Origin of the sequence: Streptomyces sp. SDT5-1, assembly GCF_052245995.1 — a bacterium.
GTDB lineage: Bacteria > Actinomycetota > Actinomycetes > Streptomycetales > Streptomycetaceae > Streptomyces.
In genome coordinates, this window is sequence record NZ_CM125963.1 from 8,493,012 (window position 1) to 8,608,354 (window position 115,343).

Consider the following 115,343-nt stretch of genomic DNA (forward strand, 5'->3'; position numbering starts at 1 on the left):
CCGCCGTCTCCGCCGTGGAGGACTCCGCGTCGAGGTACGCGGTGAGGGTGCGCACCAGATCGCCGGGCTCGCCCGCCAGCGGCTCCAGGAGGGAGCGGGCCGCCGGCTGGAAGGTGTCGGTGCGCGTCCACGCGAGCAACAGCTGGGCCAGGCCGAGCCGGTCGACGTGGAAGAACCGGCCGCTCGCCTCACGGCCCTGCGCGAGCCGCGCCGCGTCCGCCGCCTCGCCCAGGCTGCGGGCGATCCCGGCGGGACCCGGATGGGCGCGGCCCACGCCCACGTACGCGTGCAGCACCTCCGGAAGGCGGCGCTGCACGCGGCGGACGGCGGCGGCGTGCCGCTCGATGTCGGCGGTCGACGGCTCCTGGTCGGTGCTGGTCCAGGCAGACCAGCCGTCGCCCTGCTCGACGACCTGCGCGGCCAACCGTTCGGCCACGAACGCGGCCGTCACCTCGGCGCGCAGGCCCGCCACGTCCACGTCGGGCCCGGTGCCGATCCGGATGCCGGTGTGCCAGCCGTCGAGCCGCCACCCGAACTCGACGGCGTGCCTGCGCACCGCGTCCGGGATCTCGCCGCCCGCCGGGCGCAGCAACTCGCCGAGCAGGGACGTGCGGTGGCGGGCGCTGCGCTCCAGGTCCAGTCGGCGCAGCGCGAGCCGCTCCCGCACGGCCCCCGACGCCACTTCCAGGGCGGCCGTCACCGCCTCGGCCTCCGGCGCGAGCCGCGCGGGCAGCCGGACGGCGAGCCGGGGCGGGACGCGTTCGGTGCCGACGGGGTGCGTGAGGAGGTGGGCACCGCCGGGCAGGTCCAGCGGGCGGGGGAGCGGCGGACCCGCCAACTGCCGGGCCACGGTGTCCTGTTCCCCCGGTGCCACGGTCGCCGGATCGCCCGCCAGATGCCGGGCGTCGGCCGTGACCAGGGCCACGGGACGGTCGAGGAGCGCGCCCAGCTCGCCGAGCAACGCGTCCACGCCGTCGCCCGCACGGGCGCACACCCGCGTGGTGCGCAGGGCCGACTCGGCGCGCAGCAGCCCCGGTTCGGCGGTCATCCGCTCCAGGGCGAGATGCGCGGCCAGCGGATCGGGCGCGCCGAGCACGGGCAGCCGCAACCGCTCGGCGAGCAGCGCCGACGACATCCGCAGCGTCGCCGTCCCCGGCACGAGGAGCGCGGCGACCCCGGCGCCATGCGCGCGCCGCAGCAGTGCGTCGAGCCGCCAGTCGCCGCGGTCCGCGCCGTCGAGCAGCACGAGCAGCCGCCCTTCGAGCGCGTCGGGCAGCGGCCGCGCCACGTCCCGCGCGGCGACGGGCCGATGAACGGGACGCGCGTCCTCGGGCCCCGCGAGCGCGACCACGTCACGCCAGCTGGGATGCGCCAGCATGGCGGAGAGCGGTACGCCGTCGGTCAAGACCTCCGTCATCGCGCACCCGCCTCGAACCCCACGACGTCCGCATCCAGGCCGAACGCCCGCGGTGACACGTGCGGTTCCGTGTCCGGGCGGCGCCAGAACCCGGGGCCCGGAAGCGTCGCCGCCAGGGCCTCCTGGCCGGGGCGTACCCGGTCGATGGCGAGGGGGAGTGACGTGCGGCGGTCCAGGAGGCAGATGACGTCGGGGACCGTCGCCGTGACCTCGCCGTCGCGCAGGGCGAGCAGGATCTCGTTCTCCGTCTCCAGGCGGACGACCGTGCCGGACGCGGTGTCCGTGAGCGTCACGCTGCCGCGTCCGAAGCCGGGGCCCTCGCTGCGGGCCACCTCCCGGATCCGGCCCGCCGCGAGCACCCGGCCGCCGAGCGCGGCCTCGACGTCCACCGTCGCGGGGCGGTGCGGCAGCGCGGCGTGGGCGCGGCCGAGGGCGAGGGCCCGGGTGAGCGAACCGTGCACGCAGGCGTCGCGGACCGCGCTCAGCCGCACCGGGGCGAGCGCAAGCGCCGCCCAGCCGCCCGCCGCCGCGAGGAACCCGCGCACCGTGCGTTCAAGGCCCCGCGCGTCCGTGCGGTCCACCACGAGGATCTGGCCACCCGGCTCGGCCAGCGCGCACGGGGTGACCGGAAGACCCCGCACCGCCCAGCTCAGCTGGTCGAGGCGGGGCAGGGCGCGCCCCATCAGGTCGACGTCGACGACCGGGAGGCCGAGGTCGAGCGCGGCGAGCAGCACCGTGAGGGCGTTGGGGCCGCCCGCCTCCGCGGCCATCAGAGCGTCGGGGGCGGGCCCGCCGGCCCAGCGGGTCACCGCCGCGACGGCCTCGCGGAACTCCCGGCCGTTCGGCAGCTTCTCGCTCAGCACGTTGACCGCGCCGACGACGCCGACCGGGACGACGACGGGGTCGTCGGGGCCGGGATCGTGCCAGGTGACGGTGCCGGCCGCACCGAGGGCGCGACGCAGCATCGACGCGAAGGCCGCCGCGTCGCCGCCCCCGCCGCAGCCCAGCACGTTCACGCCCGTGACCAGGGCGGGAACGTCGGCGGCGGTGATCGTCTGAGGCACGTGGCCGATTCTCGCAGCGCGGACCGGTACCTGCGCCCCGGGGCCGGGCTCACGCGGGAAGCAGCTCCTCCACGGGACGGAACGCGTACGGAAGCCCGAAGCAGCCCGGACCGAAGACCTCCAGGGCCTCCGGCGTCCGCATGATGTCGGGCGCCGCGATACCGATCACCGTGACCCGCTGCCCGTACCGCAGCGCCTCCGTCGTGATGGGCTCGCCCGTGTCCGCCTCGAGGACGCACACCAGGTCGGGCACCACACAGATCGGTTCCCCGTCGCGGAGCGCCGCCAAGTGCTCGTTCTGGAAGCGCAGCTCGAGCGACGAGTCGCCCTCGAACGCCGCGAACGTCGCACGGCCGCGCGCGAACCCGCCCTCCGTGCGCCGCTCCACATCGGTCACCTTGCCGGTGAACAGCACCCGCAGATGCCCGTAGATCGTGCCGGTCACCGCCTCGCCCAGCGCCTCGACCGGGTCACGGTGCGCCTCGCGCGCCTCGCGGACCGCCCGGCCGAGGGACAGCGCGAGGGACAGCGTGCGCGGCACCGCCGTGCGCTTCAGCTGCTCGCCCGTCATCGAGTACTCGGCGATCGCGGCGCCGCCGCCGAGCCCCACCGTGACCCGGCGCGCCAGGTCCTCGAGCCGCTTCGTCTCCTTGCCGGTGTCGAACACGCAGGTCTCGCCGTGCTCCCCGGCCATCGCGAGCGGCGACGCCGGGATCCCGTACACATGGAACGTCTCCATCTGCAGCTCGGGGAACGCCCGCCCCATGCCGTCCGCGTCGACGACCGGCAGCCCCGTGCGGGCCGCGACGATCAACGGGATCAGCGAATTGCTGCCGCCGCACTCGATGGGCATCGTCGCGTCCGCCGTGCGGCCCGTGAAGGTCTCCAGGGCGCGCAGCGCGGCCACCGGCTCGTCGGCGCCCGGCAGTTTCTCGACCATCACGGTCGGCGCGCCCATGTTCGCGACCGGAATGACGAACGCGTCGTCCGCCACCTCGTCCGGGTCGAGGACGGTCACCGGGCCGTGCTCGCGCATCGCCTCGCGCACCAGCAGACGGCCGATGGTGGGATCGCCGCCGCCTCCGGTGCCGAGGATCGCGGCGCCGCGCGCCAGGTCGTCCAGCTGCTCGGGGCCCAGGGTCCAGCTCATGTGCTCGTGTACTCCTTACGGGGGTGGGGGCGGGGCTCAGTCGACCAGTTGCAGGTCGCCCACGGCCTTGCAGCGGATCCGGGTGGCGTTGCCCGGCAGATACGGGACGGGGACCTCGTCGAACTCGACGATGCGGACCCCCGACGGCGCGGCGCCCGCGGCGACGGCCCGGTCGACCGCCTCCTGCCGCGCCTCGTCGAGGACGGCCTCGCGGCGCCCCGCGTCGATCGCGTAGACCCGGTCGACCTCGCCGCCGACCTGCGCGATGGCAGCGCCGATGGCGTTCGCGACCGCGAAGTGGTCGGGCCGGTGGACCGCCCCCGAGTCCGGCAGCGTGTCGGGCAGCAGGACCGAACCGCCGCCCACCGCGACCACCGGCAGCGGTTCGGGCGACGTGCGCATCGACTCGACCGCCCGCGCCACGTCGGCGGCGATGGTGTCGAGGGCCTCCTTCACCAGGCGGGCGTCGAGGTGCGCGACGGCCGAGCGGTCACCGATGTCGGTGAGCCCCGCCGCCACCGCGACGTCCGTGGCGGTGAGCGTCGAGCCGCCGAACACCAGGGCCTCGTCAGTGAGCCGGTAGCCGACCGAGCGCGGGCCGACCGCGACCCGGCCGCCGTCCTCGACGACCAGCGAGCCGCCGCCGATGCCGATACTGTGCACGTCGGGCATCCGGAAGTTGGTGCGCACGCCCGCCACGTCGACGGCGGTGCCCGCCTCGCGGGGGAAGCCCTGCGCCAGCACGCCGACGTCGCTGGTCGTGCCGCCGACGTCGACGACCGCGCAGGTCTCCAGGCCGGACAGGACGGCCGCGCCACGCATCGAGTTCGTCGGACCCGAGGCGAACGTGGCGACCGGGTACCGGCGCGCGTACTCCAGGTCCATCAGCGTGCCGTCGTTCTGGCTCAGGTACAGCGGCGCCGTGATGCCGAACCCGGCGACCGCCCCGGCCAGACCGTCCACGATCCCGGCGGCCAGCTCGCGCAGCGCCGCGTTCACGGCCGTCGCGTTCTCCCGCTCCAGAAGGCCGATCCGACCGATCTCGTGGGACAGCGAGAACGCCACGTCGGGACCGAGTTCGGCGCGCAGGATCTCCGCGGCGCGCACCTCGAACTCGTCGCTGACCGGCGAGAACACCGAGGAGATCGCCACCGACCTGACACCGTGCGCGGCCATGTCGGCGGCGTGCCGCCGCAGCTCGTCCGCGTCGAGCTCCGCGATCTTCCGGCCGTCGAACTCGTGCCCGCCGTGCGCCAGGTACGGCCGCCCGGCCACCGCCCGCGTCAGCCGCTCGGGCCAGTCCACGAACGGCGGCAGCGCGGACGTCGCGGGCAGGCCGAGGCGCAGCGCCGCCGTCGGGGCGAGGCCGCGGGCCTCGACGAGCGCGTTCAGGAAGTGGGTGGTGCCGATCATGACGGCGCCGACCGCCGCCGGGTCGAAGGCGTGCTGCGCGCGCAGCGCCTCCAGGGCGGACACGATGCCGGACGTGACGTCCTGGCTGGTCGCGGACTTGGTGGTGGCGAGCACCCGCGGTCCTTCGAGCAGGACGGCGTCGGTGTTGGTGCCGCCGACATCGATTCCGATACGCACGAGAAGGGGCTCCTTATCGGGAGGCGCCGGTGGCGGCGCGAGAGGCGGGGGAGTCGGGGGATGCGGGCGAGGGGCCGTTCCCGGTGGCACCATCCGACACCGGCGCGGCGGCACCCAGGTCCCGGGACACACCGACGCCGCGCACCAGGCCGAGCCGGCCCAGGACGACGTACGCGAGGAAGGCGAAGACGACCGAGTTGATGCTGGGCAGACCCCAGTCGACGAACTCGCCGACGCAGAACGCCAGCACCCACACGACGAGCGTCGCCGGGACCCAGGTCGGCGCCGTCGCGGGCAGTCCGCCCTCGGCACGGGAGGTGGCGAGCTCGCCGCGCCACCGCTTCACCACGAAGTACTCGGCGATCATCACGCCCGCGATGGGCGGGAAGGCGACACCGAGCAGCGTCAGGAAGTCCGCGAACCGGTCGAGGATGCCGGCCGCCGCGAGCAGGCTCCCGGCGACGCCGAGGACGACGGTGACGGTGGCGCGGTTGACCTTGCGGCCGAAGACGGACTCGATGAAGTTCACGACCCCGAGCCCCGAGCTGTAGAGGTTCCAGTCGTTGATCTTCAGCGCGCCCATGATGACGACGAGCGTGCCGACCCAGCCGACCGAGGACACGGCGATGGCGGTCACGTCGGCGGACCGGGTGGCGTGCGCGAGCAGCACGCCCGCGAGCCCCACCACGTACTCACCGAGCGAGATGCCCACGACGGTCTGCTTGACGACGTCGGCGGTGGAACGGTTGAAGCGCGTCATGTCGGGCGTGATGATGGCGCCCGCGATGGCGCCGCCCGCCACCAGCGTCGTGCCCTGCACCAGCGAGAGCTGCGGCCCCGGCGGGGCGGAGGCGACCAGGCCCCCGATGTCGTGGCGCAGCAGCTCGTGCACGGTGGACCAGCCGACGAGCAGCAGGAACGCGGGCACGGTGATGTACGCGGCCCAGTTCATGGAGCCGAAGCCCCACAGCACCACGGCCGTCACGCCGAGCCCGAACAGGACCGACCAGACGGGCGCGGGGAACACCCCGACAAGCCCGGCGAGCGCGTCGGCGGAGATCGCGGACTGGATGCCGAACCAGCCGATGAGGCTGAGCGCGATCGCGAGCCCGATCAGCGAGGAGCCGATCCGACCGAAACCGGTCCAGCGGGCGAGCACGGACGTCGGAAGCCCTTCCCGTACGCCGATGATCCCCACGAAGATCGACAGGACCTCGACGATCACCGAGCCGAGGGTGAGCGCCCAGAACGCCGTCCAGAAGTCCATGCCGAAGCCCAGCGTCGCGCCGAGCACGAACTGGCTGAGCCCGGAGATCTGCCCGAAACGCTGCAGGGCAACGGACCACCAGCTGTAGCGGGCGGCGGTGGGCACTCTGGTCAGGGCGTGGTCGTCCACCCCGACGGCGCGTGCGGCGGCCATCGAACCTCCAAGCGACTGCGGTTGTCCGCACGCTACGGCGGCCGCCGAAGGGGTGGGGTGGGCCGAGTGCCCGGTGGGGTGGAGGTGGCTGTGCAGAGTGCACGGTCAGGGGGCCGTGGCGTTACGGCGTGCGCCCGGTGCGGCCCACGATGCGGTCGATCAGCGGCGCGTCGGCGGGTGTCTCGACCGGCGCGCCCCACGCAGGCGGCGCCGCCTCGGTCAGGAACGACGAGACGTGGTCGTGGCAGGCGCGCAGCGTCTCCTCCGGCAGGTCGAAGGCCTGTCCGGTCGCCCGGGCGAGGTCCCAGCCGTGCACCACCATCTCGGTGAGCGCGACCTTGCCCCATTCCTCGTTCGTCAGCGTGATCCCCGGTCCTTCCGACTCGCCGTGCCAGGCGGCGGGGTCGTCCCACGCGTCACCGAGCGCCCGCACGCTCTTCAGCGCGCTCTCCCGCCGGTCGCCCGGCTCCGCGGGCACGGGCGCCTCCTTGCGGGCGAAGCCGGTGAAGGCCCGTGCCGCGTCGTCGACGTGGGCGATCAGCTCGCGCACGGAGTAGTCGGGGCAAGGGGTGGGCCCGGACAACTGCGCGTCGCTCACGCCGGTCAGTACGTCGATCATCCGGCCGCAGGCCGGCTTCAGGTCGATCACGGAAGGTCCTCCTCCGATGTCGTGCGGTGCCGTTACCGGTGCAGACCGCACCCACGAGGCGAACTCATCGGTGAATCCACCCTGTTGTGTGTGAAGCTGTGGCCATGGATCACACGCATGGTGACCTCAGCGACAGACTGCAGACCGACCGACCGCACTCCGCCCGGGTGTGGAACTACCTTCTGGGCGGCAAGGACAACTACCCCGTCGACAGCGAGGTCGGCGATGTCATCCTCGCGACGTTCCCCGAGTTCGCCGCCGTGGCACGCCAGCAGCGGCAGTTCCTCACGCGCGCCGTGCGCCATCTGGCGGGAGAGGCGGGCGTCCGCCAGTTCCTCGACATCGGCACCGGGCTTCCCACCGCCGACAACACGCACGAGGTGGCGCAGCGCATCGCCCCGGAGAGCCGGATCGTCTACGTCGACAACGACCCGCTGGTCCTGACCCACGCGCGGGCCCTGCTCACCAGCAGCCCCGAGGGTGCCTGCGCCTACCTCGACGCCGATGTACGGGACCCGGAGCGGATCCTGGCGCAGGCGGCCGACACCCTCGACTTCGACCGGCCGATCGCGCTGACCCTGCTCGGCATCATGGGCCAGCTCTCCGACGACGAGCACCCCGAGGAGATCGTCGCGACGCTCCTCGACGCGCTCCCGTCCGGCAGCTACCTGGCCCTCAGCGACGGCACGAACACCAACGAGGCGCTCAACACGGCGGTCGCCGGCTACAACCAGCAGTCCGCGCACACCTACCACCTGCGCTCGCCCGAGCGGATCGCCGGCTACTTCGAGGGCCTCGACGTGGTCGATCCGGGCGTCGTCGTCACATCGGCCTGGCGCCCCGACCCGGACGCGGAGCCGCCCGCGGACGCGGCGGTCGAGGCGGCGGTGTGCGGAGTGGGCCGCAAGCCCTGAACACGCGAGGTGGAGCGCGCGGCTACTTGCGCTCCACCTCCACGAAGGCGAGCGGCGCCGAGCCCGCGTTGACGACCTCGTGCTCGCTGCCCGCGGAGCGCGCGTAGGACCGGCCCGCGAACAGCTCGTTGCGGGTGACCGCACCGTCCGGGGTGATGACATCGGTCTGCCCATCCGTCACCGGCACCACCACGTAGTCGTACTCGTGCACGTGCCGACCGGTGCTCTGGCCCGGCTCGAAGTCCCAGCGGGTGACCCGGGTGCGCTCGTCCTCGTGCTGCACGGTGGCGCGGGCGGTGGTCGTCATGGTCGGCGCTCTCTCCTCGGTGGCATGTGGCTCGCAGGCTAACGCGATCACACCGCGAAGAGCCGCCCCGGGGCGGCGAACGCCTTGAACTCCAGCGCGTTGCCCGCCGGGTCGAGGAAGAACATCGTCCACTGCTCACCCGGCTCCCCCTGGAAGCGCACATGGGGCTCGATCACGAACTCCGTGCCCGCCGCCGTGAGCCGCTCGGCGAGCCGCTGGAACTCCGGGACCGGCAGGACGAGCCCGAAGTGCGGCACCGGCACCTCGTGCCCGTCGACCGGATTGCTGCCCGCGCGCGGCCTCGCTCCGTCGACCTGATGCGTCACCACTTGATGCCCGCCGAAGTTCCAGTCGATCCACCGGGTGTCCGAGCGGCCCTCGGCGAACCCGAGCAGCTTCCCGTAGAAGTCACGGGCGGCGGCGAGATCGTCGACGGGGATGGCGAGGTGGAACGGCGCGAGACTCATCGTCGACTCCTTGCGTGCGTGCACGGATGGTGAGTTGGGCCCTGTGATGCCTGTCCCGGCGGGGGCGCCGGTATGCGTGCGGTGGTGCTGCGCGGGGTGTTGACCATGGTGTGCGGCGAGCCTACTCTCCCGTCCGGAGTTCCGTTCACTGTCCGAAATCGCGAACAAAGAGCCGCGAGGAGAACGACGTGAGCCGCACCGAAAGACCCTCCGCGAGCAGTGCCACCCGCGCGCCCCGCACCGGCCCCGACAGGCGGCGGTTCCTCGCCGCCGCCGCGACCGGAGCCGCGGCCGCCGCGCTCCCCATGGGCGTAGCGACGACTGCGCACGCGAGTCCGAACGCGGCAGCACCGGCCGACGACGAGGCAGGCACCGTGCGACCCTTCCCGCTCGACGCCGTCGCCCTGCTGCCCGGCGCCTTCCGCGACAACCAGGCCCGCAACACCGCCTATCTGCACTTCGTCGACATCGACCGGCTGCTGCACACCTTCAGGAAGAACGTCGGCCTGCCCTCCGACGCCGAACCCTGCGGCGGCTGGGAGGCACCCGACGTCGAACTGCGCGGTCACAGCACGGGACACCTGCTGTCCGGGCTCGCGCTCACCTACGCCAACACAGGTGACACCGCCGTACGCGACAAGGGGCGCAAGCTCGTCGCCGCGCTCGCCGCATGCCAGGAGGCGTCGCCGAAGGCCGGCTTCGGCAAGGGGTATCTGTCCGCCTTCCCCGAGAGCTTCTTCGACCGCCTCGAAGCAGGGACCGGGGTCTGGGCGCCGTACTACACCATTCACAAGATCATGGCCGGGCTGGTCGACCAGTACCGCCTCACCGGGAACGAGCAGGCCCGCGACGTCGTCCTGCGGCAGGCCGCCTGGGTGGACGCGCGGACCGGCGCGCTGAGCCACGACCAGATGCAGCGGGTGCTGCGCACCGAGTTCGGCGGCATGAACGACGTGCTCGCCGACATCCACGCCCTCACCGGCGACACCAAGTGGCTCGACGTCGCCGAACGCTTCACCCACGAAGTCGTCTTCGACCCGCTCGCCAAGAACGAGGACAAGCTCGCCGGGCTGCACGCCAACACCCAGATTCCCAAGATGGTCGGCGCGCTGCGGCTCTGGGAGGAGGGCCTCGGCGACCGCTACCGCACCATCGCCGAGAACTTCTGGCAGATCGTCACCGACCACCACACGTACGTCATCGGCGGCAACAGCAACGGCGAGGCGTTCCACGAACCCGACGCCATCGCCGCGCAGCTCTCCAACGGCTGCTGCGAGAACTGCAACAGCTACAACATGCTGAAGCTGACCCGCCTCATGCACTTCCACGCGCCGCACCGCGTCGACCTGCTCGACTACTACGAGCGCACCCTCTTCAACCAGATGCTCGGCGAGCAGGACCCGGACTCCGCGCACGGCTTCAACATCTACTACACCGGCCTCGCGCCCGGCTCGTACAAGCAGCAGCCCTCCTTCATGGGCGAGGACCCGAAGGCGTACTCCACCGACTACGACAACTTCTCCTGCGACCACGGCTCCGGCATGGAGACGCAGGCCAAGTTCGCGGAGACCGTCTTCTCGCACGACGACGACCGCCTCCTGGTGAACCTGTACGTGCCCGCGGAGGTGAAGTGGCGCGCCAAGGGCGTCAGTTGGCGGCAGACCACCGGATTCCCCGACAAGGCGTCCACCACCCTCACCGTCACGTCCGGCGCCGCCGAGCACGAACTGCGTGTCCGCATCCCCTCCTGGACGAACGGCGCACGCGTCACCCTCAACGGCCGCGCCCTCGGCGAACGGCCCGAGCCCGGCTCCTGGTTCGCGCTGCGCCGCCGCTGGCGGACCGGCGACCGCGTCGAGGTGAGCCTGCCGATGCGCCTCACCCTGGAGCCGACACCGGACGACCCGGACGTGCAGGCCGTGCTGTACGGACCGGTGGTGCTGGCCGGGCAGTACGGCGACCGGGGCGCGATGCGGATGCCCCGGCTCGACCCGAAGTCGCTGAAGCAGACGGCGGCGGCACCCCTGCGCTTCACGGCGCGCGCCGACGACGAGAACGTCACCCTCCTCCCGATCGCCCGCACTCACCACGTCTACTACACGGCGTACTGGCTGACGGGCGAACCGCCGCCCCCGCCACCGGAGTTCGCGGCGTGGCACCGCTTCGACGAGACATCGGGCACGACCGCGGCGGACGCGACGGGCCACGGCAAGACGGCCCAACTGGTCGGCGGCGCCACCTGGACGACGGCCGGAAAGCGGGCCGGAGCCGTCCAGCTCGACGGCACGGACGGCCACGTCCACCTGGCCGACGACGTCCTGGCCGGCGCCACCACCTACTCGGTGGCGACCTGGGTCCGCCTCGACGGCGCCCCCGACGCCTGGACCCGCGTCTTCGACATCGGCACCGGCCCCACCGCCAACCTCTTCCTGACCCCGCGCAGCGACACCGACACCCTCCGCTTCGCCGTCACCGCGGGCGGCGCGGGCGCGGAGGACCGCATCGACGCCGACCCCCTCCCCACCGACACCTGGGTCCACATCGCGGTGACCTACGGCGACGGCACGGCGATCCTCTACGTCAACGGCGCGGAGAAGGGCCGCAACGACCACGTCACCGCCCGACCCGACATGTTCGGCAACCACATCCGCGCCGGCTACATCGGCAGATCCCAGTACGCGGACCCGTACCTCAAGGCGGCGATCGACGACTTCCGGGTGTACGGGAAGGCGCTGACGGCGGGGGAGGTGGCGGAGCTGGCAGGCGCCTGAGACACCCTTCTTCTCCGACGACATTGCAGCCGTGTGAACGGTTCGTTGAACGCGCCCCGGTGACCCCCGGGGCGTGTCAAGACTGTGCGGCGGCGCCGGGTGATCATCATGGCCGGTGCCGTCGGACACACCCACGTCGGACGTACGGAGAAGAGGCGGACGTGACGGACACCAGCGACCCACCCCTGCGGGAGGGCGGCACCAACGACGACCCCGGACTGCGCAGCGCGCTCAAGCAGCGGCACATGACACTGATCGCGATCGGTGGTGTCATCGGCGCGGGGCTCTTCGTCGGCAGCCGTGTCGTCATCCAGGACACCGGGCCCGCCGCCGTGATCTCGTTCGCGCTGGCCGGCGGACTCGTCATCCTCGTGATGCGGATGCTCGGCGAGATGGCCGTGGCCCGGCCCGCCGTCGGCTCCTTCCATGCCTACGCCCGCCTGGCCCTCGGCCCGATGGGCAGCTTCACCATCGGCTGGCTGTACTGGTACTTCTGGGTCAACGTGGTGGCCCTGGAAGCGGTCGCGGGCGCCGAACTCGTCCGCGCCTGGCTGCCCGGACTGCCGCTGTGGACGATCAGCCTCGCCCTCATGCTGATCCTCACCGCCGTGAACATGCTGTCGGTGAAGACCTTCGGTGAGTTCGAGTACTGGTTCTCGTCCATCAAGGTCGCCGCGATCACGGTGTTCCTGGCGGTGGGGCTCGTCTTCGTCATCGGTCTGTGGCCGGGGGCGCACGACGCGGGCGGCGTCGACAACCTGACCGCGCACGGCGGCTTCGCCCCGATGGGGCTCGGGCCCGTCCTCACCTCCGTGATTCCGGCCGTCGGCTTCTTCACCGGCGCCGAGATCGCCGCGCTCGCCGCCGCCGAGTCCGCCGAACCCGGCCGCAACGTCGCCCGCGCGACCCGCTCCGTCGTCCTGCGCGTCCTGCTCTTCTACGTGGGCTCGATCTTCCTCGTCGTCGCGATCGTCCCGTGGAGCTCGGACCAGCTGAACGGCGGCCCGTACATCGCGGCCCTCCAGGAGATCGGCATCCCCGGAGCCGACACCCTGATGCGGATCCTGATCCTCATCGCGGTGCTCTCCTCGCTCAACGCGGGTCTGTACTCGGCGTCCCGCATCGTGTTCGCCCTGACCCGCGAGGGCGAGGCACCGCGCGGACTCACCAAGCTCAGCCGCAGCGGAGTGCCGCGCCGCGCGATCCTCCTCGCGACGGTCCTCGGCTACGTCGCCGTGGTCTTCGCCTACGTGTCGCCGGACACGGTCTTCTCGTTCATCGTCCACTCCTACGGGGCGGTCGCCCTCTTCGTGTATCTGCTCGTCGCCCTCTCCCAACTGCGCCTGCGGGCCCGCCTGGAGCGCGAGGACCCGGCGTCCCTGACCCTGAAGATGTGGGGCTACCCGTACCTGAGCTGGTTCACGATCGCCGCGATGGTCGTCGTCATCCTCGCGATGGCGGTGCTGCCCGCGACCCGCGCCGACTTCGCCGCGAGCCTCCTCACGGTCCTGGTCGTCCTGGTCTCCTACGCCGTCCTGCGCAGGCGCCGCCGCGCCGAACCGGGCACAGGGGTTGACCTCAAGTCGAGTTGAGCTTCTACGTTCGGTGACACACAAGCCGAAGCGGACGAAGGGACCCCGATGAAGACGCTCGTACTGGGAAGGACGCCCGCCAGGGTCACGGAGGTGCTCGCCACGCTGCACGAGGACGGCTTCGAGGCCGAGGGCGTGAGCACGGACGACGAGGCGCGCAAGCTCATCGAGAGCGGGGAGTTCGGGGTCCTCGTCATCGGGGGCGGCGTCGGGCCCGAGTCCCGCGCCGAGTTGAAGGACCTCGCCGCGCGGCACGGCGTGCGGCGGGTCATCGACGGGGCGCTCACGGCCCCCTTCGACGCCTACGTGCGCCGCGAGTTCGAGCCGCTGATCCGGGAGGCCGGGTGACGGTCAGCCGCGTCCTGCGCGCAGCACACACCATCGAGCCCGCGTCCACCACGGAGCAGTACCTCGACCACGCCCTCGTCCTCCCCGAGGGCGTCGGCACACTCCGCGTGGAGCTGGACTTCGACAAGGTCACCGACCGCTTCCAGCTCTACGCCGCCGCCCTCGACCCCGACGGATTCCTCCGCGGCCACGTCCAGTGCCCCGGCGACCCCGGCCCCCGCCGGCTGGCCTTCGAGGTGGGCGAGGGCCGGGCGAGTCCCGGCTGCCACGCGGGCCCGCTGCCGCCGGGGGAGTGGACCATCCGCATCGACCTCGACCGCTTCACGCAGGGCGGCCGGTACGAGCTGCGGGTGTTCGTCGACGAGGCTGCCGCGGCGCCGCCACCGGTCGGAGCCACCCGCACGGCGCCGCACCACACCACCAAGCCGTCCGACGGACCGCCCACCTGGCTGCGCGGCGAACTCCACGCGCACTCCCTGCACAGCGACGGCTCCGCCGACCTCCCCACCCTGCTCGACGCCGCCCGCGCCGCGGGCCTCGACTTCCTCGCCGTCAGCGACCACTACACGTCGAGCCACTGGGCGGAACTGGACCGCCTGGAGGACACGGGCGCCGCCGAAGGCCTCGTCCTCCTCCGTTCCATCGAGCTGACCTCCCACTTCGGCCACGCCAATCTGCACGGCCTGTCCCGCTGGCCGGGCACCTACGTCGACGCCGACGGCTGGGACTTCGCCGACGCCGCGCGCGATGTGCACGCCCAGAACGGGCTCGTCGGCGTCAACCACCCCTTCAGCGGCCGCCAGGCGTGGCGCAGGGACGACCACAGCTGGCACGACATCGACCTCCTGGAGATCGACAACTTCGGCCAGGGCGCCAACAACGACGCGGCCCTCGGCCTGTGGGACCGACTGCTCACCGCGGGACACCGCATCACGGGCGTCGCCGGCACCGACTGCCACCACCCCGAGAAACCGGAACACCGGCTCGGCCAGGTCACCACCGTCGTCCGCGCCACGCGCACCCGCGACGGCATCCTCGGCGCCCTGCGGTCGGGCGTGGCCTACGTGTCCCGGGGCGCGGCGCTCCGGCTCTCCGCGCACACCGGAGCGGGGGAGTGCGGCATGGGCGGCGCCGTGCCCCTGGACGACGCGCCCCTCCACCTCGACGTACGACTCGACACACCATGCCCCGCCGTGCTGTTCGTGCTGCGGGACGGACTGCTGTGGCACATGGAACCCGTGGACACCGAAGGGCCCGCCCGGCTCCGCGTGACGGACCGTCGGCCGCGCCCCGGCACGTACTACCGCGCCGAACTGCACACCGCGAGCGACGACCCGTACTTCTGGGCCTCCTGCAACCGCTCGCACGCCTCGGCGCTCGCCGTGTCCAACCCCGTGTGGACCGGGACCGTCAGCTCGGCTCGGGCGCAGGACGCAGCTGGCGGAGCCACTTCTCCGTCCGGCTGAGGTGCGCGCCCGCCGCTGCCGCGGCGGCGGTGGGGTCGTGGGCGGCCAGGGCGTCGATGAGCGCCTCGTGGCCCTGGTCGCTCGCGGCACGCACGGCGGCGCCCTGCGCGGACCCGTACACGTTGTAGTGACGGCCGCGCGAGCGCAGCACACCGGCGAGCGCGGCCAGGGTCTCGTTTCCGGACGCCGCGCAGACCGTGCTGTGGAACTCGTGGTCCAGGTCGTGCAGCTCCTGCTCGTCCTCGGTGGCGCTGAGCCGCGCCTGGATGTCCCGCAGCCGCGCGACGACCTTGGCGTCGGCGCGGGCCGCGGCGAGCGCGGCGGCGTGGCACTCCACGGCGCGCCGCGTGTCGAACAGCTCCAGGAGCCCGTCGAGGGGCAGCACGTCGACCATCGCGGCGAACCCCGCCAGCATGTGCGGCGGATGCAGCGCGGAGACGAACGTGCCCGCGCCGTGCCGGGGTTCGAGCATCCCGAGCGCCGCGAGCGAGCGCACCGCCTCGCGCAGCGAACCCCGTGACACACCGAGCCGCGCGCACAGCTCCGGCTCGGGCGGCAGCCGGCTGCCGGGCACCAGCTCCCCGCTCGCGATCATCGCCCGCAGCCCCGCCGCGGCCGTGTCGGTGGCCGTCATCGGCTCGCTCCTTTCCCCTTCGTCCCGTGGTGCAAGTCATCTGATGAATCCTGACGGACGTGCGAGGACGGGACTCTGCATCTCTCCCTTGCCCCCTGTTCAACACGGAATTTACCGCCTACGGTCCTGCGAGTGCGAACCAGTCAGCAAAAGTCATCGGACAACTCGCGGAGCGGCATGTCTTCTCACTCCCTCGATGCCCACCCCCTCGACGCCTGGGCCCTCGACCCTCACGTGCGCCACCTCAACCACGGTTCCTTCGGTGCGGTGCCCCGTGTCACCCTCGACGCCTTGCGGGAACTGCGCACGGAGATGGACGCCAACCCCTGCCGGTGGTTCCGCGGCCTGCCGGAGCGCGTGGCGCTGGCCCGCGTCGAGATCGCCCGCTATCTGCGCGTCAGCCCCGAAGCGCTGGCCCTCGTGCCCAACGCAAGCGCGGGCGTCAGCACGGTCCTCGGCTCGCTCGACCTCCCCGCGGGCAGCGAGGTGCTGCTCACGGATCACTCGTACGGCGCCGTCACCATGGGCGTGCGCCGGGCGGCCGAGCGTACGGGCGCCCACGTACGCACCCTGCACGTGCCGCTCGACGCGACGCCCGAGGAGATCGCCGCGCTCTTCGCCGATGCCTTGGGCGACACCGCGCGCCCGACGTCCCTGGTGGTCGTGGACCAGGTCACCTCGGCGACGGCCCGGCTGTTCCCGGTGGCCGACATCGCCGCGCACGCCCACGCGGCGGGTGCCCTCGTGCTCGTCGACGGGGCGCACGCGCCCGGCATGCTCGCCGACCCGCTCGGCGACGCGGGCGACGCCGACTTCTGGGTGGGCAACCTGCACAAGTGGCCCTGCGCGCCGCGCGGCACGGCCGCGCTCGTGGCGCGCGGCGACCTGGCGCAGCGGCTGCACCCGGTGATCGACTCCTGGGGCGCGCCGTACCCGTTCCCCGAGCGCTTCGACCAGCAGGGCACGGTCGACCTCGCGCCCTGGCTCGCCGCGCCGCGCTCCCTCGACTTCGTCGAGGAACGCTTCGGCTGGGACGCCGCACGCCACCACATGAGCGAACTCGCCGGCGAGGCGCAGCGGTTGCTCGCGGACACCCTGGACGCGGACACCTCCACGGTCGGCGGCAGCCCGGCCCCCGCCATGCGCCTCGTCCCGCTCCCCGCGGGCGTGGCGGCGGACCAGGATGCGGCGCACGCCCTGCAACGCCACCTCGCGGACACCACCGCCTGCGAAACCGCCATCACGACCTGGAACGGCCACGGCTTCCTCCGCGTGTCCGCCCACCTCTACAACGACCGCAAGGACTACGCCCACTTGGCGGACGCCCTGCCGGCGGCGCTCGCCGCGTCCGCCGCGTCCTCCGCCTCCCGCTCCTGAAGGGCCGGTCAGCGTGCGCACCAAATCCATCGAGGCGACCCTGCGGGACGCCGAACGCCCCTCCACCCGCCTCGCCCGCACCCTCGGACCGCTCCAGCTCACGATGATGGGCATCGGTGTCACGATCGGCGCGGGCATCTTCGTCCTCACCGGCACCGCGGCCGCCAACTACGCGGGCCCCGCCATCGCCCTGTCCTACCTGCTCGGCGCGCTCGCCTCCGCCCTGGTGGCGCTCTGCTACATGGAGTTCGCGTCGACCGTGCCGGTCGCGGGCAGCGCGTACACCTTCGCGTACGTCTCGCTCGGCGAACTGGTGGCATGGCTCATCGGCTGGGACCTGATCCTCGACATGACCATGGGCGCGGGGGCGGTGGCCAGCGGCTGGGCGCAGTACGTCGCCGACTTCCTCGCCAGCTTCGGCGTGCACCTGCCCGCGTCGATCGTCGGCCCCGACGCCTTGGTCAACGTGCCGGCGGTGCTGATCATCCTGGTCCTCACCGCGATCCTCGCCTCGGGCGTCCGCACGACCGCGCGCGTGAACGCCGCCATGACGCTGGTCAAGCTCGCGGCGATCGTGGTGTTCCTGTGCGTCGGCGTGTTCCACATCGACGTCGCCAACTGGTCGCCCTTCATCCCCGACTCCCGCCCGCCCGGCGGCGACGGAGCCTTCTGGGAGCAGCCGCTGCTCGGCTGGGCCGGCATCAGCACCAACGCCACGTTCGGCTTCGCGGGCATCCTCACCGGCGGAGCCATCGTGTTCGGCGCGTACTCCGGATTCGACATCATGGCCAGCAACGCCGAGGAGGCCGAGCGACCGCAACGCACACTGCCGATCGCCCTCATGGCGACCGTGGCGGTGTGCGCCACCCTGTACGTCGCCGTGTCCCTGGTCATCACCGGCATGCGGGAGTACCCGCGGCTCAACACCGGGGCACCCGTGACCGCGGCGCTCGCCTCCGTCGGCGCGGACTGGGCCGTGCGGATCGTCGGCATCGGCGCGATCTGCGGGCTCACCACCGTCGTCATGATCATGCTGCTCGGGCAGAGCCGGGTCTTCCTCGCGATGAGCAGGGACCGCCTGCTGCCCGAGTGGTTCTCGCACGTCCACCCGGCGACGCGCAGCCCGCGCCGCATCACCTGGACACTCGGCCTGATGGTCGCCTTCATGACGGCCGTGCTGCCCATCCAGGACCTCGCCGAACTCGGCAACATCGGCATGCTGACCTCGTTCGTGGTCGTCTGCATCGGCGTGATGTACCTGCGCCGCACCCGCCCCGACCTGCCCCGCGGCTTCCGCACCCCATGGGTCCCCGTGCTCCCCGTCGTGGCCCTGCTGCTGTGCCTGCTGCTCGTCGGCAGCCTGCCGCTCATCACATGGGTGCGGTTCCTGGCCTGGATGGCGGTGGGCCTCGTCCTCTACGCGGTGTGGGGACGCCGCAACAGCCGCGTCGCCGCAGGTGAGTTGGCCGAAGGGGCCGTGCCGCGGCCTCGTGAGGAGGTGCCCGCCGAGGATTCGACGCGACGCGACCATTGACGGCCCCCGCACGGGCGCGCCATGCTCCCGGCATCGCGTGTTATCGATAACACGATCGTGAGCCCGCCTGAGGGAGCCGCCCCATGACAGGCCGTCACCCGTCCATCGGTCCCGCTCTTCCCGCCGCCCGCCCCGGCAGACGCGCTCTGCTGCGGGCGGTCGCGGCGGGCGCCGCCGCCACGGCGTCCGCGCCGCTCCTCACGGCGTGCGGCACCGCCGCGGGACAGCCTCCCGGGAAGGTGGCACTGCACGGGGACAACCCGACCTGGGCGCCGCCCCTCAAGGCGGCAGGGCAGGCGATGCGCGCTGTCGACGGCATCGGTCTCGTGCCCGAGGTCATCCCGTCCCTCGAGTCCTTCGAGCAGGTCGTCAAGTCCTCGCTGCGCACCAACAAGACGCCGGACATGCTCAAGTACTGGTCCGGCTACCGGCTGCGCGACCTCGCCCGCACCGGCGGCATCGAGGACCTGACGGACCACTGGGAGGGCGCCGTCCGCAGGGGCTGGGCCGACCCCGCGCTGCGACCGGCGCTCACCCACCGCGGCCGCGTCTACGGACTGCCGATGAACCTCGCGTACTACGTGTTCTTCTACAACCCGCGGGTCTTCCGGGACAACGGCCTGGAGAAGCCCGAGACCTGGGACGACTTCCTGCACGCGGCCGACCGCCTCAAGCGCGCGGGCATCACACCGCTGCACGCGACGACGGCGGGACGCTGGCCCGCGTTCATCTGGTTCCAGGAGATCCTCACCCGCCAGGACCCGCGGTTCTACGAGGACCTGCTCAACGGCCGCGCCCGCTACACCGACGAGCCCGCGCGACAGGCCCTGCGCACCATCGGCTCCTTCGCCGACAAGCACTGGTTCACGTCCCTCGACATGGACCACACCGCGGCCGCCGCCGGTGTGCTGCACGGCAAGGTCGGCATGGTGGCCTGCGGCTCCTGGCTCGGCGCCACCTTCGCGGGCGCGGGCGGCAGACCCGGAGAGAACGTCGACGCGTTCGTGCTGCCCATGCAGAACACCCGCGTACGGCCCGCCGTCGTCTTCGAGACCAGCGCCCTGGTGTGCACCGTCCGGGGCCCCGACCGGGCCGAGGCACTGCGCGCCGCCGGGGCCTGGACCCACCCCAAGGTCATGAAGGCCTTCTCGCACGCCCTCCAGGACGGCTGTCCCAACCCCGTCGTGCCACCCGCCAACGTCACCATCGACGGCGTCGCACGAACCGTGAAGAGGACCAAGGCCCGCAAACTCAACCGCTTCTGGGAACTCGGACCACCCGAACTCGTCGAGTCCACCGTCGACGACCTCGCGGCCGCCCTGCTCGACCCGTCCTCGTACCGCTCCGTCCTGCGCACCATGCAGGGCCGCGCCGACGAGGCATGGCCGGTGTGGCGGGAGGCGGAGAAGGCATGACCGAGACCGTGCGCACCACCGCGCCCGCCCAGGTGACACCACCCCGCCGCCGCATCCCCACCCGCACACCGCACCAGGCCGTCGGCCGCACGGGCCGATCCGGACGGCTCGGAGGGCCGCTCGCCGGCATCCCGTGGGCCCTGCCCGCCCTGCTGTTCGTCGGCGTGCTCCTCGTCTATCCGTTCCTGCGCAGCATCTACGGCAGCTTCTTCGAGGACAACGGTTTCACCAGCCACTACACCGGCCTCGACAACTTCACCCGGCTCGCCCAGGACCCCATCTTCGGCCGGTCCGTGCTCAACACCGTGCTGTGGGTCGCGGGCACCCTCCTGCTGCCCGTCCTCGCCGGGCTCGCCATCGCCGTCGCCACCCACCGGATGCGCTTCGGACTCGTCGCGCAGACCGTCGTCGTGCTGCCGTACGCCGTGTCGGGCGCCGCGACCGCCGTGCTGTGGAAGTTCATCCTCACCTCGGAGGGCTCCCTCAACCAGTTCCTCGACGCCGTCGGCCTCGGCTCGCTCGCCCACCCGTGGCTCCTGGAGTGGCCCCAGAACACCATCTCCATGATCGTGGCCAGCACCTGGCAGGCCACCGGCCTCAACGTCGTCCTCTTCGCCATCGGCCTGCGCGCCATCCCGCGCGAGACCGTCGAGGCCGCCGAACTCGACGGGGCCACCGGCTGGCGCATGTTCCGGCACATCACCCTGCCCCAACTGCGGTCCGTGACCGTCGTCGTGGTCGGCATGGCCATCGTCAACAGCCTCAAGGCCTTCGACATGATCTGGGTCCTCACCCAGGGCGGCCCGGCCCGCTCCTCCGAGACCCTCGCGCTGACCATGTACCGCGAGGCGTTCCGCCTCTTCCACATCGGCTACGGCTCCGCCGTCGCCCTCGTCCTGTCCGTCATCGTCGTCGCCTCCTCGTGGCTCTATCTGCGCCGGCAGATGCCCGAGACCTCCCCCCGCTGACCCGAGCCGTCCGACAAGGAGCGACACCCGTGGGAAAGACCTTCCGCAACCTCTTCGTCGCCGGCTGCGTGCTGCTCTGGCTGGTGCCCATGTACCTCCTGGTCGTCAACGCGCTCACCCCCGTCGGCGCGTACAGCGGCAAGCCGGACTGGACGCCGAACGGCTTCGCGCTGTGGGACAACCTCGCGACCGCGTGGAGCGACGCGGGCATCGGCGACAGCTTCCTCAGCTCCCTGATGTACGCGGTGGTGTGCGGCGCCGCCGCCGTCCTCGTCGCCGCCATGGCCGCGTTCGCCGTGGTGGTGCTGCCCATCCCGAAGCCCACCTTCTGGTTCTGGCTCATCTACTCCGGGACCCTCTTCCCGCTCCAGATGTTCCTCGCCCCACTGTTCGGCATGTACGCCGACGGCAACCTCTACGACACCCGCCTCGGCCTCATGCTCGTCTACGTGGCGTGGTCGATCCCCTTCGCGTTCTTCCTCGTCCGCAACCAGATGACCACCATGCCGCCCGAGGTCACCGAGGCAGCGATGATCGACGGCGCCTCGTTCCGGCGGATCTTCTGGCGCATCCACGTGCCGCTGATGGGCTCCAGCCTGGCCGCCGCGTTCATCTTCCAGTTCACCGCCGTCTGGAACGACCTGCTGTTCGGCATCACCCTCAGCCGCAGCCCCGACATCCAGCCGGTGATGGCCGCCCTCACCAGCCTCAACAACGCCTACGCCTCGTCGGGGCCGCCCGTCATCCTGGCCGGCGCGCTCATCGTGTCCGTGCCCACCCTCGTCGTCTTCCTGACGTTCCGCGGCCTGTTCCTGCGCGGTGTCACCGCCGCCACCCGCTGAACACCCGCACCCGCACCCAGACTTGGAGAAGTCCGCATGACCACACGGGCCCTCGTCCGCACCACCGACTGGGACAACGACCGCATCAGGGACAGCCTGCGCGGCTCCGTCGTGAGCGCCGAAGGCAGCCTCTCCGGCGGCCCGCTGCGCCTCACCGTCGAGCCGCTGATGCGCCGCGCCGAGGACGGCGGACTGCTGCAGTCCCTCCGGGTGGAAGCCGTGAACGGCGGCGCGATCCCGGACACCCTCACCGTGCGCACCGGGGCCGGCGCGGCACTGCCCGCCGAGCGCATCGCGGGCCCGAACGGCTCCGTGCGCCTGCTCCTGCCCGCCGTCGACACCGCCCAGCGCGTCACCGTCACCTCCACCGACGGGGACGGCATCGACGTCACCCTCACCCCGCAGCGCCAGTGGACCATCCACCTCGTCCACCACTCGCACCTCGACATCGGCTACACCGACCCCCAGGGCCGCGTCCTCGCCGAACACCTCTCGTTCCTCGACTCCTGCCTCGAACTCACGCGGGCCACCGACGACTGGGAGCCCGAGTCCCGGTTCCGCTGGTGCGTCGAATCGCTGCTCTCCTTCCAGCAGTGGGCCGACGCCCGCCCCGCCGAACAGGTCGAGGAGTTCGTGCGCAGGGTCAGGGAGGGCCGCATCGAACTCACCGCGATGCCCTTCAACCTGCACTCCGAGACCTGCTCCACCGACGAGCTGCACGAACTCCTGCGCCTCGCCCACCAGGTCCGCGACGAACACGGCGTCGAGTTCACCTCGGCCATGCAGACCGATGTGCCCGGCCATGTCGTCGGCCTGGTCGACGCGCTGAGCGCCGCGGGCGTCAAGTATCTGTCCGTGGCGCACAACTGGGCAGGCCGCTCCGTGCCTCACCTGGTCGGCGGGGAGAAGTTGCCGCGTCTGTTCCGCTGGCGGGCGCCCAGCGGCAACAGCGTGCTCGTCTGGATGACCGACACCCCGCACGGCCTCGCCTACATGGAGGGCCCGCTGCTCGGCTTCGACACCGACTACGCCTCCGTCGACGACCTGCTGCCCGCCTACCTCACCTCGCTCGCCACCCACCCGTACCCCTACCGCGGCGGTGTCTTCGGCTGGGCCATGGACGACCGGGAGATCAAGCGCGAGCCCTACCCGTGGGACGTCCTGCACCTGCGCGTCCAGGGCAAGTTCGGCGACAACGCCCCGCCGCGCCGCATCATCGCCGACACCGTCCGCCGCTGGAACGAGACCTGGGCCTACCCGCAATTGCGCCTGTCCCGCAACGAGGACTTCTTCACCGACGCGGAGGCCAGGATCGGCGAAGCCATCCAGACCTTCGAGGGCGACTGGACCGACTGGTGGGTCGACGGCGTCGGCTCCGGCGCCCACCCCCTGTCCATGGCCCGCACCGCCCAGTCCGCCGTCGCCGACGCCCAGACCATCGGCAGCTTCGCCGGCCTCCTCGGCGCCACCGGGGCGGCCGACGACACACGTGACTCCGCCGGTGTGTACGAGGCGGTGTCCCTCTTCGACGAACACACCTGGGGCGCGGGCGACCCCTGGACCCACGGACACGACCACGGCCACTCCGGCGAACAGCAGTGGCACTGGAAGTACGGCCAGGCCCTGCGCGCCCGCGACGAGGGGCAGTCCCTCCTGAACCGGGCGGGCGCCCGCCTCGGCCAGCGCCTCGCGCGCCCCGCCGGCACCGCTGCCGCGTACCACGTGGTGAACACCTGCTCCTGGCCGCGCACCGAGGTCGCCGAGCTCTTCCTGCCCGAGTCCAGCGTCCCGCTCGACCGCGCGGTCACCGTCCACGACGCCCGCACCGGCGCCGAACTGCCGCACGATGAGCACCCGCAGGCCAACGAGGACCACCGCGACGCGGGCCGCTTCCTCCACGTCCGCGTCGACGACGTGCCACCCGCCGGATCCGTCCGCGTCGACGTCCGAGCCGCCACCACCACGGGCGACGCGGCCGAGGGCACCACCGTCGTCAAGGCCGCCACCGGCTGGAACCCCACGGGCGGCAGCGAGCGGGAGGACCCGGCCGAGACCGCGTCCGCGGCGTACGCGCACCCCGACCCGCTGCTCCTGGAGAACGAGCACCTTGCCGTCCGCGTCGACCTGGCCCGCGCCCGCATCGCCTCCGTCGTCGACCGGGCGACCGGCCGTGAACTCGTCCGCTCCGACGCCATCACCGGCTTCAACGCCTACATCCACGACAGCTACACCACGTCCGGAGGCTTCAACCACAACTCCAGCCGCACCACGGCGTCCGACCGCCTCGAACACCTCGGCAACCGCTCCGTCGCCCCGCCCGCGGCCCTCATCGCGCGTCGCACCACGGCCACCGCCGAGACCCTCACCTACGAGACACGTCCGCCGGGCGCCAACCGGGTGCGCACCACGCTCACCCTGCGGCACGGCATCGGCCGCCTCGACATCGAGAACCAGGTCGACAAGGACGCCACCCTCGGCAAGGAGAGCGCCTACTTCGCGTTCCCCTTCGCCTTCGAGACACCCACCGTGCGCATGGAGGCATCGGGCGGAGCCACCGGCACCGGCCTGCCCGTCGTTCCCGGCTCCGCCCTGCACATGCGGGCCGTGCGCCGCTGGGTGACGCTCCAGGAGGGCGATCTCGCCGTCGGCTGGGCCACACAGGACGCGCCGCTCGTCCAGTTCGGCAACATCGCCCTGCCGTACGCCCCGTTCCCCAAGACGATGAACCACGACGAGCCGGCCACCGTCTACTCCTGGATCCACAACAACCTGTGGGACACCAACTTCCCCAGCGAGCAGGCCTTCGAGTTCACCTTCCGCTACTCCCTCTCGTGCGCCACGGGTGCCGATGTCGCGGGACTCGGTCCGCGCGTCGCCGCCGGCACCGCCCGGCCGCTGCACGCCGTGCGGGCGCGAGGTCCCGAATCGCCCGACGCGCCCGACGGGTTGGCGTTCGCGACCGTCGGAGACCCGCGGGTGCGGCTCGTCGGTGTCACCACTCCCGACACGGAGGGGGCCGTGCTCCTGCGCCTCCAGTCCTTCGCCGAGGAACCCGTGGCATGTCCCGTGCGCGCCCTGTTCCCGGTCACGTCGGCCCGCGTCGCCGACTATCACGGCCGGGCCGGGGAGGCACTGACGCCCCGGGACGGCGAGGTCACCGTCGACATACCGGCGCTCGGCACCACCGCCGTGCTGTTCCGGCGCTGACCCCGCACCCCCTGCGCACGCCTCTGCGTAAAGGAGACTCTGTGTACCGGCACGACCCGCGTTACGCCCCCGCTCCCGGAGCCACCCTGGCCGTCGGCTGGGAGCGGGTGGCGGCACAACTCCCGTCAGCCCCGGCCGTGGTGGCGGTCGACGGTCCGCCGAGCGTCGACTGGGGCGCGCTCGCCGACTGGCTGCGCTCGACACTCCCGGCGACCCTGCTCGACGTACGGAAGCACTACGCGCCACCCGCCACCGTCCGCGCCCGCGTCGGTCACCCCGAAGGCGCCGACGACCCCTACTTCCGCAAACTCGCCGAGAACCCGCTCGACGACCTCTTCGACACCCTCCCGATCGTCGAGACACCCACCGAAGGACTCCTCGTCGTGTACGGGCCCGGCGCGGCGCTCGTCGCGCACGACGTGCTCTGGTACGCGGACGTCCCCAAACGGTACGCCGAAGCCGCCACCGCGGCGGGCACCCCGGGCACCAACCTCGGCCTCCCGGACGAGAAACCGGACCCGCGGCGCCTCTTCTACACCGACTGGCCCATGCTCGACCGGCACCGCGACACCCTCGCCGCGCGCCTCGACGGCTGGCTCGACCTCCAGGATCCCGCCCGACCCGCCTGGATCGACGGACCCGGCCTACGAGCCACGTACGCCGCGCTCGCCCGCGAACCCGTGCGCACCCGGCCGTACTTCAACTCCACCCCCTGGGGCGGACATTGGGCCCAGCGCGAACTCGGTTTCGACCCCGAGGCCCGCAACACGGCCCTCGGCTACGAACTCATCGCCCCCGAAGCGGGCATCCTCGTCGGTACGGGACCCGAGGCGCAGGCCGAGGTGCCGTTCCAGCTGCTGTGCGTCCTGGAACCGGAGAACGTTCTGGGCGCGCGGGTGCACGCGCGCTTCGGCACCTCGTTCCCGATCCGCTTCGACTACCTCGACACCGTCGGCGGCGGCAACCTCTCCCTGCACTGCCACCCCCGCGACACGTACATGCGCGAGAAGCTCGGCTGGCCCTACACGCAGCACGAGACGTACTACATGACCCTCGGCAGCCCCGACACCAAGGTGTTCCTCGGCCTCCGCGAGGACGCCGACGTCGACGCCTTCCGCAAACAGGTCGAGGCCTCCGTCACCCAGGGCATGCCCATGGACGTCGAGGACCACGTCCACGCCTTCCCCGCCGAACGGGGCCGACTGTTCCTCATCCCGGCCGGCACCCCGCACGCCAGCGGCGCCGGGAACCTCGTCCTGGAGATCAGCGCCACCCCGTACCTGTACAGCCTGCGCTTCTACGACTGGCTCAGGCCCGACGCCGACGGCAATCCGCGGCCTCTCCCGTACGAACACGGCTTCGCCAACCTCGACACGGGACGGCGCGGCGAAGCCGTCGCCCGCGACCTCGTCCAGCACCCGCAGACCGTGCGAAGTGGCGACGGCTGGCGCGAGGAGGTCATCGGCGCGCTCGACGAGATGTTCTACGAGGTCAGGAGGTACACGCTCGACGCGGGCGCCGAGGCCCACGACGACACCGCGGGACGCTTCCACGTCCTGAACGTGGTCGAGGGCGACGGCGTGACCCTGCGCACGGAGTCGGGGGCCACCCACCACCTGTCGTACGCGGAGACCCTCACGGTGCCCGCGGCCGTAGGCCGGTACCGGCTGCGCGCGGCCGACGGTGGTCCCGTGCGGGTCGTGAAGGCGCTCGTCCGGTGATCCCGGTCATCGAGGTCGGCGGCACCCATGTCACCGCCGGCCTCGTCGACCTCGCCGCGGGCCGTGTCGGGCGGCGCACCCACCGGGCGCTCGACCCGCACGGCGCCGCGGGCGACATCCTCGGCGCGGTCTGTGCCTGCGCCGACGCCCTCGGCGCACCGGCGGGAGCCACCTGGGGCATGGCCGTGCCAGGACCCTTCGACCACGAGCGGGGCGTCGGACTGTTCGCGGGCGTCGGCAAGTTCGAGGCGCTGTACGGGGTCGACGTGCGGGCCGCGCTGCACGCCGGAACGGCCCGGCCGCCCGGAGACGTGGTCTTCCTCAACGACGCGCACGCCTTCGCCCTGGGCGAGTGCACGGCGGGCGCCGCCCGCGGGCACAGCCGCGTCGTCGGCATCACCCTCGGCACCGGCGTCGGCTCGGCGTTCGTCGCCGACGGCCGGGTCCTCGACCGCGGGCCCGGCGTGCCGCCCGAGGGCCGCATCGACCTGACGACCGTCGACGGGGCACCGCTGGAGGACTCCGTGTCACGGCGCGCCCTCGTGACCCGGTACGGCGAACCGGGCATCGACGTACGGGACATCGCGGCGCGCGCCAGGGCGGGGGAGCGGCGGGCGCGGAACGTCCTGGACACGGCGTTCGGGACGCTGGGCGCCGTGCTCGGCCCGCGCCTCACCGCGTTCGACGCCACCGTCCTCGTCGTGGGCGGGTCGATGGCCCGCTCCTGGGACCTGATCGCGCCCGCCCTGCACACAGGACTCGCCAAGGGCGGGGTGAACGGGCCGCCGTCCGCGCGGCATACTCGTGCGGTGCGCCCCGCCGCCCTCGCCGGTGACGCGGCGCTGCTGGGCGCGGCGCGCACCGTCGCCGCCCGGCACGCGAGCCGAACAGGGCCGGGGTGACAGCGGCCACCGGGACCGACAAGGGGGAGACGTTGGGCAAGTCCGGGGCCGGCGCCGCCAAGGACCCGCATCCCACGGTGCGGGACGTCGCGCGGCGGGCGCGCGTGAGCGCCATGACGGTGTCGCGGGTGCTGCGCGACGACCCGAAGGTGCTGCCGACCACCGCGGAACGGGTGCGCGCGGCGGCCGCCGAACTCGGCTATCGGCGCAACGAGATGGCCCGCAGCCTGCGCCTCGGCAGCGGCACGGGACTCGTCGGGCTCGTCGTCACCAACCTCGCCAACCCCTTCTACTCCCGGCTCGCCCTCGGCGTCGACGCCGTCGTCGGCGGGCACGGCCTGAAGACCGTCATCGGGAACACCGGCCACGACGTGGCCGCCGAACGCGACCTCGTCGAGGACCTGGTGGCCCGCCGCGTCGACGGCATCATCGTCGTGCCCGCCGCCGACGACCAGAGCCATCTCGCCGCCGCCGCGGCCGGTGGCGTGCCCGTCGTCGTCGCGAGCCGGCCCCCGAACGGATTCGACGCCGACTGCGTCCTCGTCGACGACCACGGCGGGGCCCACACCGTCACCCGCGAACTCCTCGCCGCCGGACACCGCCGCATCGGCTTCCTCGGCTCCCCGGCGACCGTCTACACCGGCGCCGAACGCCTGCGCGGCTTCACCGACGCGCTCGCCGAGGCCGGCGTCGAGCGCGCACCCCAGTACGTACGCCTCGGGCAGCAGCAGACGGCCGAGGCGACCGGCGCGGCCGCCGACCTCCTGGCCCTGCCCGAACCGCCGACCGCTCTGTTCTGCGCCAACAACCGCAACACCGTCGGAGCCTTCCGCGCCATCCGCGCCGCGGGCTCGGGCACCGCCCTCGCGGGCTTCGACGACTTCGAACTCGCCGACGTCCTCGGCCTGCCGCTCACCATCGCCGCCTACGACAGCGACGAACTCGGCAAGGAAGCGGGACGTCTCCTCGTCTCCCGGCTCGGCGAGCGCGCCACTTCCGCCGACCGGCGCGCCGCACCGCGCCGCGCCCTCGTCCCCACCACCCTCGTCCGCTACGGACAGGTGTCCTCCGGCTAGGCTCGAAACCCCCGCCCCACCCCGAAGGACCCGCCCCACATGACCGACACCGCACCCGCCGCCCCCGTCATCCACGGCGACATCCCCGGATCCTTCGCGCGCGGTGTGCTCGCCGAGCGGCACCCCGCGCTCATCGAGAAGGTGCGCGCCGCGTTCCCGTACGGGCCCGCGCAGCACCGCGCGCTCGACGCGCTGCTGCGGAACACGGCCGACGGGGTCATCGAGCCGCTGGGCGACGCGGCGCACGACCGGGAGCGGTGGGAGGCGTGGGGGAGCGAGTGGTACGGGCGGCCGTGGTTCGACGCGCCGTTCCTGTGGGCGGAGAGCTACTTCTACCGGCAACTCCTCGACGCCGTCGGCTACTTCGGCGGCGGTGCGTGGCAGGGCGTCGATCCGTTCCAGCCGTTCAAGAGGGCCGAGCTGGACACTCCGGAGACCGACGCCGAACTCGCCGCCGTCGACCGGCTGGCGGAGGTGGGCGCAGAGGAGCGGGACCGCGGGGTGTTGCTCGGGGCGTTGTGGGGCAATCGAGCCGACCTGGGGTTTCGGATCACGGAAGGGGACGGGGAGGTCGGCGCGGACACGCGGCTCGTCGTCGACGACTCCGACGCGTTCTGGGCCGCCCTGCCCGAGGACGGCGGCGCCACCATGAGCCTCGTCGCCGACAACGCCGGGCGTGAACTCCTCGCCGACCTGCTGCTCGTCGACCACCTGCTCGTGCACGGCCGGGTCGGGCGGGTCGTCCTTCAGGTCAAGCCGTACCCGTACTACGTGTCCGATGCCATGACCGCCGACGTCGTCGACTGTCTGCGGCGGCTCACCCGGGCAGGCGGCGCGGCGGCCGAGGCCGGCGGGCGGCTCTGGGCGGCCATGGGCGACGGGCGGATCGAGGTCCGCGCCCACCCCTTCTCGTGCGCCCCGCTGCCGTACGCCGACATGCCCGACGACCTGCGCGCCGAGTTCGCCGCGACGGACATCGCCGTGCTCAAGGGAGACCTCAACTACCGGCGCCTGGTGGGCGACCGGATGCACGAGCCCACCACGCCGTTCGCGGACCGCACCGCGTACTGGCCGACGCCGGTCGTCGCGCTGCGCACGCTGAAGTCCGACGTGATCACCGGCCTTGAGCCGTCCGTCCGCGACACGCTGGACGCCGCCGAACCGCACCAGAAGTGGCGGGTCAGCGGCGCCCACGCGCTCGTACAGGTCAGGGGCTGAGACCCCCTCAGGCCGTGGCCCGCTCCAGAGTCTCCAGCGAGCGGCCCGCCGTCTCCCGTACGAACGCCGCCGTGAACGCGAACGCGAGCACGCAGATCGCGGCGAACAGCGCGAACGCGGCGCCCGCGCCCGCCGTCAGGAGGACGGGGAAGACCAGCGACACCGCGAAGTTCGCCGCCCAGTTCGTGCCCGAGCCGACGCTCACGCCGACACTGCGGACGCGCAGCGGGAACAGCTCCGGCAGCATCACCCACAGCAGCGGCGCCCAGCTCAGCGAGTACGCCACCTTGAACACGGCGAGGCTCGCGACGGCCGCGACCTGGCCGAGCGTCTGGTGCAGGAGGCCGAGCGAGAACACTGCGCACAGCGTGCTCATGCTGAGGATCATCAGGACGAGCCCGGTGAGGAGCAGCGGTTTGCGGCCCACCCGGTCGACGAGCCGTCCCGTCACGAACGTCGTGACGATGGAGAGGACGCCGAGCCCGACGCTGTTCAGGAGGGCAGCCGAGTCGCCGAAACCGGCCGCCTTCAGGATCGTCGGCGCGTAGAACACGATCGTGTTGGAGCCGATGACCTGCTGGATGACCGCCATCGCGACCGCGATGCCGAAGGCGCGCCGCACACGGCGGTCAGCGAACAACTCCCGGAGTCGCCCTCCGCGTTCATGTGCCGTACGCGCGGCGGCGCGGATGTCGGCGAGTTCGGCGTCGGCCTCCTCCTCGGTGTGCAGGCGGAGCAGGACGGTGCGGGCCTCGTCCTCGCGGCCGTGCGCGACGAGCCAGCGCGGCGTCTCCGGCTGGGTCCACATCCCGGCGAACAGCACGGCGGCGGGCACGAGCGCGAGGCCGAGCATCCACCGCCAGGCGCCCGCGTCGGACAGCAGATACGAGATCAGGTACGACACGAAGATGCCGACCGCGATCATCATCTGGTTGAGCGTCGAGACCCGGCCGCGGATCGCGGTGGGCGCCAACTCGGAGAGATAGCTGGGGATCACCGACGAGGAGAGGCCGACGGCCACGCCCGTGAGCACCCGGAACGTGATCAGGACCCAGGGGCCCGTCGCCAGCGCCATGCCCAGTGCCCCGGCTCCGAACACCACCGCCGTGCCCAGCATCACCGGGCGGCGTCCCCAGCGGTCCGTCGTGGGCCCCGCCGCGAAACAGCCCGCGATGGCGCCGATCATCAGCGAGCTGACGAACGCGCCCTGCATCCAGGCGCTCAGCCCCAGATCCCGGGTGAGGAACAACTGGGCGCCCGCCACGATCCCCATGTCGTACCCGGACAGCAGGCCGCCGAAGGCACCGCAGAGATAGAGCAGGAGGGTGCGGCGCGAACGGACGTCCGCGCCCGGTGCGGCGGACACCGATGACCGGGTGACGGCTGGCATGACGAGCTCCCTTGCTGGTCGGCTCCGCCTCATTAGCGTCAACACTTCGACGAAAATCAAGGGGGTCGGACCAGCGGTTTTGATTTCTGTCGCGACTCTTGACGTAAATGCGGGGCGCGGGGGAGTATCCGACCCATGGCAGTGGTCAAGAACCCCACCGTGCTGCGCCGACTGCGGTACGGGAACGTGGAGCGGGTCCTCCAGGTGCTGCGCAGGCAGGGCCCGAGCAGCAGGGCCGACGTGGCCACCGCCACGGGCCTGTCGCGCACCACGCTCTCCGCGATCGTCGGCCAGCTCCTCGCCGACGGAGTCGTCACCGAGGAACCGGCGGGTCCGCCCTCCGGCCGCGGCCGCCCGGTGCACCGGCTCACGCTCAACCCGCGCTCCGCGCAGGCCGTCGGCATCGAGGTGGGCCGCGAGCGCATCACCGTCGCGATCGCCAACGCGGCGCACGAGGTCACCGCGTTCGCCGGCACCCACCACGCGCAGCACTCCGACCCCCACGAGGAGGCGGGCGCGGCGCTCGACCTGCTGCGGGACCTCGCCTCCCGCGAGGGCATCGACCTCGCCGGACTCGGCGGCGTCGGCATCGGCACACCGGGTCCCGGAGACACCTCCGACCGCCGGCAGACCGTCGCCGACACCGTCTCCGAAGCCCTCGACGTGCCGGTGCTCGCCGACAACAACACCCGGCTCGCCGCGCTCGGCGAGGCCATCTGGGGCGCGGCCCGCGGCTCGGGCGACGCCCTGCACCTCACGCTCTCCTACGGCATCGGCGGCGGACTCGTCGCCGGGGGACTGCTGTTCCGGGGCGCGCAGGGAGCCGCGGGCGAGCTCGGACACATCAGCGTCGACGCCGACGGGCCCCGCTGCTGGTGCGGCGGACACGGCTGCCTGGAACAGGTCGCCGCCGTGCCCGCGCTGCTGCGGGCGGCGGGGCGGCGCAGCTGGGAGCGGTTCACGGACGCGTACGCCGTCGGCGCCGACACCGAGCGCGCCGTCGTCGACCGCGCGGCCCTCGCCGTCGGCCGCGCCCTCGCCGCCGCGTCCAGCACCGCCAACCCGCGCCGCATCGTGCTCGGCGGCGAGGTCGCCGACCTCGGCCCCGGCTTCCTGCGCCCCGTCGAGGACGCCTTCCGCCGCTACACCGCCACCCGCGTCCACCGCGACGTGGAGCTCGTGCAGGCCGCGCTCGGCGAGCGCTCCGGAGCGCTCGGCGCCCTCGCCCTCGTCTTCCACGAGTCACCGCTGCTCGCGGGGTACGCGACGGCGGACGCGGCGGCACCCGAGGAGGCCGCCGCCGACCACGCCTCGTAGCACCCACCCCCGGCCCGAACCACCCCTCGTACGATCCGAAAGGCACCGCCGTGCGCCACAACATGCTCTTCCTCATGACCGACCAGCACCGGGTCGACACCCTCGGTGCCTACGGCAACCCGCACGTGCGCACCCCGAACCTCGACCGGATCGCCGCAGAGGGCACCCGCTTCGACAGCTGCTACACGCCGACCGCCATCTGCACCCCGGCCCGCGCGAGCCTGCTGACCGGAGCCGCCCCGTTCCGGCACAAGCTGCTCGCCAACTACGAGCGGAACGTGGGGTACTTGGAGGACCTCTCCGACGGCCAGTTCACCTTCGCCGAGCAGCTCAAGAGCGACGGCTACAACCTGGGTCTGATGGGCAAGTGGCACGGCGGCGTGCGGCGCACCGCCGCCGACTACGGCTTCGAGGGGCCGAACCTGGAGGGCTGGCACAACCCCGTCGACCACCCCGACTACCTCGCGTACCTCAAGGAGCGCGGGCTGCCCGAGTACGCCATCAGCGACCGGATGCGCGGCACCACGCCCAACGGCAGCCCCGGCAACCTCCTCGCCGCCCGCCTCCACCAGCCCGTCGAGGCCACCTTCGAGTACTACCTGGCCACCCGCACCATCGAGATGCTGCGCCGGTTCGCCGACGACGAGCGCGGCGGCGACGGCAACCCGTTCTTCCTCGCCACCCACTTCTTCGGCCCCCACCTGCCGTACATCCTGCCGGACGCGTACTTCGACATGTACGACCCCGAGCTCGTCGAACTGCCCGCCTCGATGGCCGAGACGTTCGCCAACAAGCCGCCCGTGCAGAGCAATTACAGCCAGCTGTGGGCCTTCGACACCATGCCGCTCGAAGACAGCCGCAAGCTCATCGCCGCCTACTGGGGGTATGTCACCCTCATCGACGAGCAGATCGGCCGCATCATGCAGGCCGTCCGCGACCTCGGCCTCGACGAGCGCACCGCCGTCTGCTTCACCGCCGACCACGGCGAGTTCACCGGCGCCCACCGCCTGCACGACAAGGGCCCCGCCATGTACGAGGACATCTACCGCATCCCCGGACTCCTCCGCATCCCCGGCGGCGCGGCGGGGCAGGTCCGCGACGAGTTCGTGTCACTCACCGACTACACGGCCACGATCCTGGAGCTGGCGGGCGCCGACCCCGCGCCCGCCGTCGACAGCCGCAGCCTGCTGCCCCTCGCCCGCGGCCGGCACCCCGAGTGGGACGACCACCACCTCGCCGAGTACCACGGCCACCACTTCCCGTACCCTCAGCGCATGCTGCGCACCCGCCGCTACAAGCTCGTCGTGAACCCCGAGTCGCACAACGAGCTGTACGACCTCGAGGCCGATCCGGACGAGCTCCAGAACCGGTACGAGCACCCCGAACTGCGCGAGGTCCGCACGGAGTTGATGCACCGCCTGTACCACCTGCTGCGCGACCGCGGCGACAACTTCTACCACTGGATGACACCCATGTACGACGTGCCGACCGACTACGACACGACGCTGTCCGCGTTCGAGTCGGAGGGCGTGGCGTGAAGAGCTGTTGCTCGCCGTCGAGGGAAGGCGGCCCCCAGGGCGTGTCGGGAGAACCCGTCGCCCTGAGCGTCGCGCCACCCGAGGTACCCACCTACGACACCCGTGTCACCCTGCCAGGCGGCACCTTCCGCATGGGCAGCGAGGATTCCGACGCCAACCCGGGGGACGCGGAGGGGCCGGTGCGCGAGGCGCGGGTGGAGGCGTTCGCCATCGACGCCTACGCCGTCACCACCGCCCGCTTCGCGGAATTCGTCGAGGACACCGGGCACCGCACGGACGCCGAACGCTTCGGCTGGAGCTACGTGTTCGCCAAGTTCCTGCCGGGACACCTGCGGAAGATCTCGCCGCGCCCCGACGCCACCCCCTGGTGGTGCGGCGTCGAAGGTGCCACCTGGCGCACCCCGGAGGGCCCCGGCAGCGACCTCGAAGGCCGCTGGGACCACCCGGTCACCCACGTCGGCTGGGCCGACGCCGTCGCCTTCGCCGCGTGGGCGGGCGGCCGGCTGCCCACCGAGGCCGAGTGGGAGTACGCGGCGCGCGGCGGCCTCGACCAGGCCCGCTACGCCTGGGGCGACGAACTCACCCCCGACGGCGAGCACATGTGCAACATCTGGCAGGGCACCTTCCCCACCAAGAACACCGCCGAGGACGGCTACGCGGGCACGGCCCCCGTGCACGCCTTCCACCCCAACGGTCACGGCCTCTACAACGTCGCCGGGAACGTGTGGGAGTGGAATGCCGACCCGTGGGAGGCCGGGGGAGACCCCGACACCCGTGTCATGCGCGGCGGCTCGTACCTCTGCCACCACTCGTACTGCAACCGCTACCGGGTCGCCGCCCGCACCTCCAACACCGCGGACAGCACCTCCGGCAACACCGGCTTCCGGGTGGCCTACTCGGCCTGACCCACGTAGTCGACGGTGACCTGCTCCGCGTGCGGCGCGAGCAGGTCGCGCAGCTCCTCGGCGGCCGCCTTCAGCAGGTGCCCGTCGCGGTCCGCGCGCACGGTCTCCATCAGGAACGCGACCCGCGTCGAGTCCTCGGTGACACAGGTGCGGTGGGCGTCGCGGTGGTTCCAGTGCCGGGTCAGCACGCCGGTCGCGTCCGCGTAGATCACCTCGCCGGGCTTGGGGTGCTCGACGGTGTCGGGCTCGCCGAGCGGCGTGAACTCCTCGGTGCCGTCCGCGTACCGGATCTCCACCACGTCACCGGCCACGTGGTCGAGGTCGAAGGCGCCCGCGGGCAGCCCGTGCCGCACCGAGACCACGTTGTACGAGTCGACGGCCGGGTTGATGCGCGGCAGCGCGCCCTTCTTCGCCAGGCGGCGCCCGAGCGCGTCCACGCTCGGCCGGATACGCCGCGGGTTCGTGCCGAAGGAGCGGTACGCGGTGTGCCACGCCTCGATGCGCGGATCGGTCTCGTCGGCGGGCTGCCAGGAACCGTCGGCGAGCTCCCGCTCGAGTTCCGCGAGCGCGGCGACGGTCTCCGGCCACTCCTCACGGCCGCGCAGACCGGTGGCCGTGACCACGGCGATCAGGGTGTCGGGGAAGGCGTCGGCGACGGCTGGGGTGAGGTGGAAGGCGGGCATCGGGCGACTCCGTGTCTGAGGTGCGGGTGGGTGGAGGATTCAGGTCAGGGCGAGGAGGCTCACGGCGACGGCGGCCGTGCCCAGGCCGACCAGCTGCCCCCGGTGGATGCGCTCCGCGAGCACACCGCGCGCGAGCAGCACCGTACCGGCCGGGTACAGGGCCGTGACGACGGCGACGACGGCGAGGTCGCCGCTGCGGGCGGCCAGCAGGAACAGCAGGTTCGCGAGCGAGTCGAGCACACCCGCGGCGGCCGAGATCCCGTACGCCGGCTTCTCCTCGCCGAGCCTGCGGTACAGCACACCGGCGGCGCCGAGCGTGACGGCGGAGGAGACCGCCCTGCCCACGATCAGCGGCGCGACACCGCTGTCCGACGGGGCCTGGTGCAGGCACACCAGTTGCAGCGCGATGGCCGCGCCCGCCCCGAAGGCCAGCAGCAGCGCGTTGCGCGAGGGCCGGGAACCACCGGCCCCGCTCCCGGCGCTGACCAGCACCACGGCGACGAGCGCGAGCGGCAGCCCGACGAGCCCCGCAGCGGCGAGGTGCTCGCCCTGCGTCAGGCCCACGGCGACCGGCAGCGCGGCCGACACCAGCGCCGTCACCGGGGACAGCACGTTCATCGGCCCGATGGCGAGCGTCTTGTAGAGCAGCGCGAACGCGGCGGCCGACGCGACCCCGGAGGCCGCGCCCCAGCCGACGGCGGCGGAGCTGAAGGAGGCGCCGAGGAACGGCCACAGCAGCAGCTCCACCGCGAGGCTGGCCGGGGCCGCCACCATCACGGTGCGCAGCACATGCGCTTTGCGGGCGCCGAGGCCGCCGAGGAAATCGGCGCAGCCGTAGGCGAGAGAGCTGCCCAGGGCCAGCAGCAGAGCGATCACGAGACGTTTCCTTGCCATCCTTGTGCGTCAATGGAACGACCAAACCGTACAATGAACCGACCGTGATGTGTCAACCGAACGACCGCGCGGTACATTCCACTGGCCAGTCGGTGGTGAGGCGGAAGGTGGTCAGGTGACCGAGACAGAGGCAGCCCTGCGCACGCTCGCGCACAACGTCAGGACGGCCCGCTCCCGCGCGGGCCTCTCCCTGGACGAACTCGGCCGCCGCGCCAAGGTCAGCAAGGGCGCCCTCGTCGGCCTGGAGAAGGCGCAGGGCAATCCGAACTTCGCCACGCTCGTCCGGCTCGCCGACACCCTCGGTGTCTCGGTGTCCGCGCTCCTGGAGGGCCCGACCGAGGGGCGCGTGCGGGTGGTGTCGTCGGACGAGGTGATGCCGCTGTGGGCGGGGGAGCGGGGCAGCGAGGCGCGGCTCATGCTGACGACCACCGGCGCGTCGCCCGTCGAGGTGTGGCGCTGGCGCCTCGAACCGGGCGAGGAGTACCCCAGCCACCCCCACCAGGCCGGCGTCATCGAGACGGTGAGCGTCACCAGCGGCGCCATGACCCTCGTCGTCGACGGCGCCGAACACACCGTGGCGGCCGGGCAGACCGCCACCTTCGACGGGGACGCCGCGCACACCTACCGGGGCGCGGGCGAGGGAACCTGCCACCTGATCATGACCGTGCAGCTGCCGCCGGGGTCATAGGCGCCACCTATCCGGGGCATCGATTTTTGGTCGTGGACCTCCGCGCCCGCAAGCCGCTTCACTGACGCGGTAGTTGGGGCGGCGCCGGACGGGCCCGGCGCCGCGGGCCCCAGCCGTGCCCGGATGGAGGTTGCAATGACGCATGCCCCGGACGCCGCCGCAGGCGCCACCACCATGGTGAAGGCCAGGCCGTGGTACCGGCAGCTCTATGTGCAGGTGCTGGCGGCGATCGTCGTCGGCATCGTGCTCGGCTGGCGGTGGCCCGACCTCGGCACGGCGATGGAACCGGTGGGCACCACCTTCGTCGCCGCGATGAAGATGCTCATCGGGCCGATCGTCTTCCTGACCATCATCGGCGGCATCGCGGGCGTCGCCGACCTCAGGAAGGTGGGCCGCACGGGCGTCAAGGCGCTCGTCTACTTCCAGGCCGGCACCATCGTGGCGCTCGGCTTCGGGCTCCTCGCCATCAACCTGTTCCCGCTCGGCCAGGGTGTGCACGCCGACGTCGGCTCCCTGCACACCTCCGGCGACGCGAGTCAGTACGTCGAGCAGGGCGAGGCGCAGCACTGGTGGGAGTTCCTCACCCACCTGGTGCCCGACAGCTTCTTCGGCGCGTTCGTCGAGGGCGACATCCTCCAGGTCATCTTCCTCGCCGTGATCTTCGGGATCGCCCTGAAGACGGTCGGCCCGGTCGGCGAACCGATCATCGCGTCCGTCAACCGCCTCACCGAGGTCGTCTTCAAGGTCCTGTCGTTCGTGATGAAGGCGGCCCCGCTGGGCGCCTTCGGCGCGATGGCCTTCGCGATCGGCAAGTTCGGCCTGTCCACGCTCACCAGCCTCGGCTCGCTGATCCTCCTGTTCTACGTCACGTCCCTCGTGTTCGTCGTCGTGGTCCTCGGCGCCGTGCTCTCGCTGTACGTGAAGCTGAACCTGTTCCAACTGCTGCGCCACTTCAAGGAGGAACTGCTGCTCGTCCTCGGCACGTCCACGGCCGAGCCCGCCCTGCCGGGCCTGATGCGCAAGCTCCAGTTCATGGGCGTCGACCGGCCGACCGTCGGCCTCGTGGTGCCGACCGGCTACAGCTTCAACCTCGACGGAGCCGCGGTCTATCTCTCCCTCGCCACGCTCTACATCGCCCAGGCCACCGACACCACGCTCTCCCTCGGCCAACAGCTCGGCCTGCTCGCGGTCATGCTGCTGACCTCCAAGGGTGCGGCCGGAGTGGCGGGCGGCGGGTTCATCGCGCTGACCGCGACGCTCTCCACCGTCGGACATGTGCCCGCCGCGGGCATCATGCTGATCTTCGGCATCGACAAGTTCATGTCCGAATGCCGCGCCCTCGTCAACTTCTGCGGCAACGCCGTCGCCACCCTCGTCGTCGCCCGCTGGGAGAACGCGGTCGACCTGGACCGGGCGCGCCGCGTCCTGGCGGGGGAGAAGGTCGAGCCGCTGCCGGATGAGCAGGCGCCCGCGCCGGCCGTGCCCGCGCAGCAGCCCGCCGCGGTGCCGGCTCCCACCCCCGCACCGCCCGCCTGACCCAGGGCGCCGCCCCTGCCGCCTCCGCCCACCGATAGGTTGCCCTTATGGCAGCAGGCGGAGGAGGCAGGATGGACGCGCGGCAGCTTCAGTACTTTCTCGCCATCGTGGAGCACGGCGGCTTCAGCAGGGCCGCCGCCGCGCTGCACGTGGCGCAGCCGTCGTTGTCGCAGGCCATGGCGAACCTGGAGGCGGACCTCGGGGTCTCGCTCTTCCACCGGATGGGCCGCGGCGTCGTCCTCAGCGAGGCCGGCGCCGAACTCCTCGAACCGAGCCGCCGCGTCCTCCGCGACCTCGCCGCCGTACGCGAACGGGCCGCCGCCCTCACCGGCCTCGGCAGCGGCACCGTGGAAGTCGCCACCATGCCCTCGCCCGGCATCGAGCCCATGACGACGCTGATCCACCGCTTCGCCCAGCTGCACCCCGACGTCACCGTCACCACCCGCGCCGCCTTCACCCCCGAGGAGACCGTCGAACTGGTCCGCAGCGGCGCCTGCGAGCTGGGGCTGCTCGGCGCCGACAAGCCGGTGAGCGCGCCCGGCATCGACATCCTGGCCATCGAGGAGCAGCCGTTCGTGGTCGTCGGCGCGGCCGACGGGCCCTTCGCCGACGGCGCCGCCCTGCACCCCCAGGACCTGGCAGGACACAAGCTGATCGCGTCCCGGCCCGGCAGCCTCATGCGCAGCATCGTCGACGACATCACCGCCCGCGGCGGCGACACCGAGATCGTCGCCGTCGTCGACCACCGCACCTCGATCCTCCCGCTGGTGCTCACGGGCGTCGGCGTCGCCGTGCTGCCCGCCGCCTGGACCCGGCTCGCCCGCCGCTGCGGCCTCGCGGTCGCCTCGCTCGTGCCGACGACCCATCTGCACGTCGCCATGATCAGCCTGCCCGCACACCTCACCCCCGGCGCGCGGGCCTTCCTGGAACTGACGCGATCCCTCGCCGAACGCAGGGCACGGACCCCGTCGGCGTAGACCCGCGCCGCCGGCACGGCACCCATCGGACGCGCCTATGAGTCGCATCGGAAGCATGTCTTGGACGCTCCGCGCGGCGACCTGTTGACTCGGGATCACATCAACCACCGCCCGGCCAGGCTCCCTTGAGCACGGGCGTGTCCCGTCTCCCCTGGAGGTCCCCGTGTCCGAGCTGCGCACCTTCCGTATCGCCGCCATCCCCGCCGACGGGGTCGGCACCGAGGTCGTGGCGGCGGGCCGCGCCGTCCTCGACGCCCTCGCCGCGGGCTCCGACGGCGCGTTCGCCTTCGACTGGGAGGAGTTCGACTGGGGCTGCGACTACTACGCCCGTACGGGGAAGATGATGGCCGACGACGGCCTGGAGCGGCTCAAGGACTTCGACGCCATCTACTTCGGCGCCGTCGGCTGGCCCTCCGTCCCCGACGACGTCAGCCTGTGGGGCCTGCGCCTCAAGATCTGCCAGAACTTCGACCAGTGGGCCAACGTCCGCCCGGTGCACTTCCTGCCCGGCGTGGTCAGCCCGCTGCGCAAGGCCGACGACACCGAACTCGACTGGGTCGTCGTCCGCGAGAACAGCGAGGGCGAGTACGCCGGTCTCGGCGGCCGCAACCTGTCCGGGCGCGGCGAGGGCGGCGAAGTGGCCGTGCAGTCCTCGCTGTTCACCGAGGTGGGCTGCGAGCGCATCATCCGCTTCGCCTTCGACCTGGCCCGCACCCGCACGCGCCGCAAGGTGTCCTCGGTGACCAAGTCCAACGCGCAGCAGTACGGAATGGTGCTGTGGGACGACGTGTTCAAGCGCGTCGCCGCCGAGTACCCCGACGTGGAGACCGAGAGCGTGCTGGTCGACGCGATGTCGGCGAAGTTCGTGCTCAAGCCCGAGGACCTGTCGGTGGTCGTGGCCTCGAACCTCAACGCCGACATCCTGTCCGACCTGGGCAGCGCCCTGGCCGGCAGCCTCGGCCTCGCCGCCAGCGCCAACCTCAACCCCGAGCGGCGCTTCCCGAGCATGTTCGAGCCGGTGCACGGCTCGGCGCCCGACATCGCCGGGCAGGGCCTGGCCAACCCGATCGGCGCGGTCGGCAGCGCCGCGCTGATGATGGAGCACTTCGGCCTGCCCGACCAGGCCGCCCGCCTCGACAAGGCCATCGAGACCGTCACCGGCTCCGGCATCCTCACCCGCGACGTCGGCGGCACGGCCACCACCGACGACGTCACCAAGGCGCTGATCGACGCGCTGGCCAACTGACCGCCTGGCCACAGCTGTTCCCGGCCGGTCATCGGGTCGCGCCGACCGACCGGGACGGCCGCTCCGCAGCGGCCACCCGTGGGCCGGCCCCCTTTCGCCGAGAGGGGACCGGCCCACGCCGACTCCTACCAACTCACCCCCGCCGCCACCGGCCGATGGTCGCTGCCGGTCGCGGGCAGCACCCACGAACGGTCCGCGGTGACACCCCGCACGAGGATCTGGTCGATCCGCACCACCGGGAAGTCCGCCGGATAACTGAAGCCGAAGCCGTCGCCCGCCTCGTCCTGGACCGAGCGCAACCGCGACGTGAGCCCGGCCAGCGCCCGGTCGTCCGTGCTGCCGTTCAGATCGCCGAGCAGCACGACCCGCTTGCTGTCCTCCGCCGCGATCGTCGCCGCCAGTGCCCGCGCGTTGCGGTCCCTGCTGTCCGTCCAGAAGCCACCGCGCGGCATCACGCGCACCGACCCCAGGTGCGCGACGTACACCGCGACCGGCCCTTCGTCCGTGGTGACGGTGGCCCGCAGCGCCCGGTTGGAGGGCAGCTTCTCGGCGGCCGACTTGGCGGCCCCGAGCGGTCCGGCGTCCATCGCCGTGTCCACCGGCTCGACGTCCGACAGCGGCAGTCTGCTCCACAGCCCGACCGTCCCCAGCACCGCGTGGTGCGGATACGTGTCGGCGAGCGCCTTCTCGTACGCGCCCCGGGCCTGCGCCGTGATCTCCTCGAGCGCGAGCACATCGGCTCCGGAGGCCGCCAGGGCGCGGGCCGTGCCCGCCGGATCGCGGTTGGCGGCGCCGACGTTGTGGGTGACGACGGTGAGGTCGCTGTCGGCCGCCTGCGCCTTGTCGCCGAGGACACCGCCGAACAGGCCGGTCCACGCCACGGCCGGCAGCAGCACCGCCACCACCGCGGAGGCCGACCGCCGCCACAGCGCACCGATGAGCAGCACCGGCACCAAGAGGCCGAACCACGGCAGAAACGTGTCCAGCAGGCTCCCGAGACCCCCGCGGTCCGGGACCCGTGCGTGCAGCAGAAGCAGCAGTCCGAGCAGCAGGGCGAGGGCCGCGAGCAGCCGGCCGCGCCGCCAGGGGCCGGGCCGGGAGAGGGCACGGAGCGACCGGCTCATGCGTGCGTGCTTGGTGTCGGTCATGTCCGCGTCCTCGGGTCCTCGGTGGGGTCGGCGTAGGGGGCCGGGCAGCCGTGGTCGGCGGCCTGGGGCCGGAGTTCGTAGTGCCAGGGCTCATTGACGTAGATCCGGCAGAGCCCGTACGCGGCGCCGTGCTCGGACAGCCACGACGTCGCGTCGGAGCGGCCGATGTCGACCGCGTCGCCCGACACGTGCGGGGACGTGTCGGCGGTGGCCACCCATCGGGCGGCCTCGGCCTCGGAGCCGTACCGGGAGACCGCCTCGGCGAGCAGCCGGTTCTGGTACTCGGGGGAGCGCCAGCCGCTGTTGACGTGGAACGTGACACCGTCGTCCGAGGCGTCCGTCGCCGCCCGGCGCAGGGCCGTGAGCAGGTCCGGGTCGAGCCTGCCGACGGCCGGGGTCCTGTCGTCGAAGACCGTCACGTCGTCGGGGACCACGCCGTCGGCCTCGCCGAGACGGTCCCGGTGGCGCGAGCCCATGGCATCGGGCACGGAGGCGACAGAAGGCGAAGGGGGCGCCTTCGTCGGCGGCGAGGCCGATGAGGACCTCGGCGACTGGAGGCCGACGACCGTGGCGATCACGGCCGCGGCGACGAGGAGGCCGACGGCGAGGAGCGCCGGACGCCTCCGGCGAGCCCTGGACGCGGGCGTCATTCCGCTGGTCACGGGTGTACGAGTCATGCCGCCAGTCAAGGCGGCGGGATGTTGCCACGGCGTCTGCGCTTTTCGATATGCCGCCGATACGTCGCGGCTCGTAGCGTGAGCGGCATGCGTGTGCTGATTGTGGAGGACGAGCGGTATCTGGCGGAGGCCGTGCGCGACGGGCTGCGCCTGGAGGCGATCGCCGCCGACGTCGCGGGGGACGGAGACACCGCCTGGGAGCTGTTGAACGTCAACACGTACGACATCGCCGTCCTCGACCGGGACGTCCCCGGGCCGAACGGGGACGAGATCGCCCGGCGCATCGTCGCGTCCGGCAGCGGCATGCCGATCCTCATGCTGACCGCCGCCGACCGCATCGACGACAAGGCCACCGGCTTCGAACTCGGCGCCGACGACTACCTGACCAAGCCGTTCGAGCTCCAGGAACTCGTGCTGAGGCTCCGCGCCCTCGACCGCAGGCGCGGCCACAGCAGACCGCCCGTGCGGGAGATCGCGGGCCTGCGCCTCGACCCGTTCCGCAGGGAGGTCTACCGGGACGGCCGGTTCGTGGCCCTGACCAGGAAGCAGTTCGCCGTGCTCGAAGTCCTCGTGGCGGCCGAGGGCGGCGTCGTCAGCGCAGAGGAACTCCTGGAGCGGGCCTGGGACGCGCACGCCGACCCCTTCACCAACGCCGTCCGCATCACCATGTCCGCCCTGCGCAAACGGCTCGGCGAACCCTGGATCATCGCCACCGTGCCGGGCGTCGGCTACCGCATCGACGCGCGCCCGCCGGGCGAGGGCAGGGACCGTGCCTAGGAAGCGCGGACTGAGCGTCCGCCTCAAGCTCACCCTGAGCTACGCCGGATTCCTCATGCTCGCCGGCGGTCTGCTGCTCGCCGCCGTGGGGTTCTTCTTCGTCCGCGAGGGGTGGCTGCAGACCAACGAGTACGGCGCCTGGCGCGTGAGTCCCGGCACCACCTTCGTCCGCGGATTCGCCCCGCTGGCGGCCGGGGTGATGGTGTTCCTGCTGGTCTTCGGCCTGCTGGGAGGGTGGCTCCTCGCCGGCCGCATGCTCGCCCCCTTGGACCGCATCACCGAAGCCACCCGCACGGCCGCGAACGGGTCGCTGTCCCACCGCATCCGGCTGCCCGGACGCCAGGACGAGTTCCGCGAGCTCGCCGACGCCTTCGACACCATGCTCACGCGCCTCGAAGCCCACGTCGCCGAACAGCGGCGCTTCGCCGCCAACGCCTCCCACGAGCTGCGCACCCCGCTCGCCGTGTCGAAGTCGCTCCTCGACGTGGCCCGCGCCGATCCGGACCGGAACACCGAGGAACTCGTCGACCGGCTCAGCGCCGTCAACACCCGCGCGATCGACCTCACCGAGTCCCTGCTCCTGCTCAGCCGCGCCGAACAGCGCGCCTTCACCCGCGAGGACGTCGACCTCTCCCTCCTGGCGGAGGAAGCCGTCGAGACGCTCCTCCCGCTCGCGGAGAAGAGCGGCGTCACCCTGGAGACCCGCGGCGACATAGCTCGCGCGTCCGGTTCGCAGCCCCTCCTGCTGCAACTGGCCTCCAACCTCGTGCACAACGCGATCGTCCACAACCTGCCCGAGCGGGGAACCGTTGTGATCACCACCGGCGTCCGCCCCGGCACGGCGGTGCTGACGGTCGAGAACACGGGCGAGACGTTGTCCCCCGACCTGGTCGCCACGCTCACCGAACCCTTCCAGCGCGGCACCGAACGCGTCCGCGCCGACCACCACGGTGTCGGCCTCGGACTCGCCATCGTCCAGTCCCTCACCCGCGCCCACGACGGCACCCTCACCCTCACCCCGCGCCCGTCCGGCGGCCTGCGCGTCACCGTCGAACTCCCGGCCGCCGCCGTGTGACCTCGGCCACCAGAATCCGCTCCCGCTCAAGGAACCCCAGGTCACCGTGTCATCATGCGATGACATCGCTTGATGACATGAACGGGAAATTCGTGCAGCCCTCCATACCAGCGTCCGCCCCCACCTCCGCTCCTCGGCTCCGTCACCCCCGCGCCCTCGTCCCGGTCCTGGTCGGCCTCGGCATGCTCGTCGCCGTCGTCAGCAGCCTCGGCGCGCCGCTCATCCCGACCATCGCCGCGGAGGACCACGTCGCCGTCTCCACCGCGCAGTGGGCGCTCACCGTCACGATGCTGGTCGGCGCCATCGCGACCCCCGTCATGGGACGGCTCGGCGACGGGCCGCACCGCAAGCGCGTCATCCTCTCGGGGCTCGGCGCCGTCTTCCTCGGCAGCTTGCTCGCCGCCCTGCCCCTCGGGTTCGCCTGCCTCCTCGTGGGCCGGGCGTTGCAGGGCGTCGGCATGGGACTCGTACCGCTGGCCATCGCCACCGCCCGCGACGCGCTGCCCCCGCACAAGGCACGCGGCGCGGTGACCACGCTGTCCCTCACCACCGCGGCGGGCATCGGCCTCGGCTACCCGATCACCGGCCTGTTCGCCGAATACCTGGGCATGTCCGCCGGGTTCTGGTTCGCCCTGGTCACCGCCGCCGTCGCGTTCCTCGCCACCCTGATCGTCGTGCCCAAGCCTCCGCACCGGCCCAGCACACCCATGGACTATCCGGGAGCACTGCTGCTCGCCGGCGGCATGGCCGCGCTGCTCCTCGCACTCGCGGAAGGGGAGCGGTGGGGCTGGGGCTCCGCGCCGCTCCTCGCCCTCGCGGTCGGCGCCGTGGTGCTGCTCGGCGGCTGGATCGCCCACTCGCTGCGCTCCACGCACCCCCTCGTCCGCGTCCGCCTCGTCAAGGACCGCGGCGTCCTCGTCGCCAACCTCACCACCATGGTCGGCGGCGTCGGCACCTACCTGCTGATCTCCCTCGTCACCCGGTACGTCCAGACCCCGGAGTCCGGCGGCTACGGCTTCGGCGCGTCCATCGTCGTCACCGGCCTGCTCCTCGTCCCGTTCTCCGCCGCCAGCCTCGTCACCGGACGCCTCGTACGCGCCATGGGGCGGGCCGCGACGCCCGCGCGGATGCTGCCGCTCGGCTGCCTGCTCTCGCTCGGCTCCCTCGTCTGCTTCCTGCTCGCCCGCTCCAGCCTCTGGGGCATCGGCGCGATGATGGCGCTCGCGGGACTCGGCGTCGGCGTCACCTTCGCCGTCACGCCCGGACTCATCGTCGGCGGCGTGCCCGCCGCGGAGACCGGCAGCGCCATGAGCTTCAATCAGGTCGTGAAGTACATCGGCTACTCGACAGGCAGCGCGCTCAGCGCCGTCGTCCTCCAGGCATCCACCGCCCCGGGCGCCGACCTGCCCACGAACGACGGCTACCGCAACGCGGGCCTCGTCGGCTGCGCCGCCTTCCTCGCCACGGGCGTCATCGCCGTGGCGCTCACCCGCCGCCACACCCGCCGCCCCTCCGTCGTCGCGGCCACCGCCCCCGCAGAGGCCCGTACCGAACCGAGCCGCACATGACCGGCGCGGCCGCCCCCGACCGCCGCCGCGACAGCGCCCGCAGCCGCGAGGCGCTGCTGCGGGCGGCGACGGAACTCTTCTCCGAGCGCGGCTACGACCGCACCACCATCCGCGAGATCGGCGAGCGCGCCGGCGTCGACGCCGCCCTCATCTCCCGCTACTTCGGCAGCAAGGCCCTCCTCTACGTCGCCGTGCTGCACGCCGAACACGGCGACACCGCACCCGACGACCTGCTCACCGAACCCCGGCTGCGGGAGGTCGCCGAACGCGCGGAGCGGCGCGGCCCCGTGCCGCTGCTGCGCGTCGCCGTGCAGTCCTCCACCGACCAGGCCGCCCAGGACGCGGCCCGCGCCGCCCTCCAGGCCCGGCTCGTCGAACCCCTCCGCGAGCGCTTCGCCCGCGAGGGCCGCGACCGGGCGGGGCTGCGCGCCGACGTCCTCGTCGCCTCCGTCGCGGGCGTGCTGCTCGCCCGGCACTCCGGCGCCTTCGACGACCTGGCCGACGCGGACCTCGACGAGGTCGTCGACGTACTCCTGGAGGCGTGGGGCGACGCCTGATCCGCGCGTCCCGCACCCCGGATCTCACCCGAACGGCGGTATCCAAACCGCCTCGCTCTGCGCGGACGGTCCGGCTACGTGAGCCTCACAAGTACCTGACCGTACGTTCGAGGTGGTGTGGAGATGCAGGAGATGCAGACCCGAGCTGTCATTTCGGAGTTTCTCGGCACGTTGCTGCTGGTGTTCTTCGCCGTCGGATCCGCCGTCCTCGGCGCGCAGTTCATCGGCGTCCTCGGCATCGCCCTCGCCTTCGGCTTCACGCTGCTCGCGCTCGCGTACGCCCTCGGCCCCATCTCCGGCTGCCACATCAACCCGGCCGTCACCCTCGGCATGCTGTGCGCCCGCCGCATCGACGTCGCCACCGCCATCCGCTACTGGATCGCCCAGTTCGTCGGCGGCATCGTCGGCGCCGCCCTGCTCTTCCTGCTCGCCAAGCAGGTGCCGGGCCTCAAGACCGACGGCGCGTTCGGCTCCAACGGCTGGGGCGACCGGTCCGACGTGCACATCAACATGGGCGGCGCGTTCCTCGCCGAGGTCGTCCTGACCTTCCTCCTCGTCTTCGTGGTCCTCGGCGTCACCCACCGGGTCGCGGTCGTCGGCTTCGACGGACTGCCCATCGGCATCGCCCTCGCCGTGATCCACCTCGTCGGCATCCCGCTCACCGGCACGTCCGTCAACCCGGCCCGCAGCCTCGGCCCGGCGCTCTTCGCCGGCGGCGACGCCCTCTCCCAGCTGTGGCTGTTCATCGTCGCGCCGCTGGTCGGCGGCGTGATCGCGGCCCTCGTCCACCAGCTCACCCACCCCGCGGGCGAGGAGCGCACCATCGCCGACGAGGCGTCCGCCGCCTGACGCGCGCACGGCGTGTGCCCGTGAAGATCACGGGTACCCGGCCCCGGCGGAGCAGGAGCGGCAGCACAGCGCCGGCCCCGACCGAAGGGAGTGGCCGTGAGCGACAAGGACCGGCTGCGGACCTACCGCGGCAAGCGGAACTTCGACTCCACCAGCGAGCCGTCCGGCGACGGCGGCTCGCCCCGCGGCGACGACGAGCCCGTGTTCGTCGTGCAGATCCACGACGCGAGCACCATGCACTTCGACTTCCGCCTGGAGGTCGACGGCGTGCTCAAGTCCTGGTCCGTGCCCAAGGGCCCCTCCACCGACCCGCACGACAAACGACTCGCCCTGCCCACCGAGGACCACCCCCTCGACTACCGCGACTTCGAAGGGGTGATCCCCGCGGACGAGTACGGCGGCGGCACCGTCATCGTGTGGGACCAGGGCACGTACACGCCCGCGAGCCACGACAAGAAGAAACGGCCCGTACCATTCGACGAGTCGCTGGAGAACGGGCACGCCACGTTCGACCTGCACGGCGAGAAGCTGCGCGGCCGCTACGCCCTCACCCGCTTCAAGGGCCGCGAGGAGAAGGCCACCTGGCTCCTCGTCCGCGAGGGCAGCGGCGGCAGCGGCGGCACCCCCGACCCGCGGCGCGCCCGCTCGGCCCGCACCGGCCGCACCCTGCGCCAGGTCGCCGACGACGCCGACGGCGGTGACACCGCATGACCGGACTCCTGGACACCCTCCCGGCCGAGCTCGAGAAGCGCGTCCACGACGCGAAACCCGGAGTCGAACTCGCGGCCTCGCCGATGCTCGCGACCCTCAGCGACCGCCGCGAGTTCGCCAAGGGCTGGATCTTCGAGCGCAAACTCGACGGCATCCGCGTCCTCGCCGTCCGCGAGAACGGCCGCACCACCCTGCGCTCCCGCTCGGGACGCCGGCTCGACGCCACGTACCCGGAGATCGTCGAAGCCCTCGACGCGCAGGACGCCGCCGACTTCACGATCGACGGCGAGATCGTCGCCTACGCGCACGGCCGCACCGACTTCTCCCGCCTCCAGCAGCGCATGGGCCTCACCCGGCCCGCCGACGTCGCCGCGAGCCCGGTCGCCGTGAAGTACTACGTCTTCGACCTGCTGCGCGTCGACGGCGCCGACGTGCGCCGCCTCCCGCTGCGCACCCGCAAGTCCCTGCTGCGCCGCACCGTCACCTTCACCGACCCGCTCCGCTTCAGCACCCACCGCAACGAAGGCGGCGCCGAACTCCTCGCCGACGCCTGCAAGCGCGGCTGGGAGGGCCTGATCGCCAAGCGGGCCGACAGCACGTACCAGCCGCGCCGGTCCGGCGACTGGCTGAAACTCAAGTGCGCGCACGGACAGGAGTTCGTCGTCGGCGGCTTCACCGAACCCACCGGCAGCCGAGAGGGCATCGGCGCCCTGCTCATCGGCTACTACGACGGCGACCGGCTGCGCTACGCGGGCAAGGTCGGCACCGGCTTCGACCGCCGCACCCTCCTAGCCCTGCGTCAACAGCTCGACGAACTCCAGCGGTCCCGCTCACCGTTCGCCGACCGCGTCGCCGAACGCACCCCGCACTGGGCGGAGCCCCGGCTCGTCGCACAGATCGAGTTCTCCGAATGGACCCGCGACGGCATGCTGCGCCACCCCCGCTACCAGGGCCTGCGGGACGACAAGGACCCCACCGACGTCGTCAGGGAGCACCCGTGACCAAGGCAAGCAACAAGAGCGTGATGCGCGACCTCCTCGACCACGAGGGCACCACCTACGCGGCCGAGGCCGGCATCCGCCTCAAGAACACCCCGCAACCCCTCTACCGCACGCTCGTCCTCGCGAGCCTGCTCAGCGCCCGCATCCGGGCCTCGGTCGCGGTCGCCACCACCCGCGCCCTGTACGACGCCGGGCTGCGCGACCCGCGCTCCATGGCCGACGCCACCTGGCAGCAGCGCGTCGACGCCCTCGGCGAGGGCGGCTACCGCCGCTACGACGAACGCACCGCCACCCAGCTCGGCGAGGGCGCCGAACTCCTCATCGACCGCTGGTCCGGGGACCTGCGCAAGCTCCGCGACGAGGCCGACGGCGACGAGAAGAAGGTCCGCTCCCTCCTCCGCGAGACCCCCGGCCTCGGCCCGACGGGCGCGGACATCTTCCTCCGCGAGGTCCAGGACACCTGGCCCGAGTACGCCCCCTACCTCGACGCGAAGACCCTCCAGGGCGCGGAACGCCTCGGCCTCCCCAAGAACCCGCGCACCCTGACGCGCCTCGCCGGCGACACCCCCCGAGCCGAACTCTCCGCGGCCCTCGTCCGCGCGGCCCTCGACAAGCACGTGGTGGAGGAGTGCCTGGAGCGGGCGGCCTGAGACCGGGAGGATCGAGAGGGCAGGGGGCATAGATACAAGCTTGTATCTATGCTGCTAGGGTCCAGGCATGTCTCGCACCCAGCCCCCACCGGCCAAACCCGCCTCCGCCGCCACCACCGTGTACGACGTCACCAAGGAGCTGATCCTCACCGGGGAGCTTCCCGGTGGGAGTCTCATCAGTGAGGGCGAGATCGCCGAGCGCGTACAGGTGAGCCGGACGCCCGTGCGCGAGGCGTTCCTGCGGCTCGAGTCGGAGGAGCTGCTGGCGCTGCATCCCAAGCGCGGCGCCGTCGTCGTGCCCGTGCCGCCGGGGGAGGCCGCCGACGTGCTGGAGATGCGGCAGGCCGTCGAGCAGGCCGCAGCCGAACGCATCGCCCGCGACGGCCTCGCGCCCGAGCACGAGGAGCGGCTGCGTGAACTCGTCGCGCGGCAGCGGGAGCTGGCGGCCGAAGGGGACGTCGCCGCGTTCGCCGTCGCGGACGAGGCCTTCCACCGCGGCGTCGTCGAGGCCTCGGGGAACGCCATCGCCGCCCGCTTCTACGGAACCCTCGGCGACCGCCAGCGCCGCATGAGCGTCTCCGCGCTCGGCCACCGCCCCGAGCGGCTCCCCGGCCTCGCCGACGAGCACGAGGCGCTGCTCGGCCACCTCGGCGCCAGGGACGGCGCCGCGTTCGCCGACACCCTGCGCGCCCACCTCGCCGCGACGCACGGCCCCCAGCACTGAACGACCCCCCCGCACCCGAAAGAGCCCTGCCCTCACGATGCTCGACACGCACACCACGCGGCAGGCGGCCCAGCCCGCCGCCGCGCCCGTCCGACCCGGCCAGTGGCGCACCGTCGCCGCCGCGATGTTCGTCTGCGGCTGGGGCGGCAACCAGTTCACGCCGCTCCTGCTCATGTACCGCGAACTCGGCGGCTACTCGACCCTCAGCGTCGACGCGTTCCTCGGCGCGTACGTCGTCGGCCTCGTGCCCGGACTGCTGCTCGCGGGACCGATATCGGACCGGCGCGGCCGGCGGCCCGTCATGATCGCCGGAACCCTCGCCTCCATCCTCGCCAGCCTCGTCCTCTGCTTCGGCGAGCAGAGCGCCTGGCCCATCTACGTCGGCCGCCTCATGACCGGCGTCGCCGTCGGCATCGCCATGGCCGTCGGCAGCAGCTGGGTCAAGGAACTGTCCACCGGAGCCGACAGCGGCGCCGCCGCCCGCCGCGCCTCCCTGTGCCAGACCGCCGGATTCGCCCTCGGCGCGGGCGTGGCCGGCGCCCTCGCCCAGTGGGGCCCCTGGCCGATGGTGACGCCGTACGTCGTCCACGTCCTGCTCACCGCCGCCGTCCCCGTGCTCCTGCTGCGCATCCCCGAGACGCGGGCCGCGGTCCGCTCCTCCGGCGCGCTGCTCCGCGCACTCGCCGCCGACCTGCGCGTCCCCGCCCCGGCCCGCCGCCGCTTCCGCTGGGTCGTGCTCCCGATGGCGCCGTGGGTGTTCGGCGCGGCCGGACTCGCCTACGCGGTGATGCCGCAGCTCGTCGACAACCGGGTCGGGCACTGGGGCCTCGCCTACGCCACCGGGCTCACCGTCCTGACCCTCGGCACCGGCGCCGCCGTCCAGCCGCTCGCCAAGAAGCTCGACAGCCGCAAGGGCCCGCGCAGCGGCCGAGCCCCGGTCGCCGCCATGTCCGTGATGCTGCTCGGCACCGTGCTGTGCGCCGTGAACTCCGCCGCCCTGTCCCCGTGGCTCGCCGCGGCGGCGGCCGTCGCGCTCGGCGCCGGGTACGGCATCGCCGTCGTCTCCGGGCTCCTGGAGATCCAGCGGATGGCGGGGCCCGACGACCTCGCGGGCCTGACCGGCGTCTACTACACCCTCGCCTACTCCGGGTTCCTGCTGCCGACCGTCCTCGCGACGCTGTCGGCGTGGCTGCCGTACTCGGTGATGCTGACCGCGATCGCCGTGGTCGCCCTCGCCTGCCTGGTGCTCGTCACCGTCGGGCGGCGCGCGACACCGGAGGTCAGCGCCCCGGCTCGTACGTGAGCTGCTTGACCTGGCGCACGAAGAGGGCGCTCTCGACGGACCGCACGCCGGAGAGCGCCCCGATGCCCTCGCTGAGATACGTGTAGAGCTCGCGGGAGTCGCGATGCACGGTCGCCGCGAACACCCCGGCCACCCCCGTCACCGCCGCCGCGAACCGCACCTCGGGATGGGCCGCGAGCGACTCGCCCACCTCGGCCAGGGCGGAAGGGGCGACGGTCAGCCACAGCGCCGCCATCACAGAACGCCCCAGCGGCTCGTGCGTGTGCTGCACGTCGAAGTAGAGGACCCCGCTCGACCGCAGCCGGTCCAGGCGCCGCTTGACCACCGACTCCGACTGCCCGGTCGCCGACTGGAGCTCGGTCAGCGCCACCCGGCCGTCGCGGCGCAGCAGCGCGAGGAGTGTCTCGTCGACGTCGTCGAGCGCCGGGGGAGGGGCGGCCGGTTCCGCGGCAGGCACCCGCAGCGCCGCCTCCTGCTCCGCGTCCAGCGCGTTGATCTTGTTGAGCCAGCCGACCGGACCCCCGTAGAACGGGTGCAGGACGCACTGCGCCGACGCCGACGTGACGAGCGGTGTGCGCTGGAGGCGGGCGAGGATCGGCTCGTCCTCCTGGCCGCCGCGCGGCTTGATCGAGCACAGCACCTCCGTGCCGCCCGACAGCAGCCCCACGTACGACGTGTCGGGGCGCCGCGCGAGGGCGCCCGCCAGCTGCTCGGCGCCGTCCGGTGCGCAGCTCAGCCGGACCAGCCAGCTGCTGCGCCCCAGCAGCGCGTCGTCGGTGACCCCGATGACGCGCAGGCCGACACTCCCGCGCAGCCGACGGAAGCGGCGTGCCACCGTCTGGTCGGACACCCCGAGCACGCCCGCGATCCGGCTGAACGGCGCCCGCCCGTCGAGCTGCAACGCCTGCAACAACTGCAGGTCGAGTGCGTCGAGCACGTGCGGCTCCGGGGGCGTGGGCGTGACGGGTGGGCGTACGCGTGATCGTAAAGGAGCAAGCGGCGTCGGGAGACATCGGCACCGGCGGACAAGCGACGAGCCCGGGACCGCGTCAGGCGGTCCCGGGCTCACTGCGTCCGACGGCTCAGGCGTGCGGGTGCGCCAGATCCAGGTCGAGGTCGTCCACCGCGCGGCCGTTCACCGACACCGAACGGGCCGAGGCCGGATAGCCGCTCGCGACCAGCGAGTACTCGCCCGCGTCCAGGTCACCGAAGGCGTACGCGCCGTCGGAGCCGGTGGTCGAGGTGCCCACCACGTTCCCCGCCGCGTCCAACAAGGTGACGCGCGCGTCGGACAGCGGCCGCAGCCCCGCCTTCGTACGGATCTGCCCCTGGAGGCGGACACCGGGCCGCAGCGCGATGTCCGGCTGGACGGTCGCGGACTTCGCGGCCCGCGCCGCGACGGCGGTCGGCCGGAAGCCGTCGGCGGTCACCGAGATGGTGATCTCGCCCTCGGCGACGTCCCCGAACGCGTAGTGCCCGGTGTCGTCGGTGACACCGGTCGCCAGGACGTCGCCGCGCGCGTCGGTCACCGTGACGACGGCGTGCGCGACGGGTCGGGTGTCGTCGGCGCCGACGACCCTGCCGGTGAGGCTGCCCGCGCCGGACAGCAGGACGTCGTGCGCGGCGGAACCGTCGCCGAGCATCAGGTTCGAGGCGTGCGGGTGGTGGCCGTCCGCCGTCGTGATCAGGACATGGGCGCCGGGGCCGGGGACGGCCACGCGGTACCGCCCGTCGGAGCCGGCCACCGCGCGGGCGAGCTGCTGACCGGTGGGGGAGATGAGGGTGAGCACGGCGCCCGCCAGGCCCGCGCCCGTCGCGTCGCGGACGGTGCCGGACAGGGCGGGCTCGTCGGCGTGTTCCGCCGCACGGGCCTCGACGGACTCCGCGGGCCGCGGCGCGGCCACGACGGGCTTGGGACGCCGCAGCAGCACCACACCCACCAGCGCCGCGAGCACCGCCAGCGAACCCGCCACGATCAGGCACAGCTGCATCCCGTCGAGGAACGACTCCGACAGCGCACCGAGCGCACGGCCACGGCCCGCCCCGAGGTCCAGCTGGGCGACCGCCCCGAGCCCCTGTGCCTCCGCGGCGCCCACGATCCGCTCCGCCGTCGCCCCGGTGACCCCGGCGTCCGCCAGATGCCCCGACAGCGCGCCGGTGGACTTCGACGTGAGCAGCGCCCCGAGGATGGCGGGGCCGAGTGCGCCGCCCACCTGCCGCAGCGCGTTGTTGCCCGCGGCGGCCATGCCCGCGAGGTGGTGCGGCACCGACGACACCGCGGTCGCCGTCATCGGGGTGACGACCAGGCCCATGCCGAGCCCCAGCAGCGCGAGCCGCCACGCCATCGGCCCGAACGAGGTGTCGGCCGTCAGCGACGTCAGCGCGAACAGCGCGCCCGCCGCGCACAGCAGACCGACGGTGATCAGGACGCGCGGCGAGACCCGGTGCATGATCCGCCCGGCCACGGGACCGACGAAGAAGCAGACTCCGGTCACCATCAGCAGCCGGTACCCGGCCTCCAGCGTCCCGAGCTGCTGCACCATCCCGAAGTAGAGGCTGAGCACGAAGAAGAAGCCGATGAGGCCCATGAACGTGATCATCGCGATCACCGTCGTCGCGCTGAACCCGGCGCTGCGGAACAGCTTCAGATCCAGCATCGGGCTCGCGCTGCGCAGTTCGAACACGACGAAGGCGATCAGGCCCATCACGGCGAGCCCCAGCGCCACCAGCACCCGGGTGTCCGAGAACGATCCGGCGCCGCCCTCGATCACCCCGTACACGAGCGCCGTGATCGCGACCGTCGCGGTGATCTGCCCCGGCCAGTCGAGCGCGCGGGCGTGCGGGGCGCGCGAGTCCTTCACGAGCACGGCCGCGACGACCATCGCGAGCAGCGCCACCGGAATCGACGGCAGGTAGATCCACCGCCAGTCCGCGTGGTCGAGGATCACACCCGAGATGAGCGGCCCCACGGCCAGCGCGCCCATCAGCGACGACGCCCACAGGCCCACGAACTTGCCGCGCTCACGCGGATCGGGCACCGCCTGGCTGATCATCGCCAGCGTCGTCGGCAGCAGCGCCGCCGCGCCGATCCCGGCCAGCGCCTGACCGGCCCACACCACCTCGATCGACTGCGCGCACAGCGCCGTCGCCGCGCCCACGGCGGTGAACACCAGACCCGCCTGGTACACCTTCTTGCGCCCGTGCACATCGCCGAACACGCCCGCCGTCAGGATCAGCGCCGCCATCGGCAGCACGAAGGCGTCCGACACCCACGACAGTTCGGACGTCGACGCGCCGAGCGCCCGCTGGATCGCCGGAAGACTCACCGACACGGAGGTCACCGGCAGATAGGCGACGAACACCCCGACACAGGCCATGACGAGGGTGACGGCCCGCCGCTCCTGTGTTCCGTTCGCCGTTGTCGCCACGTTCACGAAAACCCTCTCCTGCGGCGCCGCGCGCCGCGCTCGACTCACCCGACCGGTGCACTGTCCGTCCTCGGGCGGCATCGAGGCCAGCCAGGGTCGCCGAACCCCGGAAAACCGATGCCGACGTGGCCGGATTCCCGGATTTCCGACAGGTACGCGTACGGCCCCCGGCGGTGGGTCGCCGGGGGCCGTACGCCTACCTGGTGTGCCGGGGCGGGTCAGCCCGCCGCGGCGTCCGCGGCCGCGGGCACCGCCTGCGCGGACGCGCCCGTGAGCCGGGTGACCGCGTCCTGCATGTGCGCCTCCAGAAGCGTGAGGAGTCGCTCCTCGTCCTCGTCGCGCAGCGCCTCGATCAGCTCCGCGTGCTCCTCGACGAGCGCGTCCGGGTCGGGGTGGTCCTCGGTGAGGACCGACAGGCACATCCGCGTCTCCACGAACAGGGTCTGAGCGATGCGCTGGAGCCGCGGACTGCCGGACTCCTCGACGAGCACCTGGTGGAAGTCCATGTCGGCGGCGCTCAGCGCCGCGTCGTTGCCCCGGCGCGCCGCCGACTCCATGCGGCGGTGCGCCTTCTCCAGATGGTTCGCCGTCGACTGCGGGTCCTGCTGGAGCACGAGACGGCACGCCGCCGACTCCATGGCCGTGCGCGCCAGGTAGATGTCGCGCACGTCGTCCTCGTCGAGGCGGGTCACGAAGACGCCGCGGTGCGGCGCGCTCACGGCGATGCCCTGCTGCACCAGGCGCTGGAGCGCCTCGCGCAGCGGGCCCCGGCTCACGCCGAGCTGGCCCGCCAGCTCGGCCTCGCCGAGCTGGGTGCCGGGCGCCAGGGTGCCGTCCATGATCGCTTCGGTGAGCTGCGCGGCGATGACGGTCGCCGCGGGTTCACGCTTGACCGGTCTGAGCGTCTTCGCAGTGGCCATATTCAGTTCGTTCCTCTACATCGGCGCGGCCGGCGCTTCACACGGCCGCGGGGGTCGGGGCATGGGGACTGCGGGAGAGCCGGAACAGCGAGCCGAGGCCCTCGCGCGGCGCCTCGTCGCCCGCGAGCCGCAGGCCCTCCCACGCGGTGACCTGATTGGCGGTCAGGACGGGCTTGCCGACCGCCTCCTCCAGGTCGTCGAGCCAGGCGGCGCTGTGCAGCGCCGTGTCCGGCAGCAGGATCGCCTCGGCGTCCGGGTGGTCGTTCTCCCGCGCCAGGTCGAGGACCTGCTCGCGGCCCAGCGTGCCGACCTCGGCCGCGGTGATGATGCCCTGCCCGGACACCGAGACGACCTCGGAGCCGTGGTGCTCCAGGAACCGTACGAAGTAGCCCGCGACGTCGTCCGGGTACGTCGCGGCGATCGCGAGACGGCGCACCCCGAGCGCCCGCACGGCGTGCGCGAAGGCGAAGGACGTGGAGGAGGCCCGCTCGACCGGCAGGCCCGCCGCCTCGGCGAGTTCGGCGACCTGCTTGCGGGCGCCGTCGGGACCGAAGATGAAGCTGGCGCTGGTGCACGCCCAGACGACGACGTCCTGCGGCTGGGCCAGGAGCTCGCCGAGCGCCGCCTTGAGACGGTGCGTGGAGCCCATCTCCAGGAGGTCGTCCACCCGGTGCGCGTCCACGCCGATGTCCGTGTGGACGAGCGTGAGCCGGGCGCCGCCGCCGATCATCCGCTCGAGGCGCGGATAGTCGTCCTCGGCGGAGTGTCCGGGGTACAGGAACCCGACTCGGGTGGTCATCTCGCTCATACGTCTGACGTCCTTTCGTGCAGGCAGTGTACCGGGCGTGCGGTCAAATGTAGATTGTTGACAGTAGGAAGAGCGGCGGTGTCACGCACGTGGCACCGCCATTGCGTCAGCCGAGATCGAGGTCGGCGGCCGGCTCGTCCGGGGGAGCGGCCGCCGTCGTCTCGGGCGCCGCGAGCCGCTCCCAGTCCCCGGCCGTCGCGGCCACCGGCGGCGGGGGCTCCAGGCGCCGCTGGTACGGCGCGAGCGCCGCCCGTGCCGCCGGGTCGATCAGCGACTGGTAGTCGCCCGACGCCTTCGCGCCCGCGTGCCGCAGCGCCGACCACATCGTCACCTGGTTCGCCGAGATCACCGGGATCCGCAGCTCCGCCTCCAGCTGCGGGATCACGTCGTACGTCGCCAGGTTCGTGCAGCTGATGAACAGGCAGTCCGCCCGCGTCAGGTTCGCCGAACGCGCCAGCTCCACCACATTGCGGTAGCCGACCTTCCAGATCTCCCCGGTCAGGCCCATGTACTGACGCCCGACCACCTCCACGCCCGCCTCGCCGAGGAAGTCCGCGAGCGAGTCCGTCAGCGACGCCGTGTACGGAGTGATCACGCTGACCCGTTCCGCCCCCAGCTCGGCCAGGGCCTCGAGCAGCGCCCCCGACGTGGTCACGGACGGGACGCCGCGGCCCGCCCCGCTCATGGAGGCGCACATCGCGCGCTCGTGCGCGGTGCCGCCGACGAAACTCCCGGACGTGCAGGCGTACGCGAAGGACGCGGGCCGGACCGCGTCGAGCGCCATGACGGCGTTGTGCAGCGTCTCGTGCTCGCTGATCAAGCGGGCCATGTCGACGCTGACCTCCACGGGGACGTACGGGGTACGCGTCAGGTGGAGGGAGATCTCCTCGGGGATCCAACGCCACAGCTCGCGATCGAGGGCGAAGTCGAACGGGGCGACGACGCCGATGCCGAGCTGCGGGACAGGTCCGCCGAAGGTCGTGATGTCCAATGCAGGGCCCCTTCGTGGCTGCACGCGTACGGGCCGCGGTCCGTACGCCTGAGGTGGACGTGTGATGGCAGGTGGTGCAGAGGGGGTGTTTGGTCGGGCGGTCCACGGGTAGCAGAGAGGGCCCGAGGTTCGCCTGTAGATTGTTGACAACGTAAAGATCGGCTGCTTAGCGTGTCAATCCCCTACGAGGGGCGGCTCGTTCATCACGGTGAAAGCCTCGGTAAAGAGCCGGGAAGTTCAGCCCAGGGGATGCCGCTTCCCCAGCCCTCATGGGGCTTTCGTTCCCCCCATGGTCAACCCTCGACCCGCACCTCGCATACCGTCCGCTCCAACCGTCGCAGCGCCCGTCGCGCGACCCGAAGGACCGCCGTGCCGAAGACCGAGAAATCCCGCGTTCTGGTGCTCGCCGACCACCGGCCGAGCGGCCTGGAGGAGGTGGCCGCCCACGCCGAGCTCGTCTGCATCCCCGAGGAGCGGCTCGCCGCGGAACTGCCGCACGCCGACGCGCTGTTGGTGTGGGAGTTCGGCACCGATGCGCTGCCCGGAGCCTGGCCGGAACGCGGCGGCCCGCGCTGGGTGCACACCGCGAGCGCGGGCGTCGACCGGCTGATGTTCCCCGCTCTGCGCGAGTCCGACGCGATCCTCACCAATTCGCGCGGCGTCTTCGAACAGCCCATCGCCGAGTACGTCGCCGGCCAGATCATCGCCCTCGCCAAGGACTTCGCCGGCACCTACGAACGGCAGCAGGGCCGCGTCTGGCAGCACCGGGTCACCCAGCGCGTCTGGGGCACCCGCGCCGTCGTCCTCGGCGGCGGCCCCATCGGCCGGGCCGTCGTCCGCACCCTGCGCGCGCTCGGCATCGACACCGAGCTCGTCGGCCGCACCCGCAGGGACGACGACCCCGAGATCGGCACCGTGCACGCGTTCGACGAGCTGGACGAGCTGCTCGCGCGCGCCGACTGGGTGGTGTGCGCCGCCCCGCTGACCGAACAGACGCAGGACCTGTTCGACGCGGCGACGTTCGCCCGGATGAAGCGCGGCGCACGCTTCGTCAATGTCGGGCGCGGCCCCATGGTCGTCGAGAAGGACCTGCTCGCCGCCCTGGAGGACGGCCAACTGGGTGGCGCGGCGCTCGACGTGTTCCGCGAGGAACCGCTGCCCGCCGACAACCCGCTGTGGTCCGCGCCGAACCTGCTGGTCTCCCCGCACATGTCGGCCGACACCGACACCTGGCTCGACGACCTCGCCGAGGTCTTCGCCGACAACTTCACGCGCTGGCGCGCGGGCCGCCCGCTGCGCAACGTCGTGGACAAGGAACTGGGCTACGTACCGGTCGCGGACGCCCCGCGCACCGCGGCAGAGGAGGGCACCCGATGACCAGCACCACCACCAGCGGCATCCCCGGCACGGTCGGCGCCCCGCAGGAGCCGTACGCCCTGACCGCCACCGAACTGCTCGCCGCGTACGAGAGCGGCGACCTGTCGCCGGTCGAGGCCACCGAGTCCGTCCTCGACCGCATCGAGGCCGTGGACAGCAAGGTCAACGCGTTCTGTCTGGTCGACCGCGAGGAGGCGCTCGCCCAGGCGCGGGCCGCCGAGGAGCGCCGGAGGCGCGGCGAGCAGCTCGGCCTTCTCGACGGTGTGCCGACGTCCATCAAGGACCTCATGCTCACCAAGGGCCACCCCACGCTGCGCGGCTCCCTGACGATCTCCGCCGACCGGACGTGGGACGAGGACGCGCCGTGCGTCGCCCGGATGCGGGACCAGGGCGCCGTGTTCGTCGGCAAGACGACCACGCCCGAGTTCGGCTGGAAGGGTGTCACCGACAACCCGCTCACCGGCGTCACCCGCAACCCGTGGGACCCCTCGACCACATCGGGCGGCTCGTCCGGCGGCAGCGCCGCGGCCGTCGCCGCCGGCATGGGCCCGCTGTCCGTCGGCACCGACGGCGGCGGCTCGGTGCGGATCCCCGCGGCGTTCTGCGGCATCTTCGGCATGAAGCCCACGTACGGGCGGATCCCGCTCTACCCGGCGAGCCCCTTCGGCACCCTCGCGCACGCCGGACCCATGACCCGCACCGTCGAGGACGCCGCCCTCCTGATGGACGCCATCACCGGCTTCGACAGCCGCGACTGGTCGGCCCTCGACGCGCCACGGCGCGGCTACCGCGGAGCCGTCGTCGAGGCCCTCGCCGACGGCTCGCTGCGCGGACTGCGCATCGCCTACGCCCCGACCCTCGCGAACGCCCCCGTCGACCCGCAGGTCGCCGAGCGCGTCGCCGCCGTCGCCCGGCTCCTCGCCGACCTCGGCGCTGACGTCGAGGAGGCCGACCCCGGCTTCAGCGACCCCGTGGACGCGTACCACACGCTGTGGTTCTCCGGCGCGGCCAAGGTCGTCGAGCACCTGGACGCCGAGCAGTTCGCGCGGCTCGACCCCGGGCTCCAGGAGGCGTGCCGCGAGGGCGCCGCGAAGAGCGCGCTCGACTACCTGGGCGCCGTCGACACGCGCATGGCGCTCGGCGTGCTCATGGGCCGCTTCCACGAGACGTACGACCTGCTGCTCACGCCCGCCGTGCCGATCCCGGCGTTCGAGGCGGGCGTCGAGGTGCCGGCCGGCAGCGGCCACCGGCGGTGGACCGGCTGGACCCCGTTCACGTACCCCTTCAACCTGACGCAGCAGCCCGCCTCCACGGTGCCCTGCGGGGTCACGAGCGCGGGCCTGCCGGTGGGCGCCCAACTCGTCGCCGCGCGCCACGGCGACGAACTGGTGCTGCGCGCCTCCGCGGTCCTGCACGCCGCCCTGCGCGGCTCCGGGGTGGTGGACACGGCGCCGGTCGGCTGAGGCACGGGCCCACCGGGGCCGTTCTAGGGCGCCGGCGTGGCGGTCCTGGACTCCAGGTGGGCCAACGGGTGCGCGGTCCCGGCGAGTTCCGCGCGGGCCGCCGCCCAGTCCGTGGAGTCGACGTCGAGCGCGTGGCGCAGGTAGGCGGTCGTGACGCGCTGCACCAGGGCGACGTGCGCCGGGTTCTCGTCGGTCGTCTCCGCGGCCTCGTACCCGGAGACGCCGCCGAGGAAATGCTCCGCCCCATGGAGCGTGAGCAGGCTCTTGTCGCCAGGGCTGAGCGTGTACGGCTCGACGGTCCACTCCGCGCCCCGCACGGTCATCGGCAGCGCGTCCTTGTCGCCCGCGACGACCAGCGCGGGCGCGGCCATCCGTGCGAAGTCGGGGTGCCGCAGCCAGGGCAGGTGTTCGGCGGCGTACGACGTGAGGGCGTCGCCGCCGCTCCCGGCCGTCGCGAGCAGCACGCCCGCCGAGACCCGCGGATCGGCCAGGTCCTCCGCGACCCCGGTCTCCGGATCGCCGACCCGCAGCCCGAGCAGCATGCCCGCCGTCTGCCCGCCGAAGGAGTGCCCGGCGACGGCGACCCGCCCGAGGTCCACCCGCCCCCGCAGCCCCGGCACGGCGTCCACCAGCGCGTCGAACCGGTCGAGCACCAGCCGCATGTCGTCGACCCGGTACCGCCAGACCCGCGGCCCGCGCGGATCGTCGGCGGCGAGCCCGACCGTCCTGGAGTCCAGATGGGTCGGCTGGACGACGACGAACCCGTGCGCGGCCCAGTGGTCGGCGAGCGGCCCGTACCCGTCGAGGGAGGAACCGAAGCCGTGGGAGAGCAGGACGACGGGCAGATCGCGCCCGTCCACCGGCGCGGAGACGCGCACGCGCAGCCCGCCGTCGTGGTGCGGCGCGGGCAGCACGAGCGGCTTGACGGAGACGACAGCAGAGGTGAGTTCCGAGGTGGTCATGCGCGGTACGCTAAAACCTGACGTCGACGTGAGGGGCAAGCGGTGCGCATCGGTGAACTCTCCACCAGGACGGGCGTGAGCGTCCGCGCGCTGCGCTACTACGAGGAGCACGACCTGCTCGCCCCGGACCGCAGCCCCAGCGGCCAGCGGCACTACGCGGACGACGCCGTCGACCGCGTCCTCCTCATCCAGCAGCTCTACGCCGCCGGGCTCTCCAGCCGCACCATCGTCGACCTCCTGCCGTGCGTCGTCGACGGCAACGCGACACCCGAACTGCTCGACCGTCTGTCCGCCGAACGGGACCACATCGACGCGAAGATCAGCGAACTCGCCGCGACCAAGAACCGTCTCGACACCGTCATCGCGGGCGCCGGGCACAACCTGCGCACCGGGCGGTCCTGCCGCGCCCGGCAGCCGTAGGGTTGCCGGGTGATCCTGCCGAAGGTCCGAGACCCCCGCTTCATCACCCTGCGCCGCGGCGGCACGCTGACGGACGAGCACCATCACCTTCTCGCCCTGTGGGCGGCGGACTGCGCCGAACACGTGCTGCCCCTGTTCGAGGCCGCCGCGCCGACCGATCCGCGGCCACGGCAGGCCGTCGAGCAGGTCAGGGCGTGGACCCATGGCGAGATCCGGATGTCCGACTCCCGCGCGGCGGGCGGTCACGCGATGGCCGCCGCACGGGTCCTGACCGGGGCGGCCCGCCACGCGGCGTTCGCGGCGGGGCAGGCGGCGGTGGTCGCGCACGTCGCCGCGCACGAGCTGGGCGCGGCGGCGTACGCGATCAAGGCGGTGCGGGCGGCCGCGCCCAAGGAGACCGCGCAGGACGCGGGCCGCGCCGAGTGCCGGTGGCAGCGCGACCGACTCCCCGACGCGATCCGCGCGCTCGTCCTCGACGACCAGCGACTGCGCAACGACATCTGCTGGTCGGTCTTCGACTGCTGACGCGCCCCGCATGACGTGCCGTCAGCAGCAGCCGTGCACCGCGTGCTCCGGACGGTGCCACCAGCACCGGGCGAGGACCGGGTCCTGCGGCACGTCGTCGGCGGCGGCGACGCGCGGAGCCGCCGTGGCCGCCGACTTCGGGGCCGCCGACTCCTTCGTCAGCTCGGACACCTCGTGGACCACGCCACCGGCGACCACCTTGCGGACCGCCGCCGCGGCCGTGACGTCCTGCTCACTCCGCCCGCCGGAACTGGAGCGACTCCCCGATGGCGCCCGAGCGCCACAGGTCCTGGGAGGCCTCCGCGAGGCGGTCGAGGCCCTCGGTGATCGTGCCCCAGACGATGCCGGGGACCCAGCCCTGGTCGCCGTTGATGAGGAGGTTGTTGCGCTCGTAGAAGAGGGCGAGGTCGACGACGATGTCGCGCTCGGCGTGGGCGGCCTGGGCGCCCTGCTGCTCGGCGGCGGCCTCGTAGCCGTACGAGGCCGTGCTCATCTGCGTGTTGGAGAACGTGAAGTAGCACAGGTCGCCGGGGATCGGCGTGATCGTCGGGTTCTCCAGCGGCGGCTCCTGCGGGGCGAACGCCGGGACGAGGGTGTAGATCTCGTTGCGCGCGTACTTGGCGTGGTAGACGTCGCTGCCCAGCGGCAGCGCGTTCCAGATCGCCTCGCAGGTGATCGGGGCGCGGTCGTCGAGGAGCTTGGCGGTGGCGGTGACGCCGCGCTTGGGCAGGGAGACCTCGATGAAACGGTCCATGGGTGTCGTCGCTCCGGTCTGATCGGTGATCAACAAAGGGGAAGGTGGGCCGGTTGGGGCGCGCCGGTCAGCCGAGCGGCATCGCCAGGTAGCGCGTCTCCAGGAACTCGTCGATGCCGACGCGGCCGCCCTCGCGGCCGAGGCCCGACGCCTTCACGCCGCCGAACGGGGCCGCAGGGTTGGAGACGACGCCCTTGTTGAGGCCGACCATGCCTGTCTCCAGGCGCTCGGAGAGCCGGAACGCGCGCTCCAGGTTCTCCGTGAACAGGTACGAGACCAGGCCGTACTCCGTGTCGTTGGCCGCGGCCACGACCTCGTCCTCGTCGGTGAACGTGAGGATCGGGGCGACCGGGCCGAAGATCTCCTGCGTCATCAGCGCCGACTCGGGGGAGACGCCGGTGAGGACGGTCGGCGTGTAGAAGTAGCCCTCGCCCTCGGCCCGCTCGCCGCCCGTGAGGACCTTCGCGCCGCGCTCGACCGCGTCGGCGACCAGCTCCTCCACCTTGCCGCGGCCGTCCTCGTCGATCAGCGGGCCGACCGCGACGCCGTCCTCGGTGCCGCGGCCCACCGCGAGCGCCGCCATCCGCGCGGACAGCTTCTCGGCGAACTCGGCGGCCACCGACTCGTGCACGTACAGACGGTTCGCGGCCGTGCACGCCTCACCGATGTTGCGCATCTTCGCGGCCATCGCGCCCTCGACGGCCTTGTCGAGGTCGGCGTCCTCGCACACGATGAACGGCGCGTTCCCACCCAGTTCGAGCGAGACCCGGAGCACCTGCTCGGCGCTCTGCTCGATCAGGAGCCTGCCGACGGCGGTCGAACCGGTGAAGGACAGCTTGCGGATGGTCCCGCCGCGCAGCAGCGGCTCGACGACCTCGCCGGGGCGGGACGTGGTCAGCACGTTCAGGACGCCCGCGGGCACGCCCGCCTCGGTCAGGATCTCGGCGAGCTTCAGCATCGTCAGCGGCGTCTGCTCCGCCGGCTTGACGATCATCGTGCAGCCGGCCGCGATCGCCGGGCCGATCTTCCGGGTGCCCATGGCCAGCGGGAAGTTCCACGGCGTGATCAGCAGCACCGGGCCGACCGGGCGCTTCATCACGACGAAGCGGTCCTTGCCGTCGGGGGACGTCTGGTACCCACCCTCGATGCGGACGGCCTCCTCGGCGAACCAGCGGAAGAACTCGGCGGCGTACGCGACCTCGCCGCGCGCCTCCGCGAGCGGCTTGCCCATCTCCAGGGTCATCAGCAGGGCCAGCTCGTCCTGGCGCTGCATGATCAGCTCGAACGAGCGGCGCAGGATCTCGCTGCGCTCGCGCGGCGCCGTGGCCGCCCACGACTCCTGAGCGGCGCCCGCCGCATCGGCCGCGGCGCGCGCGTCATCGGCGCCAGCGTCGGCCACGGTGCGCAGCTCGCGGGCGACGGACGGATCCTCGACGCCGAAGGTCGCGCCGGAGGCCGCAGGGCGCCAGGCGCCGCCGATGAACAGTCCGTCGGGAACGGACGCGACGACGGCCCGCTCGCGCTCTGTCTGCTGTTCCGTCAGTGCACTCACTTCGACTCCCGTGGTTTCGAAACTCCCGGCCCGGCTCACTCGTGGACAGCCGCCGAATTGCATGCTTGCATGAGTGTAGGTTGTTGACAATCCTACGACGCAGCCTGATGTTGATCTCCGTGGAAGATCCGCGAATCACCGCGGTCACCGAGCGAGGAGCCGTCCATGAGTGCCTTGTCCCCCGTCCTCAAGCAGGCCACCCCCGTCCTGGCCGAACGCGGCGAGGGCGTCTATCTCTACGACGAGTCGGGCCGCGCCCACCTGGACTTCACCGCCGGCATCGGCGTCACGTCCACCGGGCACTGCCACCCGAAGGTCGTGGCCGCCGCGCAGGAGCAGGTCGGCAAGCTCATCCACGGCCAGTACACGACCGTCATGCACAAGCCGCTGCGCACGCTCAGCGAGCGCCTGGGCGAGGTGCTGCCGAGCGGACTCGACTCGCTGTTCTTCGTCAACTCTGGGTCCGAGGCCGTCGAGGCCGCGATGCGCCTCGCCAAGCAGGCCACCGGTCGGCCCAACATCGTCGCCTTCCAGGGTGGCTTCCACGGCCGGACCATGGCCGCCGCGTCCATGACCACGTCGGCGACCAAGTTCCGCTCCGGGTACGGGCCGCTGATGCCGGGCGTGGCGCTCGCGCCGTTCCCCAGCTCCTTCTACTACGGCTGGGACGAGCAGACCGCGACGAAGTTCGCGCTGCGCGAGCTGGACCAGCTGCTCGCCACGGTGACCGCGCCGGCCGACACCGCCGCGTTCATCGTCGAGCCGGTCCTCGGCGAGGGCGGCTACGTTCCGGCGAACACCGCCTTCATGCGCGGGCTGCGCGAGCGCGCCGACCGGCACGGCATCCTGCTCATCATCGACGAGGTGCAGACCGGCTTCGGCCGCACCGGCAAGTTCTGGGGCCACGACCACTTCGACGGCAAGCCCGACATCATCGTCACGGCCAAGGGCCTGGCCAGTGGCTTCCCGCTGTCCGCGATCGCCGCTTCCAAGGAGCTGATGTCGCGGGCCTGGCCCGGCTCGCAGGGCGGTACGTACGGCGGCAACGCGGTGTCGTGCGCCGCCGCCATCGCCACGCTCGACGTCATCCAGGAGGAGAAGCTCGTCGACAACGCCGCGGAGCGCGGCGAGCAGCTCTTCGCCGGTCTGCGGGAGATCGCCGAGGCCTACCCGGTCGGCGGCAAGGGCGGCATCGGTGACGTGCGCGGCCTCGGCCTCATGGCGGGCATCGAGTTCGTCACCGCCGACGGGGAGCCGGACGGCGCCACCGCCGCCAAGGTGCACGCGGCCGCCGCCGAGCGCGGTCTCCTGCTCCTCACCTGTGGCACGCAGGGCCAGGTCGTCCGGATGATTCCGCCGCTCGTCGTCAACGGCGAGCAGATCGACGAGGGCCTGCGCCTGTGGCGCGAGTCGGTGGCGTCGGTCCTGGGCTGAGTCCTCCGGCGGGGAACACCGCCCCGTGTGTCCGCCGTCGCCCCGGCCGGCCGCCGCCGAGCCGGGGCGACGGTGCGTCACCCGTCGGGCGTCCGGGCGGGGCAGGCCGCACCGACCGCCCCGATTCCGCCCCACCGGCTCAGCGATCTTGAGATCCTCACGTTCAGCACCACGCCGCCTGATGCTCACAGCAGCACGCCGACCGCCCGAAGGAGCCACCATGTCCGCCCCCGTCGCCCCGACCGGATCCGCCGCGCCGCGTCCCGACGCGCCCGATCCGGCGACGCTGGAGAAGCTGGAGCGGGCGCTGCGGACGGCCGTGCCGCGCGGCGAGGTCGCCTTCGGGAAGCGGCGGCGCGCCGAGTACGCGCAGGACGCCTCCGTCTACCGGCAGGTCCCGGCCGCCGTCGTGCTGCCCGCCGACACCGACGAGCTGGCCGCCGCGCTCGCCGCCTGCCGCGGCCTCGACGTCGCCGTCACCCTGCGCGGCGCCGGCACCTCCATCGCGGGCCAGGCCGTCGGCGACGGAGTCGTCATCGACACCTCCCGCTCGCTGAACCGCATCCTCGACATCGACGCCGACGCGCACACCGCCCGCGTCGAACCCGGTGTCGTACTCGACCGCCTCCAGGAGGCCTGCAAGCCGCACGGCCTGCGCTTCGGCCCCGACCCCTCCACGCACGCCCGCTGCACCATCGGCGGCATGATCGGCAACAACGCGTGCGGCACCCACTCGGTGGCCTGGGGCCGCACCGCCGACAACATCGTCGAGCTCGAGGTCCTCACGTACGACGGCGAGCGCATCCGCCTGCGCTCCCTCGACGCGGAGGAGTTGCAGCAGGTCATCGACGCGGGTGGGCGCACCGGTGAGATCCACGCCCGGCTGCGCGACCTGCGCGACGACCATCTGGCCATGCTGCGCACCGAGTTCGGCCGCTTCCGCCGCCAGGTCTCCGGCTACAGCCTCGAACACCTCCTCCCGGAGAAGGGGTTCGACCTCGCCGCGGCGATGGTCGGCACCGAGGGCACCTGCGCCGTCGTCGTCTCGGCGACGATCAAGCTCGTCGAACTGCCCGCACGGCGCACCCTCGTCGCCCTCGGCTTCGCCGACCTCCCGGCAGCGGGGGACGCGGCCCGCCACGTGCTGCGCCACGAACCCATCGCCTGCGAGGGCCTCGGCGGCGACCAGGTCGCGGCGCTGCGCCGCAACGTCCCCGACGCCCGCCCCGAGGAGATGCTCCCCGAGGGAGCCGGCTGGCTGCTGTGCGAGTTCGGCCACGCGGACGCCACCCCCGACCCGGACGCCGAACGGGCCCGCGCCGACGCCCTCCTGAAGGACACCGGCGCCGTCGACGTGCGCCTCGTACAGGACCCCAAGGAACAGGCCGCGCTGTGGCGCATCCGCGAGGACAGCTCGGGCCTCGCCACCCGTGCCCCCGACGGCTCCGAGGCCTGGCCCGGCTGGGAGGACTCGGCTGTCCCCGTCGAACATCTCGGCGACTACCTGCGCGATCTGGCCGCCCTCCTGGAGACGCACGGCCTCCAGGGCACCCCGTACGGCCACTTCGGCGAGGGCTGCGTCCACATCCGGATCGACTTCGACCACGGGACGACCGAAGGCGTCCGGATCTTCCGTACGTTCATGAAGGACGCCGCCGAACTCGTCGCCAAGCACGGCGGCACCCTCTCCGGCGAGCACGGCGACGGCCAGGCCCGCGCCGAGTTCCTGCCGCTCGTCTACAGCGAGGAGGCCATCGAGGCGTTCGGCGCGTTCAAGGCGATCTGGGACCCGGAGAACCGCCTCAACCCCGGCATCCTCGTCCACCCCCGCCCCGCCGACGAGCGCCTGCGCATCACCGCGGGCCACCGTCCCACCCTCGAACTCACCACGACGCTCGCCCTCGCCGAGGACGGCGGCGACCTCACCAAGGCGCTGCGCCGCTGCGTCGGCATCGCCAAGTGCCGCACCGCGTCCGGCGGCGTGATGTGCCCGAGCTACCGCGCCACCGGCGACGAGAAGGACTCCACGCGCGGGCGCGCACGCGTGCTCTACGAAATGGTGCAGGGCGACGTCATCACCGACGGCTGGCGGTCCGAGGAGGCCGCGGAGGCCCTCGACCTGTGCCTGTCCTGCAAGGGCTGCAAGAGCGACTGCCCCGTCGGCGTCGACATGGCCTCCTACAAGGCGGAGTTCCTGCACCACCACTACCAGGGCAGGCGCCGCCCCGCCTCCCACTACGCGCTCGGTTGGCTGCCCGTCTGGTCCCACCTCGCGGGCCTCGCGCCCGGCCTCGTCAACGCGGTGACACGCAACAAGAAGGCGGCCTCCCTCCTCAAGAAGGCGGGCGGCATCGCCCCGGAGCGCCCCGTCCCGCCCTTCGCCGCCCGCCGCTTCCGTACGAGCTTCAAGAAGCGCCCCACGACGCCCGCGCCCGGCAGCCGGGGCAAGGTCCTGCTGTGGCCCGACACGTTCACGGAGTTCATGTCGCCCGAGGTCGGCCGCGCCGCCGTGCTCGTCCTCGAACACGCGGGATTCGAGGTGGTCCTGCCGCCCGACCGCCTGTGCTGCGGTCTCACCTGGCACACCACGGGCCAGCTCGACATGGCCAGGAAGGTCTTGGCCCGCACCCTGGACGCGGTCGACCCGTACCTCCAGGAGGGCATGCCGCTCATCGGCCTCGAACCCAGCTGCACGTCCCTGTTCCGCACCGACGCCACGGAGCTGTTCCCGGACGACCCGCGCGCGCGGCGGCTCGCCGCCCAGACCATGACCCTCGCCGAACTCCTCGACCAGCGCGCCCCCGACGTCGACTTCGGCCGACTCGACGACGTCACGGCCCTGACCCAGACGCACTGCCACCAGCACGCCACACTCGGCAGCAAGGCCGACGACCGGGTGCTCGCCCGCATCGGCGTCGACAGCGGCCGCCTCGACTCCGGCTGCTGCGGCCTCGCCGGCAACTTCGGCTTCGAGGACGGCCACTACGACGTGTCGGTGGCGGTCGGCGAACAGGCCCTGCTGCCCGCCCTGCGCAAGGCACCCGACGACACGGTGGTCCTCGCGGACGGCTACAGCTGCCGCACCCAGATCACCCAGCTCTCCGACCGCCGCCCCCGCCACCTCGCCCAACTCCTGCGGGACGCGCTGGGTTCACGCCGCACCACCTGAGGAGCGACCGGTTCGGTCGGCGCGTGCCTCGGCGGGCTCGCCGAGCCGCGCCGTCGGAACCCGGAACGTCTCCCGCAGCCCCCACGCGCACAGCACCAGCACGAGCGCCGCCGCCGCGGAGTAGAGGCCCACGCCGATCGGGTCCCCGTCGAACGCGAGCAGCAGGGCGGTCGCCGTCGTCGCGGCCGTACCGCCGCCGAGCGCCGCGCCCACCTGGTACGTCGCGGAGATCGACGAGTAGCGCGTGGCGGCCGAGAACTGCTCGCCGAGGAACGCGGGAATGCACCCCTGCGGCGCCGCCATCAGCACGTTCACCACCACGTACGCGACCGTGGCGAGCAGCACCACGTGCCCGTCCACCATCGGGAAGTACGCGAAGAAGAAGGCGCCGTACGCGACCGTGCCGACGATCACCACCGGCTTGCGGCCGTACCGGTCGGAGAGCAGCGCCATGACGGGCACGGCCACCATGAACGCGATCGACCCGGCGACCTGGAGCAGCAGCGACTGGGTGTGGCTGTAGCCGCGCTCCTCCGCGTACGTCACGGTGAAGATCGAGCCGATGTAGGCGAGGGTGTTGTAGCCGAACGCGACCCCGATCGCGAGCAGCATCTGGCGCGGGTGCCGCTTGATCGCGTCCACGATCGGCACGCGCGGAGCCCGTTCGGTGCGGCGTTCCTCCCGCGGCATCCGGGAGCGTGCCACGACGCCGACCAGGACCAGCAGACCGCCCAACCAGAACGGCACCCGCCACGCCCAGCTCTCCAGCGCCTGCTGGGGGAGCAGCGTCACCAGCGTGAAGACACCGGTGCCCAGCAGGCTGCCGATGCCGATGCCCGCGCTGGTGAAGCTGCCCCACAGGCCGCGCCGGTCCTCCGGGGCGTTCTCGATGCCGAACAGCGAGGCACCGCCCCACTCGCCGCCCGCGGCGAAGCCCTGCACGAGCCGCAGGGCGACCAGCATCACCGGCGCGGCGACCCCCACACCCCCGTACGTCGGCAGACAGCCGATGAGGAACGTGCTGGAACCCATCACCAGGAGGGTGAGCACCAGCATCGCCTTGCGGCCGATCCGGTCGCCGAAGTGCCCGATCACGATGCCGCCCAGCGGGCGCGCGACGAAGCCGCTGCCGAACGCCGCGAACGCCACGAGGGTGCCCACCGTGGGATCGAAGCTCGGGAAGAACACCTTGGGGAAGACGAGCGCGGCGGCGAGGCCGTAGATGATGAAGTCGTAGAACTCGAGGGCGGTGCCGAAGCCGGAGATGAAGAAGGTCCGGGTCACGTTCACCGCGGTCGCCGGGCGTGTCGTGCCCGGCCCGATGGTCTGTGTCATCGCTGATCCTTGGAGGGCGGCGGGGGAGGGGGGCGTCAGAAGCGGCGGAAGCCCTGGGCGGCGGCGGAGTCCGGGGTGCCGACCGCGTAGTCGAGCGCGTGGCCCGCGACGTCGAGGCCGACCGTGAGGAGCGTGCCCCACTGCTCGTGCAGCGGCTTCGCGGCGTCCGGCCGCATGCACACCACCGCCCCGCCGCCCTCGCTCCCGCACAGCGCCGCCGCCCGCTCGGCCGGCTTCAGGCCCGGCAGCGCCGCCCGCACGGCCCGCAGATGGGCGAGCCGCTCCGCCGTCGACGAGTCACCGGGACACACGTCGCCCTCGGCGAGCCCCGGGTCGAGGAAGTGGTTGGTGTGCAGCAGCCAGCCGTCGTCGCCGGGCCGCACCACCGCGAGGCCACGCGGGGACAGTTCGAGGCTCGCGGCGCCCCGCGCGGTGACGACCGTCAGTGAGGTGGACGCGGAGACACGGGCCGAACCGGCGATCTCCACGGCCTGTTCGAGGGTGTCGGCCTCCTCCAGGATGCGTCGCGCCACCGCGTGCACGGGGACACCGCCGCCCGCGCCGTCGGCCCGGTGGAACAGGATGTTGAAGTGCACGCCGAGGCCCGCGCCGTTCACGCCGATCTTGGCGGCGGCGCCGAACTCGGTGAACAGCTTCACGGAGCGGCCGGGCGCCGGGGTGAACGCGTGCAACAGGGCGTCGGGGACGAGGTGTTCGTGCCAGTCCCACGTCTGCACGGTCTGCGGCGCGGCGCCCGCCGCCGCGTACACGGCCGTCGAGCACTCGCCCTCCCCGGCGGGCGGGCACGCCGCGAGGATCTCCGTGCGCGCGCCGACGGCCGCGACCTGCCAGCGCTCCACACCGGCGGCGTCCGCGCACGCGTCCGACTCCGCGGCGAGCCCGGGGGCCCACGCGCGCAGCGCCTCATGGCCGGCCTCCGCCAGCTCCCGCACGCGCTCGGCGGACAGCCCGAGCGCGGCGAAGTGCTCCAGGTACAGCGCGCTCACGCGGGCCACCTCCGTGCCGAAGCGGGCGCCGAGCAGCGTCCCGCGCTCATGGGGGTCGACCGTGTCGGTGGTCAGGGAGTGCAGATCCACGGGAGTTCCTTCCGTGCCCCGTCGGGGCCGTGCGTCGGTGCGGCGCGGATCACGGTAGGAAGGTAAAACGTTTTATACAATGCCTGGCCGGAAAGGCGTTCGGCGAAATACGGAGGGGCGGCGGCGTGGCACGCGCGCAGGGCATCACCATCAAGGACGTGGCCCGCAGGGCCGGTGTGTCGATCACCGCCGTCTCGCACGCCCTCAACGACAAGGGCACCCTCAGCGCCGCGACCCGTGCGCACATCCGAGAGGTCGCCGACGAGATGGGCTACGCCGCCGACGCCCTCGCCCGCGGCATGCGACGCTCCACGATGGGCGCGGTGGGGCTCGTCCTGCGCTCCCTCGACGCGCTCGGCGACTACAAGCCCGCCGGCGTCGACGTGTTCGAGAAGTTCGTCGGCGCCGCCGCCTCCCAGGCCCTCGCGCGCGGACTGAGCCTGATGCTGGTGCCCGACCTGACCCGCGCGCCCGTACCGCCGCTCACGTTCTCCATGGACGGCTACATCGTCACCAACCCGCACCGCGACGACCCCGTCATCGCCCTCCTCGACCAGCGCGGCATCCCCTACGTCACCTACGGCCGCGCGCCGGGCCGACCCGACTTCCCGTACTGGGCGTCCGAGGACGACGCGGCCTCCGCGCGCCTCGTCCTCGACCACCTCGCGGACCGCGGCGCCCGCACCGTCGCCCTCGTCCGCGGCACCGACGCCAACGCCTGGAACCACGAGCACGAGGAGGCCTACGCGTCCTGGTGCGCGGCCCGGAACACGCCGCCGCGCCTCTACGAACTGGCCGAGCGCGCGGGCGTCGAGGGTGGCATCGACCTCGCCCGCAGGATCGCCGCCGACGGGCTGCCCGACGCCGTCTTCTGCCTCACGGGCCGGCACGCGGCGGGCGTCCAGGAAGGCCTCGTGCGGCAGGGTGTCGCGGTGCCCGACCAGGTGATGGTCGCCGCGGGATCCGACTCCGAGCACTCCCGCACCGCCCGCCCCGCGATCTCCGCCCTCGAACTCGACCCGGTCGGCAGCTCCGGCGCCCTCCTGGACATCCTCCAGGCGCTCATCGCCGGGGAGGAACCCACCGCGCCGAGGGTCACCCACGCCCAGTTGAGGGAGCGCGAGTCGACACATCGACAGCCCCGATGACCGGTTCGCCTGCGCGACCCGCCGTAGACCGATGAGTTTCGCCCCACCGGCCCGTCAAAGAGTGTTAGTTGGTGCAGAGCCAACCCGCGACGAGCACAGAGACCACGGGAGAACCGACATGCGTACGCTCATCAGCACGGCCTTCGTGTCCCTGGACGGAGTCATGGAGGCGCCCGGCGGCGAGCCCGGATACCGGAACTCCGGCTGGACGTTCAAGGGCATCGACTTCGTGCCCGAGGCCTTCGAGATCAAGGGCCGCGAGCAGACCGAGGCCACCGCGATGCTGTTCGGCAGGGTCAGCTACGAGGCGTTCAGCCCCGTGTGGCCGGGCATGGAGGAGTTCGCCGAGTACAAGCCGCTGCCCAAGTACGTCGTGTCCACCACCCTCAAGTCCGGCGACCTCGTCTCCGACTGGGGCGAGACGACGATCCTGCGCTCGCTCGACGAGGTCGCGGCCCTGAAGGAGACCGAGGGCGGCCCGATCATCATGCACGGCAGCGCCACCCTCAACCAGAACCTCTCCGACGCCGGCCTCATCGACCGCTACCACCTGCTCGTGTTCCCGCTGCTGCTCGGCGCGGGCAAGCGGCTGTTCAGCGCCACAGACAAGGACACCCAGCACCTGAAGCTCGTCGAGCACGAGGCGTACGCGAACGGGCTCCAGAAGAACGTCTTCGACGTGGTCCGCTGAGACACCTCGGGTGAGGTGTCACGCGTCGAAGTCGGTGGACCTGGCGAGCTTCTCCCAGGCGCCGAGTTCGGCGCGGGCGCCGTCGAGATGGGCGGTGATCGCGTCGACCGCGTCGTTGCCCAGCGGCAGGCGCAGCGGCGGCTCCTCCGCGTCGATCGCCGTGAGGAGGGCGGCCGCCGCCTTCGCCGGGTCGCCGGGCTCCTGACCGCTGCCGCCGGGCAGCGCGGACAGGACGGGGCCCACGGTGTCGCGGTACGCGTCCAGGGTCGACGCGGGCGCGAGGGACGCGGACCCCGCGAACCCGGTGCGGAACGCGCCGGGTTCCACGATCAGCACACGGATGCCGAGCGGCGCCACCTCGGCGGCCAGCGCCTCCGACAGCCCTTCCAGGGCGAACTTCGTCGCGCAGTACGCGCCGACCCCCGCGAACGCGAACCGGCCGCCCATGCTGGTCAGTTGGACGATCGTGCCCGAGCGGCGGCCCCGCATGTGCGGCAGCACCGCCCGGGTCAGCGCGGCGGGACCGAAGAAGTGCAGGTCCATCAGGTCCCGCAGCTCCGCGTCCGACGCCTCCTCGACCGAACCCACCATGCCGCGCCCCGCGTTGTTCACCAGCACGTCGATCCGCCCGTGCCGCTCGACCACCCCGTCGACCGCCGCCCGCACGTCCTCGACGGCGGTGACATCGAGCGCCAGCGTCTCCACCTGGTCCGGGTATGCCGCCACCAGCCCGTCGAGCGGCGCCGTGCGGCGGGCCGCCGCCACCACGACGTCCCCCGCGGCCACCGCCGCCTCGGTGATCGCGCGGCCGAAGCCGCTGCTCGCCCCGGTGACCAGCCAGACCCTGTTCATGGTGTTCCCCTCGTACGCGGTCGTGCGGGCCGCCGCTGCCGGCGGCCCTCCTGCGAACCACCTTGCGCCGAAAGGAAGTTGCCCGTCCAAGATCTGCCGTGATAGCCGATGGGCATGGACGTTCATGGGCGGGACCTGAGGTACTTCGCCGCGGTGGCGGAGGAGCTGCACTTCACGCGCGCGGCCGAGCGGCTGTACGTCTCGCAGCCGGCGCTGAGCAAGCAGATCCGGATGCTGGAGAAGCAGGTGGGGGCCGCGCTCTTCGAACGGGACCGCCGCGAGGTACGCCTCACCGAAGCGGGCTCCGCGCTGCTGCCCTACGCCCGGCGCATCGTCGCCGAATGGGAGGCGGCGCGCGCATCGCTCGCCGAGGTCGTCGCCGCGCAGGCCGCGGTCCTCGTCGTCGGCATGAGCACGAGCCCGGGGCGCGGCGGCGTACTACCCGCGATCCGCTCCCGGTTCACCGCCGAGCACCCCGGGGCGCGGCTGCGGGTCCGCCAGGTGTCCTGGCACGACGCGACGGCCGGGCTCGCCGACGGCAGCACCGACGTGGCGTTCGTCTGGCTGCCGCTGCCGGAGCAGCATCGCTACCAGTGGGTGCCGGTCGCCGATGAACCCCGCCATGTGGCGATGGCCGACACCCACCCGCTTGCCGCCAGGGAGACCGTCGACTTCGCCGACCTCCTCGACGAACCGTTCCTCGCCCTGCCGGAGAGCGCCGGGGCGCTGCGCGACTACTGGCTCGCCACGGAGGCCCGCGACGGCAGGCCCGCGGTCGTCGGCGCCGAGGTGGCCAGCACCGAGGAGACGTACGAGGCGCTGGTCGCGGAGCTCGGCGTCGTCCTGCTCGCGGCGGGCAACGCGCCGCTGGTCACCCTCGGCGGCGTCGTCACCCGCCCGGTCCACGGCATCTCGCCCAGCCGCTTCGCCCTGGCCTGGCGCGCCGACGACCACCGCCCGCTGGTCCGGGCGTACGCGCGGGCTAGCGAGGCGCTGCGGGAGCGAACCCGTAGTCCGTCCACTTCTCCTCGACCCGCCGCCGCACGTCCTCGGGGAAGGAGTTCCGGAACGAGGCCGTGATGCCCGGGGCGGAGCCCTCCAGTTGGGAGGGGAGGAGGCAGCTGACGACGGACTTGCCGCCGCGGCCCGCGCGCGCCTCCTCCGGGGTGAGGTACGGGACCATCGGAATGCCGGGCGCCCGCGGGTACACGTACTCGCCGGTGCCCGGGTGGTAGCGCGTCGCCATCGCCCACACCAGCTGGTCGACGTCGGTGATGTCGATGTCGTCGGCGACCAGGATCACCTTCGGCACGAGCCACCCCGTGTGCGAGCCGAACAGCACGTCGGCGACGGCGTCCGCCAACTGGCGCTCGGTCCACCGCAGTTCGGCAAGGCGAGCGATGTCGACGGCCACGGCGATCCAGCAGGTCGCGGCCTCGTACGAGCACCAGGCCATGGAGACGGGCAGCCCGCTCGACCGGAGCAGGTCGAGGCTGGTCGCCGAGATCATCGTGCCCCAGATCGTGTGGTTCTCCTCCGGCGGAAGACCCGCCACGCACACCGGCAGGATCGGCTCGTCGCGGTGCGTCACGGTCTCCACGTGGAACACCGGCTGCCGCTTGCTCCCCGAGAACGAGTAGCCGTGGTACTCGCCCATCGGCCCTTCGGGCGCGGTCTCGTCCGGGCTGATCCACCCCTCCAGGACGATCTCCGCGTTGGCGGGGACGTGCAGATCGTGCAGCTCCGTGCGGACCACGTCGACGGGGGCGCCGGTCAGGGCGCCCACGTACCCGTCCTCGTTCACCTCGGCGGGCAGGGGCATACCCGCGGCGGCGAGCGCGGCGGGCGGCGCGCCGAGCACCATCGCCCACGGCGTCGGCTCGCCGCGCTCCCGCCACATCTGGTGGATCATGCCCAGGTGCTGCTGCGGCATCGCGGGCCCGACGAGCGTGCGCGGGCCGTGCAGCATCGTGCGGCTCACCGACCAGCTCGTCCACCGGCCGTCCGGCGTGCGCACGACGTGGAATCCGTACGTCCCGAAGTACCGGCCGCCGTCCTCGGCGTGCAGCAGCGGCACCGGGAAGCGCGTCAGGTCGACGTCCTCGCCGGTCAGCACGTTCTCCTTGCAGGGGCCCTCCGCGACGACGCGCGGCGGCAGCGGCTCGGCGTGCATCGCCGAGATCAGCTTCTCCAGCAGCTCGCGCGGCGTCGTCCCGCGCCCGAGCCCGAAGTGCGCGGCGAGCCGCCCGTACGCGCCGTCCGCACGGCCGGTGAGCCCGGCGGGCGCGCCCAGGATCCGATGGCCGGGGGCGCCCTCGGTGAGGTTGCCGAAGAGGGGAGCGGGCGCGCGTGTCTCGTAGACACGCCGCGTGACGGCGCCGACCTCCAGGGTCGGGCTGACCGGTTCGCGGATGTCGACCGCGTCACCCGCCTCGATCAACTCCGTCACGAAGTCCCGGAAGTTGAGCGCGCTGCCGCGTTGCGCCATGACAGGCCCCTTCCCGTGGGCGAGGGCCCGGCCGATGACCACCCTGCGTCACACACAGTTATTATGTACACGTCCTATGTGCTTCACGGTAAAGTACGTACACGTCCTAATCAAGCGAGGGGTGACGTCCGATGTCCCGGAAGAGCGCGCACGCCCAGTCCCTGGAGGCGGCACTCGACGGCGTCGGGCCGCTCGCCCGGCAGCTCAACCAACTGCACACGCGGCTCTGGTACGAGCAGGTCCACCAGGACCTGACAGGGCCCCAGTTCACCGTCCTCAGCCTGCTCGACCTGCACGGCGACATGGACCAGGGCACGCTCGGCGCCCTCGCGCACCTCGACAAGTCGACAGCGGCGCCGCTCCTGGAGCGGCTGCGACGCCGCGAGCTCCTCGACATCGAGAAGGACGAGCGCGACCGCCGCCGCAAGGTCGTGCGCATCACCGAGGCCGGTCGCCGACTCGTGACCCGCCTCGCGCCCGGCGTCACCGACGTCAGCGACCAACTGCTGGAGGTCCTGCCCGCGGACGAGCGAGCGGAGTTCCTCCGCATGCTCCGGGTCGTGGCGACGCGTCGGCAGGACGCCTGAACCGGCCGCAGGAGAGCGCGGCCGCACCGGTGAGAGGATCGCCGCATGGGGACCACCGTCGTGACCGGAGACTTCGACCTGACCATGGACGAGCTGCGGGCCGTCGCGCGCTTCGCCGCGCACAGCGCCGAAGAGGTCCTGCCGGTGTTCGAGGCAGCGGCGTCGGACGACCCGCGGCCCCGCGCGGCCGTCGCCGCCGCGCGGGAGTTCGTCGACGGAGCGAAGCGGTCCCGGCTCCAGCGCGTCACCGCGCTCGACGCGCACCGCGCGGCCGCCGAAGCGGACACGGAGGCGGTTCGGCTCGCCGCGCGCGCCGCGGGCGACGCCGCGTCCGCCGCGTATCTGCACCCCATCGCGAAGGCCACGCAGGTCGGGCACGTCCTGCGCGCGGCGGCCTGCGCGGCCCGCGTGGCGGAGCTGCTGGCGGGCGACGACGCCGCGGTGGGGGAGCGGTCCATCGAGGCGGCTCGGCGCCGCGCCACGCCGGTCGTTGTCGACGTCCTCAGCCGCTACCCGGCGGCGCCTCGGGGCAAGGGCCGGGTGGCACACCTGATGAGTGCCCTCGATGCGTCGCTCCGCCAGCGCCCGCGGGCGACGGTTCGGCGGGCGCCGAACGGTTCCGCGCCTAGCGTCGTCCCCATGAACCGAATCGTGCACGAGATCCACCGCTACGAGGACGTACGCGCGGCGCTCGCCGACCCGCACCTGGTGCCGGAACTGCCCGGGGGCGAGGGCAGGGCGGGCGCGTCGATGGGCTGGCTGCGGGCGTCGGTGCCCCGGTTCAGCGCGGGCGAGGCCCACGCCCGACGCCGCGCCCTGGTGGAGTCCGAGCTCACCCGCCTCGACCCGGACCGACTCCGCGAGACGTCGACCCACTGGCCCGCCTCCGCGACGGACGACGCGTCGCGCCACGTGGTCCACGCCCTCGCCGAAGCCCTCGGCTACCCGGACCCGCCGGCCGTCGCCGGGTCGGTACGGACGGTGGCTGCCGCCTACTTCGGCGGCGAGTCCCCGGAGGCGGACGCGGCGGTGGAGCACCTGGTGAACCTCTTGCGCCCGGCCGAGCGAGAGGGCGGCTCGGCCCCGACTCGGACCGCCACACCGCCCACTCCTGACGCCCTTGACACCCCCGACCCCCTCGAACTCGCCGCCGCCCGCATCTGCCTGCTCGTACAGGCCTGTGACGCCACCGCCGGACTCGTGTGGAACGCCGCGGCCGCGGAGTCCGACGGTCGCAGCGTCGAGCAGGTGCTGCGCGACACGGTGCGGCACGACCCGCCCGTCCGTGCCCTCCGGCGCGTCGCCGCCCGCGACACACGCGTGGGCGGAGTGGACATCGCCGCCGGGGACCTCGTGGTGCTCGACGCCACGGCGGAAGGGGACGAGCCGCTGGCGTTCGGCGGGCCGCCCCGTGTCTGCCCCGGCCGCGAGCACGCCATGGCGCTCGCCGAGGGTGCCCTCGCCGCTCGCGAACAGCCCGGTGCCCGGTTCGCACGGCTGCACCGGCAGGACACCCCGTTCCTCCTCCCGAACGCCTGGGACGCCGCGTCGGCCGCCGCGCTCGCCGCCGCCGGATTCGAGGCCATCGGCACCACCAGCCTCGGGGTCGCCGCGGCGGCCGGGCTCCCGGACGGGGCCGGAGTCACCGCCGACGCCACCCTCGCCCTGGCCCGGCGACTCGGGGACACCGGGCTGCTGTTCACCGTCGACATGGAGGGCGGATTCAGCGACGACCCGGCACGCGTCGCCGACCTCGCACGGCAGGTGAGCGCCGCGGGCGCCGCCGGGATCAACCTCGAGGACGGCCGCGCCGACGGCGGCCTCACCCCGACCGAGCTGCACGCCGCCAAGATCCGCGCGGTCAAGTCCGCCGCCCCCGGCCTCTTCGTCAACGCCCGCACCGACACGTACTGGCTGGGTCGCGAGCAGGACGACACCGAGAAGCGGCTCACCGCCTACCAACAGGCGGGCGCCGACGGCCTGTTCGTGCCCGGACTCGCCGAACCGGAACGCATCCGGGACATCGCCGGCCGCTTCCCGCTCCCGCTCAACATCCTCTACGCGCCCACCGGACCCACCCTCGACGAACTCGCCGCACTCGGCGTCCGCCGCGTCAGCCTCGGCTCGCTGCTCTACCGTCGCGCGCTCGGCGAGGCCGTCGCCACCGCGCGCGCCGTCCGCGAGGGCCGCCGGCCCACCGGCGACACCTTCACGTACGGGCAGGTACAGGCCCTGTAGCAGTCACCGGGGCACGGCGTCACCGTTCCGGCGCGGCGTTCGCCAGTGCCGTCGTCGTGCAGTAGCCGATCGGGCCCGCCGCGTCGTACAACGTGCAGTGCCCGACCGCGATGCCGTCCTCCGCCGTGTGCCCGGTGGCCTCGAGGCCGATCTCGTCGCTGAGCGGCAGCCGGCTCAGGGACAGCGTGTAGTCGGCGTTGATGTAGCGCAGGCCCTCGTCGCCCGCGTGCGCAAGCGGGCTCGCGGTGTCCGCGGCGAGCGCCGCCCGGACCAGCGGCGACAGGGCCTCGCCCCCGACCAGCGGGCGCGCGTCCCGCATCCAGGAACGCCGCCGCTGGTCGCCGCTCCACTCCCGCACGGGCCTCAGCTGGTCGTCGAACCGCAGGAACTGCGTGCGCCCGTGCGGCGCGAGCAGATCCTGCGCGGGCGGCGCGTCCCACGGACCGGTCGCGGGAATGTGTCCGGGCGGCGCCGCACTGGTCCGCAGCAGCACCGCGCTCGCCCGCGCGACCTCCCGGCCACCGCTGCGCACCACCGCGTCCGCCACCCGGATCCGCCGCCCGTCGCGCACCCGCTCCGTACTGACCTCGACCGGGGCGAAGGGCGCGCTGCGGAACAGATCGACGGTGAGCCGGGCCAGGTGCAGCCCCTCCTCGGCGTGCTCGCGCTCGAGCGACCGCGCGAGGAGCCCGCCGAGCAGCCGCCCGTGCACCGTGTCCGGCGTCCACCAGCCGCGCGCGTGCGACCCGGGCACGAGGGCCCCGTCGCGCAGGGTGAAGTAGGGCGTCTCTTCCTCGGTCTGTGCCACGTGTGGTGTTCCCTTCGATCGGTACGGGGAGGAGCGCCGCGGCCGGGTTCAGGCCTGCCGCAGCGGGTCGATGTGCAGCGGATCCAGCCTGCGGATGAGCGCCAGCGTCGCGTGACAGATCGCGTCGGCGTCGCGCTTGCGCGCGCACAGCCCGATCTCCCGTCCCGCCTCGCCGATGACGGACGTGAGCACCCCCACCACCAGGCGGTCCACGGGCTCGCTGCCCGCCTCGAGCAGCACCGCGTTCTGCCGGATCCACTCCCGGCCGCGCGCCCGCCGCATCAGCTCGAAGCCCGGCGGCCCGTCGCCGTCCATCCACAGCTTGATCAGGTCACGCCGCCGCCAACAGCCCTCGAGAAAACTGCGCGTGCCGACGAGGAACAGCTCCAGCGGATCCGTCTCGCCCGCCGCGCGCGCCGCCGCCACCGCCTCCGCCGCCTCCCGCTCCCGGGAGTCCTCGTAGTCCTCCCACAGCGCCACGAACAGCTCCGTCTTGCCGCCGAAGTGGTGGTACAGGCTGCCGACGCTCGATCCGGCCCTGCGCACCACCGCGACGATCGCGGTGTCCGTGAACCCCTGCTCGCAGAACACCTCGCGGGCCGCGTCCAGCAGGGTGCGCCGGGTCTGCTCCGTGCGGCTCCACTGCCAGGCGCCGTCCCTGACCGCGGTCCGCCCCGCCTTGCGTGTCATCCGTCCCTCACCCCCGCGCCCCGCTCCCGTACGACCCGTGCATGACCGAACCGAATTTTAGGATCGGCCAATTCCCGGCGCCAGCGCCCCGGTTGAACTCCCGTCCCACCTCTTGACCCACTGCCCGGCCGCGGGCAACTTGAACTCATTCCTAGATTCCCGTTCCAGGATTCCCGCATCCGGGATTGAGGGGGCACAGCCATGGTCGACTTCTCGCTCTCCACCGAGGAACGTCAGATCAGGGACACCGTGCGCGCGTTCATCACCAAAGAGGTGATGCCGCTGGAGCAGGACGTCCTGCGCAACGAACGGGCCGGCCGCCGCGGCGTCGAGCCCGAGGTGATCGCCGAACTCCGCGCCAAGGCACGCCGGGCGGGCTTCTGGGGTGTCAACACCCCAGAGGAGTACGGCGGGATGGACCTCGGCGCCGTGATGTCCGCGATCATCGCGATGGAGACGGGACGCACCTTCGTCCCGTTCTCCTTCGGCGGCAGCGCCGACAACATCCTGTACGCCTGCGACGACGAGCAGAAGCGGCAGTACCTGCTGCCGACCATCGAGGGCGAGCGCCGCTCCTGCTTCGCCATCACCGAACCCGGCGCCGGATCCGACGCCCGCAGCATCCGCAGCCGCGCGGTCCGCGACGGCGACGACTGGCTGATCACCGGCGAGAAGACGTTCATCACCGGAGGCAACGAGGCGGACTTCGTGATGGTGTTCGCCGTCACCGACCCCGACCTGGGCGCCGACGGCGGTGTCACCTGCTTCCTCGTCGACCGCGACATGGGCTGGAAGTCCGAACCCATCGAGACGATGGGCCAGTGGGGCCCCGCCTCCCTCGTCTTCGACGAGGTGCGCGTCCCGGGCCGCAACGTCCTCGGCGAGGTCGGCAAGGGCTTCCAGCTCGCCATGCAGTGGATCGGCCAGGGCCGCTACCTCATCCCCGCCCGCGCCATCGGCTCCGCCGAACGCATGCTCCAGATGGGTGTCGACTACGCGCGCCAGCGCCACTCCATGGGCCGCCCCATCGCCGACTACCAGGCCATCCAGTGGCACATCGCCGACTCCCAGGTCGAGATCGAGTCCGCGAAGTGGCTCACCCTGTACGCCGCCTGGCGCGCCCAGCAGGGCATGGACGCCCGGCACGCCTCCTCCATCGCCAAGCTCAACGGCGCCGTGATGGCCAACCAGGTCGTCGACCGCGTCCTCCAGATCCACGGCGGCATGGGCTACACCAAGGAACTCCCCATCGAACGCTGGTACCGCGAACTGCGCCTCCTGCGCATCTTCGAAGGCACCGACGAGATCCAGAAGCGCACCATCGCCCGGAACCTCATCAAGGGGCACGTCCGACTCGGCGGGATCGGCGAGTGACCGCCCGGCGGCCGCGCCCCGGCCTCTTCCGGGCACGCGAGCTCGACCACTACCCCGACGCCCGACAGCGCATGCGCATCCTGTCCATGGCGGTCCTCGCCGTCCTCATCGCCTCCTACGAGGGACAGATCGCGCCCGTCGTCCCGCTGCTGCTCGACGACCTCGACATGTCGCTGACCACGTACGGAGGTGTGTCGGCCCTGGCCCTTGTCGCCGGCGCGATCGCCTCCATGGTCGGCGGCCGGCTCACCGACACCGTCGGCAGGGTGCGGCTCATCGTGCCGCTCCTGATGCTCACCGCGCTGTGCTGCTTCCTGATGACGACGGTGCACTCGGCGGGCCAGCTCCTCGCCGTGCGGGCCGTGCTCTCGGTCGTCGACGGCATGGCCATGGCCGGAACCGCGCCGCTGGTCAGGGACTTCTCTCCCCGCATGGGCCGCGCGCAGGCCTTCGGCTTCTGGACCTGGGGCCCGGTCGGCGCGAGCTTCCTCGCCGCCGCCGTCGCCAGCCTCACCCTGCCGCTCTTCGACGACTCGTGGCGCTCCCAGTTCGTCATCATGGGCGCGGTGTCCCTCGTCCTGTCCGTCGTGATCGCCTTCAACATCGCGGACCTCTCACCCGAACTCCGCGCCCGCATCGTCCGCACCGAACGCGAGACCCTCGGCCGCGCCGACCACACCGAGCGGCCCCGCGCCCGCGACCTGTTCGCCCACCGCGCCATCTGGGCCCACGTCATCGGCATCGCGTCCTGGCTCGTCCTGTACGTGACCCTGGTCGTGTACGGGCAGACGATGCTCGCGGAGAGCTTCCGCCTCGACGCCGCGACGGCCTCGAAGATCATGGCGGCGTTCTGGACGCTGAACATCCTCACGCTCGTCGTCTCCGGACGCCTCTCCGACCGGCTGCAACTGCGCAAGCCGTTCTGCGTGGCGGGAACCGCCGGCAGCGTGCTGCTCACCGCGTACCTGGCGGGCCTCGTCGGCCGCGGCGACGTCTCGCACGCGCACATCGCGATCACCGGGGCGCTCCTCGGTGGCGTGATGGGCTGCGCCTACGGGCCGTGGATGGCGAACTACTCGGAGAACGCCGAGGACGTCGACCCCCGCCTCCAGGGCACCGCGTGGGGCGTGTTCACGTTCCTCACCAAGGCGATGGGCGTGCTGGTCCTCCTCGCGGTGCCCCGCGTCGTCGAGGCGGGCGGCTGGCGCACCTGGCTCGTCGTCTGCGTGTGCTGCATGGCCGTGTTCGTCCCGGCGTCGCTGCTGTTCAGGGGGCCGTGGCGGCGGGCGAGGGCGGCGCCGGCTTCGTCCCCGCAGGACGCTCCGGCCGCCGCCCCCGCGAGCGACTGACGCCCGTCAGCCGCGGGCCACCGCGATCGCCCCGGCGAGCCGCTCCCCGGCCTCGTACACCATGTACGGCACGCCGTGCTCGGTGCCGAACGAGGGAGCGGCCGCCCGGCCGTTCTCCGGGGCCGCGGCATGGGAGTCGTAGAAGACACCGAGGTGCTTTCGGAGCGAGAAGTCGGCGCCGACCTCCGTGATCATCAGGTCGCCGCCGCTCTCCTTGTCCTTGTTGTAGACGACGTACGCGGAGCCGCCGCGCGTGAGGAGGTGCGGTCCGCCCACATTGACCGCGCCGACGTCCGAGTGCCGCACGAGCGGCGTCTGGTCGAAGGTCCAGTCGCGGCCGTCCGCCGACCAACCCCAGCAGATGTCACGGTGATTGGTCGTGTTGTTCAGCATGAACATCATCACGTAGTGCGCGCCGCGGTCCGGCAGCTCGTGCGCGAAGACCCGCGCGTACGACGTCTCGGTGGTGCCCGCCGGCATCATCGACGTCGTCAGGACGACCTTGTCGTACGTGAAGTCGATGCCGTTCGTGGAGCGGGCGAGCCGCGTCGTGGTGTTCTCGCCGTGGAAGTACAGCCAGAACTCCCGGTGCCGGGGCATCCACAGCACGTGCGGCGACGACACATGGCTGACCGAGTAGTGCGGCGACCAGTCGTTCGACACGATCGGATTGTGCGGGTACTCCGTGAACGGGCCCTCCAGTGAGTCCCCGTACGCGAGGCAGATGCCGCCGGGCGCGTCGTGCGGGGCGTAGTAGAGGTAGTAACGGCCGAGCGGCGAAGCCAGCTTGTCGTACACGCCGCGCACGGTCGGGAAGATGATCTCGCCCGTCGGGTTGTACGTGAGGTCGGCGGGGGAGAGAAGCGTGCGGACGTAGGTGTAGTCGGGGAACCCGCCCGGCGCGGCCGAGGCCGACGCGGCGGGAAGCCCGCCGAGGGCCAGCGCGGGCCCGGTGACGGCGGCGGCGCGCAGAAACGTGCGGCGATGCATGTGCGTCTCCAAGGGTCGAGGAAGGTCAGAGGTAGGTCGCGGCCGTGACGCACAGGCCGCCCAGCGCCACCGCCCACACGTACGGCAGGGTCCGCACCATCACCTGCTGCGGGGACACCCCCGCGTACTGGGCGCTCCACACCGTCTGGGTGCTGGTGGGGTCGGCGACGCCGAAGACCTGGTTGTACGAGGTGGCCATGCCGAGGACGGCGACGGCCGGGTAGATGCCGGTGGCGATGAGCACGCCCGCGATGCCCGCGCCGAGTCCGAACACATTGAGCGGGCCCCGGTACAGGCACAGCGGCACCAGCAGGGTGAACACGAGGACGAACAGGACCGCGTTCTGCGGGCTGACCGCCTTCAGGAGCGGTTCGAGCGCGTCGACGGCGCCCGGCAGGTTCACCGCGGCGAGCAGGATCCCGATCGCCACGAACAGCGCGATCGGCGGGGCCGCCACCTCGAAGCCGCCGTACAGGGTGCGCAGCAGCCGCCGGTTCATCTCGCGCGGCCGCGTCGTCGTCACCAGCGCGTACAGCACGCCCGCCAACAGCGAGGGAATGATGGCCAGTTCGAGGCCGAGGGCGAGCACCAGCGGAATCACCGGGGTGAGCAGCGCGTACCACGGGGCGTCGCCGAGCGGCGCGCGACGACGCTCCGCCGGACGCTCCCGCACCGACCGCAGCGACCATGCGTGCTCGACGCCGCGCCGCCGGGACTCGATCAGCACGTACGCGAGGGCGGCCACCAGTGCGAACGGGAACAGCTTCACCATGAACCCGCGCACCGTGTCGATCGGCAGATGCAGCGCCGTGGAGAAGAACTGCCACACCGGCAGCTCGAACGGGATGCCCACCGCGATGCCCATCAGGATCGTGCCCGCGGCCGTCACCTTCGGCACACCCACCGCGATCATCGCCGGGATCCCGATGAGACCGGCGAGCATCGCCGCGGGCGCGGAGCCGGTGACCGTGCCGACGAGCGCCGACACGGCGAGCACCCCGAGCGCCACGAACACCGGCCGGTCACCACCGAATTCGACGATCTTGCGGACCAGGGTGCCCGCGATGCCGGTCTCCTCCAGGAGCTTGCCGAGCCACGAACCCAGCAGGATCGCGATCATCGTCGAAGCGAGCGCCGGCGCGCCCTCCTGGAGCACGGTGTCCAGGAGGCTGTCCTTGCCGGTCACCGGGGCGCCCGCGAGAAGGGCGATCACCACGGCGAGCAGCACGAGCGCGAACGCGGTGGGGAGCTTGCGGCTCAGCATGGCGGCGACTCCGGCCGCCATCACGAGCAGGATCACGACACCCATGTCACTTCTCGCTTCTGTCGGGGTGCACGGAGGGGTGGGGACGGGCGACGGCGTCGAGCGCCGCGGTGAGCAGCAGGGGACTGCGGCCCAGGCCGCAGGAGGCCCGCGCGTAGGCGTGCGCGGCCAGCTCGTCGGCGCCCGCGACGTGCGCGTACACCCGGTGCCTGCCGATGCGCAGTGCCGGATGGTCGAGCGCCCGCTTGAACTCGGCGCGCACCCGCGCGTGGTGGAGGTGCGCGTGGGCCCGCTCGTGCGCGAGCGCCGCAGCCCGCACCGAGCCCTCGGGGAACCACGCCCGCCAGCCGCGTTCCTCGACGAGGCGTTCGGCACGGTCGATGGTGTCGGCGTACAGGTCGACACGGGCGGGACGCGACCGGTAGCGGGCGAGGAGACCGGCGTCGAGCCCGCCGTCGTCGTGCTCGACGACCCGCGCGTCGAGCGGCCCCGGGGTCAGGCGCGCCCCGAACTCCTCGGCGGCCAGCGCCCATCGGCGCAGCATCAACGGGTCCCGCCCCTCGTGTGTCGGCGTGCCCCGCAGCAGGCGGACCGCCAGGTCCAGGTCCTCGTCCGCCGCGCCGCTCATGCGCGGGCCTCCACGACCGCCACCACGGGCTCGTCCGCGGCCCGCGCCCGCAACTCGCTGCGCGCCAGCGCAAGCAGCGCGTCCGGCTCGAGAACCCCTGACAGGTCGGCGATCCGGCCCCCGACGAGCAGCCGCACGGCGGGCGCCCGCACCCCGCCGTCCCCGTACGAGGTGGCGTCGCGCACCAGCGCCGCGAGGGCTTCACCGGCGGCCCCCACGGTCGTCGTCTCCACCCGCGCGTCCGGCGCCCCGAGCCGTACGACACCGTCCGCGTCCACCACCCGCACCGGCCTCCGCGCGGTCCGCAGGCGGCGCTTCACCTCGGTGCCGTACACGGTGTACGCGTCGGTGCCCGCGAGGACAATCACCCGCGCCCCGGGTGTCTTGAGGCTGGTGGCCGCGGCGTCGAGGCGCTCCGCGTCGTCGGCCCGGTGTGCCCGGTCCTGCGTGCGCAGTTCGGTGGCACCGGTGGCGATCGCGCGGACGGTGCTGGTCTGCGGGTCGACGGTCACCTCGACCTCGACACCGTCGGCCGCCGCGCCCTGCGCCACCACCGCCCGCTCGGCCTCGGCCCGCACCGCCAGGATCTGCTCCTGCGTGGCGCCCGGCACGATCCGCTCGACCTGCTCGCGGACCAGGGCGAGCGCCACACCGATCGGGCTGATCACCTCGTTGTGCCGGGCGATCCGTCCCTCCATCCCGGTGACCGCGGCGAGATGCGGGGTGACGGACGCGGCGCCGCCGCCCCCGCCCACGAGCACGGCGGTCTTCCGGTCGAGCCGGTAGTCCTTGACCATCGCGTCGACCACCGCCCGCACCCGCTCGGCGCCCGCGTCGAGGACGGCACGCGCCGCGCCCGCCACATCGGTGCCGAGCCGCTCGGCCAGCGGACGCAGCGCGGCCCGCGCCACCTCCTGGTCGCAGCGCGCGAAGTCGCCCTCGGGCACCCGGCCGAGCGCGTTCGCCGCGCACGTCATCGTGAGCGCGAACCGCCCGCCCGCCGCGTCGAGCACCACATGGTCGTCCGGATCGCCGTCCATCGGCCGCACCGTGGCGAGCCGCGCGTCCCGCAGCTCGTCGAGCGTCGCGAAGCACGCGTACGGAAGCCCGGCGATGTGCGCGCTGCGCGGCCCGACACCGATGACCTTGCCGTCGGAGACACGCACCATCGACCCGCCGCCGACGCCGACCGTGCGCACATCAAGGGCGTTCAGGTACGAGGCCCTGCCGAGGATCGTCGCGTGCCGCACCGCGACCTTGCCGCGCCGCACCACACTGATGTCCGTCGACGTGCCTCCCGTCTCCAGGAACACCCCCTCGCTGATCCGCTCCTGCATCAGCGCGCCCGCGACACCGGCCGCGGGACCCGACAGGACGGTGAGCAGCGGCCTACGGCGCATCTCGGCGAGGGACATGACACCGCCGTCGCAGCGCATCACCATCAGCGGAGCGTCCACCCCGGCCTTGGTGATGGACGAGTCGACGAGTTCGGCGGTCGCCAGCATCCGCGGCAGGATCGCCGCGTTCACCACCGCCGTGCGCGTCCGCTTCTGGAGCCCGTACAGCGACGTGATCTCGTGTGCCGCCGCCGTCGGAAGGCCCGACGAGCGCGCCGCGTCGAGCACGGCCCGCTCCCCGTCGGGCCGGTCGACGCCGAACGGCTCGGTGGCGACCAGGACTTCCGCGCCCTCCTCCAGGACGCGGGTCACGGCGGCCCGTACCGCGTCGGTGTCGAACGGGTCGGTGACGTGCGCGTAGGCGAGCGGCAGCTTCTTGCCCGGTGTCAGTTCCAGCTTGCCGAGCGCGGCGAGCCTCCGGGTGAGCACGGCGCCCGCGCCCGCGCCGATGCCGATGAGGCCGACCTTCGCGACGTCGCCCTCCAGGAGCGCGTTCGTGGCCTGCGTCGTGCCGTGCGCCAGGAACGTGACATCGGCGGGGGTGCGGTCGACCTGCGCGAGCAGCCGGTCGAGCGCCCCCACGATGCCGTGGGCGACACCGTCCTCATGACGGTGGCTCGTGGGCACCTTCACCTGGCCCACAAGGTCGAGCGTCGCGGCGTCGACGGCCACGGCGTCCGTGAACGTGCCGCCCACGTCGATCCCGACGCGTATCCGTGTGCTCATCTCGTACGCACCTCCTCGTGCGTTCGCGTACCGGATGGAGAGTCAGTAGCCCCGGACGTCGGGCCAGTGCCGCTGCACGCCCGTCCGGTCGAGCAGCCGGCCGAACTCGTCGAACCGCTTGTCCTCCGCCTGCACCTGGTGCGGGGACACGTCCTCGGCCAGGCAGTGCGCGGCCAGCGCGCCCGCGACCTCGCCGATGTTCCACTCCACCGGGTGCAGCCGGTAACAGCCGTTGGTGATGTGGGTCGTGCCGATGTTCTTGCCTGCCGGCAGCAGATTGCGCACCCGCCGCGGCACCAGCGCGCCCAGCGGGATCTCGAACGGCACCGAACCGACGTCGATGTAGTTGTCACCGCCGGTCGAGGGATGCAGGTCGATGCGGTAACCGCCGACCCCCACCGAGTCCCGGTACCGGGTCCTGCCGTACGGGCCGACGACGTCGATGGCGACGTCCTGCTCCACGACCGTCGTCACCGCCTTGATGCGGCGCGACTCCCGCACGTACGGAGCCTTCGCGAGACCGTCGGACGTGCCGGTGACATCGGGGCGGATGCGCAGGCCCGGGAAGCCGGTGCCGCCGTCCGCGCGCGGTGCCTCCGTCTGCAGCCAGTACAGGACGGACAGCGACAACTGCCGCGCCTCGCGCAGCGCTTCCTCCTCCTGGCCGATGTACGGCTTCAACCAGTAGTCGTTCAACGGCCAGTTGACGAGCGTGATGTCCGAGTCGAAGGCACCCGGCCGGTGCAGCTTGCGGGCGAGGATCCGCCGGAAGCCCCACAGCTCCTTGTCTCCGGCGTCGGCGCTCTGGTCGGCGCTCACCGCCAGCGGGTCGAGGTCCGGGTTGGGCACGAAGGTACGGGGGACCGGTTCCAGGGTGCGCGGGTCGGGCGCCTCGAAGCCGAGCAGCGGACCGGGCCAGAAATCGGGCCGGTACGAGCGCCAGAAGTCGTAGTCGACGGGACGCTCCACGGTGTGGTCCTCGCCCTCGTGGTGGGAGAGCGCGAAGCACACGGTGATGCCTTGCTGGTTCCCGGGCTGCGCCGTGTCCGGGGCGTGCGGCTCGTCGAACTCGGCCCGCGCCTCCGCCCCGTTGGCGTGCTCGACCCCCGCGAGGGCCAGCAGCTCGCCGGTCTCCGTGGCGTCGACGACGTACGAGGGCGTGAACCCGCGCACGATGCCGGTGCGCAGATCCCGTACGGCCACCGCGCTGATGACATCGTTGTCCGACTCGGCGGAGACCGCCTTGTGCTCGGTGAGGACCGTCAGGAGCCCGCTCGCCCGGTGCGGCGCGAGCATCCCCTCCAGGACGGCCAGCGCGATCCGCGGCTCGTGGCACAGCTTGCTCACACGCCCCGCGCCCGGGTTCAGCTCGGTCAGCGCGTGCGCCTCGCCGCGCAGCGGATACCACTGCCGGTAGTACGCGCGGATGCCCTCGCGCAGCGCCCGGTACGAGGCCGTCGCGCCGAACCGCTCCACCCACGGGTGCTCGTCGGGGGGCACGGCCTGGGCGGTGAGCTGACCGCCGATCCAGTCGGTCTCCTCGGTGAGCACCACTCGGCGTCCCGCGCGGCAGGCGGCGAGCGCGGCGGCGACACCGCCGAGGCCGCCGCCGACGATCAGGATCTCCGGTTCGGGAATCACATGGCTCCTTCGGTACGGATGTGCTGTACGTCTACGGTGTGCGGTCGGGAGCGGCGCCCGCCGTGGCGCCCGTACGGAACTCGCAGGCCACCAGCGGCTCGGCCGCCTCCTCGCCGGCCACGAGGGCCGCCAGGAGCCGCACCGCCGCGGCGCCCAACTCGTGCCGCGGCACGTCGAACCCGGTCGGCTCGGGGCCGGTGGCCAGCTCGGGCGGCGGGCTGCCGAGCAGCGCGAGCGACACGTCGTCCGGGCACGCGAGCCCGGCCTCCGCGACGGCCCCGCTCAGCGCCCGCCACGCGGCCCCGGTGTCCGTCTCCTCCGCCACGAACGCCGTCACGCCGCCCGCGACCAGGCCCCGGATCCGCTCGGCCGTCACCTCGGCGACCGGGTCCGCGCACCGCAGCACCGCGTCGGGACCGCCCGCGAGCCCCGCCATCTCGAGCCCGTCGAGGAAGCCCCGCTGACGGTCCGTGGAGGCGGGCGCGTCGTCGTCCTCGCGCACGAGCACCATCCGCCGGTGCCCGAGCCCCGCGAGGTGGGAGACGACGTCGCGGCTCGCGCTCACGTAGTCCGCGCCCACCCACGCGAGCCCCTCCAACTCCTCCCTGCGGCCCAGGTGCACGACCGGGAAGCCGTCGGCGACCAGGCGCTTCAGCTCGGCGCGCGGCACGTGCCTGCCGAGGAAGAGGCAGCCGTCCGCGAGCCGCACCCGGCCGAGCGCGTCCGGGCCCCCGCCGCTGGACGCGGTGAACAGGACCAGGTCGTAACCGCGCGCCGCGGCCTCCTGCTCCACGCCCACCAGGAACGGGTAGTACGAGTGCTGCACGTCGGTCGGGAACGTCGACGTGAAGCTGAAGACGCCCAGCAGGTTGTTGCGGGAGGCCGCGAGGCGGCGGGCGGCCGGGTCCGGAACGTAGCCGAGGCTGCGCGCGGCGTCCAGGACCCGCTGCCGGGTCTCCTCGGAGATCGTCGCACCCTTGCCGTCGCGGCGGGCGTTCAGGACCAGCGAGACGGTCGCCTGCGACACGCCGGCCAGCCGCGCCACCTCGGCCTGCCGCGGACGCGACGTGCGGCCCGCCGGAGCAGGCGCACGGCCCGGCTTCGCACGCTTCCTGGGTTGCTCCACGCCGGCCGCTCCTCGGGTGTCCGTGGGTGGTAATGCGTATTAGGTAATGCGCATTAACGCGTACTGTGCGGGCGCCGCACGGCCCCGGTCAAGGGGTCGTCACCGGATTTCGGGAGACACAACACTCCGGTGGCCACCGGAGATTGAGCACGCCGAGGGACCCGGCCGCGCGCGGGCGGTCGGGCCCCTCGGCATGCGGCGGTACGGCGCTCAGCGCACGGTCAACCGCACCAGCCGCGCCTTCGTGGCCGCTTCGCCCGTCACCTTCAGCGCCACGTAACGGGCCTTCACCGCGCCCAGGTTGAGTGTGTGGTCCTGGCCCTTGCCGGTGAGGCGGCCCGCGAGGCGGTAGCCCAGGCCGTCACCGCTGACTTCCACCTCGGCCGCGGGTGCGTCGCCCAGTGTCCAGCGCGCCTCCACCGTGCGGAGTTCCGTGTCCGCTCCGAGGTCGACGACCATCCGCCCGCCGGGTCCGGGACGCCACGACGTCGACGGGTCGCCGTCCACCGCCGCCGCCGGGTCCGACATGCCGTCCGGGAGCGGGCTGGTCGGGAACACGGTCCGGCCGAGCGCCAGGTCGTCCAGGGGGTGGGCGGTGGCGCCGGAGAGGCGGAGCGTCGTCTCGCGGGCCCGGGACACGGTGGCCACCGCGCTGCGGCCCTGCGCCGCGACCCGCACCCGGCACGCGGCGCCGGAGAGCCGGAGCGTGGCCCCGTCCACGACCCGTATGCGCAGCCCCGAGGGCAGCCGGTCGCCCGGCAGCGGGCTCAGCGTGAACCGGGGCGGGAGCAGCCGGGCCTCCGCCGCGTCGAGGTCGACGCGGAAGGCGACACCATCGGCGGTCACCGTCTGATCGCCCTCGAAGACGGCACGGCGTTCACCGGACTGCGGGACGTCGACCGTGGTGGTGTCCCGCTCGCCCGAGAGGTTGAAGAGCGCCAAGTGGCCGTCCACGTACGCCGCTTGGACGGCGGAGTTCTGCGCGACGGCAGGCTTCGTGCGGGCCGCCGCCCGCAGCTCGGCCGGTGAGGCGTCCGCGTGTCCCTCGACCATGACGGGCGCCGCGGGCCCGTCCGCCGCCACGACCGTGTCTCCGTAGACCGCGATCGGGTGGTCGCCGCCGCGGACGACGATCCCGGCGCGGCCGTCGATGTCGAGCCAGCCGCCACGGGTGCTGACCTCCGGCTCGGGCCATGCCGCGAGGTCCTGCCACGTCGCGCCGTCCGTCGACCCCTGGACGCGGTAGGCGCGTCCCGCGGCGGCCTCCCAGCGCAGCGTCACGCGGTCGACGTCGTGCGGCGCGCCCAGGTCGACCGCGAGCCAGCTGTCCGTGCGCGGCCGGTCGGCCTTGGAGACGGCCCAGCGGGTGGCCGGGTCGCCGTCGACCGCGAGGCCCGGGCCCTTGCCGGGGTCGCTCGACGACGCGGTCGCCGTGCAGCCGCGCGCGAGGTCGGGACCGTCCGCGCCGTCCCGTGCCTCCAGGGCGTACAGCGAGTACCCGTACGTCGGGTCGGGGCGCACGCCGAGCATCCGCAGGTGCCGGACGGTGGTGCGCGGCACGGTCACCTCGTCGACCCGCGCGGCCGAGCCGGATCCTTCCCGTGCCCGCACGGACGCGCTGCCCTCCTCGAAGCGGTACGTCCGTGTGCCGTCGAGGCCCGCCATGCCCGGCATCGTGAGGTTGTGCACCTCCAGGTGTCCCTCGCCCGCGCCGGTGCCGGTGGACGCGTAGACCACCGAACCGGTCGGCAGCGTGGCGAACCCCGCCCGGCCGCCCTCCAGTTGGAGGACCGTCGCGCTCCCGTCGAAGCCGTCGCGCAGGGACGTGTGGACCCGCACCGAACGGTGTGTCACCTTGCCGGCCGTGGACGGCAGGAACATCGGGGTGGCGCCGCTCAGCCTGAACAGCCAGTCGTCGTGCCCCGGCTGCCACGCGAACTTCACGAAGCCCGGCTTGCTGACCGCGCCCGCCCACGCCGCCCGCGTCTGATGCGACACGAGTCCGGGCCCGGTCCCGAAGTCCGTGACACCGGACGCGTGCGCGAACAGTTCCTCCGCGGAGTACGGACGCACCGGGTCGCCGCCGCGCGCCGCCGCCCACACGTGCAGCAGATAGCTGATGGCCAGCTCGGCGCGGGCCTCAGGCTCGTACTTCGGCTCCCCGGAGAACTTGGCGAGCCGGTGCTCCGGCGGATACTTCTGGTACGCCTCCAAGCGGTCGGCCAGCGCCCGCTCCGCCCACGCGGCCGACCGGTCGCCCGCCACCTGCGCCAGGAACGCGAGCGGGATGACATCGCGGCCGTACAGGTGCTCGCGGTCGTTCACCATCGGCATCAGCGGCTCGCCGGCGTCGCTCATGACACCGAGGAGCGTGCGCCACAGGGGCCGCGCGTTGGGCTGCCGTGTCAGCACCTCGGGCAGCGGGCGGCCCGCCGCCAGGAAGTGTGCCGCGTTGCGGCCCGACGTCCGCCACAGCTCCTCCTGGTAGTGCGGGCCGAAGGAGCCGTGGTTCTCGACGATGAACGTGTCGTACAGGTTGCGGGCCGTGTTGCGGGAGACCCGCACGCCGTCGACGAGCGCCGGATTGGCCAGGTCGGCGGGCGGCAGACCCGCCTCGTTGCGGGACCATGTGCCGTAGCCGGACCGCCAGTCGGTGTGCCGGGGGTCGTCCGGCGCCCAGGCGAGGGCGGGCGCGAGGGTCTGCGCGTACAGGCCCATCTCCTCCAGTTTGGTGTCACCGACATGGCCGCCCTCGAGGCCGTTCGGCGTCCAGTCGCCCGAGTCGGGGTCGTCGCCCGTTCCCAACCACGTGGTGTACGCCGCCTGTTCGCGTGTGATGGTGTCGACGCGCTCGCGCGTGGTGTCGTCGAGGTCGTCCCACAGGAGCCGCGCGGCGAGCACGAAGTACGACTGGAAAGTGGTGTCGAAGAACAGCTTGCGGCCCCACTCCTTCCCGCCGGTCAGCCGGTTCGACGCCGCGAAGTGCCGGATCGTGGCGAGCGTGCGCTCCTTGAGAGTGTCCCGGTCGACCCCGGCCCGCTCGGCGTCGTACGTGCCCTGGGTGAGCAGGACGGCGTGGCCGAGGACGACGGCGAAACCGAAGTCCTTCGCGGTGTAGTGGCCGGCCGCGGCGTCCCATTGCGTCTCGGACCAGCGGGTGTGGTCGAGCAGAACGCGGTGGTAGGTGGCCGCGATGTCGTCCGGGGGAGCGGACGAACGGCCCGCCGCCCGCGCCTGGTTCGCCCCCGTGAGGGCCGGGAGGGCGGCCATGGCGCCCGTCAGGCCGACGGCCTGCAGGAATCTGCGGCGCGGGAGCTGCGGGAGGTGGTGCGGCATGGGCGGGACCTCTTTCGCGAAACACGAGACAACGTTGTCAGGTGGAAGGGGCTCAGTATTCGGTTGCCGGTCCGCCGGCGTCAACGGTCGTGCGGGAAGGGGGGGCGGAGGTCGGGGTGGGGCCGCGGCCGAGGTGTCGGTCGCGGCCCCACCCCGGCGCTCACCGGGATCAGGCGCGGGTCCGGGTGAGGATCGCGCGGAGCTCGGACACGGGCAGCTTCGGTTCCCGGTCGGCCGTCAGGAGCCCGTTCACCTCCTGCTCGGTGTCGGTGAACTGGGTGTAGCAGAAGCCGGCGAGGCCCGCGTCCACGGCCGCCCCCACCAGCGAGGCGAGGCGTTCGGCGAAATCCTTCTCCGTGGCCACGGTGTCGTAGCCGAACCACTCGGCGCCCTCCGCCGGTTCGAAGGTGGCGCCGCCGAACTCGCTGAGGACGACCGGCTGCCCCGTGTGGCGCACCCCGTCAAGCGTCAGCCGCCGCACACCCGGCCACCGCTCCTTGAACTCGCCGCGCCGCAGCCCTTCATGGCCGTAGCGCTCGCGCAGCACATCGGCGCGCTGCGTGTAGTCGTGCACGCCCCACAGGTCACCGGCGGAGATCTCCCACCCGTCGTTCGACACCGCGAGGCGCGACGGGTCGAGCGCCTTCGTCAGGTGGTACAGGGCGTCCATGAGGTGCCGCTGCTCCGGCACGAGCGCCGGATGCGGCACGGACCAGGACTCGTTGAGGGGGATCCACGCGACGATGGACGGGTGGCTGAGATCGCGGGTGATGGCCTCGGTCCACTCGGCGACGACCCGTTCGACCGTCGTCGTCCCGAACGCGTACGCCGACGGCATCTCCTCCCACAGCAGCAGCCCGAGCCGGTCCGCCCAGTACAGGAACCGCGGGTCCTCGATCTTCTGGTGGATGCGGAGCCCGTTCAGGCCCAGCTCCTTGGCGAGTTCCGCCTCCCGGCGCAGCTCGTCCGCCGACGCCGCGAGGTGCGAGCCGGGCCAGTAGCCCTGCTGGAGCGCCATCCGCAGGAAGTACGGCCTGTGGTTGAGGAGGAAGAGCCCGTCGTCCCAGCCGATGTCCCGCAGGCCGACATACGACGACACCCGGTCGACGGGGGTGCCGTCGGTGTCCTCGACGTCGACCGTCGCGTCCACGAGGTGCGGATGCTCCGGGCTCCACAGCAGGTCCTCCAGTTCCTGGGCGTGCCGCAGCGCGGGCACCGCGACGTCGAACGTCGTCTCCCGCCCCTCGGCGAGGGTCCGCTCGTCGGCGAGCACCCGGCCGTTCAGCGTGAGCCGCACGGACACGCGCACGGGAGCGGCCGGCCACCGGCTGAGCACGACCCGGCAGCGTACGCGGGAGTGCGCGACGTCCGGCGTCCAGTGCAGCGTCGTGATGTGCCGCTCCGGCACCTCCTCGAGCCACACCGGCTGCCAGATCCCGGATGTGCGGTGGTACCAGATGACGTGCGGGTCGCGGCGCCAGTCCTGCTTGCCGCGCGGCTGTGTCACGTCGAGGGGCTGGTCCTCGGCGCGCACCACGAGGACGTGCTCGCCGTCCCCGTCGAGCGCATCCGTGATGTCGCACGTGAACCCGGTGTGCCCGCCCTCGTGCCGACCGACGAGCCGTCCGTCCACCCACACTTCGGCGCGGTGGTCGACGGCGCCGAAGTGAAGGAGCAGGCGACGACCGGCGGCGGGCCGTGTCACGTCGAGCGTCCGCCGGTACCAGAGCACCGGGTGGAAGCCGGTGTCCCGCACGCCCGACGCCGCGGACTCGGGCGGGTAGGGCACGGTCACGACCCCCGTGAACGGGGCGGTGACGTCCGGGTCCATCCAGCGCTCGGCGCGACCGCGGTCGGCGTCGTCGTGGGCGAACCCCCACGGCCCGCTCAGATCGCGCCAGTCGGGGTCACGGACGAGCTGCGGCCGGGGATGACCTGCGACGTCGAGATGGGTGTGAGACAAGGAGAACTCCGTGGGTGGGTGCGCGCGGTGGCGGTTCAGTGGGCGGGGGAGCGGAGGGCGACGGCCGTGGCGGCGAAGGCGAGAGGCCCCGGCAGGAGCGGCACGAGCACCGGCATCGCCCACACCAGCAGCACGGCGAGCGCGACCGCGGCCGCGAGCAGCAGGCTGCCGCGCGGATCGGCGAGCGTACGAACGAACCCCTCGCGCGCGGACAGCTGATGCGGTGGTTCGAGCGCCGTGGCGCGCAGTCCCACGACCGCCGCGCCCAGGGCGAGCAGCAGCAGGGCGGGAGCCATCAGGGCCGCGCCCGGCAGCCCGCTGCCGACGAGGCGACCGTCCAGGATGAGGACCACCCCGAGCAGCGGCGGCACGAGCCCCGCCACCAGCGCCCGCCAGGACAGCAGCGCCCGCAGCCGCTCGACGTAGCCGCGGACACTGACCTGGACGCCGCCGCCGACGGTGTCCCGCAGCGTCACCGACGCCGCCGTGAACGCGGCCGGGGCCGTCACCACGGGCAGGCAGGCCACGCTCGTGAGCAGTCCGACGAGCAGCATGTCGGCGAAGAGCGCGAAGCCACCGCCGAACACCTCGCCCGGCTCCCGCTGTTGCCGACCGGCGCCGCGCGGGGCCACGGGTGTGTGCGTCATGGTGGCTCAGCCCTTCAGTCCGGAGGTGGCCATGCCCTGCACCAAGTAGCGCTGGAACACGAAGAAGAACAGCACGATCGGCAGCACCGAGATCACCGACATGGCGAACATCGGCCCGTACGCGGAGGTGCTGCCCTGGTCGACGAAGCTGCGCAGGGCGAGGGTGATCGTCGACTTCTCCGGCGAGAACAGATAGATCATCTGCGTGAAGAAGTCGTTCCACGTCCAGATGAACGTGAAGATGGCCGTGGTGATCAGCGCGGGACGGCTCAGCGGCAGCGTGATCGCCCAGTACGTGCGGAACGGCCCGCAGCCGTCGATCCGCGCCGACTCCTCCAGCTCCCGCGGAATTCCCCGCATGAACTGCACGATGAGGAACACGAAGAACGCCTCGGTGGCCAGGAACTTCGGCAGGATCAGCGGCCAGAAGGTGTCCACCAGGCCGAGCCGGTTGAAGATGATGTACTGCGGGATCAGCACGACGTGGTGCGGCAGCATCAGCGTCGCCACCATGAAGCCGAACATCGGCCTGCTCAGCCGGAACCGCAGCCGGGCGAACGCGTACGCGGCCAGCGAGCACGACAGGACGTTGCCGAGGACGGCGCCTCCGGCGATCAGCAGCGTGTTGCCGAGCAGCCGGGACACCGGGATGCCCGACACACCGTCCATGGCGGTCGTGTAGTTCGACCACTCCAGGCGGCTCGGCCACAGGTCGAGGCTGGCGATGACCTCGTCGGCCGGCTTCAGCGACGTAGCGAGCAGCCACGCCAGCGGGTACAGCAGCACCAGCAGGCACACGGCGGCGACGGTGTGCGGCACCCACCGTTTCGCGGCGAAGTTCATCGGGCCGCCCCCTCGTTGTCATCGGCGTAGAAGACCCAGGACCGGGACGTCCGGAAGAGGATCAGGGTCACCGCGCCGATCGCGATCAGCAGCAGCCAGGCCATCGCGGAGGCGTAGCCCATGTGCGAGGCCGTGAAGCCGCGCTCGTACAGGTACAGCGTGTAGAACAGCGTCGAGTCGGCGGGTCCGCCCTCGCCGCCGCTGACGGCGAACGCGGGGGTGAACACCTGGAAGGAGTTGATGACTTCGAGGACCAGGTTGAAGAACACCACCGGGGACAGCATCGGCACGGTCACCGACACGAACTGCCGCCAGCGGCCCGCCCCGTCGAGCGCCGCCGCCTCGTACAGGTCAGGCGAGATCTGCTGGAGCCCCGCCAGGAAGATCACCATGGGCGCGCCGAACTGCCACACCGTCAGCAGCACGATCACGTACACCGACAGATCGGCGTCGCCGACCCAGCCGCCCGTGTGGATGCCGACGGCGGCGAGGGCCCGGGACACCGTCCCGCCGTCGTTGAACAGCGCCCGCCACACCAGGGCGATGGACATGCTCGCCCCCAGCAGCGAGGGGGCGTAGAACGCGGAGCGGTAGAACGCCCGCCCCCGGCCGAGGTTCTTCAGGAGCATCGCCACACCGAGCGCGAGCCCCAGCTTCAGCGGCACGGCCACGACGACGTACAGCATCGTGGTGCCCACCGACCGCCAGTAGCGCGGGTCGTCGGTGAGCATGTCCGTGTAGTTGCGCAGCCCGATCCACTTCGGCGGATCGAACAGGTTGTAGTCGGTGAACGACAGGTACAGCGACACCGCCATCGGCGCGAGCGTCAGGACGAGCGCGCCGATCATCCACGGCGACAGGAACACATAGGCGGGCCACTGCTTCTCGCGCACCCGGCGGACCCGCCCGCCGGACGCGGGGTCCCGCGGATCCCGGTGGGCGGGAGCGGGCGCCTTGGTGGTGAGGGCGCTCATGGCCTCAGCTCCTTCTCGGCCTCGTCGACGAGTTCGCGCGCCGCCTGCCGCGGAGTCGCCTTGCCGTACATGACGCGCTGGTACACACGGTTGAAGGTCGGCTGGATCGCCAGGTCGCCGGGCGGCGGAGCGGTCGGCGGGGCGTCGAGGCCGTACGCCTCCATCGTTCGCGCGTACCGGAAGATCTCCAGCTCGGCGCCCTTCAGCGTCCTGCCGACGCGGTCCGCGATCGTCCTGTTGGGCGGGGTGGAGCGGGAGAAGCCGAGGATGTCACCGGCCCGCCGGTCGTTGAGCAGGAAGTCCACCAACTGGGCGGCCTCCTTGGGGTGTCGGGTGTGCGCCCCGATGCCGATCAGCATGCTCGGCTTGAAGTACGCGCCCTGCCGGCCGTCGGTGGTGGGCACGGGCGCGTAGTGCACCTGCTCGCCGAGGAGGTCGACATAGCCGGGGAACGGCGCGTCCCACGTGAAGTCCGAGGCGGCCAGATGGCGGCCCATCGGTGACATCTCCGTGTTCGTGGCCTGCACCGAGTCCTTCGGCTCCGCGACCGCGCCCGCCCTGCGCAGCCGGTCGCAGAACGTCCAGAACGCGGCGAGGTCGTCCTCGGAGAACCCCAGCTCGGTCTGGCTCGCGTACAGCTTGCCGCCCCGACTGCGCAGCCAGTCCTCGAAGATGTCCTCGTTGCCGCCGCCGTCGTTGGCACCGCGCACCCGGCGCCCGTCGGGGGACTTGAGGCCGAGCGCCGTGATCCGGTGGTTGGCCTCCGCCCATTCCTGCCAGGTCCAGCCGGGCCGCGGTGTGTCGATGCCCGCCTTCTCGAAGATCGCGGAGTCGTAGGCGAAGCCGGTGATGCCGCGGCCCATCGGCAGGGCGTACTGCTCGCCCTCGTACGTGCCGGTGCGCAGGAAGTCGCGGTCCATGTCGGACGTGTCGACGGTGCCCTGCTTGATGGCGTCGCCCAGGGGCAGGAGCGCGTCACCGCCCGCGTACTGGGACACCTGCCGGTAGTCCAGCTGCACCACGTCGGGGACGCCGCCGCCCGCGGCCTGCGTCGCCAACTTCTGCAGGTAGGCGCCGAATTCACCGTTCGACGTGCGGACGGTGACGCCGGGGTGCTCCTTCTCGAAGAGGCGCACCGCCTTCTCGGTGCGCGCGGCACGGTCGTCGTTGCCCCACCAGGAGAACCTGAGGGTGACACCGCGCGAGGTGCCGCCGCTCGCGGTGGAACAGCCGGACAACGTGCCGGTCAGCGCCGCGCCGACACCGGCGGCGGCCGCGGTCAGGACGGCCCGGCGACCGGGGGAGGGGCGCGGGCCGCTTCGTGGCTCGGGCATGGGGGACCTCTCGTGAGGCAGGCGTACGGGACACCGCGGGCGGCGGCGCTGATGCTGCGGCGCGCCCCGGCGGCGACGGATTCCAACGTTGTAACCAGGGGATGTCGCCGGGGTCAACCCTCCGGCCCGAACCGATCGGTAAGGGCTTTCCATCGGTCGTGCTCGGTGCGTAGTCTCGTCCGTGCCCCGTGCATAATCGAGGGAACGCAACACGAGGGGAGCCGGGTGGTGGCAGCAGTGACGCTCAAGGACGTCGCCGAGCGGGCGGGGGTGTCCATCAAGACCGTGTCCAACGTTGTACGCGACGCGCCCCGGGTGTCCGAGGCGACCCGCACCCGCGTCATGGCCGCCGTCCGCGAGCTCGGGTACCGGCCCAACCCCTCGGCCCGCCGCCTGCGCACCGGCCGCAGCGGCCTGATCGCCCTCGCCGTGCCCGACCTGGCCACGCCCTACTTCGCGGAACTCGCCCACCACGTCCGCACGGAGGCCGCCGCCCTCGGCTTCACCGTCCTCATCGAGGAGACCCTCGGAGACACCAAGGAGGAGCTGCGCCTCGCGACGGGCGTCGGCGCGTCCCTCCTGGACGGTGTGATCCTGTCGCCGCTGCACGTCACACCGGACGAACTCGCCCCCGTCACCGACCAGTTCCCCCTGGTCCTGCTCGGCGAGCGCAGCTACGAGGGCGACCGGGTGGTCGCCGACCACGTCCTCATCGACAATGTCGCGGCGGCCCGCGAAGCCACCGCGCACCTCGCCGCCCTCGGCCGCACCCGCATCGCCGCCATCGGCGTCGACAAGGCGGGATCCGCCACCAGCCGCCAGCGCCTCGAAGGCTTCCAGCAGGCGCTGCACGAGGCCGGTCTGACCTACGACCCGGGCCTCGCGCCGCAGATCAAGGACTTCGACCGGCGCAACGGCCTGCTGGCGATGCGCACCCTCGCCGCGCTCCCCGAGGACCGGCGCCCCGACGCCGTCTTCTGCTTCAGCGACCTGCTCGCCGTCGGCGCCCACCGCGCCCTGCACGAGGCGGGCCTGACGGCCCCCGACGACGTGGCGCTCGCCGGCGTGGACGGCTCAGAGGAGGCCCGCTACGCGACACCCTCACTGACCACGGTCGTCCCCGACAAGGCGGCCATCGCCTCGCTCGCGGTGAAGTGTCTCGTCAACCGCGTCCGCGCGCAGGAGCCCCCGCCGTTCGAGACACATGTCGCGCCGCACTGGCTCGAGGTGCGCGAGTCGAGCGGCGGCGGACGGGAGCCGCTGACGCCGTGACCCGCGGCGGCGCCGCTCAGCCCTCGGCGGAGGCCGCCAGGATCGCCTGCACCCGCGCCCCGTTCGACGCGATGTGGTGCCGCGCCTCGCGCTGCGCGCGCTCCGCGTCACCCGCGCGGATCGCGTCCATCAGCGGCTCGTGCTCGCCGAGCAACCGGCGCGGGTTCTCGTTCTCGCGCTCGTGCGCGGACAACGCCATGAGATAGAACCGCAGTTCACGGGTGAGCCCGGCGTAGAACGCGTCGAGGCGCGCGTTGCCGAGCGTCGCCACGATCGCCCCGTGGAACGCCAGGTCGGCCGCCACGATGTCGGCCCGCCGCAGCGAACCCGTGACCGTCACCAGGTGGTCGTACGCCCGCTCCACCGCGGCCAGTTGCGCCGTGTCCAGGGGTGCCGCGAGCGCCGCCGCCTCCAGGTGCTCGCGCGCCGTGTACAGCTCGTCGACGCTGCGCGGCGTGGGGGAGATGACCACGGCGCCGCGGTTGGCCTGGAAGCGGATGAGGCCGCCGTGCTCCAGGAGCCGGACCGCCTCGCGCACCGTGTTGCGGGCGATGCCCAGTTCGGCGGCGATGGCGCTCTCGCGCAGCCGCTCGCCCGGCCGGAAGGCCCCGGCGAGGATCCGCTCCGACAGGCCGTCGGCGATCTGCTGCGCGGTCGTGGTCCGCCGGGCCACAAGACCTTCAAGTGCCGTCATGGCGTCATCGTAGCCAGCCTCCCGACCCCTGGTGCCGGACAGTGCAACTGTTCTACAGTTGCGCACTGCTTCGGCCTCTCACGGCCCGTCGCCTGCGTGACCCCACCGAACCGATGTGGCAGGAGGGCCCTCAACAGTGCGGACCACACGCGAGAACGACCGCGTCGGAGCGGCCGACCCGAGCGCCCCGGAGCAGTCCCCCTCCGACGCGCCCCGCACCCTCAGACAGCGGCACGTCCGGATGATCGCCCTCGGCGGCATCGTCGGCGCCAGCCTCTTCGTCGGCAGCGGCGCCGTCATCCACACCGTCGGCCCGGCGAGCATCCTGTCGTACGCGCTCGGCGGCCTCCTGGTCATCCTCGTCATGCGGATGCTCGGCGAGATGGCGACCGCCTCGCCGACCCTCGGCTCGTTCATGGAGTACGCCCGCACCTCGCTCGGCGGCTGGGCCGGCTACACCATCGGCTGGCTGTACTGGTACTTCTGGGTCGGCGTCGTCGCCTTCGAGGGCGTCGCGGGCGCCAAGCTGTTGATGCTGTGGATACCCGGCGTACCGCAATGGGTGTTCTCACTCGTCCTGATGACCCTGCTCACCGCGACGAACCTGGTGTCCACACGGTCCTTCGGCGAGACCGAGTTCTGGCTCGCCTCCATCAAGGTCGTCACCATCGTCGTGTTCCTCGTCGCGGGCACCCTCTTCGCGCTCGGCCTGTGGCCCGGCGCCCACCTGTCGGTCGCAAACGTCGCCCTCGACGGCTTCGCCCCCAACGGCCTGTCCGCCATCCTGCACGGCGTCGTCCTCGTCATCTTCTCCTACGTCGGCACCGAGATCGTCACCATCGCCGCCGCCGAGTCCGCCGACCCCGTGAAGTCCGTCGTCAAGGCCACCTCCTCGACGGTGTGGCGCGTCATCATCTTCTACGTCGGCTCCGTGACACTCCTCGTGATGATCACGCCGTGGCACGCGATCCCGACCGAGACCAGCCCGTACGCCGCCGCCTTCGGCAAGATGGGCGTACCCGCCGCGACCACCGTCATCAACGTCGTGGTCCTCACCTCCGTCCTGTCGGTCCTCAACTCGGGCCTCTACACGGCCTCCCGCATGCTGTTCGCGCTCCAGCGCAACAAGTGGGCACCCCGCTGGGTCGCCGACCGCAGCCGCAGCGGCACTCCCTGGAAGGCGATCCTGGCCTGCACCTCCGTCGGGTACGTCGCCGTCGCCATGAGCTATGTCGCACCCGACACCATCTTCAACTTCATCATCAACTCGGCGGGCGCCGTCGGGCTGTTCGTCTACGCGATCATCGCCGGCTCCCAACTGCGCATGCGGCGACAGCTCGAACGCGACGCCCCGGACCGGCTCAAGCTGCGCATGTGGTGCTACCCGTACCTCAGCTGGGCCACCCTCGCAGCCATCCTCGTCGTCCTCAGCTCCATGCTGCTCGTCCCCGACGCCCGCTCCCAGCTGTACCTGAGCGTGCTCAGCCTGGCCGCGATCCTCGCCACCTACGCCGTCGTCCGCGCCCGGCGCCGACACACCACCCGCTGACTCCCACCGCTTACGGAGCACACCATGGCCCAGGAGAACCCGCCCGTCCTGACCGGCCCCGCCCTGTGGAGTGCCCAGGCCCATCTGCCGTCCGTCCTCGGCCGCCAGCTCACCGTCGAGCGCGCCGAGGGCAGCTATCTGCACACCACCGACGGCCGCCGCCTCTTCGACGGCACCGCGGGGCTCTGGCACGCCAACGTCGGGCACTCCCGTCCCGAACTCGCCGACGCCGCCCACCAGCAGATGCGGCGCCTGGAGACCTACCACGTCTTCGGCCGCTACCTGAACGACCGCGCCGTCGCCCTCGGCGAACGCCTCGCCGCCCTGTCGCCCATCGACGACCCCAAGGTCATCCTCAACAGCGGCGGCAGCGACGCCATCGACGTCGCCTGCAAACTGGCCCGCAGACACTGGCAGCTGGCGGGACGCACCGGCAAGACCATGGTCCTCAGCCGCGAGTTCGCCTACCACGGCCTGCACGCCTACGGCACGAGCATCGCGGGCCTCGACTTCAACCGCGCAGGCTACGGCACCGACTCCCTCGTCCCGGAGACCGCGCGCGTCTCCACCGACGACATCGACGCCGTCGCCCGCACCGTCCAGGCGATCGGCCCCGAGCGCATCGCGGCCATCGTCGCCGAACCCGTGCAGGGCACCGGCGGTGTCATCCCGCCCGCACCCGGCTACCTCGAAGGACTGCAGCGCATCTGCCGGGAGCACGACATCCTGCTCGTCGCCGACGAGGTCATCACCGGATTCGGGCGCACGGGCCACATGTTCGCCACCGAACGCTACGGACTCGCGCCCGACCTGATCACCTTCGCCAAGGGCGTCACCTCCGGCTACGCCCCGCTCGGCGGCGTCCTCGTCGCCCCGCACATCTGGCAGCCGTTCTACCGCGACGCCGACGGCACCCCCGTCTTCCGGCACGGCACCACCTACTCCGGGCACGCCACCGCCTGCGCGGTCGCCCTGCGCAACCTCGACCTCCTCGACGAGGAGAAACTCGTGCCGCGCGTCGCCGAGCTCGAACAGCTCCTCACGGAGGAACTGCGCGCCCTGGACGCACGCGCGTCCGTCGCCGAGACCCGCGTCGCGGGACTGCTCGCCGGTGTCTCGCTCGTCGACGACATCAGCGCGGAGGCCGTCACCGACGACCTCGTCGAGCACGGCTTCGTGACCCGCCCGCTGCGCGGCAACACCGTGCAGATCAGCCCGCCGTTCATCACCACCGACGACGAACTGCGCGGCCTCGTCGCCGCCATCGGCGCCGTGCTCGCCGCACACGAAGGCCGGTGACGCGATGCCGACACCGGACGAGCAGCGCACCGTCGGCCTCGTCGAGGCCCGCTCCATCGACGTCGTACCGGACGCGGAACGGCACGGCACCGCGTTCAGCCAGTTCACCCTGTGGGTGGGCGCGAACCTGCAGATCACCGCCGTCGTCACCGGGGCGCTCGCCGTCGTCCTCGGCGCCACCGCGTTCTGGGCGGTGATCGGACTGCTCGTCGGGAACCTCCTCGGCGGCTCGGTCATGGCCCTGCACTCCGCGCAGGGGCCGCGCCTCGGACTCCCGCAGATGATCTCCTCGCGCGCCCAGTTCGGCGTGCGCGGCGCGGTCGTGCCCCTAGTCCTCGCGGTCTTCATGTTCATCGGCTGCACGGCGAGCGGCACCGTCCTCGCGGGCGAGGCCGTCGGCGAACTCACCCACCTCGGCCCCGTCGCGGGCATTCTGATCTTCACGGCGGTCACCGCGGTCGCCGCCGCCGTCGGCTACCGCCTGATCCACGCCCTCGGCCGCATCGCCGGCGTGGTGTGCGGTGTCGCCTTCGTGTACCTCGGCGCCCGCCTCCTCCAGCACGACGACATGGGAGCGGTCCTCGCGGACCGCGGCTTCGCCCTGCCCGCTTTCCTCCTCGCGGTGTCCCTGTCGGCGTCCTGGCAACTGTCGTTCGGCCCGTACGTCGCCGACTACTCGCGCTATCTGCCACGCTGCACGTCGGCGCGCGCCACGTTCGGCTGGACGCTGGCGGGAACCGCGCTCGGCGCCCAGTGGTCGATGGCCTTCGGGGCGCTGGCCGCGGCCGCGGCGGGGGAGGCGTTCGTCGGACACGAGGTGACGTACGTGGTGTCACTCGGCGGCGCGGGCCTGCTCGCGGCCGTCCTCTACTTCGTCATCGCGCTCGGCAAACTGACCGTCACCGTCCTCAACACGTACGGGGCCTTCATGTCGACGGTGACGAGCGTGACCGGGATGCGCCGGCGCGGCGCCGTGCCGTACCGGCTCTCGCCGCGCGGCCGGGTCGGCTACATCGCCGCGATCATCGTGGTGGGCGCCGTGCTCGCGCTCGCGGGCCGCGGCGACTTCCTGAACACGTTCTCCACCTTCCTTCTGGTCGTCCTGGCGTTCTTCACGCCGTGGAGCGCGGTGAACCTCGCCGACTACTACCTCGTCGCGAAGGAGCGCTACGACATCCCGGCCCTCAGCGACCCCGACGGACGCTACGGCTCGTGGCGCACGCCCGCCCTGGTGTCGTACGGAGTGGGACTGCTGGTCCAACTGCCGTTCATGACGACCGGCCTGTTCACCGGGCCGTTCGTGGCGCCGCTCGGCGGCGCCGACATCTCGTGGATCGTGGGCCTGACGCTGCCCGGACTCCTGTACTGGTTGCTGGCCCGCCGCGAACCGCACCGCGTCCCCGACCGCATGATCTACCCGGCGGACACGACGCCTCAGGACCCGCCGCGCACGTCGGTCCCGGCGTAGCCGGTCACGAGCGCGTCCACCGCGAGCGCCCCGTCCGGCGCCACCCGCACCGGATTGAGCTCGACCTCCGCGACGTCCGCCCGGCCGGCGATCAGCTCCGACACCGCGACGACGACATCCACCAGGGCCGACACGTCGACCGGGCGGCGGCCCCGCCAGCCGTGCAGCAGCGGGGCCGCGCGCAGCCGCCGCAGCATCGCGCGGGCGGTCGCGCGGGAGCAGGGGGCCAGCTCGAGGGCGATGTCCTGCGCCAGTTCCGCCCGGACGCCGCCCGCCCCGACCACCACCACGGGACCGAACGACGGGTCGCGGCGCGCGGCGACGAGCACCTCGACGACGTCCGGGCGCCGGTCCATCTCCTCGACCACGAAGCGGTGCGGGCCGAGCCGCGCCACCATGTCCTCGTACGCGGCGCGCAGCGCGCCCGGATCCCACAGCCCCGTGGCCACCGCGGCGTGCTCCGTCTTGTGCGCGAGCCAGTCGGCCTTGAGCACGACGGGCGCCGACAGCCCGGCCGCGACGGAGACCGGGTCCGCGGTGCCCGGCGGCACCTCCACCGCCCGCGGAAACACCACCCCCGCGGCGCCGAGCAGCCGCCGCGCCGCCCCGTACCCGTCACCCACCGGCACGGCACCGCCGACCGGTGCCACCGGACGCCCCCGGCCCAGCGGCTCCCCGCTGAGCCGATGCGCCGTCGCCACCGCCCGTAGCGCCGCCTCGACATCGGTGAACGTCGGCACGCCCGCCGCCCGCAACTCCCGTGTCGTAGCCGTGTGTTCGGCCATCGAATGCACCACGACCGGCATCTCCCGCTCCGCCGCGAGCCGCCCCAGCGCCCGCGCCACCGCGGACTCCGTCTCCTGCTGCGCCGGAATGTCACGCCCGTAGCTCCCGAAATAGCCGCTGAGCACGACCGCGTCCGCGACCTCCGGATCCGCGAGACACCCCGGCACGGCGGCGTACGTCGAGAGGTCCCGCTCACCCGCCCCGTCCAGATCGACCGGATTGGCGACACACGCCCCCGACGGCAGCCGGTCCGCCAGGCGCTCCCGTACACGCGGCGGCAGCGCGGAGACCTCCAGGCCGAGCCGCGCCGCGGTGTCCGCCGCCACCGCCCCCTGCCCTCCGCTGTCCGCGACGATCGCCACGCGCCGCCCGCGCACCGGCGCCGTACGCAGCACCAGCCGGGCGGCGTCGGCGAGTTGGGCCGGAGTGTCGACACGGACCGCGCCGACGGCCCGGCACGCCGCGTCCACCACGTCGAGGGCCGAGGTCAGGGCGCCGGTGTGCGAACGCGCCGCCTCGCGGGCCGCCGTGCTGGCGCCGACCGTGAGCAGCAACACCGGTTTGCCCGCGTCCCGCAGCGCGGCGAGCGCGTCGAGGAGCGCCGCACCGTCGCCGTAGCTCTCCAGGTAGAGGGCGACGGCGCGGGTGGTGTCATGGTCGACGAGATCGGCGAGGACCTCCGCCGCGCCGACGTCGAGCTGGCTGCCCACGGACACGAATCGGGACACCCCCACGCCGCCCGCGGCGGCCAGCTGCGCGATCTCCAGGCCGACCTGCCCGCTCTGCGACACCACGGCGAGCGGCCCCGCGGTGAACCGCCCCCAGGCCAGCTCCAGTTCGCCCGGCGCGTCGTACAGGCCCAGACAGTTCGGGCCGACGAGCCGCGAACCGCCCGCCCGCACGGCACGGGTCAGCGCGGCCGGATCGCGCACGCCCGACGTCACCGCGAGCAGCCCCGGCACCCCGAGCGCCACCGCCGCTTCGACGCCGGGCGTGAGCGACGCCGCCGGGACCGCGAAGGCGACCAGGTCGGGCACCTCGGGGAGCGTCTCGAGCGAGGGGTGGCTCGGCCGCCCGAGCACGGTCGTGGCGCGCGCGTTGACGAAGTGCACCCGGCGCCGGTGCCGCCCGGACAGTGCGCCGCGCGCCAGCCAGTGACCCCACTTGGCGGTGTTGTCGGTGGCGCCGACCACGGCCACGGACCGCGGGGCGCGGAACACGTCGAGGGCCGTCATGACGCGGCGAGCGCACGCGAGATGACGAGGCGCTGGATGTCGGACGTGCCTTCCTCGATCTCCTCCAGCTTCGCGTCCCGCAGCCACTTCTCGGCGAGGAACTCCTGGGAGTACCCGGCGCCGCCCAGCGTCTGCACGGCGGCCCATGTGGCGAACATGGCGTTCTCCGAGCCGACGAGCTTCGCCGTCGCCGCCTCCGCCGTCACCCTCAGGCCCCGGTCGTGCAGCCGGGCCGCGCGCTGGGTCAGCAGGTGCGCGGTGTCGGCGCGGGTCGCCATGTCGGCGAGCCGGAACGCGACCGCCTGGTGCTCGATGATCGGCACCCCGAACTGCACCCGTTCACGCGCGTACGCAGCCGCCAGGTCGAGCGCCGCCCGGCACAGTCCGGCACAGGAGGCGCCGATCAGGATCCGCGAGGCGTCGAAGGTCCGCATGAGCCCGGCGAAGCCCTGCCCCTCGGCACCGAGCCGGTCACCGGCCGGGACACGTACATCGTCGAGGAACACCTCGGCGTTGACGATGGCCCGCTGCCCCATTTTGCGCAGCGGCGGACCCACCGAAAGACCCGGTGTGTCCCGGTCGACGACGAACGCCGTGACACCGCGCGAGCGCGAGCCGGGATCGACCGTCGCGAACACCACGAACCGGCGCGCGTACGGGGCGTTGGAGATCCAGGTCTTCTGCCCGGTGAGCACGTAATGGTCCCCGTCGCGCAGCGCGCGCGTGCGGATGCCGGCGGCGTCCGAGCCGTGGTCGGGCTCCGTCACCGCGAGCGCCGTCAGCGGCGGCTCGGGGCCGGTCAGCGGGCGCAGCCAGCGCTCCTTCTGCTCGTCGGTGCCGAGGGCGAGGACCGGGGCGGCGAAGAAGCCGTTGGAGGTGAGCAGGTTGCCGATGCCGATGTCGCCGTGGCACAGCTCCTCCTGCACCAGCGCCTGCGTCGTCAGATCGGTGACACCCCCGCCGCCGTGCTCGGCGGGGATCATGAAGTCGGTGAGTCCGGTCGCCGCGGCCCGCTTCCACAGGTCGAGCGGTGACTCGGTGCCCGCGTCGTCGACCGCGCGTGCCCGCGGCCGGATCTCGGTGGCGGCGAAGTCCCGGGCGAGCCGGACGAACTCCCGCTGTTCCGCGGTCAGTTCCCAGGCGTCGGGGAGGGGCATGAGGGGGCTCCTCTGTCGGAGGGCGGGCTGGGGAAGGTGTCAGTGCGGGACGGTCTCGTGCGGGGGAGCGGCCGGTGCCCGCTCGCCCCGTGCGGCCGTGCGGTCGAAGAAGTCCGGGGCCACGCGCGCGTAGCCGAGCATCAGCAGCCACCCCGTCAGCAGGGTGCCGACGCCGATGAGGAACACGCCGCCGATGTGCCAGTGCGGGGCGAACGGCAGCATCCACGACGTGTAGCTGTTGGCCGGGTCCCAGTCGTTGCGCAGGCTCCAGACGCCCGCCGCGAGCAGCACCAGCCCCCCGGTCGCGGGCAGCACCACCCGCAGCCACAGATCGGCGGCGCCGCGCCGCCACTCGCCCCGGTGTGCCCACGCCGACGTCAGGCCCGTGAGCCCGTAGTAGAACGCGATCATCAAGCCGCACGACGACACCGCGTCGCCGATGACCTGGCCGTCGCTGAGGAAGTTCATGACGATGTAGCAGACCGCTCCCGCCACGCCGGTCGCGACGGTGCCGAACTGCGGGATCGCGTACCGCGGATGCACCTTCGCGAACACCCGCGGGGCCGCCCCGCGCCGCCCCATGGCCAGCATGGTCCGCCCGAGCGTCAGCACGGTCGTCTCCGTCGACGCCGCCGCCGACGACAGCACCATCAGGACGAGCAGGTGCCACAGGACCGAGCCGATGCCGCTGTCGCCGAACACGGCCCGGCCGACCGCCGAGAACACGTCGCCGAAGTTGTCGGGGTTGCCGAGGCCGATGCCCGTCGTGCCGATGCCGGCGAACGCCAGGGTCGCGACGGTCGCCACCAGGTACAGGCCGAGCAGGGTCAGCGTCGACCAGGCGGCGGCCCGGCCCGGCGTGCGGTGCCGGTCGGTGGTCTCCTCGTTGACGGTCAGCGCCGTCTCCCACCCCCAGTAGATGAACAGCATCAGCACCAGACCGCTGACGAACGCGCTCGGCGAGGGGATCTCGAAGGGGTTCAGCCACGACCACTCGGGCCGGTGTGCGCCAGGGCCGGCATGCCCCGCGTACACCCGCACGAGCGCCACCACCGACAGGACGGCCAGCATCCCGAACTCCAGGAACAGCAGCGCGCGTTGCACGGCCGCCGCCACCTCGATGCCGCGATAGCACACGGCGCTCATCAGACCGATCCAGCCGAGCCCGACGAGGAGCACCCACGGACTCGACGGGTCCGCGCCGATGCCCTCGGCGCCGCACAGGATGAACACGTACTGGCCGGCGACCTGCGCCAGGCTGGCGAGCACCAGCACGAACGACGTGATGATGGCCCAGCCGCCCATGAATCCGACGCGGGGACCGAGCACCCGGGACGCCCAGGTGAAGATGGTGCCGCAGTCCGGTTCCTTGCGGTTGAGCGCCGCATAGCCGAACGACACGAACAGGATGGGCACGAAGGCGAGGACCACGATCGAGGGCGCCTGGAAACCGACGAAGGCCACGATGAACGCCAGCGTCGCCGCAAGGCTGTACGCGGGAGCCGCCGACGCCACCGACAGGATCAGGCACGTCGTCATGCCGAGCGCGTCGGCGCGCAGCCCCGGCGCGGGAGGCGGTCCGCCGGAACGCTCGGCGGTGGTGGTGCGCGGAAGATCTGACACGGTCGAACCCCCGTCCGGGGTAGGCGGATCGCAAGATTGACGCGAGGCTCAATGATGCGCGTGGCAGGAGCGCTGTCAAGGGTCCGCGGACACATCCATCGCAACGATTGACTGAGTGATCAGTCTTGCGACATGCTCTGCCGTCATGTGGGAACAGACCGAAATGAACCTCGTCGAGACCGAGGTCGTCATCGTCGGCGGCGGCTACGCGGGCCTCGCCGCGGCCCTCCAACTCCACGACCACGGTGTCGACTTCGCGCTCCTCGAAGCCGCCGACCGGGTCGGCGGCCGGGTCCTCACCGAGACGCGCGACGGCCTGCGCCTCGACCACGGCGGCCAGTGGATCGGACCCACCCAGACCCGCCTCGGCACCCTCGCCGCCCGCTTCGGCTGCGCCACCTTCCCCACCTGGGAGACCGGAAAGCACATCGAGGTGTGGCACGACGGAACCGCCGTCCCCTACCTCGGGGCGGCGCCCGAGGAAGGCCCCGGCATCACGGCGTACACACGCATCACCGACACCCTCGACGCGCTCGCCCGCACCGTCGACACCACCGCGCCGTGGCACACACCCCGCTTCGAGGAGTGGGACGCCCAGACCGCCCAGTCCTTCTTCCGCGCGCACACCGACGACCCCGACGCCCTGCGTCGCCTCGCGCTCGCCGTGCAGGGCGTGTGGTGCGCGGAGCCGTACGAGATCTCGCTGTTCCACGTCCTCTTCTACGTCGCGGCGGCCGGCGGCTGGGAGCAGCTCATGGAGACCGGGGGGTGCGCCCAGGACAGCCGCTTCGTGACCGGCGCCGCAGGACCCGCCCGCGCCGTCGCCCGGCTGCTCGGCGACCGGATCCGCCTCGGCGCCGCAGCCCGCACCGTCGAGCACGGCACCGACGGCGTCCGCGTCCACACCGCCGACACCGTGTACGAGGCCCGCAGGGCGATCGTCGCCCTGCCGCCACCCGCCGTGCGCGCCCTCACCTTCACACCGAACCTGCCGGTCAGCAGGGAGGGCTGGCTCGCCCACTCACCCATGGGCCGCGTCGCCAAGGTGCACGCCGTGTACGACACCCCGTTCTGGCGCGACACGGGCCTCTCCGGCATCGCCACCCTCTACGACGACGGGCCGATCGGCGTCGTCTTCGACAACTCGCCCGCCGACGCCACGCGCGGCGTCCTCGTCGGCTTCGTCTACGGCGACCGGCTCACCGCCTGGAGCCGTCTCGACGCCACCGCCCGCCGCGCGAGCACCCTCGCGAGCCTCGCCTCCGTCGTCGGCGACCGCGCCCTCCACCCCCTGGACTGGACCGAGAAGAACTGGTCGCGGGACCCGCACGCGCGCGGCGGCTACGAGGCGTACGTGACACCCGGCGGCTGGACCGGCTACGCGCGCGTCGGCTGGCGCACATCCTGCGGCACCCTGCACTGGGCCGGCACCGAGACGGCTAGTGTGTGGAACGGCTACATCGACGGCGCCCTCTCCTCCGGGACGCGGGCGGCCGACGAGGTGGTCACGGCACTCTCGGCGCAGGCGGAAGGCTGAAGCAGCATGGGGCCCGACAGCGAGGCCGGGGAGACGCTCGCCGAGCGGGCGCGCCTGGTGGTCCTCTCCGCACCCATCAGCCAGCGGGAGTTCGCCGACCGCGTCGGCATGGACCCCACCGCCCTCTCCAAGGCGCTGCGCGGCAACCGCCGCCTGCGCGACGCGGAGATCGCCGCCATCGCCCAGGTCGGCAAGGTGTCCCAGCGCTATCTGCGCACCGGCGTCGGCCGACCGCCCACGCCCCGCGGCGGCGCGAACGGCACGCAGGGCGCCCGCAGGCGCGCCGACGCCGTCGACGCGGAACTGCGCCGCACCCAGATCCTCGAGGCCACGGCCCGGCTCATCGCACGGCGCGGCTTCCACAAGGTGCGCGTCGCCGACATCGCCGAGGCCTGCGGCACCAGCACCGGCACCGTGCACTACCACTTCCCGACGAAGGACGACGCCCTGCGCGCCGCCCTCGTCTTCTACGCCGACCGCTTCCACGCCCGCCTCGACGCCGAGTTCGCGACCGCCGACAGCACCCTGGAGAAGCTGCGCCGCCTCATCGAGGTGCAACTGACCACCACCGACGAGGACATGGACGAGTGGTCGGTGTGGGTGCAGTCCTGGAACGAGGCGATCCTCGACCCGAGCCTGCGCGACGGCCAGCGCGGCGTCTACACCCGCTGGCGCGACATCGTCCTCGACCTGGTGCGCGCCTGCCAGCGCGAGGGCCTGGCCACCGGTGTCGACGCCCAGGCCCTGGCCAGCCGCTTCACGGGCCTCGTCGACGGCCTCGCCATCCAGGTCCTCGCCGGGACCGGCGACATGGACGCGGCACGGATGCGGGAACTGCTCCTCGACGCCTTCGAACCGCACATCACCCTGCGCGAGATCGGCCCACGCGCCTCCAGGTGACCGCGGCGCCACCCGCGTAGATCGCACGTGGGTTCGGGAGTAATCTCCAAGATCTCAGACGGGTCGATCCGGGGGCTTCCGCCGTGCGGGGGCGTCAACGATAGTGAGGCGGCGCGGAATTGATCTTCCGCAATGCAGAATATCCGCCCATGTAGGAGTGCCCCATGGCGCACGCCACCGGAAACATCGCTCGCCGCGCAGGCCGTCTCCTGCGCACGAGCCTCTTCGCCC

General features: G+C 72.7%; 97 protein-coding genes (2 of these 97 cut by a window edge). 52 read left to right on the forward strand and 45 right to left on the reverse strand.

Translation table 11 applies throughout. The features are described 5' to 3' along the window. The 6 genes from ACTWJ8_RS39165 to ACTWJ8_RS39190 form a co-directional block, all read right to left on the reverse strand. Positions 1-1,417, reverse strand: the 5' portion of a protein-coding gene (locus tag ACTWJ8_RS39165; protein ID WP_443262165.1) for a helix-turn-helix domain-containing protein. It extends 134 nt beyond the left edge of the window; 1,417 of the gene's 1,551 nt are visible here — the first part of the coding sequence; its start codon is at positions 1,415-1,417; the stop codon falls past the left edge of the window. Continuing rightward, positions 1,414-2,481: a DUF917 domain-containing protein gene (locus tag ACTWJ8_RS39170; protein WP_443262166.1), complete on the reverse strand. Its 1,068-nt coding sequence runs from the start codon at positions 2,479-2,481 to the stop codon at positions 1,414-1,416. The genes ACTWJ8_RS39165 and ACTWJ8_RS39170 overlap by 4 nt, the downstream gene beginning before the upstream one ends. A gap of 49 nt (positions 2,482-2,530) precedes the next feature. Continuing rightward, complete coding sequence (locus tag ACTWJ8_RS39175) at positions 2,531-3,631, reverse strand: DUF917 domain-containing protein (protein ID WP_443262168.1); 1,101 nt, start codon at positions 3,629-3,631, stop codon at positions 2,531-2,533. 36 nt (positions 3,632-3,667) lie between these two features. Continuing rightward, entirely contained in the window at positions 3,668-5,221 is a 1,554-nt protein-coding gene (locus ACTWJ8_RS39180; protein ID WP_443262169.1) for a hydantoinase/oxoprolinase N-terminal domain-containing protein, read from the reverse strand. Positions 5,222-5,234: 13 nt separating this feature from the next. Continuing rightward, positions 5,235-6,641 (reverse strand): purine-cytosine permease family protein, encoded by a 1,407-nt coding sequence (locus tag ACTWJ8_RS39185; RefSeq protein ID WP_443262170.1) that lies wholly within the window; start codon positions 6,639-6,641, stop codon positions 5,235-5,237. A 121-nt stretch (positions 6,642-6,762) separates the two neighbouring features. Beyond that, entirely contained in the window at positions 6,763-7,290 is a 528-nt protein-coding gene (locus tag ACTWJ8_RS39190) for a TIGR03086 family metal-binding protein (protein WP_356385056.1), read from the reverse strand. A gap of 104 nt (positions 7,291-7,394) precedes the next feature. Here ACTWJ8_RS39190 and ACTWJ8_RS39195 point away from each other — a divergent pair, with 104 nt between their 5' ends. Next, a complete protein-coding gene (locus ACTWJ8_RS39195) occupies positions 7,395-8,204 on the forward strand; it encodes an SAM-dependent methyltransferase (protein WP_443262171.1) in 810 nt (269 codons plus the stop codon). Between the two features lie 22 nt (positions 8,205-8,226). Here ACTWJ8_RS39195 and ACTWJ8_RS39200 read toward each other — a convergent pair whose 3' ends face one another. Together ACTWJ8_RS39200 and ACTWJ8_RS39205 are read right to left on the reverse strand one after the other, a co-directional pair. Continuing rightward, a complete protein-coding gene (locus ACTWJ8_RS39200; RefSeq protein ID WP_356385062.1) occupies positions 8,227-8,511 on the reverse strand; it encodes a cupin domain-containing protein in 285 nt (94 codons plus the stop codon). 47 nt (positions 8,512-8,558) lie between these two features. After that, positions 8,559-8,978, reverse strand: a complete 420-nt coding sequence (locus ACTWJ8_RS39205; RefSeq protein ID WP_443262172.1) for a VOC family protein — start codon at positions 8,976-8,978, stop codon at positions 8,559-8,561. Between the two features lie 188 nt (positions 8,979-9,166). Between ACTWJ8_RS39205 and ACTWJ8_RS39210 the strand changes: the two genes are divergently transcribed. The 4 genes from ACTWJ8_RS39210 to ACTWJ8_RS39225 all read left to right on the forward strand — a co-directional run bounded on the left by ACTWJ8_RS39210 (position 9,167) and on the right by ACTWJ8_RS39225 (position 15,155). Further along, on the forward strand, positions 9,167-11,749 hold the full coding sequence (locus tag ACTWJ8_RS39210; protein WP_443262173.1) for a beta-L-arabinofuranosidase domain-containing protein: 2,583 nt from the start codon (positions 9,167-9,169) through the stop codon (positions 11,747-11,749). A gap of 161 nt (positions 11,750-11,910) precedes the next feature. After that, a complete protein-coding gene (locus ACTWJ8_RS39215) occupies positions 11,911-13,341 on the forward strand; it encodes an amino acid permease (protein WP_443262174.1) in 1,431 nt (476 codons plus the stop codon). Between the two features lie 48 nt (positions 13,342-13,389). Then, positions 13,390-13,689, forward strand: coding sequence for a hypothetical protein (locus ACTWJ8_RS39220; protein ID WP_443262175.1), 300 nt, complete (start codon positions 13,390-13,392; stop codon positions 13,687-13,689). After that, entirely contained in the window at positions 13,686-15,155 is a 1,470-nt protein-coding gene (locus ACTWJ8_RS39225; RefSeq protein WP_443262176.1) for a CehA/McbA family metallohydrolase, read from the forward strand. The genes ACTWJ8_RS39220 and ACTWJ8_RS39225 overlap by 4 nt, the downstream gene beginning before the upstream one ends. Here ACTWJ8_RS39225 and ACTWJ8_RS39230 read toward each other — a convergent pair. Continuing rightward, on the reverse strand, positions 15,100-15,789 hold the full coding sequence (locus tag ACTWJ8_RS39230) for a FadR/GntR family transcriptional regulator (protein ID WP_356385080.1): 690 nt from the start codon (positions 15,787-15,789) through the stop codon (positions 15,100-15,102). The two genes, ACTWJ8_RS39225 and ACTWJ8_RS39230, sit on opposite strands and share 56 nt — an antisense overlap. Positions 15,790-15,966: 177 nt before the next feature. On the opposite strand from ACTWJ8_RS39230, the gene ACTWJ8_RS39235 reads away from it, so the two are divergent. From ACTWJ8_RS39235 to ACTWJ8_RS39280, 10 genes are all read left to right on the forward strand, one after another. After that, positions 15,967-17,166: an aminotransferase class V-fold PLP-dependent enzyme gene (locus ACTWJ8_RS39235; RefSeq protein ID WP_443262177.1), complete on the forward strand. Its 1,200-nt coding sequence runs from the start codon at positions 15,967-15,969 to the stop codon at positions 17,164-17,166. 13 nt (positions 17,167-17,179) lie between these two features. Next, complete coding sequence (locus ACTWJ8_RS39240) at positions 17,180-18,700, forward strand: APC family permease (protein WP_443262178.1); 1,521 nt, start codon at positions 17,180-17,182, stop codon at positions 18,698-18,700. An 83-nt stretch (positions 18,701-18,783) separates the two neighbouring features. Next, positions 18,784-20,115, forward strand: coding sequence for an ABC transporter substrate-binding protein (locus tag ACTWJ8_RS39245; RefSeq protein ID WP_443262179.1), 1,332 nt, complete (start codon positions 18,784-18,786; stop codon positions 20,113-20,115). Then, the gene (locus ACTWJ8_RS39250; RefSeq protein WP_443262180.1) at positions 20,112-21,083 is read left to right on the forward strand and encodes a carbohydrate ABC transporter permease; all 972 of its coding nucleotides are present in this window, start codon (positions 20,112-20,114) and stop codon (positions 21,081-21,083) included. Before ACTWJ8_RS39245 ends, ACTWJ8_RS39250 begins: the two co-directional genes overlap by 4 nt. Positions 21,084-21,112: 29 nt before the next feature. Further along, entirely contained in the window at positions 21,113-21,925 is an 813-nt protein-coding gene (locus ACTWJ8_RS39255; RefSeq protein ID WP_443262181.1) for a carbohydrate ABC transporter permease, read from the forward strand. A gap of 36 nt (positions 21,926-21,961) precedes the next feature. Then, a complete protein-coding gene (locus ACTWJ8_RS39260; RefSeq protein ID WP_443262182.1) occupies positions 21,962-25,132 on the forward strand; it encodes an alpha-mannosidase in 3,171 nt (1,056 codons plus the stop codon). Between the two features lie 41 nt (positions 25,133-25,173). Beyond that, entirely contained in the window at positions 25,174-26,853 is a 1,680-nt protein-coding gene (locus tag ACTWJ8_RS39265; protein ID WP_443262183.1) for a class I mannose-6-phosphate isomerase, read from the forward strand. Beyond that, on the forward strand, positions 26,850-27,755 hold the full coding sequence (locus tag ACTWJ8_RS39270) for an ROK family protein (protein WP_443262184.1): 906 nt from the start codon (positions 26,850-26,852) through the stop codon (positions 27,753-27,755). Before ACTWJ8_RS39265 ends, ACTWJ8_RS39270 begins: the two co-directional genes overlap by 4 nt. Before the next feature lie 113 nt (positions 27,756-27,868). Continuing rightward, positions 27,869-28,831 carry a LacI family DNA-binding transcriptional regulator gene (locus tag ACTWJ8_RS39275; protein WP_443265128.1) on the forward strand — a complete coding sequence of 321 codons (963 nt, stop codon included), beginning with the start codon at positions 27,869-27,871 and terminating at the stop codon, positions 28,829-28,831. A gap of 39 nt (positions 28,832-28,870) precedes the next feature. After that, on the forward strand, positions 28,871-30,049 hold the full coding sequence (locus tag ACTWJ8_RS39280) for a damage-control phosphatase ARMT1 family protein (protein WP_443262185.1): 1,179 nt from the start codon (positions 28,871-28,873) through the stop codon (positions 30,047-30,049). A gap of 7 nt (positions 30,050-30,056) precedes the next feature. On the opposite strand, the gene ACTWJ8_RS39285 is transcribed toward ACTWJ8_RS39280, so the two are convergent. Next, positions 30,057-31,439, reverse strand: coding sequence for a sugar porter family MFS transporter (locus tag ACTWJ8_RS39285; RefSeq protein WP_443262186.1), 1,383 nt, complete (start codon positions 31,437-31,439; stop codon positions 30,057-30,059). A 135-nt stretch (positions 31,440-31,574) separates the two neighbouring features. Between ACTWJ8_RS39285 and ACTWJ8_RS39290 the strand changes: the two genes are divergently transcribed. The 3 genes from ACTWJ8_RS39290 to ACTWJ8_RS39300 all read left to right on the forward strand — a co-directional run bounded on the left by ACTWJ8_RS39290 (position 31,575) and on the right by ACTWJ8_RS39300 (position 35,199). Next, positions 31,575-32,756, forward strand: a complete 1,182-nt coding sequence (locus tag ACTWJ8_RS39290) for an ROK family protein (protein WP_443262187.1) — start codon at positions 31,575-31,577, stop codon at positions 32,754-32,756. 62 nt (positions 32,757-32,818) lie between these two features. Beyond that, entirely contained in the window at positions 32,819-34,294 is a 1,476-nt protein-coding gene (locus ACTWJ8_RS39295) for a sulfatase-like hydrolase/transferase (RefSeq protein WP_443265129.1), read from the forward strand. A 41-nt stretch (positions 34,295-34,335) separates the two neighbouring features. Beyond that, positions 34,336-35,199, forward strand: coding sequence for a formylglycine-generating enzyme family protein (locus ACTWJ8_RS39300; protein WP_443262188.1), 864 nt, complete (start codon positions 34,336-34,338; stop codon positions 35,197-35,199). Here ACTWJ8_RS39300 and ACTWJ8_RS39305 read toward each other — a convergent pair. Together ACTWJ8_RS39305 and ACTWJ8_RS39310 are read right to left on the reverse strand one after the other, a co-directional pair. Further along, complete coding sequence (locus ACTWJ8_RS39305; RefSeq protein ID WP_443262190.1) at positions 35,187-35,882, reverse strand: B3/B4 domain-containing protein; 696 nt, start codon at positions 35,880-35,882, stop codon at positions 35,187-35,189. The genes ACTWJ8_RS39300 and ACTWJ8_RS39305 overlap by 13 nt on opposite strands. A gap of 39 nt (positions 35,883-35,921) precedes the next feature. Continuing rightward, a complete protein-coding gene (locus tag ACTWJ8_RS39310) occupies positions 35,922-36,758 on the reverse strand; it encodes an EamA family transporter (RefSeq protein ID WP_443262191.1) in 837 nt (278 codons plus the stop codon). 133 nt (positions 36,759-36,891) lie between these two features. Here ACTWJ8_RS39310 and ACTWJ8_RS39315 point away from each other — a divergent pair, with 133 nt between their 5' ends. From ACTWJ8_RS39315 to ACTWJ8_RS39330, 4 genes are all read left to right on the forward strand, one after another. Beyond that, entirely contained in the window at positions 36,892-37,464 is a 573-nt protein-coding gene (locus ACTWJ8_RS39315) for a helix-turn-helix domain-containing protein (protein WP_443262192.1), read from the forward strand. A gap of 135 nt (positions 37,465-37,599) precedes the next feature. Next, on the forward strand, positions 37,600-39,000 hold the full coding sequence (dctA, locus tag ACTWJ8_RS39320; RefSeq protein ID WP_443262193.1) for a C4-dicarboxylate transporter DctA: 1,401 nt from the start codon (positions 37,600-37,602) through the stop codon (positions 38,998-39,000). 71 nt (positions 39,001-39,071) lie between these two features. After that, positions 39,072-39,977, forward strand: a complete 906-nt coding sequence (locus ACTWJ8_RS39325; protein WP_356385118.1) for a LysR family transcriptional regulator — start codon at positions 39,072-39,074, stop codon at positions 39,975-39,977. A 163-nt stretch (positions 39,978-40,140) separates the two neighbouring features. Beyond that, entirely contained in the window at positions 40,141-41,223 is a 1,083-nt protein-coding gene (locus tag ACTWJ8_RS39330) for a tartrate dehydrogenase (RefSeq protein ID WP_356385121.1), read from the forward strand. Positions 41,224-41,348: 125 nt separating this feature from the next. Here ACTWJ8_RS39330 and ACTWJ8_RS39335 read toward each other — a convergent pair whose 3' ends face one another. Together ACTWJ8_RS39335 and ACTWJ8_RS39340 are read right to left on the reverse strand one after the other, a co-directional pair. Beyond that, complete coding sequence (locus ACTWJ8_RS39335; protein ID WP_443265130.1) at positions 41,349-42,347, reverse strand: endonuclease/exonuclease/phosphatase family protein; 999 nt, start codon at positions 42,345-42,347, stop codon at positions 41,349-41,351. Positions 42,348-42,367: 20 nt separating this feature from the next. Then, positions 42,368-43,048: a M15 family metallopeptidase gene (locus ACTWJ8_RS39340; protein ID WP_443262194.1), complete on the reverse strand. Its 681-nt coding sequence runs from the start codon at positions 43,046-43,048 to the stop codon at positions 42,368-42,370. Positions 43,049-43,135: 87 nt separating this feature from the next. Here ACTWJ8_RS39340 and ACTWJ8_RS39345 point away from each other — a divergent pair, with 87 nt between their 5' ends. From ACTWJ8_RS39345 to ACTWJ8_RS39390, 10 genes are all read left to right on the forward strand, one after another. Continuing rightward, complete coding sequence (locus tag ACTWJ8_RS39345) at positions 43,136-43,825, forward strand: response regulator transcription factor (RefSeq protein ID WP_356385130.1); 690 nt, start codon at positions 43,136-43,138, stop codon at positions 43,823-43,825. Continuing rightward, the gene (locus ACTWJ8_RS39350; protein ID WP_443262195.1) at positions 43,818-44,900 is read left to right on the forward strand and encodes a sensor histidine kinase; all 1,083 of its coding nucleotides are present in this window, start codon (positions 43,818-43,820) and stop codon (positions 44,898-44,900) included. The genes ACTWJ8_RS39345 and ACTWJ8_RS39350 overlap by 8 nt, the downstream gene beginning before the upstream one ends. A 59-nt stretch (positions 44,901-44,959) precedes the next feature. Further along, positions 44,960-46,468 (forward strand): MFS transporter, encoded by a 1,509-nt coding sequence (locus ACTWJ8_RS39355; RefSeq protein ID WP_443262196.1) that lies wholly within the window; start codon positions 44,960-44,962, stop codon positions 46,466-46,468. Then, complete coding sequence (locus ACTWJ8_RS39360) at positions 46,465-47,025, forward strand: helix-turn-helix domain-containing protein (protein ID WP_443262197.1); 561 nt, start codon at positions 46,465-46,467, stop codon at positions 47,023-47,025. Before ACTWJ8_RS39355 ends, ACTWJ8_RS39360 begins: the two co-directional genes overlap by 4 nt. Before the next feature lie 132 nt (positions 47,026-47,157). After that, entirely contained in the window at positions 47,158-47,874 is a 717-nt protein-coding gene (locus ACTWJ8_RS39365) for an MIP family channel protein (RefSeq protein ID WP_443262198.1), read from the forward strand. A gap of 96 nt (positions 47,875-47,970) precedes the next feature. Then, complete coding sequence (locus ACTWJ8_RS39370; protein WP_443262199.1) at positions 47,971-48,585, forward strand: DNA polymerase ligase N-terminal domain-containing protein; 615 nt, start codon at positions 47,971-47,973, stop codon at positions 48,583-48,585. Continuing rightward, the gene (gene ligD / locus ACTWJ8_RS39375; protein ID WP_356385146.1) at positions 48,582-49,586 is read left to right on the forward strand and encodes a non-homologous end-joining DNA ligase; all 1,005 of its coding nucleotides are present in this window, start codon (positions 48,582-48,584) and stop codon (positions 49,584-49,586) included. Before ACTWJ8_RS39370 ends, ligD begins: the two co-directional genes overlap by 4 nt. 23 nt (positions 49,587-49,609) lie before the next feature. After that, on the forward strand, positions 49,610-50,236 hold the full coding sequence (locus ACTWJ8_RS39380; protein WP_443265132.1) for an endonuclease: 627 nt from the start codon (positions 49,610-49,612) through the stop codon (positions 50,234-50,236). A 67-nt stretch (positions 50,237-50,303) separates the two neighbouring features. Then, a complete protein-coding gene (locus ACTWJ8_RS39385) occupies positions 50,304-50,960 on the forward strand; it encodes a GntR family transcriptional regulator (protein ID WP_443262200.1) in 657 nt (218 codons plus the stop codon). A 37-nt stretch (positions 50,961-50,997) separates the two neighbouring features. Then, complete coding sequence (locus tag ACTWJ8_RS39390; protein WP_356385152.1) at positions 50,998-52,263, forward strand: MFS transporter; 1,266 nt, start codon at positions 50,998-51,000, stop codon at positions 52,261-52,263. On the opposite strand, the gene ACTWJ8_RS39395 is transcribed toward ACTWJ8_RS39390, so the two are convergent. The 5 genes from ACTWJ8_RS39395 to ACTWJ8_RS39415 all read right to left on the reverse strand — a co-directional run bounded on the left by ACTWJ8_RS39395 (position 52,241) and on the right by ACTWJ8_RS39415 (position 58,410). After that, a complete protein-coding gene (locus ACTWJ8_RS39395) occupies positions 52,241-53,200 on the reverse strand; it encodes an Lrp/AsnC family transcriptional regulator (protein ID WP_356385155.1) in 960 nt (319 codons plus the stop codon). The two genes, ACTWJ8_RS39390 and ACTWJ8_RS39395, sit on opposite strands and share 23 nt — an antisense overlap. A 145-nt stretch (positions 53,201-53,345) precedes the next feature. Next, positions 53,346-55,640: a DHA2 family efflux MFS transporter permease subunit gene (locus ACTWJ8_RS39400; RefSeq protein ID WP_443265134.1), complete on the reverse strand. Its 2,295-nt coding sequence runs from the start codon at positions 55,638-55,640 to the stop codon at positions 53,346-53,348. Between the two features lie 269 nt (positions 55,641-55,909). Further along, entirely contained in the window at positions 55,910-56,611 is a 702-nt protein-coding gene (locus ACTWJ8_RS39405) for a GntR family transcriptional regulator (RefSeq protein WP_356385160.1), read from the reverse strand. A 37-nt stretch (positions 56,612-56,648) separates the two neighbouring features. After that, positions 56,649-57,410 carry a maleate cis-trans isomerase family protein gene (locus ACTWJ8_RS39410; RefSeq protein WP_443265136.1) on the reverse strand — a complete coding sequence of 254 codons (762 nt, stop codon included), beginning with the start codon at positions 57,408-57,410 and terminating at the stop codon, positions 56,649-56,651. Positions 57,411-57,525: 115 nt separating this feature from the next. Further along, positions 57,526-58,410 carry a maleate cis-trans isomerase family protein gene (locus ACTWJ8_RS39415; protein WP_443262201.1) on the reverse strand — a complete coding sequence of 295 codons (885 nt, stop codon included), beginning with the start codon at positions 58,408-58,410 and terminating at the stop codon, positions 57,526-57,528. A 369-nt stretch (positions 58,411-58,779) separates the two neighbouring features. On the opposite strand from ACTWJ8_RS39415, the gene ACTWJ8_RS39420 reads away from it, so the two are divergent. Both ACTWJ8_RS39420 and ACTWJ8_RS39425 read left to right on the forward strand, forming a co-directional pair. Continuing rightward, entirely contained in the window at positions 58,780-59,787 is a 1,008-nt protein-coding gene (locus ACTWJ8_RS39420) for a D-2-hydroxyacid dehydrogenase (protein ID WP_443262202.1), read from the forward strand. Beyond that, positions 59,784-61,250: an amidase gene (locus ACTWJ8_RS39425; RefSeq protein ID WP_443262203.1), complete on the forward strand. Its 1,467-nt coding sequence runs from the start codon at positions 59,784-59,786 to the stop codon at positions 61,248-61,250. Before ACTWJ8_RS39420 ends, ACTWJ8_RS39425 begins: the two co-directional genes overlap by 4 nt. 23 nt (positions 61,251-61,273) lie before the next feature. Here the strand turns inward: ACTWJ8_RS39425 and ACTWJ8_RS39430 are convergent, their stop codons facing one another. Beyond that, positions 61,274-62,212, reverse strand: a complete 939-nt coding sequence (locus ACTWJ8_RS39430; protein WP_443262204.1) for an alpha/beta hydrolase family protein — start codon at positions 62,210-62,212, stop codon at positions 61,274-61,276. Positions 62,213-62,254: 42 nt separating this feature from the next. Here ACTWJ8_RS39430 and ACTWJ8_RS39435 point away from each other — a divergent pair, with 42 nt between their 5' ends. After that, a complete protein-coding gene (locus tag ACTWJ8_RS39435) occupies positions 62,255-62,632 on the forward strand; it encodes a MerR family transcriptional regulator (RefSeq protein WP_443262205.1) in 378 nt (125 codons plus the stop codon). A 9-nt stretch (positions 62,633-62,641) separates the two neighbouring features. Further along, positions 62,642-63,157 (forward strand): putative immunity protein, encoded by a 516-nt coding sequence (locus ACTWJ8_RS39440; protein WP_443262206.1) that lies wholly within the window; start codon positions 62,642-62,644, stop codon positions 63,155-63,157. Between the two features lie 21 nt (positions 63,158-63,178). Here ACTWJ8_RS39440 and ACTWJ8_RS39445 read toward each other — a convergent pair whose 3' ends face one another. From ACTWJ8_RS39445 to ACTWJ8_RS39455, 3 genes are all read right to left on the reverse strand, one after another. Next, positions 63,179-63,340, reverse strand: coding sequence for a hypothetical protein (locus ACTWJ8_RS39445; protein ID WP_443262207.1), 162 nt, complete (start codon positions 63,338-63,340; stop codon positions 63,179-63,181). 49 nt (positions 63,341-63,389) lie between these two features. Beyond that, complete coding sequence (locus tag ACTWJ8_RS39450) at positions 63,390-63,911, reverse strand: DUF3830 family protein (RefSeq protein WP_356385386.1); 522 nt, start codon at positions 63,909-63,911, stop codon at positions 63,390-63,392. A gap of 67 nt (positions 63,912-63,978) precedes the next feature. After that, entirely contained in the window at positions 63,979-65,463 is a 1,485-nt protein-coding gene (locus ACTWJ8_RS39455) for an NAD-dependent succinate-semialdehyde dehydrogenase (protein ID WP_443262208.1), read from the reverse strand. A 165-nt stretch (positions 65,464-65,628) separates the two neighbouring features. Between ACTWJ8_RS39455 and ACTWJ8_RS39460 the strand changes: the two genes are divergently transcribed. Together ACTWJ8_RS39460 and ACTWJ8_RS39465 are read left to right on the forward strand one after the other, a co-directional pair. After that, entirely contained in the window at positions 65,629-66,897 is a 1,269-nt protein-coding gene (locus ACTWJ8_RS39460; RefSeq protein WP_443262209.1) for an aspartate aminotransferase family protein, read from the forward strand. A 220-nt stretch (positions 66,898-67,117) separates the two neighbouring features. Next, positions 67,118-70,066: an FAD-binding and (Fe-S)-binding domain-containing protein gene (locus tag ACTWJ8_RS39465; protein WP_443262210.1), complete on the forward strand. Its 2,949-nt coding sequence runs from the start codon at positions 67,118-67,120 to the stop codon at positions 70,064-70,066. On the opposite strand, the gene ACTWJ8_RS39470 is transcribed toward ACTWJ8_RS39465, so the two are convergent. Both ACTWJ8_RS39470 and ACTWJ8_RS39475 read right to left on the reverse strand, forming a co-directional pair. Beyond that, entirely contained in the window at positions 70,049-71,401 is a 1,353-nt protein-coding gene (locus tag ACTWJ8_RS39470) for an MFS transporter (protein WP_443262211.1), read from the reverse strand. The genes ACTWJ8_RS39465 and ACTWJ8_RS39470 overlap by 18 nt on opposite strands. Before the next feature lie 35 nt (positions 71,402-71,436). Beyond that, on the reverse strand, positions 71,437-72,498 hold the full coding sequence (locus ACTWJ8_RS39475) for a C45 family autoproteolytic acyltransferase/hydolase (RefSeq protein ID WP_443262213.1): 1,062 nt from the start codon (positions 72,496-72,498) through the stop codon (positions 71,437-71,439). A 125-nt stretch (positions 72,499-72,623) separates the two neighbouring features. On the opposite strand from ACTWJ8_RS39475, the gene ACTWJ8_RS39480 reads away from it, so the two are divergent. Both ACTWJ8_RS39480 and ACTWJ8_RS39485 read left to right on the forward strand, forming a co-directional pair. Beyond that, entirely contained in the window at positions 72,624-73,646 is a 1,023-nt protein-coding gene (locus tag ACTWJ8_RS39480) for a LacI family DNA-binding transcriptional regulator (RefSeq protein WP_356385195.1), read from the forward strand. A 118-nt stretch (positions 73,647-73,764) separates the two neighbouring features. Next, positions 73,765-74,337: a dihydrofolate reductase family protein gene (locus ACTWJ8_RS39485; RefSeq protein ID WP_356385198.1), complete on the forward strand. Its 573-nt coding sequence runs from the start codon at positions 73,765-73,767 to the stop codon at positions 74,335-74,337. Positions 74,338-74,355: 18 nt separating this feature from the next. On the opposite strand, the gene ACTWJ8_RS39490 is transcribed toward ACTWJ8_RS39485, so the two are convergent. Next, complete coding sequence (locus ACTWJ8_RS39490) at positions 74,356-75,189, reverse strand: oxidoreductase (RefSeq protein WP_443262214.1); 834 nt, start codon at positions 75,187-75,189, stop codon at positions 74,356-74,358. 108 nt (positions 75,190-75,297) lie between these two features. Between ACTWJ8_RS39490 and ACTWJ8_RS39495 the strand changes: the two genes are divergently transcribed. After that, positions 75,298-76,269 carry a LysR family transcriptional regulator gene (locus ACTWJ8_RS39495; RefSeq protein WP_443262216.1) on the forward strand — a complete coding sequence of 324 codons (972 nt, stop codon included), beginning with the start codon at positions 75,298-75,300 and terminating at the stop codon, positions 76,267-76,269. Here ACTWJ8_RS39495 and ACTWJ8_RS39500 read toward each other — a convergent pair. Beyond that, on the reverse strand, positions 76,172-77,677 hold the full coding sequence (locus ACTWJ8_RS39500; RefSeq protein ID WP_443262217.1) for a UbiD family decarboxylase: 1,506 nt from the start codon (positions 77,675-77,677) through the stop codon (positions 76,172-76,174). The genes ACTWJ8_RS39495 and ACTWJ8_RS39500 overlap by 98 nt on opposite strands. 131 nt (positions 77,678-77,808) lie before the next feature. Between ACTWJ8_RS39500 and ACTWJ8_RS39505 the strand changes: the two genes are divergently transcribed. Next, positions 77,809-78,264, forward strand: coding sequence for a MarR family winged helix-turn-helix transcriptional regulator (locus ACTWJ8_RS39505; RefSeq protein ID WP_443262218.1), 456 nt, complete (start codon positions 77,809-77,811; stop codon positions 78,262-78,264). Positions 78,265-78,309: 45 nt separating this feature from the next. Next, positions 78,310-80,502 carry an isocitrate lyase/phosphoenolpyruvate mutase family protein gene (locus ACTWJ8_RS39510; protein WP_443262219.1) on the forward strand — a complete coding sequence of 731 codons (2,193 nt, stop codon included), beginning with the start codon at positions 78,310-78,312 and terminating at the stop codon, positions 80,500-80,502. A 19-nt stretch (positions 80,503-80,521) separates the two neighbouring features. Here the strand turns inward: ACTWJ8_RS39510 and ACTWJ8_RS39515 are convergent, their stop codons facing one another. Both ACTWJ8_RS39515 and ACTWJ8_RS39520 read right to left on the reverse strand, forming a co-directional pair. Further along, the gene (locus ACTWJ8_RS39515; protein ID WP_443262220.1) at positions 80,522-81,310 is read right to left on the reverse strand and encodes a thioesterase family protein; all 789 of its coding nucleotides are present in this window, start codon (positions 81,308-81,310) and stop codon (positions 80,522-80,524) included. A gap of 48 nt (positions 81,311-81,358) precedes the next feature. Further along, positions 81,359-82,000 carry a TetR/AcrR family transcriptional regulator gene (locus tag ACTWJ8_RS39520; RefSeq protein WP_443262221.1) on the reverse strand — a complete coding sequence of 214 codons (642 nt, stop codon included), beginning with the start codon at positions 81,998-82,000 and terminating at the stop codon, positions 81,359-81,361. Positions 82,001-82,201: 201 nt separating this feature from the next. On the opposite strand from ACTWJ8_RS39520, the gene ACTWJ8_RS39525 reads away from it, so the two are divergent. Further along, positions 82,202-83,374 carry an acyl-CoA dehydrogenase family protein gene (locus ACTWJ8_RS39525; RefSeq protein ID WP_443262222.1) on the forward strand — a complete coding sequence of 391 codons (1,173 nt, stop codon included), beginning with the start codon at positions 82,202-82,204 and terminating at the stop codon, positions 83,372-83,374. Continuing rightward, a complete protein-coding gene (locus tag ACTWJ8_RS39530; protein ID WP_443262223.1) occupies positions 83,371-84,723 on the forward strand; it encodes an MFS transporter in 1,353 nt (450 codons plus the stop codon). Before ACTWJ8_RS39525 ends, ACTWJ8_RS39530 begins: the two co-directional genes overlap by 4 nt. Positions 84,724-84,729: 6 nt before the next feature. Here the strand turns inward: ACTWJ8_RS39530 and ACTWJ8_RS39535 are convergent, their stop codons facing one another. From ACTWJ8_RS39535 to ACTWJ8_RS39590, 12 genes are all read right to left on the reverse strand, one after another. Next, positions 84,730-85,713, reverse strand: coding sequence for a hypothetical protein (locus tag ACTWJ8_RS39535; RefSeq protein WP_356385228.1), 984 nt, complete (start codon positions 85,711-85,713; stop codon positions 84,730-84,732). A 25-nt stretch (positions 85,714-85,738) separates the two neighbouring features. Further along, positions 85,739-87,022, reverse strand: coding sequence for a TRAP transporter large permease subunit (locus ACTWJ8_RS39540; protein WP_356385231.1), 1,284 nt, complete (start codon positions 87,020-87,022; stop codon positions 85,739-85,741). A gap of 1 nt (position 87,023) precedes the next feature. Continuing rightward, positions 87,024-87,605 (reverse strand): hypothetical protein, encoded by a 582-nt coding sequence (locus tag ACTWJ8_RS39545; protein WP_356385234.1) that lies wholly within the window; start codon positions 87,603-87,605, stop codon positions 87,024-87,026. Further along, complete coding sequence (locus ACTWJ8_RS39550; RefSeq protein ID WP_443262224.1) at positions 87,602-89,728, reverse strand: hydantoinase/oxoprolinase family protein; 2,127 nt, start codon at positions 89,726-89,728, stop codon at positions 87,602-87,604. The genes ACTWJ8_RS39545 and ACTWJ8_RS39550 overlap by 4 nt, the downstream gene beginning before the upstream one ends. A 42-nt stretch (positions 89,729-89,770) precedes the next feature. Then, positions 89,771-91,369 carry an FAD-dependent oxidoreductase gene (locus ACTWJ8_RS39555; protein WP_356385240.1) on the reverse strand — a complete coding sequence of 533 codons (1,599 nt, stop codon included), beginning with the start codon at positions 91,367-91,369 and terminating at the stop codon, positions 89,771-89,773. Positions 91,370-91,400: 31 nt separating this feature from the next. Next, positions 91,401-92,495, reverse strand: coding sequence for a LacI family DNA-binding transcriptional regulator (locus ACTWJ8_RS39560; RefSeq protein WP_356385243.1), 1,095 nt, complete (start codon positions 92,493-92,495; stop codon positions 91,401-91,403). A gap of 210 nt (positions 92,496-92,705) precedes the next feature. Continuing rightward, positions 92,706-95,831 (reverse strand): discoidin domain-containing protein, encoded by a 3,126-nt coding sequence (locus ACTWJ8_RS39565; RefSeq protein ID WP_443262225.1) that lies wholly within the window; start codon positions 95,829-95,831, stop codon positions 92,706-92,708. 169 nt (positions 95,832-96,000) lie between these two features. Continuing rightward, on the reverse strand, positions 96,001-97,794 hold the full coding sequence (locus ACTWJ8_RS39570) for a glycoside hydrolase family 2 protein (RefSeq protein ID WP_443262226.1): 1,794 nt from the start codon (positions 97,792-97,794) through the stop codon (positions 96,001-96,003). A gap of 35 nt (positions 97,795-97,829) precedes the next feature. After that, positions 97,830-98,441, reverse strand: coding sequence for a hypothetical protein (locus tag ACTWJ8_RS39575; RefSeq protein WP_443262227.1), 612 nt, complete (start codon positions 98,439-98,441; stop codon positions 97,830-97,832). 6 nt (positions 98,442-98,447) lie between these two features. Then, positions 98,448-99,284 (reverse strand): carbohydrate ABC transporter permease, encoded by an 837-nt coding sequence (locus ACTWJ8_RS39580; RefSeq protein WP_356385255.1) that lies wholly within the window; start codon positions 99,282-99,284, stop codon positions 98,448-98,450. Further along, positions 99,281-100,258 (reverse strand): carbohydrate ABC transporter permease, encoded by a 978-nt coding sequence (locus ACTWJ8_RS39585; protein WP_443262228.1) that lies wholly within the window; start codon positions 100,256-100,258, stop codon positions 99,281-99,283. The genes ACTWJ8_RS39580 and ACTWJ8_RS39585 overlap by 4 nt, the downstream gene beginning before the upstream one ends. Next, positions 100,255-101,592: an ABC transporter substrate-binding protein gene (locus ACTWJ8_RS39590; RefSeq protein ID WP_443262229.1), complete on the reverse strand. Its 1,338-nt coding sequence runs from the start codon at positions 101,590-101,592 to the stop codon at positions 100,255-100,257. The genes ACTWJ8_RS39585 and ACTWJ8_RS39590 overlap by 4 nt, the downstream gene beginning before the upstream one ends. Before the next feature lie 228 nt (positions 101,593-101,820). Here ACTWJ8_RS39590 and ACTWJ8_RS39595 point away from each other — a divergent pair, with 228 nt between their 5' ends. Continuing rightward, a complete protein-coding gene (locus tag ACTWJ8_RS39595; RefSeq protein WP_443262230.1) occupies positions 101,821-102,864 on the forward strand; it encodes a LacI family DNA-binding transcriptional regulator in 1,044 nt (347 codons plus the stop codon). A 16-nt stretch (positions 102,865-102,880) separates the two neighbouring features. Here the strand turns inward: ACTWJ8_RS39595 and ACTWJ8_RS39600 are convergent, their stop codons facing one another. Beyond that, on the reverse strand, positions 102,881-103,558 hold the full coding sequence (locus tag ACTWJ8_RS39600; protein WP_356385266.1) for a GntR family transcriptional regulator: 678 nt from the start codon (positions 103,556-103,558) through the stop codon (positions 102,881-102,883). A 136-nt stretch (positions 103,559-103,694) separates the two neighbouring features. Here ACTWJ8_RS39600 and ACTWJ8_RS39605 point away from each other — a divergent pair, with 136 nt between their 5' ends. Genes ACTWJ8_RS39605 through ACTWJ8_RS39615 form a run of 3 tightly spaced genes read left to right on the forward strand, consistent with a single transcriptional unit; the run spans position 103,695 to position 107,874 of the window. Further along, on the forward strand, positions 103,695-105,107 hold the full coding sequence (locus ACTWJ8_RS39605; protein WP_356385269.1) for an amino acid permease: 1,413 nt from the start codon (positions 103,695-103,697) through the stop codon (positions 105,105-105,107). A 24-nt stretch (positions 105,108-105,131) separates the two neighbouring features. Beyond that, complete coding sequence (locus ACTWJ8_RS39610) at positions 105,132-106,406, forward strand: aminotransferase family protein (protein ID WP_443262231.1); 1,275 nt, start codon at positions 105,132-105,134, stop codon at positions 106,404-106,406. Between the two features lie 4 nt (positions 106,407-106,410). Continuing rightward, positions 106,411-107,874, forward strand: coding sequence for a purine-cytosine permease family protein (locus ACTWJ8_RS39615; RefSeq protein ID WP_443262232.1), 1,464 nt, complete (start codon positions 106,411-106,413; stop codon positions 107,872-107,874). Here ACTWJ8_RS39615 and ACTWJ8_RS39620 read toward each other — a convergent pair. The 3 genes from ACTWJ8_RS39620 to ACTWJ8_RS39630 are packed head-to-tail and all read right to left on the reverse strand — an operon-like array spanning position 107,841 to position 112,675. Beyond that, on the reverse strand, positions 107,841-109,895 hold the full coding sequence (locus tag ACTWJ8_RS39620; RefSeq protein WP_443262233.1) for an acetate--CoA ligase family protein: 2,055 nt from the start codon (positions 109,893-109,895) through the stop codon (positions 107,841-107,843). The two genes, ACTWJ8_RS39615 and ACTWJ8_RS39620, sit on opposite strands and share 34 nt — an antisense overlap. Then, complete coding sequence (locus tag ACTWJ8_RS39625; RefSeq protein WP_443262234.1) at positions 109,892-111,052, reverse strand: acyl-CoA dehydrogenase family protein; 1,161 nt, start codon at positions 111,050-111,052, stop codon at positions 109,892-109,894. Before ACTWJ8_RS39625 ends, ACTWJ8_RS39620 begins: the two co-directional genes overlap by 4 nt. 39 nt (positions 111,053-111,091) lie before the next feature. Continuing rightward, positions 111,092-112,675: an APC family permease gene (locus ACTWJ8_RS39630; RefSeq protein ID WP_443262235.1), complete on the reverse strand. Its 1,584-nt coding sequence runs from the start codon at positions 112,673-112,675 to the stop codon at positions 111,092-111,094. Between the two features lie 145 nt (positions 112,676-112,820). On the opposite strand from ACTWJ8_RS39630, the gene ACTWJ8_RS39635 reads away from it, so the two are divergent. The 3 genes from ACTWJ8_RS39635 to ACTWJ8_RS39645 all read left to right on the forward strand — a co-directional run. Next, a complete protein-coding gene (locus ACTWJ8_RS39635) occupies positions 112,821-114,212 on the forward strand; it encodes a flavin monoamine oxidase family protein (protein WP_443262236.1) in 1,392 nt (463 codons plus the stop codon). A 6-nt stretch (positions 114,213-114,218) separates the two neighbouring features. Further along, on the forward strand, positions 114,219-115,112 hold the full coding sequence (locus ACTWJ8_RS39640; RefSeq protein WP_356385290.1) for a TetR/AcrR family transcriptional regulator: 894 nt from the start codon (positions 114,219-114,221) through the stop codon (positions 115,110-115,112). A 164-nt stretch (positions 115,113-115,276) separates the two neighbouring features. After that, positions 115,277-115,343, forward strand: partial view of a cation:dicarboxylate symporter family transporter gene (locus ACTWJ8_RS39645; protein ID WP_356385293.1) — the 5' end (the start) only. 1,289 nt of this gene lie beyond the right edge of the window; 67 of the gene's 1,356 nt are visible here — the first part of the coding sequence; its start codon is at positions 115,277-115,279; its stop codon lies off the right edge, out of view.

Excerpts from the sequence above, each read along its gene's own strand:
- ACTWJ8_RS39175 (WP_443262168.1), bottom strand. The coding sequence starts at position 3,631 with ATGAGCTGGACCCTGGGCCCCGAGCAGCTGGACGACCTGGCGCGCGGC.
- ACTWJ8_RS39185 (WP_443262170.1), bottom strand. The coding sequence starts at position 6,641 with ATGGCCGCCGCACGCGCCGTCGGGGTGGACGACCACGCCCTGACCAGA.
- ACTWJ8_RS39195 (WP_443262171.1), top strand. The coding sequence starts at position 7,395 with ATGGATCACACGCATGGTGACCTCAGCGACAGACTGCAGACCGACCGA.
- ACTWJ8_RS39200 (WP_356385062.1), bottom strand. The coding sequence starts at position 8,511 with ATGACGACCACCGCCCGCGCCACCGTGCAGCACGAGGACGAGCGCACC.
- ACTWJ8_RS39205 (WP_443262172.1), bottom strand. The coding sequence starts at position 8,978 with ATGAGTCTCGCGCCGTTCCACCTCGCCATCCCCGTCGACGATCTCGCC.
- ACTWJ8_RS39220 (WP_443262175.1), top strand. The coding sequence starts at position 13,390 with ATGAAGACGCTCGTACTGGGAAGGACGCCCGCCAGGGTCACGGAGGTG.
- ACTWJ8_RS39230 (WP_356385080.1), bottom strand. The coding sequence starts at position 15,789 with ATGACGGCCACCGACACGGCCGCGGCGGGGCTGCGGGCGATGATCGCG.
- ACTWJ8_RS39235 (WP_443262177.1), top strand. The coding sequence starts at position 15,967 with ATGTCTTCTCACTCCCTCGATGCCCACCCCCTCGACGCCTGGGCCCTC.
- ACTWJ8_RS39245 (WP_443262179.1), top strand. The coding sequence starts at position 18,784 with ATGACAGGCCGTCACCCGTCCATCGGTCCCGCTCTTCCCGCCGCCCGC.
- ACTWJ8_RS39250 (WP_443262180.1), top strand. The coding sequence starts at position 20,112 with ATGACCGAGACCGTGCGCACCACCGCGCCCGCCCAGGTGACACCACCC.
- ACTWJ8_RS39260 (WP_443262182.1), top strand. The coding sequence starts at position 21,962 with ATGACCACACGGGCCCTCGTCCGCACCACCGACTGGGACAACGACCGC.
- ACTWJ8_RS39275 (WP_443265128.1), top strand. The coding sequence starts at position 27,869 with ATGACGGTGTCGCGGGTGCTGCGCGACGACCCGAAGGTGCTGCCGACC.
- ACTWJ8_RS39280 (WP_443262185.1), top strand. The coding sequence starts at position 28,871 with ATGACCGACACCGCACCCGCCGCCCCCGTCATCCACGGCGACATCCCC.
- ACTWJ8_RS39285 (WP_443262186.1), bottom strand. The coding sequence starts at position 31,439 with ATGCCAGCCGTCACCCGGTCATCGGTGTCCGCCGCACCGGGCGCGGAC.
- ACTWJ8_RS39290 (WP_443262187.1), top strand. The coding sequence starts at position 31,575 with ATGGCAGTGGTCAAGAACCCCACCGTGCTGCGCCGACTGCGGTACGGG.
- ACTWJ8_RS39295 (WP_443265129.1), top strand. The coding sequence starts at position 32,819 with ATGCTCTTCCTCATGACCGACCAGCACCGGGTCGACACCCTCGGTGCC.
- ACTWJ8_RS39305 (WP_443262190.1), bottom strand. The coding sequence starts at position 35,882 with ATGCCCGCCTTCCACCTCACCCCAGCCGTCGCCGACGCCTTCCCCGAC.
- dctA (WP_443262193.1), top strand. The coding sequence starts at position 37,600 with ATGACGCATGCCCCGGACGCCGCCGCAGGCGCCACCACCATGGTGAAG.
- ACTWJ8_RS39325 (WP_356385118.1), top strand. The coding sequence starts at position 39,072 with ATGGACGCGCGGCAGCTTCAGTACTTTCTCGCCATCGTGGAGCACGGC.
- ACTWJ8_RS39335 (WP_443265130.1), bottom strand. The coding sequence starts at position 42,347 with ATGAGCCGGTCGCTCCGTGCCCTCTCCCGGCCCGGCCCCTGGCGGCGC.
- ACTWJ8_RS39340 (WP_443262194.1), bottom strand. The coding sequence starts at position 43,048 with ATGACTCGTACACCCGTGACCAGCGGAATGACGCCCGCGTCCAGGGCT.
- ACTWJ8_RS39345 (WP_356385130.1), top strand. The coding sequence starts at position 43,136 with ATGCGTGTGCTGATTGTGGAGGACGAGCGGTATCTGGCGGAGGCCGTG.
- ACTWJ8_RS39355 (WP_443262196.1), top strand. The coding sequence starts at position 44,960 with ATGACATCGCTTGATGACATGAACGGGAAATTCGTGCAGCCCTCCATA.
- ACTWJ8_RS39360 (WP_443262197.1), top strand. The coding sequence starts at position 46,465 with ATGACCGGCGCGGCCGCCCCCGACCGCCGCCGCGACAGCGCCCGCAGC.
- ACTWJ8_RS39365 (WP_443262198.1), top strand. The coding sequence starts at position 47,158 with ATGCAGACCCGAGCTGTCATTTCGGAGTTTCTCGGCACGTTGCTGCTG.
- ligD (WP_356385146.1), top strand. The coding sequence starts at position 48,582 with ATGACCGGACTCCTGGACACCCTCCCGGCCGAGCTCGAGAAGCGCGTC.
- ACTWJ8_RS39380 (WP_443265132.1), top strand. The coding sequence starts at position 49,610 with ATGCGCGACCTCCTCGACCACGAGGGCACCACCTACGCGGCCGAGGCC.
- ACTWJ8_RS39385 (WP_443262200.1), top strand. The coding sequence starts at position 50,304 with ATGTCTCGCACCCAGCCCCCACCGGCCAAACCCGCCTCCGCCGCCACC.
- ACTWJ8_RS39390 (WP_356385152.1), top strand. The coding sequence starts at position 50,998 with ATGCTCGACACGCACACCACGCGGCAGGCGGCCCAGCCCGCCGCCGCG.
- ACTWJ8_RS39400 (WP_443265134.1), bottom strand. The coding sequence starts at position 55,640 with ATGGCCTGTGTCGGGGTGTTCGTCGCCTATCTGCCGGTGACCTCCGTG.
- ACTWJ8_RS39405 (WP_356385160.1), bottom strand. The coding sequence starts at position 56,611 with ATGGCCACTGCGAAGACGCTCAGACCGGTCAAGCGTGAACCCGCGGCG.
- ACTWJ8_RS39410 (WP_443265136.1), bottom strand. The coding sequence starts at position 57,410 with ATGACCACCCGAGTCGGGTTCCTGTACCCCGGACACTCCGCCGAGGAC.
- ACTWJ8_RS39425 (WP_443262203.1), top strand. The coding sequence starts at position 59,784 with ATGACCAGCACCACCACCAGCGGCATCCCCGGCACGGTCGGCGCCCCG.
- ACTWJ8_RS39430 (WP_443262204.1), bottom strand. The coding sequence starts at position 62,212 with ATGACCACCTCGGAACTCACCTCTGCTGTCGTCTCCGTCAAGCCGCTC.
- ACTWJ8_RS39450 (WP_356385386.1), bottom strand. The coding sequence starts at position 63,911 with ATGGACCGTTTCATCGAGGTCTCCCTGCCCAAGCGCGGCGTCACCGCC.
- ACTWJ8_RS39460 (WP_443262209.1), top strand. The coding sequence starts at position 65,629 with ATGAGTGCCTTGTCCCCCGTCCTCAAGCAGGCCACCCCCGTCCTGGCC.
- ACTWJ8_RS39465 (WP_443262210.1), top strand. The coding sequence starts at position 67,118 with ATGTCCGCCCCCGTCGCCCCGACCGGATCCGCCGCGCCGCGTCCCGAC.
- ACTWJ8_RS39470 (WP_443262211.1), bottom strand. The coding sequence starts at position 71,401 with ATGACACAGACCATCGGGCCGGGCACGACACGCCCGGCGACCGCGGTG.
- ACTWJ8_RS39485 (WP_356385198.1), top strand. The coding sequence starts at position 73,765 with ATGCGTACGCTCATCAGCACGGCCTTCGTGTCCCTGGACGGAGTCATG.
- ACTWJ8_RS39490 (WP_443262214.1), bottom strand. The coding sequence starts at position 75,189 with ATGAACAGGGTCTGGCTGGTCACCGGGGCGAGCAGCGGCTTCGGCCGC.
- ACTWJ8_RS39495 (WP_443262216.1), top strand. The coding sequence starts at position 75,298 with ATGGGCATGGACGTTCATGGGCGGGACCTGAGGTACTTCGCCGCGGTG.
- ACTWJ8_RS39500 (WP_443262217.1), bottom strand. The coding sequence starts at position 77,677 with ATGGCGCAACGCGGCAGCGCGCTCAACTTCCGGGACTTCGTGACGGAG.
- ACTWJ8_RS39505 (WP_443262218.1), top strand. The coding sequence starts at position 77,809 with ATGTCCCGGAAGAGCGCGCACGCCCAGTCCCTGGAGGCGGCACTCGAC.
- ACTWJ8_RS39510 (WP_443262219.1), top strand. The coding sequence starts at position 78,310 with ATGGGGACCACCGTCGTGACCGGAGACTTCGACCTGACCATGGACGAG.
- ACTWJ8_RS39520 (WP_443262221.1), bottom strand. The coding sequence starts at position 82,000 with ATGACACGCAAGGCGGGGCGGACCGCGGTCAGGGACGGCGCCTGGCAG.
- ACTWJ8_RS39525 (WP_443262222.1), top strand. The coding sequence starts at position 82,202 with ATGGTCGACTTCTCGCTCTCCACCGAGGAACGTCAGATCAGGGACACC.
- ACTWJ8_RS39535 (WP_356385228.1), bottom strand. The coding sequence starts at position 85,713 with ATGCATCGCCGCACGTTTCTGCGCGCCGCCGCCGTCACCGGGCCCGCG.
- ACTWJ8_RS39540 (WP_356385231.1), bottom strand. The coding sequence starts at position 87,022 with ATGGGTGTCGTGATCCTGCTCGTGATGGCGGCCGGAGTCGCCGCCATG.
- ACTWJ8_RS39545 (WP_356385234.1), bottom strand. The coding sequence starts at position 87,605 with ATGAGCGGCGCGGCGGACGAGGACCTGGACCTGGCGGTCCGCCTGCTG.
- ACTWJ8_RS39550 (WP_443262224.1), bottom strand. The coding sequence starts at position 89,728 with ATGAGCACACGGATACGCGTCGGGATCGACGTGGGCGGCACGTTCACG.
- ACTWJ8_RS39565 (WP_443262225.1), bottom strand. The coding sequence starts at position 95,831 with ATGCCGCACCACCTCCCGCAGCTCCCGCGCCGCAGATTCCTGCAGGCC.
- ACTWJ8_RS39575 (WP_443262227.1), bottom strand. The coding sequence starts at position 98,441 with ATGACGCACACACCCGTGGCCCCGCGCGGCGCCGGTCGGCAACAGCGG.
- ACTWJ8_RS39580 (WP_356385255.1), bottom strand. The coding sequence starts at position 99,284 with ATGAACTTCGCCGCGAAACGGTGGGTGCCGCACACCGTCGCCGCCGTG.
- ACTWJ8_RS39585 (WP_443262228.1), bottom strand. The coding sequence starts at position 100,258 with ATGAGCGCCCTCACCACCAAGGCGCCCGCTCCCGCCCACCGGGATCCG.
- ACTWJ8_RS39590 (WP_443262229.1), bottom strand. The coding sequence starts at position 101,592 with ATGCCCGAGCCACGAAGCGGCCCGCGCCCCTCCCCCGGTCGCCGGGCC.
- ACTWJ8_RS39600 (WP_356385266.1), bottom strand. The coding sequence starts at position 103,558 with ATGACGGCACTTGAAGGTCTTGTGGCCCGGCGGACCACGACCGCGCAG.
- ACTWJ8_RS39610 (WP_443262231.1), top strand. The coding sequence starts at position 105,132 with ATGGCCCAGGAGAACCCGCCCGTCCTGACCGGCCCCGCCCTGTGGAGT.
- ACTWJ8_RS39615 (WP_443262232.1), top strand. The coding sequence starts at position 106,411 with ATGCCGACACCGGACGAGCAGCGCACCGTCGGCCTCGTCGAGGCCCGC.
- ACTWJ8_RS39620 (WP_443262233.1), bottom strand. The coding sequence starts at position 109,895 with ATGACGGCCCTCGACGTGTTCCGCGCCCCGCGGTCCGTGGCCGTGGTC.
- ACTWJ8_RS39625 (WP_443262234.1), bottom strand. The coding sequence starts at position 111,052 with ATGCCCCTCCCCGACGCCTGGGAACTGACCGCGGAACAGCGGGAGTTC.
- ACTWJ8_RS39635 (WP_443262236.1), top strand. The coding sequence starts at position 112,821 with ATGTGGGAACAGACCGAAATGAACCTCGTCGAGACCGAGGTCGTCATC.
- ACTWJ8_RS39640 (WP_356385290.1), top strand. The coding sequence starts at position 114,219 with ATGGGGCCCGACAGCGAGGCCGGGGAGACGCTCGCCGAGCGGGCGCGC.